The following is a 113,179-nucleotide window of genomic DNA, read 5'->3' on the forward strand; positions in this document are numbered from 1 at the left end:
ACAAACCAACAACCCAACAACCCCACCCACGCTCAACCGACCCCCTCAAAACAAACTCGGATATCCCTCAAGCACCCCACCCACCCACCAACCAACAACGCGCCCCACACCAGCCTCCACCAGCACAAACGCCCAGAACGAGACAGCGGGAGAACGGACCACAAAAGACCTTGGAACAAGTGCACTGGACGGCAGGAGAAGCACGGAGCACCACCAAAGAAGGCGCCGAGGTCGGCCCAGGGACACCAAGACGTGAGAACCGTCAGGGAATGCAAAGGCCCCAGAGACCAAAGGCCCGGGACGCCGCAAGGCCGACAGTCATCGGTGGAAGACGACCGCAATCCCGCGATACCGGGACGGGCTGAGATTCCGGAAGGCCAAACAACGTGCGTACGCGGGGCCGCCCTTGGGCCGGAAAGACCACGGCACCGCGGGGCCGACAGCTCCGAACTACGGAAGCTCCTAGCCCCTGAGCACCGGAAGGACCGGAACGGCAGGAACCCAAGACGACGGATGGCGGACGGCGGACGGCGGAAGAGCTCCAAGCTAGGCAGCCCAGAAGGCCAGGCACACGCGGGAATCGGCACCAGTCGCAAAGGCGGGCGGACGGGCGGACGGGCAGACGGGCAGACGAGCGGACGCACAAGAGGACAGGCGCGCAGACAGACCCACAGACGGAGGGGCGAACAGCGATCCAGAAACAGGCACCGCACCTGCAGGCCGCCCGCACGGCCCCCACAAACCCTGAACTCAGCTCTCCACCCCTACCCCGCTCCACCCACCACTCGCCACCTCCCCGCCAAGCGGCCATCACCCTCCCCGCCCAGCCAAACAGCACGAGCACGGGCTGGACAAAGGGGCTCCATGGACGGGGTGGGCTCCGGCCGGATCGCCCTCGGCGAACTCCGTCGCGCTGCAGGGGACGATCCGACCGGCTGATCCACCTCCCGGTGACTGGGGACGAGAGCCCCTGTTACCTCGACGCCGCTCGGACCAGGTCGGCCAAGAGTGCTGCGAAGAGGTGCGGTCGGCTGAAGTATCCGACGTGTGACGCGGCCAAAGTGCGGACGTCGAACGGGTTCTCCGGGGTCAGTTCGTCCGCCTTGCGGATCATGTAGTCCTGGACGGCCGGGGGGATGCTCAAATCTTCGGTGAGGCGTACAAAGGTGTGCGGGACCGCACCCCACGGCGCAGCCCGGGCCACCGCGCCCTCCTCCAGCACCGCGTAGTTCTCGTCCGGGTCCATGGAGTCGAGCAGCATCCGGAACTGGTGGTCGGTGGAGTCGGCCATGACGGCGGCCCTGAGCTGCGCGAACAGTACGGGGTCGGCGTGCGCGGCGCGCCAGTTCAGCCGTACCACCCCCTGGTTTGCGGTGTCCGGCACGGTGATGCGTGCCGCTGCGGCGTCCAGCACGTTGTCGTCGAGGACGTCCCACTTCTCGGTGACCATCGCCGGGTCGCTGAGGCAGACCGCGGAAAGGTAGACGACGCGGTCGAGGAGTTCCGGCACGGCGTTCGCGACGGCGGTGACGGTCAGGCCGCCGAAGCTGTTGCCCGCCAGGACCAGGGCCCCGACGGAGCGAGCCGGTGCAGGACGTCCAGCACGTGACGGACGTTGTCCTGCAACGTGATGCCTCGCATCGGGGAGGGGGCGGCGGCCAGTTCCGCCAGGTCCTGCGGCTGCTGGTAGTAGGCGGCCGGGTGGTTGGCGCGGTCGCCGTGCCCGGGCAGGTCCACGGCGTACGAACGGTGCCCGTGGAGGGCCAGCTCGTTCTGCAACGGCCCCCAGGCGCGGGCGTTGCTGGACCCGCCAGGAACGAAAACGAAGGTGGGGCGTGCGCTGGTGTGCATGAAGGAATCCTCGTCATCCGGAGACGAACGGTGAACAGTGCACGGATGACCAGGTGCCGACGGAACGCTCGGGTCAGCACCGAGTCGGGGACTCCGAACGGATGCGCAGGGACTGCCAGTTGATGAGCACCGAATGCATGATGGAGACCATAGGCCCCGCCTGGCACCCGCGCGACCGCATTGCCGATCATCCCTGTGCAGTCGTGTTGCTACCGGTCCTCGAACATACGGAAGGACTGGGGTCCCGGCCGGGTGGTCTTCCGGCTGAGCGCGCATGAACACCGAACCTCTTGGTAGCTCGGGGAGCGACCCCGTCCGAGCGGTTCCAGGAGGTCATGTTGTCGTATGTAAACGCGCTCGAGTCCACCGAGTTCAACTCGCCGCTCGTTTTGTGCGATTGTCTTACTCGCCGGTTCGGGAGCGCCGCTGATCATCCCGGCCGGGTCCGGGCTTACGAGACGGACCTGACCGACGTCCAGTGGCAGGAGATCCGGCCGCTGCTGCCGGTTCCTGCCTGACTGGAGGGGCGAGGCGGGGCGGGCGGAGCGCTACTGCCACCGGGTCATGCTGGGCGCCGTGTTCTACGTGGTCGACGTCGGAATCAAGTGGCGAGCGATGCCGGCCGACTTCCCGCCCCGGGACCGGGTCGATGCCTTCTTCCGCCGCTGGCGGGAGCACGGCCTGATCGGCGAGTTCCACGACCGGCTGGGCGGGAAGGTCCGTCAGGCGGCGGGCCGGGATCAGCAACCCAGCGCGGCCGTCATCGACTCGCAGTCGGTGAAGGCCGACGCGGTGGTCGGTGCCGGCAGTCGGGGCTACGACGGCGGCAAGAGATCAACGGCAGGCGCCGGCACCTGATCTGCGACACCCTCGGACTGCTGCTGACGATCTACGTGAGCGCGGGAGACGTCACCGACCGCCAGGCGGCCACCGACATGCTGCCCGACCTGCCCGACCTGGCCGACCGCTTCCCCACCATCACGAATGTATGGGCCGACGGCGGCTACACCGCGGCACCCTCATCACCTGGGCCCTGGCCGTCCTGCACCTGGCCGTCACGGTGATCAAGCGCACCGACGACATCACCGGCTTCGTGGTCCTGCCCCGGCGGTGGTACGTGGAACGGTCTTTCGCGTGGCTGCTTCGCTCACGCCGTCTCGTCCGTGACTACGAGCGCCGGCCTGACAGCAGCGATGCTCATGATCCGGTGGTCGATGACGATGCCCATGATCCGCCGCCTCGCAGGCCCGCGGCAGGCGTGAACCGCCCCGACGGCTCCCTGACCAGCCAGCCCCGGTCCACCAGCCGCCTCGCCCTCGACCGCACGCCCTCCACCCTCGTCTTCACCGCGATATCCACCCCGAGCCTGGACGCCAACTCTTTGCAGGCCAAGCCCTTTTCGGCAGAGTTCAGCACCGTGACGATCCGCTGATACTCCGTAGGCAGCACCGACGCGTCGTGCCCTTCCCGGCACGACGCCACCAGCGACCTCACGTCCGCCGCCTCCCGCAGCACCTCGACCCTCTGGGAAGCGACTCGTTCACGCTCTTCCAGCAACCCGATCACCGACGGCGTCCCGCACCTCCACGCCCGCACCGCCACAACGTGTCCTGCCTGCCACGGCAACCAGCGGACTATGCCGAACCAGCGGTAACACGGCGATCAAGAACGGAAAGACAACAGCCTCCCCCGCCCCCAGCCCCCGCACGCAGGTCCCGCACCCCACCACGGACCCCCACCGCCCCCACCACAAGCGGCGTCACCGCACCCCCAACTCCCCCACCAAGAAGCGGAATCCAAGGAACGCGAAAAATCCGGCACCCTTAGGGGAGACGGAACCGGCCCGTCCATGCTTAAATAAAACCGCGCGTTCGGTATGAAACAGGGGTCGGGCACCATCCCCGCCCCCCACCCACGCCCCCGCGCGCCCACCGGACGGTGGCCGGAACGGAACCCCCCGGCTTCCGGCCACCGCACCGGTCGGCGCGCGGGGTCCATCCCGCACCTGCCTGTAGAGGTGACCCACCCTCCAGGACCCGCACCGCGCCAAACGGAACACGCCACACCCCACCCCCGCATATGCCGGACTTCACCCACCCCTGGAGATCAAACCGTCAAGTTGGTTTTATACGTCGACCGCAACCCCGCCCCCGGACGGAAGACACCCATGAACCAACAGCCCCGCGCCACCCGTACCCGCACCCATCTCCTCGACTCCGCCGCACGCCTCTTCGAGCAGCACGGCTACACCAACACCAGCCTCGACGACATAGCCACCGGCGCCGGCGTCAGCCGCGGGGCCCTCCACTTCCACTTCCCCAACAAAGCCGCCCTGGCGACCGCCATCGACCAAGCGGCGACCCAAGCCCTCCACCACACCACCCGCCAACTCAACCCCGACCCCGCCGCCCCCGCCCTCCAAAACCTCATCGACCTCACTCACCACCTCATCCGCCTCCTCCACACCAACACCACCGTCCGCGCCGCCTTCCGGCTCACCACCGACACTCCCACCCCCCACGCACCCACAGGTGCGGCCACAGGCGCAGACGCCACCACCACCCCCAAAGCCAACACCGCAGCCCCCGACGCCCCCGCAACCACCGCAGCCCCCACCACTCCCGCCCCGACCCCCGCTCCCGGCTCCCACACCCTCCAGCACCACTGGCACACCACCATCCACCACCACGTCACCCAAGCCAGCCAAGACCGCACCCTCCCCCCACACATCAACCCCCACGCCCTCACCACCACCCTCATTGCCACCACCACCGGACTGGAGATACTCGCCCGCACCAACCCTCAATGGACCACCCCCACCCCCCTCACCCACCTCTGGCAACTCCTCACCCCCACCGCCTGAACAGCCGACGCCGCGGCGGCCATTGACCACGACGGCGCCAGGGCCCACTCCCCCTGAAGTTCCAAGACCTCAAAATCCACCCCCAGTTATCGAACGCGCACGCTAAGCTGCCGAGGTCCTCACGCCCCGGCAGGAGCGACACCAGCTCGGCGGCACACGCCGCCTCAGACAGGCTCCAGCCAAGGAGAGTGCGCAGCATGACGCAGGGCCAGGGTTCGCTCGCCGGGAAAGTCGCCCTCATCACCGGAGCGAGCAGCGGGATCGGCGCGGCCGCGGCCCACGTGTTCGCGCGCGAAGGCGCCCGGGTCGTACTCGTTTCCCGGCGCGAGGACCGCCTCCAGCTCCTGGTGAAGGAATTGCGCGCCGAAGGGGCCGAGGCCACCTATTGCACGGCGGACGTACAGGTCGCCGACGACATGCGTCGCGCCGTCTCCCACGCGGTGGACACGTACGGACGCCTCGACGCGGCGTTCAACAACGCGGGCGCCGCCGTGGAGAAGACCCCTCTGCACCTCATGGGTGACGACACCTACGACCTGATCATGGACACCAACGTCCGCGGGGTCTGGAACAGCCTGCGTCCCGAGATCGCCGCCATGCTCTCGACCGGCGGCGGATCCATCGTGAACACGAGCAGCGTCGCCGGGCTCGTCGCCACTTCCGTCGCCGCGCCCTATATCGCCGCCAAGCACGCCGTCGTCGGCCTCACCAAGGTCGCCGCCGTCGAGTACGCGCCGCATCACATTCGCGTCAACGCCATCGCACCCGGCCTGGCCCGCTCGGAGATGACCGAGGACTGGTTCGCCCGCTTCCCCGCCCAGGAGGCCAAGAGCAAGGCTTCCTCCCCGCAGAACCGTATGGCCGAGCCCAGCGAGATCGCCGAGGCGGCCGCCTGGCTCTGCAGTGACCACGCCTCCTTCGTCACCGGTGCCACCGTCCCCGTCGACGGCGGAGCCACGACCTGGTAGACGGGCCGGCGGGCGCGCTGGCAAGCAGGCGTGCGAGCAGTCCGGACAGGCAGGCGTGAAGCCAGCCTCTCCCGGGTGCGCCCGTCGCTGTCGTCCAGGCCGAGCAGGAGGCCATAGGCCGTGAGGGCATATGCGGCCTGGTACGCGGCGAGAAACGTCGGCGCGTGTCCGAGTTCACGGGCGAAGAGGCCGGTGAACTCCGTCGCGTGGCAGGCAGCATGCGGTCCGTACATGTCCCAGATGGCCGCGGCGCGGCTACGGCAGCCAAGATGCAAGCCCACGCAAGCAAGCCCTCGCAAGACGTCGTGTAGCACGTCGCCGTCCCGGAGGCCCCGCAATTCACGCTCGAAGGGCCAGTGCGCGGAGTCGACCCGCGCGAGGGCTCCGGGCAGCTCACGCTCGTACGTCACCAGGGCGCCCTCGCGGTCTTCCACGTCCACGTCGATGATCTCCGGCGTGGAGAAGCTGCAGCGGGTGTCCGGGTCCCGCGCGATGTCCGCGTACACCTGGCGGGTGAGATCGATGTTCGGCGACTGCCGGACCCTCCACACCTTGGCGACCAGGCCTTCACCCAGCCCGTAGTCGACACCCTCCACCTCTTCGCCCACACGCCGGGCACCCGCATGCCCGCGGTCGACGAAACGGTCGAGCCACGGGTCGGAAGATCGGAGGAAGGGGCCTTCGAACTCATCCCGCCCTCAATCTCGTTCACATCACTGAACTACGGCAGACTCCCTGAACAGCACTCCCCCACCACCACAGACCCGCACAACACCACGCGCCACAGAAGCGGCACCCTCAACCCGGCGCCGCACCCCACCAATCGCCACGATCGACCACGCCCCGCGCCACAACTAGGCAGTTCAGAGCCATCTCTGAGCAGACGCATCGCCTGCGCCCGCACCGCGCAGACCGCGCCCCCGCCCGCCGCCAACCCGTCGGCCGCACAAGGGGGTTCAACACCCCCGCGAGCAAGCCCGCGTTCCTCCCTATGTAATAGGAAACCTTACTGTCAGTCTTGACGGCGTCGAAAAAGAACCCTAGCTTTCCCGCCAGCCCCACCTCTTCTCAACGCGGCACAACCCGCACCACTTTCACCACCCACACCACCCACACCATCCACGCCACCCTCACGGCCTCACCACCCGCACCCCCTGAACACGCGCCACCGCACTTCCCCACAGAGCGACGCGAACACAGGAGGCACCTCTCATGGCCATGGCCCACGCGCAACGCCACCCCCGTCCGCGGCATCCCTGGATCGCCCTGACCGCCGCCGCGGCGCTCACGGCAGGATCGATGCTCGTCCTCGCCCCGCAGTCCAGCGCCGGCGCGAGCGTCAGAGAGGGCGCGAACCAAGACGTCGACGTCGAGAAGAGCCCCGGCGCGGTCCGCGCCCCCGCCGGGTCGCCCGTCGCCGTGAACGGACAGCTGGAGCTCTGCGCCACCCGGTTGTGCAACGCCCAGGGCAAGGCCGTTCAGCTCAAGGGCATGAGCACGCACGGCACCCAGTGGTACGAGCAGTGCCTCACGAACGGTTCCCTGGACGCCCTCGCGCGGGACTGGCAGGCCGATGTGCTGCGCGTGTCGACCTATGTCCAGGAGGACGGCTATGAGACCGACCCCGCGAAGTTCACCCGCATCGCGCAGCGCGTGATCGACCAGGCCGTCGCACGCGGCATGTACGCGATCATCGACTGGCACATGCTCTCGCCCGGCGACCCCAACGAGAACACCCAGCTGGCCAAGCGGTTCTTCACCGAAATGGCCAAGAAGTACGCGAACCAGCCGAACGTCTTCTACGAGATAGCCAACGAGCCCAGCGGCGTCGAGTGGTCCGAGATCAAGTCGTACGCGGAAGAGATCATCCCCGTCATCCGGCGGTACGACCCCGACGGCATCGTCCTCGTCGGCACCCGCGCCTGGTCCTCGCTCGGTGTCTCCGAGGGGTCGGACGAGAGCGAGGTCGTCGACGACCCGGTCGACGCCGACAACATCATGTACACCTTCCACTTCTACGCCGCCGACCACGACGACGCATACCTCCGCACGCTGTCGCGGGCGGCCGACGAGATCCCCATGTTCGTCACCGAGTTCGGGACTCAGAAGGCTTCGGGTGACGGCGGCAACAACTTCACGATGTCCCAGAAGTACATCGACCTCATGAAGCAGAAGAACATCTCCTGGACCAACTGGAACTACTCCGACGACTCGCGGTCGGGAGCGGTCTTCAAGCCGGGCACCTGTGACGGTGACAAGTGGACCGGCACCGGCGTCCTGAAGCCGGCCGGTGTGTGGATCCGGGAGCGCATCAAGGCGTGACCCGGTCGCCCGGCCTCAGGCCTGAGGGCGGCGCATGTCGGGCCGTCGCCGGGGCGGGCGAAAGATGGGGTGCGCTCCGGGCTGCGCACCCGACGACAGCGGAAGCACATGCGGGGCCGGGCCTTTCACAGGCCCGGCCCCGCGTCGTTCCGTACCCGTGCGCGCCCACCCGCACCTGCCGACGGGCCCGTGCGGGCGCCGGCAGGATCGTGCGGGCTCAAGGGACGTCCGTCAGACGAGACCGCCCCGGCCGGTCGGCCCGAAGCCCGGGCCGCCGGGCTGCTCGTGAGAGCGGTAGTGCGTGCCGACCTGGTCGTGATAGGCCGAGTCCCCCAGGTGCTTGTTCTTGTCGAACTCCGGCGCGTCCTTGATCTGTTCCTTGGTCCGCGCGACCTGGATCGTCTTCGCCTCGGGGTCGATGCCCGTGATGGTTCCCGCCGGCAGCAGGACCTCCTTGCCGAAGATCCACACGCCGGTGTCGACGACGATGTACTGCGAGCCGACGTCGTTGGAGTGCTTGTCGACCTTGCCGATCTGCCCGTCCGTCGCCTCGACCTTGTAGCCCGTCAGGTCGACGTCAGGGGTGTGCCCCGACGAGGTGGGATAGCTCCAGATGTTCTCGGTCATGGTGAACGCCTCCATGCGCTGGTGGTTCCCGGTCAGGCGGTGCAGGGCTGCACCGTGCGTCCGTACCAGCGACACCCCCCGACTGTCCGAGGACGCCGTCCGCAAACAACGAATTCGCGCACGGCTCGACTTCGCCTCCTCTCGGGCATGCCTTCGGCCATGATCCGCCCGGGTGGACCGCAAGTCCCCGGCTTCGCACTGGCGTCCCAGGAGTGAATATGCCACCGCGCACCACGCAAGGTGACGGATCAGTGACAAGCTGTTGACGTGGGGAAGGGCGGCCATCAATGCCCAGGGGGAGGCACAAACATGCAACAGACCGTCGAGGAGTCGGCCCCGGGGCCCTTACCCGGGCAGGACACCGGTGCCCAGGGGCGCGTGCCGCGCCATGTCGCGTGCGTCATGGACGGGAACGGCCGGTGGGCCGAGTCCCGTTCCCTGCCGCGCACTTCGGGACACAGCGCCGCCGAGGCCACCGTGATCGACGTCATCGAGGCGGCCCGGTCCTCCGGAGTCCAATGGCTGAGCCTGTACGCGTTCTCCACGGAGAACTGGGGGCGGCCGAGCAACGAAGTAGATTTTCTGATGCAGTTGGTGCGTCGCGTCGTGCGCAAGCACGCCCTGTTCCTGCACGCGCGCGGCATCCGGTGCCGCTTCCTCGGCGTGACCGACTCACGTATCCCCCGCGATCTGGGCCGCGACTTCGACGACCTCATGACGCTGACCGCCGAGAACCGTGGCATGACCCTCACCGTCGCCTTCGACCATGGCGGGCGCAGGGACATCGTGGAGGCCACCCGCTCGCTCCTGCGCAGCGGAACCCACGCCGACGCCGTCACCGAAGAGGTCTTCGCCGCCCACCTCCCCTACCCGGACACACCCGACGTGGACCTGGTGATCCGCACGTCCGGGGAGCAGCGGATCTCGAACTTCATGCTCTGGCAGGTCGCGTACGCGGAGTGGGTCTTCCCGCCGGTGCTGTGGCCCGACTTCCGCGCCTCCCACTTCCTTGAGTGCCTGTACGCCTACCGGCACCGCGAACGTCGCTTCGGCGGCGTGCAGCCGAACGAGAACGGAGCCTCGCGACCGTGACCATCCCGGACCCGGCCCACCCTGTCGACACCGGCCTCGGCACAGCCGACCCCGAATCCGAGCCCACCTTCATGCCCGGCCCCGGCCCCGGCCTCGGCGACCAGCCCGGCGCTGAGCCTCCCTCGCGGTTCCGTACGTTCTTCAATGACCCCCGGTGGGCGCTCGCCATGGTCCGGGCGACGGTGCTGGAAGCGGCGCACCCCACCATCGGGGCGGCCCTCATCGACAACTCCACGTTCGTCGCCCACCCTTGGCGACGCCTGCGGAACACCTTCCTGAGCATGCAGCGCATGGCCGCGGTCGACGAGGCCGTACGCGACCGGGAAGCGGCGCGGCTCAACCGGATGCACGCTCGGCTGACGGGAACGGATCCCAAGAACCGTCCTTACGACGCGATGGACCCCGGTGCGCGCGCCTGGGTGGTGGCGACACTCTTCGAGAGTTCGGTCACCATGTGCCGGATGAGCGGCCAGCCCCTGGAGCAGGACTTCATGGAGGGCCTGTACGCCGAGTTCCGCGCGATGCTCGCCTCGATGGGCGACGAACCCGGGCATCTGCCCGACACGCTTCCCGAGTTCTGGCAGTACTACGACAGAGTGGTCGCCGAGGAGCTGGAGAACACGGAGGCGATGCGCATCATCCTGTACCGGCTGTTCGACCACCTCCCCGCTCCTCCCCTGCTCAGCGGACTGCCCACCCTGTGGGCCACCGGTCGCGCCGTCGCCGGCCCCGCCTTCGGGGCGATCGCCGTGGCGTCGCTCCCCGAGCCGTTCCGTCGTCGGGCGGGGCTCCCCGAGATGCCCGGCGCGCACACGCTGATGCAAGGCGCGTATGTGGCCATCGGGCTGACCCGCTTCCTGCCCGAGAGCTGGATCCGGCCGGAGAACATCATCGACGTCCTGTCGATGGCTCCCGACAGCGACGACCCGCGCGCCAGGACCATGGCGGCCCTGCAGGCCCGGATGAAGCGGGCAGGCGCGCTGCTCAGGCTCATCACCCCGGTTCCCGCCCAGCCGGAACCCGCCGGCCGCGCGACGTCGGCGACCGCTTCGGCGCGCCGGCAAGAAGCGGAGGAATTCTTCCGGCAGGTCCTGGACCAGACCGGGAACGGCTCCCTGGACTGGCCCGACCTCGCGGCGATGGCGCGCGAGCTCGCAAGCCGCCTGGACCTGGACGAGGCCGAGGAGACCCGGCTGTACAACGCCTTCGCCGACTGGTGGCGGGAACTGCAGACGGCCCTGGACGCCGACGGCGACGGCAGCATCAGCGCGCAGGAGTACGCGGATGCCGCGCCGACGCTGGCCGGGCCCGCGCTGATCAGGGTCGCCGAAGTGCTCTTCGACGTCACCGACAGGAACGGTGATCAGTGCATCGATGCCGGGGAGTACCGGACGCTGTTCCGTACGGCGTTCCACCGCGACTCGACAGGTCCCGCCGGAACGACGTACACGCGCAGTGCTTTCGTGAAGGAGTTCCTGGCCTTCATGTCCGGTCGTCGGCGCACCACCCCGTTCGATCCGCTGCTCGCCGAGGCATGACGCGCCCGCGCCGTACTGGGCCGCTGTCGGTGGGCGCGGCTCGCGGTGGCCCTCGGCGTGGTCGGGTCGGCCGGGGCGCGGGGTTCGCTCCCCCGTAAGCCCGCCTGCTCCCTGTAAGCCCGTGGGACCCGTCGCGGTGCGACGGGTCCCACGGGGGCGGAGCGGTGGAGGGAATCAGTGCCCGTGCTGCTCCTCCGGTGCGCGGTGCGGGAGCAGGCGCAGGATCGGCAGGCAGAGCACGGTGACCGCGAGGACCACGATCAGGGCGACGGTCATGGCGTGGGCCGGGGCGCCCGCGTGGAAGTAGACCGTCGTGACGAGTGCCGAGCCGATGCCGTTGGCCAGTTGCTGGATCGCGGTGAGCGAGCCGGACGCGCTGCCCGCCTCCTCGGCGGTGACGTCGCCGAGGGCGAACTCGAAGACCGTGCCGAAGCAGCAGCCCATGCCGAGGCCGGTGAGGAACACCGCCGGGGCCAGCTCCCACAGCGAGAGCCCGGTGCCCTGCCCGACGACGAGTCCGAGCAGCCAGCCGCCGCCCGCGAGGGTGAGGAGCAGCCCGAGCGTGACCACGCCGCGGCCGAGCTTCTTCGTCAGGCCGCCCATGGTCGCGAACGCGGCGGCGATGATGCCGAGGGTCAGCGGGAGCAGTCCGAGCGCGGCGTCGGCGGGGGCGGCGCCCAGGCCCTGCTGCAGGAAGAGCGAGATCACGTAGATCAGGCCCGAGGTGGCCGCGAAGAAGAACAGGCCGAGGACGAGGGCCGAGGTGAAGCCCTTGTTCTTCAGCAGGGACGGCTTGATGAGGGGTTCGGCGGCCGTCCGCTGGCGGCGGGCGAACAGGACGAGGAAGACGAGACCGGCCGCGAGCGAGCCGACGGCCAGGGCGTTCCAGCCTTCGCTCGAGCCCTCGATCAGGCCCAGCATCAGGCCGAACATGGTCGCGGCGAGCAGCGCGGAACCGCGTCCGTCGACGGTGACCGAGCGGTCCCCCGTGTCCTGCGGCAGCAGCCGCGCGGCGGCGAGCGCGCCGACCGTGCCGAGGATCAGGTTGATCAGGAAGATCGGCCGCCACGACAGGTTCGCGATGTCGGCGTCGATGAGGAAGCCGGCGAGGATGGGGCCGCCCACCGAGGAGATGCCCAGCAGCGGTCCGAACAGGCCGAACGCCTTGCCGAGCTGCTCCCGGGAGAAGTTCCGCGTCATGATCGACATGCCCTGCGGGATCAGCAGCGCGCCGAAGGCGCCCTGGAGGACGCGGGCGACGACCAGCAGCGCCGGGTCGGGGGAGAGCCCGCAGACGGCGGAGGCGAGGGTGAAGCCCGTCATGCCGATGAGGAAGAGGCGGCGCTGGCCGTATTTGTCGCCGAGGCGGCCGCCGATGACCAGCAGCACGCCCATCGCGAGGGCGTAGGCGGAGCCGAGCCACTTGATCAGGGGCTCTCCCCCGCCGATGTCCGCGACGATCGTCGGCGCCGCGATGTTGGTGACCGTCGAGTCGATCATGTCGAGCGCGTCGGCCAGCAGGACGAGCGTGAGGATCACCCAGAACGCGGCCTTGGAGAGGGTGGCGGTCGGAGGTGAGCCGGGGCCTGAGGTGCCGGAGGAGCCGGCCTCCGTCCCGGGGGTGGTGGTCGTCGTGGACGTCATGACGGGCTCCTTCCGGTGAGTGCGCGGACCGCTCCGCGTGACGGCGTCGGGTGCCGACCGGATCCGATCGGCCACACTTTCGAGAAAACCATAGTGACTACGGAAATGCAATCACTAGGACTTCGGAGCGACTAGGGGAAGGTTCGGTATGCTGGACTCATGACTCAGACGAAGCCGGAGCCGGGGCGTCGCGAACGCAAGAAGGCGGCCACCCGTAAGGCGCTCTCCGACGCGGCCCTGCGGCTCTTCCTGGAGCGCGGGTACGACGACGTCAAGGTGGCCGAGATCGCGGCCGCCGCCGACACCGCGCTGACCACGCTCTTCGCGCATTTCCCCGACGGCAAGGAGGCGCTCGTCCTCGGGGACAGCGAGGAGCGTGAGGCCTCGCTCGCCGCTGCCGTGCGCGAGCGCGGGGAGGGCGTCTCGGTGCTGGACGCACTGCAGGGTTTCCTGGCCGGGCGCGGGATGTTCTCGGACGACCTCGACAACGAGTTCCGGCGCAGGCTCGACCTCGTGGTCACCACCCCGGCCCTGCGCCGCTACGCCCGCACCCTGTGGGTGAACTGCGAGCACGCCCTCGCGCAGGTCATCGCCGAGGAGACGGGCAAGGACGCGGACGACGTCGCCCTGCGCCTGCTGGCCCGCTACGTCCTGGAGCTCCCGGACCTCGTCGCCACCGACCCGGCGCCGCGCGATTCGCTCGCCGCCGCGTTCGCGCACTTCAAGGGGGGCTGGCCGGAGCTGGCGTGACGCCGGGCAGCACGGAGCGAGGGGAGCCGGCCGGCGGGCGGCGCCGTGGCCCCCACCGATCAGCTCCCCTCGCTCCTGCGGGACACCTCTCGTTCGCTCCCCCGGGACGCCCCTCGTTTCGCTCTCGCGGGACGCCCCTCGTTCCCGCCGGTCAGTTCTCCTCGGACTCGAAGGCGCGCAGCAGATCGGCGGCGACGCTCACGGCGATGGTCGCCGGTTCCTTGCCGGTGACCTCGGCGAGTCCGATCGGCGTCTTGATCCGGCCGATGGTGGCCTCGTCGTGGCCGCCCTCGGTGGCGAGACGGTGCCGGAACCGCACCCACTTGGCCGCCGACCCGATCAGACCGATGGACCCGAGCGCGGGGGTGCGCAGCGCCGCGTCGCACAGGGCGGCGTCCTCGGCGTGGTCGTGGGTCATGATCAGGACGTGGGTGCCGCGCGGCAGCTCCGCGAGCACCTCCTCGGGCAGCAGCAGCGTGTGGTGCACGTGCACCTGCCCCACCGCGTCCGCCAGAACGGCGAGCCGCTCCTCGGCGAGGATGTCGGAGCGGGTGTCGATCAGATGCAGATCGAGGTCCTGGCGCGCGAGGATCCGCGCCAGTTCCAGGCCGACGTGCCCCACCCCGAAGATCGCCACCGCCCGGACCACGGGCAGCGGTTCGAGCAGCACCGAGACCGTGCCGCCGCAGCACTGCACGCCGTGCTGATTGGTCACCTTGTCGTTGAGGGCGAAGTCCATGAGTTCCGGTTCCGGTTTGGACGCGGCGATCATCTCCCGGGCCCGGTCGATCGCGACGGCCTCGACGTTGCCGCCGCCGATCGACCCCCACGTCCCGCTCTGCCCCACGACGAGTTTCGCCCCGGCGTCGCGCGGGGCGTGACCCCGCACGGTCGCCACGGTCACGAGCACGCCGGGCTCCCGGCGTGCTCGCAGCCGCGCGACCGCGGACACCCAGGTCATGTCAGGCACCGCTCAGGGCTTTGGCGTCGTCCCGGCTCGCACCGTCGGCCGCGGGTACGCGGGTCGGCGAGTCGTGGCGGACGAGCCCGTCGCCGGCCGCACCGCCCTCGCGAGCGGACTGGATCGCCCAGTACACCGCTTCCGGCGTCGCGGGCGAGGCCAGCTCCACGCTGACGCCGCCCGGCCCGAACGCGGCGGCGGCCTGCCGCAGCGCCTCGCGCACGGAGAACGCCAGCATCAGCGGTGGCTCACCCACCGCCTTGGACCCGTAGACGGCGCCTTCCTCGGTCGCGTTCTCGAGGAGCGTGACGTTGAACTCCTCAGGCATCTCCGAGAAGCTCGGCAGCTTGTAGGTGCTCGCCGCCTGGGTGAGGAGACGGCCGCGGTGCGGGCCCTCGCTGGCGTCCCAGCGCATGTCCTCCAGCGTCAGCCAGCCCGCGCCCTGCACGAAGCCGCCCTCGACCTGACCGATGTCGATCATCGGGGAGAGGCTGTCGCCGACGTCGTGCACGATGTCGACCCGCCGGATGCGGTACGCGCCGGTGAAGCCGTCGACCTCCACCTCGGCAGCGGCGGCGCCGTGGGAGAAGTACTTGAACGGCGAGCCGCGGAACGTCTTCGCGTCCCAGTGCAGCCCCTCGGTCCGGTAGAAGCCGGCCGCCGACAGCTGCACACGCTGGAAGTACGCCGTGCGCACCAGGTCGTCCCAGGCCACCTCCTGGTCGCTGCCCAGCGAGCGCGCGACGCCCTCGACGATGCGGACGTCCGAGGCGTTCGTCCCCAGCTGGGTGGCGGCGACCTGCCGCAGCCGCTCGCGCAACTGCTCACAGGCGTTCTTCACCGCGGCGCCGTTGAGGTCCGCCCCGGCGCTGGCGGCGGTGGCGGAGGTGTTGGGCACCTTGTCGGTACGCGTCGGGGCGAGGCGCACCTTGTGCAGCGGGATGCCCAGCGTGGTCGCGGCCACCTGCAGCATCTTGGTGTGCAGCCCCTGGCCCATCTCGGTGCCGCCGTGGTTGATCAGGACCGAGCCGTCCTTGTAGATCAGCACCAGCGCGCCGCCCTGGTTGAAGGCGGTGAGGTTGAACGAGATGCCGAACTTGACGCCGGTGACCGCGAGGGCCCGCTTGTTGTGCCGGTGCGTCGCGTTGAAGGCGGCGATCTCGCGCTGCCGGTCGGCCACCCCGCCGTTGTCCAGGGCCTTCTGCCAGACGGCGGAGATCCGCTCGTACTGGACCACCTGCTGCCCGTAGGGCGTCGACTGGCCTTCCTGGTAGAAGTTGCGCTGCCGCAGCTCCATCGGGTCCAGGCCGAGCAGCGGCGCGCACCGGCCCATGATGTCCTCGATCACCAGCATGCCCTGCGGTCCGCCGAAGCCGCGGAACGCGGTGTTGGAGACCTTGTTGGTCCGGGCGATACGGCCGGCGATACGGGCGTTGGGGATCCAGTACGTGTTGTCGATGTGGCACAGCGCGCGGGCCACCACCGGCTCGGAGAGGTCGAGGCTCCAGCCGCCGTCCGCGGTCAGGGTGGCGTCGAGGGCGCGGATGCGGCCGTCGGCGTCGAAGCCGATCTTCCATGTGGCGTTGAAGCCGTGCCGCTTGCCGGACATGGTCAGGTCCTGGGTGCGGTTGAGCCGCAGCCGGACCGGGCGGCCGGTCAGTTTGGCGCCGAGCGCCGCGACGGCCGCGAAGCCGTGCGGCTGCATCTCCTTGCCGCCGAAGCCGCCGCCCATCCGCAGGCACTGCACGGTGACCTCGTGGCTGTGCAGGCCGAGGACGTGCGCGACGATCTCCTGGGTCTCCGAGGGGTGTTGGGTGCTGCTCTGGACGAACACCTGCTCGCCCTCGTCGATGTGGGCCAGCGCCGCGTGCGTCTCCAGATAGAAGTGCTCCTGGTCGGAGAACTGGAACTCGCCGGTGAAGACGTGGGCGGAGTCGGCGAAGCCCGCGTCGACGTCGCCGGTCACCATCACGGGCCGGGCGCCGTGGAAGCTGTCGGCCGCGATGGCGTCCTGGAGGGTGATCACGGAGGGCAGTTCGTCGAGGTCCACCTCGACCGCCGCCGCGCCCATCCGGGCCGCCTCGAGGGTCTCGCCGAGCACCCAGGCGACGGCGTGGCCGTGGAACATGACCACGTCGGGGAAAAGCGGTTCGTCGTGCTTCATCCCGGCGTCGTTGACCCCCGGTACGTCGGCGCCGGTGAGCACGCGGACGACGCCGGGCACGGCGAGGGCGGGTGCGGTGCGCAGCGCGGTGATCCTGCCGTGGGCCCGCATGACCTGGACCGGGTACGCGTGCAGCGCGTCCTTGGTGCGGTGGACCAGGTCGTCGGTGTACAGCGCGGTGCCGGTGACGTGCTGGACCGCGCTCTCGTGCGGCATGGAGACGCCGACGACCGGCTTCTCGGGACGCTCGGACAGATGACTCATGACGGCACCGCCTCGGTGGTCTGTGCGTGCAGCTTCAGCAGGCTCTGGCCGAGCATCGCGGAGCGGTACCGGGCGCTGGCGCGGTGATCGTTCATCGGGGTGCCCTCGTCCTGCAGCACCAGGGCCGCCGTCCGGGCAGTCTCCGCCGTCCACGGCTCGCCCTCAAGGGCCGCCTCGGTGGCGAGGGAGCGGATCGGGGTGGCGGCCACGCCGCCCAGGCCGATGCGTGCCTTGCGTACGATCCCGTCCTCGACGTCGAGGGCGAAGGCGACCGCGACGCTGGAGATGTCGTCGAAGCGGCGCTTGGCGATCTTGTGGAAGGCCACGACCGGCGACAGGGGCAGCGGAACGCGCACCGCGCGGATCAGTTCGCCGGGACGGCGCACGCTCTGGCGGTAGCCGGTGAAGTAGTCGGCCAGCGGGACCTCGCGCTCGCCGTCGACGTCGGCCAGGAGCAGCGTCGCCTCCAGGGCGAGGAGCACGGGCGGGCTGTCGCCGATGGGCGAGCCGGTCCCGAGATTGCCGCCGAGGGTCGCGCCGTTGCGGATCAGACGGGAGGCGAACTGGGGGAACAGCTCGGCCAGGAGGGGGACGTCGCCGTCGAGGCGGCGTTCGATCTCGGTGAGCGTCAGGGCCGCCCCGATCTCGATGTGGCCGGACTCGACGCGCAGCTCCCGCAGTTCGGGCAGGCGGTCGACGGCGACCACGCAGTCCGCGCGCCGGGAGCGGATGTTGACCTCCACGCCCCAGTCCGTGGAACCGGCGACCACCACGGCGTCGGGGCGCTCGCGCAGCAGCCCCAGCGTCTCGGCGAGGGTGTCCCTGCGCAGGAAGGCGCTGCCGTCGCGGGTGTAGTCGGTGGCGACCGGTGCGGGCGCGGTCTGCTCTCGGCGCCGGGCGAGCGGGTCCTCGTCGGTGGGCGTGCCGACGGCGTACGCGGCGTCGCGGATGGGCCGGTAGCCGGTGCAGCGGCACAGGTTTCCGCTGAGCGCGTGCAGGTCGAAGCCGTTCGGCCCGTGCTCGGTGTCGGTGCCGGCCGGCGTGTCCGCGTCGGCCGTCGCTTCCCCGGCACCGGTCGGCCCGGCGTCGGCGGTCGTGTCCGCGTGCCCGCACCGGCCGGGACGGTAGTACTCGGCGGCCATGCTGCAGATGAACCCCGGTGTGCAGTAACCGCATTGGGAGCCGCCGCGGACGGCCATCTCCTGCTGCACGGGGTGCAGGGTGCGGGGCGTGCCGGACGCACCGCCGGTGGCGAGGCCTTCGGAGGTGACGATCTCCTGGCCGTCGAGGGCGGCGGCCGGGACCAGGCACGCGTTGACCGCGACCCAGTCGGTCGGCTTGTCCACGCCGGGCCGGGCCACCAGGACCGAGCATGCGCCGCATTCGCCCTCGGCGCAGCCCTCCTTGGTGCCGGTGAGGCCACGCTCGCGCAGGAAGTCCAGCGCCGTGGTGTGGCTGGGGGCCGGTGAGAGGGGCGTCTCTTCGCCGTTGACCGTGATCCGCGGCGCCGTCACGACAGGCCTTCGTTTCGGTGTGCGGTCGGTCGGTTCATGATGTTCGCCAATGTCGGGCAGCTTTCTGTGTGCAGGCGCGCCGGTGGAGTGGGACGGCGCAAAGACGGCACGGGACAGCGACGTGCCACAGATGAGGAGGGGGGAACCCGGAATGCCCGGGAGTGCCCGGAATGCGCCGCGGACGGGCGGCGCGGACGTGCCACGAGAGGGCGCGTCGGAGCGGCTTGCTCAGGCGCCGTGCGCGATCCGGCCCGGGACCCAGACGGTGCGCTGGGCGAGGCGGCCGAGGTCAGAGCTGGTGTTCATCCGCTGGTCGCCTCCTTTCGGGTCGTCAGGGGTCGGCGACTACCGAAAGTTAGTGGCTGGGGCCACACACGTCAAGAGATCACTGTCCGTACGGGTGCCCGGCGTACGGTTCGGGCGCGCCGTCGTCGTCGCTCCGGCCCGGTCCCGCACTCCGCGGTCATCCTGTCCGCGCATCGGGCACCGATCAGTCGCCAACTGAGCGAAACTATGCAGATGTTAGGCAATGTTCCGGAGAACACGGATCGCTTCGTGGGGCGCGCGGCCGAGCAGGGCGAGCTGGTCTCGTCGCTCACCGCCGGGCGGCTGACCACCCTCACCGGTATCGGCGGCGTGGGCAAGACCCGGCTCGCCGCGCACGCGCTGCGCGCGCTGCCCGAGCGGCAGCGGACGGCCCTGGGCCGGACCTGCTGGGCCGACCTGGGCGCACTGCCCGACGAGCGGCTGCTGATCGGGGCCGTCGCGGACGCCGTGGGATTCGCCGACCACACTCCGGACGGGCCCTTCGACGCCCTGTGCGCCTGGCTGGCCGATCAGCGGCTGCTGCTCGTCCTCGACTCCTGCGAGCACCTGGTGACCGCCTGCCGGAACCTGGTCGCCGACCTCCTCACGGCCTGTCCGCGGCTGACGGTCCTCGCCACCAGCAGGCAGCGTCTCGGCGTGGCCGGGGAAGCCCTCGTGCCGGTGCGGCCGCTGGCGTGCGACGGCGACGGTCTCGCCCTCTTCCTCGACCGGGCCGTGGCCGTCGCCCCTGCACTGCGGATGAGACATCCCGAGCAGGACCGGCATGCGGCCGAGATCTGCCGACTGCTCGACGGGGTCCCGCTCGCCCTCGAACTGGCCTCCGCGCAGTTGATGCACCATCCGATCGGGGAACTCGTCGACCGGCTGCGGTCGCACCAGGCCGGCCTCACGGCGCCGGCGCCCGTCTGGCCGCGACGGCACCGTTCCCTGCGGACCGCGATCGGCTGGAGCCACGAGCTGTGCGGCCCCCTGGAGCGCCTCCTGTGGACGCGGCTCTCCGTCTTTCCCGGCGTCTTCGACTCGGGTGCGGCCCGTGGTGTCTGCGCGGGCGGCCCCCTGTCCCCCGACGCCGTCACCTCGCTCCTCGCCGAGCTGACGGCCAAGTCCGTGGTGGCCCAGGAGGCCGACGGCCGCTACCGGCTGCATGCGCCCGTGCGGGAGTACGGGCACATGTGGCTGGACGAGCTGGAGGCCCGGGACGAGGTCGCCGACCGGCACGCGGACCATTTCCTGGAGCTCGCCCGGTCCGCCGACGCAGGATGGCTCGGGCCGCAACAGGCCTCCTGGTACCGGCGCATCGACCTGGCCCACGCCGATCTGTGCGCCGCGCTGGAGCACCTGATCGGAACGCGGCCCGAGCATGCGGTCGAACTGGCGGGGCTGGTCGGCTTCTTCTGGAGCTGCTGCGGCCATCTGCGCGAGGCCCGGCGGTACTTGGAGCGGGTGCTGCCGCTCGCCCGGCACCACGGCGCCGCGCGGGAGAAGGCGCAGTGGGCGCTGGGGGTGGCGGCGCTGCTGCAGGGCGAGCACGCCAAGGCGGCGGCGATCGGCCGGCGGTGTGCGCGGGACGCGGCGCACACGGGCAGCGTGGAGGGGCGGCTGTCCGCCGCGTACCTGCTCGGCATCACGCATCTCATGAACGGCGAGCCGCGCCGGGCCTACGACGACGTGGGACGGGCCCTGCACCGGGTGGCCGAGCCCGCGCTGACCTCGCCGTCGGTGCTGCGCTGCCATTTGGTGCGGGTGTTCGCGCTCACCGGCCTCGGCCGGCTGGAGGAGGCGGCGCGCGAGGCCGCCTCGCTGCGGGCGGGCTGCGCCGCGCAGGGCGAGTGGTGGGCCCGCTCGTACACCGACTACCAACTCGCGCTGATCTCCCTGGCCCAGGGGCAGCCGGGCCAGGCGGCGGAGCATGCGCGGGCGATGCTGGAGGGCAAGCGGATGCTGGGCGACAGCTTCGGGATCGCGCTCGGGATGGACCTGCTGGCGGCGGCCGCGGCGGCCGACGGTCAGGGCGAGGCGGCCGCGCTGGTGTCCGGGATCGGCCAGATGTACTGGCTGTCGGTGGGGCACAGCCAGCGGGGGATGCCGGAGTTGCGGGACGTACGGGAGGCCTGCTGGCGCAGCGCACGTGCCGCCGTGGGGGACGGCGCGTTCGACCGCGCCTTCCGCCGTGGGACGGAGGCGGACCCGGGGTCGGTCCTCGACCTGGCGGTGGCGGGCCAGTTGCTGAGCGGAGCGTGACGCAGTCCGCCCGGGGGTGAGGGCGGGAACCCGACTCGGCCGCAGGAGAGCGACCGCGGTCCGGCCTTCGGCGCCGGGCGCGCACCGCCCGCTCCGGGCAGCGGCATGCGACCGGTCGCGCGACCGCACAAGAATTGCTTCGCGTCGTCGGCGGGCATCCGGAATGCTGTTCGCCATGGATGAGGTCTTCGCCATGGATGAGGTCAAGGTCGTCGTAGCCCACTCCGAGCGCGCCACCCTGCGCGTCGGCGACGTGTTCCTGAAGGTGGACGGCGATCAGGCACGCATCGACGTCGAGGTCGAGGCGATGGACCTGGCACCCGTCCCCACTCCGGAGGTCCTGTGGCGCAAGCCGCCGGTGCTCGCGATCGCCGCGGTCCCGGGAAGGGCGCTCGGCCGTCTCGGTGAGGCCTCGACCGCGTCACCTTCCGCGTGGGCCTCGGCGGGCGCCGCCGTGAGGAAGCTGCACGACGCGCCCTTGCCGGCCCGCACCGGCCGGGCGGGACGGGGCGTCGACGAGCTGACGGCGGAACTGGAGGGCGAGTGCGAGTGGCTCGTGACGAACGGCGTGCTGCCCACCGACCTGGTGACCCGCAACCGCAAGGTCGCCCAGGCCGCGCTCCGGCCGTGGACCCCCGCCTTCACGCACGGCGACCTGCAGATCGCGCACGTCTTCATCGACGGCGACGGCGGCGACGAGGTCACCGGCATCATCGACTGGTCCGAGGCGGGCCGGGGCGACGCCCTGTACGACCTCGCCACCTTGACGCTCGGCCACGAGGAGCACCTCGCCGACGTCGTCGCCGGCTACGGCGCCGACGTCGACCTCGACGTGGTCCGCGCGTGGTGGTCGCTGCGGAGCCTGCTGGGGGTCCGCTGGCTGATCGACCACGGCTTCGACCCGTCCGCGCCGGGCTGTGAGGTCGACGTCCTCAGGGCCCGGATGACGGGCTGAGCCACGTCGCCGCGTGGCGCGACCGGGTGGGTGCCCGCCTCGAAGCTGCCGGTACGCGGGCAGCTCACGGAGACGAGGGAGGGCGGCTCCGTCCGGTTCAGGTGGTGAGCAGTTCGGTGATCTCCTGGGCGAGCCGCGGGCCGAGGGTGCCCCAGCCGTCCTTGTAGCCGTACACGCTCGCCAGGCCGCGGGCGTCGTAGTCGCCGTTCAGGATGTCGATGTCGGCGGGGGTGATGAGCGAGGGGTGGGCGACACCGACCGCGCCCGAGACCTTCAGCAACTCCCTGCGCAGGGTGCGCAGATACATCGCGGCCCGGGTGGCCTTCGAGGGCGCGTCGATCCCGCGCGCCAGCCACGGGTCCTGGGTGGCGATGCCGGTGGGGCACTTGTCGGTGTGGCACTTCTGCGCCTGGATGCAGCCGATGGACAGCATCGCCTCACGGCCCACGTTGATCATGTCGACGCCGAGGGCGAACGCGACAAGCGCGTTCTCGGGCAGACCGAGCTTGCCGGAGCCGATGAAGGTGATGTCGTCGGTCAGGCCCCGCTCGGCGAACACGCTGTAGACGCGGGAGAATCCCATGCGGAACGGCAGGGACACCGAGTCGGCGAAGATCAGCGGAGCCGCCCCGGTGCCGCCCTCGCCTCCGTCGATGGTCACGAAGTCGACTCCTCGCTCGCCCTGCTCCATCGAGGTGGCGAGTTCCTCCCAGAAGCGCATCTCGCCGACGGCGCTCTTGATGCCGACCGGCAGTCCGGTCTCCGTGGCGAGCAGTTCCACGAAGTCGAGCATCGAGTCCACGTCATGGAACGCGGTGTGCCGTGAGGGCGACGCGCAGTCCTTGCCCGCGGGTATGTCACGGATCCTGGCGATCTCGTCGGTGACCTTCGCGCCCGGCAGCATGCCGCCGAGACCCGGCTTCGCGCCCTGCGAGAGCTTGATCTCGATCGCCTTGACGGGCGCGCCCGCGACCACGGACTTGAGCTTGTCGAGGTTGAACGTCCCATCCTCGTTGCGGCAGCCGAAGTACGACGTGCCGATCTGGAGGACGAGGTCCCCGCCGCTCAGGTGGTACGGCGACAGACCGCCCTCGCCGGTGTTGTGCATCGTCCCGGCCAGCGCCGCGCCCTTGTTGAGCGCCGTGACGGCCGCGCCGGACAGCGAGCCGAAGCTCATCGCCGAGATGTTGACCACGCTGGCCGGACGGAACGCCTTCGCGCGGCCGCGCGGTCCGCCGAGCACCTTGGCCGAGGGCAACGGCGCCTGAGGGTCGTGCAGATCGGGCAGCGGACCGGCGAACGTGCGCTGCTTCACGTACGCGTGCCCCTGCACGTGCTCGACGTCGTTGTCGGTGCCGAACCCGAAGTAGTTGTTCTCCTCCTTCGCCGACGCGTAGACCCAGCTGCGTTGATCACGGCTGAAGGGGCGTTCTTCGTCGTTGGACGTCACGACGTACTGCCGCAGCTCGGGGCCGATCCTCTCCAGCAGATACCGGGCGTGCCCCACCAACGGGTAGTTCCTGAGCAACGCGTGCTTCTTCTGCACGAGATCGCGGGCGGCCACCAGCGCCAACCCCGTGGCGGCTGCCGCACCTATGTTCCGAGCACGCATGGAAGACGTTCCTCTTTTCGACTGGCCGAACCTCACCACAGTCCGCTACCCCATGCCGCGGCGATGTCACTGGGCGGCGGCCATTTCGTCCGGGGCCGTGACGGTGGCGGGTTTGCCGCTCTGCAGTTGCTGAAGGCGCTTCAGGGTCGCGCCGAGCATGGAGCCTGCGGGACGCCTTGGTGATGGGCTTGGCTGCGGGAGCGGCTGCCACCCCCGTGCTGCCCGCACGCGCCTGGAGCCCTGTTCCGCCCGCGCCCGCTGCGGGTCGGTGATCCGCCGTGACGAGCGCAGGCAGGTCGACGGCAGGCAGCCGCGCAATATTCACGTGCCTCATCCGGGACTGCTCGTTACCATCGATCCCATGAACGTCATCGGCCCACGCCTCACCGCGACCGCGCGAGCGACCAGCTCGCCGGTTGCCGCCGCCTGACGTCTTTCCTCTTCCCACCGGCGACCGGAAACGGCCCGCCGATGTCCCGTGACCTCGTGTCGCGATCCACTGCTCGTGCGGACCCGTTGTCCGGTGCCTCCCCGCTGTACACGCGAAGGAGCCACACCATGAGCACCGACCGCACGATCCCGGGCGGCGTGACCACCGACCACGTCGTCAGCACGTTCGTCGAGTACTTCGAGGAGCGCGGGCACCGTCGCATCACGGGTTCGACGCTGCTGCCGCCCCAGGGCGACTCCGTGCTGTTCACCACCTCCGGCATGCATCCCCTCACCCCGTACCTGGAGGGGCGCCCGCACCCTCTGGGCGACCGGCTGGTCAACGTGCAGCGCTGCCTGCGCACCACGGACCTCGATGAGGTCGGCGATCCCACCCATCTGACGGTCTTCGAGATGCTGGGCACCTGGTCGCTCGGTGACTACGAGGGTCCGCAGAGCCTGCGTTGGGGGTACGAGCTGCTCACCGAGGGCCTTGGCCTCGATCCGCGCATGATGCATGCCACGGTCTTCGGCGGCGACGACCGCACCGGCCCGGACACCCCGTCCCAGGAGGTGTGGCAGGAGCTGGGCGTGCCGGTGGAGCCGACCGTCGAGGACAACTGGTGGTCCAACGGGCCGACCGGCCCCTGCGGCCCCGACTCGGAGATCTTCCTGTGGACCGGTGACACCCCGCCGCAATCGACGCCCACCCTCGACGACCGGTGGGTGGAGATCTGGAATCACGTGACGATGCGCTATCGCAAACTGGACGACGGTTCGCTGGTGCCGCTTCCGCAGCGGAATGTCGACACTGGGATGGGGCTTGAGCGGCTGGTCTCGCGCCTGCAGGGCAAGTCGTCGGTGTTCGAGTGCGACGTGTTCACGCCGTGGCGGCTGACCGTGCCGAGCCTGTGGCCGCTCGACGAGCCGTCGCTGCGGCTGGTCTGTGACCACCTGAGGTCGGCCGTGGTGGTGATCGGCGACGGCGTAAGCCCGAGCAACACCGGTCGCGGCTATGTGCTGCGGCGGCTGGTGCGCCGCCTGCTCACCGTCCTGTGGCGCGACGACACCACCCGCAGCATCGGTGACCTGCCGCTGGACCTGGTCCGGCACACCCTGGACCATTTCCGCCAGGACGTGGAGGGCGAGGGTGTCCGGGTGATCCTGCTGGAGGAGGAGCAGCGGTTCCGCGGACTTCTGGAACGCGGCCGTCGCGTCCTGGCCCAGCCCCGCTTCCGGGGGACGTTGGACGAGGAGAGCCTGCACTACCTCCACGACACGCACGGCCTCCCCCGCGACCTGGTGCTGAGCCTGCGGTCGCAGTGACGGGTGACGGGGTGCGTCGGCGGTGGGGGGATTGGTGCCCCGCGCCGACTTGATTAGCCGCCCGACGTGCGCTGGAGTGGTACGTCGCGATGATTCGGGTCCAAGTGGCGTGAGGAACGAGCCTTGTTGGTGGAGACGTTGACCGCACTGGCCGCGGCGAGCGGCGGCGCGGTGGTGCAGGCCGCGGGGACCGACGCGTGGCATGCGGTACGGGAGCGGGTCGCCGAGCTGTTCGGGCGGGACGACACCGAGCGGGGGCGCGCCGAACTGGAGCGGCTGGACCGGACCGCCCGGGCGCTCGCACCGGGGGCCGCGGACGACCCGGAGCGGGAGGCGCTGCGTCAAGAGGGGTCGTGGCAGGGGCGGTTCGAGTCCCTGCTGGAGTCCTTGGACGCGGCCGCGCAGGAGCGCGCCGTACGGGACTTGCGTGCCCTGCTGGCCATCGCGGCCGCCCCGGGTGGCGACGTGGCCCTGGCGACCGGCCGGGCCACCGCGCGGGACGGCGGCAGCGCGGTGACGGGGGTCCGTCGGTCCGGCGGGCCGCTCGGTTCCGAGCGGGGTGCCCGGGCGGTCGACACCGGGGACGCCGACGCGACCGGCGCCGGATCGAGTGCCGTCAGCGGCGTCGTGACGGAATAGGCGGTCGGCGGCGGATGGCCAAGTGGCGGTGGGGCAGAAGGTACGACCTGGGCAAGCGGACGCTGGCCGGAGGCACGGTGGCGGACGGTTCCGCCGCGCGACACGTCTCGGACCGACATGTCCGGGACCAACAGGTCTCGGACGGACAGGTCTCGGACGGGCAGGTCTCGGACCAGCAGGTCTCGGGCAGTGGAAACGCGACCGCGTCGAACGGCGGCATCGCCGTGTCGGGCATCTACAACGACCACTCCAGCGTCGTGCTGCCTCCGGAGGCGGTGCGCCCCGTGTCCGACGTACGGGCGCGGCCCGGCCTGGACAACTTGCCTTATCGGACGGCTCAGTTCGTGGGCCGCGCCGCCGCGCTCGACGCGCTCGACGCAGCGATGAAGAGGCGTCGCGGCGGGTGCGTACAGGCCGTGCACGGACTCGGCGGGGTCGGCAAGAGCACGCTTGCCGTGCACTGGGCGGCCACCCGGGCCCGCAAGCACGGCCTCACGCCGGTCCGCTGGATGGCCGCCGACAGCGCCTCGGCCGTGGAGCAGGGCCTCGCCTCCCTGGCCGCGTCCCTGCAGCCCGCCTCGTCGAAGGCGCTGACGGTGGAGGCCCTGGCCGAGAACGGCATGCAGTGGCTCGCCGCGCACAGCGGCTGGCTGCTCATCCTCGACAACGTCAACCATCTCGCGGACATCGCCCCGGTGCTGGCCCGCGCTCCCCGGGGCCACTTCCTCATCACCAGCAGGCTGGCCACCGTGTGGCACGACGCCACGGCCGTGATCCGGCTCGACGCCCTGCAGCCGGCCGAGTCGCTGGCCCTGCTCACGCACATAGCCGGGTCCGGTGGTTCCCGGGACCTGACCGGGGCGGACGAACTCTGTACGGAACTGGGCCATCTTCCGCTGGCCGTCGAGCAGGCCGCCGCCTTCCTCGCCCAGAACCCCTTGCTGACGCCCCGCTCGTACCTGGGTCTCCTGGAGCGGGACCCCGCTCCGCTGTACGAGCGCGGCGGTGACGGATACACGATCGCCGAGCGCACCATCGCCCGCGTGTGGCGGGTGACGCTCGACCGCGTCGGTGAACTGCAGCCACTGGCACCTGACATGCTGCGCACCCTGGCCTGGTACGCCCCGGACGGGATCCCGGTCGACCTGGTGGACGGCGAGGGCGGGCCCGCCTCGGTGGCGGGCGCCATCGGCATCCTCAACGCCTACAGCATGATCACCGTGGATCCGGCGGCCCGCACCTTCTGCGTGCACCGGCTGCTCCAGGCCGTCGCGCGCACCGCCGACACGGCGGATCCGCACCGCTCCGCCGGTCTCGTCGCCGAGGCGCGCGACCGTGCGACGGCCGCGCTGGAGGCCGCCGTCCGGCCGACGGACTGGCAGGACCCCGCCTCCTGGCCGTTCGGCCGCTCGGTGCTGCCGCACATGGAGGCGATCGCCGACCACGCGCCGCCGTCCGCCGACACCACGACGACGGCCCGGCTCCTCAACCACGCGGGTGTGTTCTGCCTCAGCCAGGGGCTGGCCCCGCGCAGCAGCGTGCACCTGCAGCGCGCACTGGACCATCACCAACGGGAGCTCGGCCCCGACGACGTCAACACGCTCGCCTGCCGGCACAGTCTGGCGGGCGCCCACGAGGCCGCGGGGCACGTGAAGCGGGCCATTCCGCTGTACGAGAGCGTCCTGCGCGACGAGGAGCGCGTCCTCGGGGCGACGCATCCGCTCACGCTGGCCAGCCGCAACAACTTGGCCGACGCCTATCGGGCGGCGGGGCACCCGGAGCAGGCCCTCGCCCTGCTCGCCGGCGGTCCCGGCGCCGACCCGGGACCGCCCGTGCCACCGGGCACGCCGATGCCGTCGGACACACGGAGATACCCGGGCATGTCGGTCCCTGCGGGCACGTCGGTGGAGGGCGAGGACCTCTTCAGCCTGTCGGCGCGCAACACCCTCGCCCGGAGCCGGCAGGAGTCGGGAGACCACGCCGGGGCGATGCTTCTGTACGAGAAGAACCTCGCCGCATGCGTCCGTGTCCTCGGCGGCGAGCATCACCTCACCCTCACGGCGCGGAACAACCTCGCGGCCGCGCGGCGCGCGGAGCTGCCGGACGGGCAGCGCAAGAGGGCCCCGGATGGGCAGGGGCGCCCCGAGAACACGGAGGGCCCCGCCCCGGGCGTCTCCCACGTCGAGACGATCCTCCGGGACATGGAGCGGGTCCTCGGCGACGAGCACCCCGACACGCTCGTCGCACGGGGCAACCTCGCGGCCGCCTGCAAGGACGCGGGCGACCTGGACCGGGCCGTCTCGCTGTACGAGGAGACCGTGCCCGCCATGGAGCGCGTGCTCGGCGAGGACCACGGCATCACCCGCGCCGCACGGGTCTCGCTCGCCCTCGCCCACCTCGCCGCCGAGAACTTCGACCAGATCGACCGGCTCGCCACACCCCCTGGGGCGCAATCCCTCGACACCCGCAGCGCCGACATCGGATACGGCCTTCTCGCCCACGGCGACGGAGCACGGGCCGTCCCCCTGTTCGAACAGGCCGCGCAGGCCGACGAAGGACGTCCGGCGGCGGACGATCCCAACTCGCTCACCACCAAGCACAATCTGGCGGTCGCCCATCTGATGGCGGGCGCCCCCGAGCAGGCCCGGCCCCTCTTCGAGGAGGTCCTGAGGATCCGGGAGGATGCCCTGGGCGCCGAGCACTCGGACACGCTCACCAGCCGGCGGCATCTGGCCGACGCCCACCGCGAGGCGGGCGACTTCGACCGGGCGGCATCGCTCTACGAGCAGACGTACCAGGCACGGGAACGGGAACTCGGCCCCGACCACCCCGACACCCTCGCCGCCCTCGGTCTCCTCGCGTACGCCCGCCAGCACGCGGGAGGGACCGCCCTCTCGCTCCCCCTGTACGAGCGGGCGCTTCAGGGCATGGAACAGGTGCTCGGCCCCTTCGACATCGGGACCCTCACCGCTCGCAACGGTCTCGCCGGGGCCCACCAGAAGGCGGGCGACCTTCCCCGCGCCCTGCTGCTCTACGAGCACAACCTCGACGCCTGCACCGAGGCACTCGGACGTGACCACGCCCATACCCTCACCACCTGCCACAACCTGGCCGTCGCCCTCGCCACGGCGGGAGACCTCCGCCGGGCCCTCCCCCTCTTGTGGGACACGCTCCGCCGCCAGAAGAGAGAGCTCGGCGGGGACCACCTCGACACCCTCACCACCCAGCTCAACCTGGCGGGCTTCTACCGGGCGGCGGGAGCGCCGCGCAAGGCCCGCCGCCTGTACAAGCGGACCCTCGCCACCTGCGTACAGACCCTCGGGGAAGGCCACCCCCTGACGCGCAGCGTCCACCAGCAGATGGCGGCCGCCGGACTTCTCGGCCCCTGAGGCGCGCCTCCCGCACCGGGGCCCGGGGAACGAGGGCCATAAAGAACTGGGGCACCCGCCCCGTTTCCGGCACGATCACCCCATGAACACGTACCTGGAGACCGAGCGTCTGGCCCTGCGCCGCTTCACCGCCGACGACGCGGACCTGTTGATCGAGCTGGACAGCGACCCGGCGGTGATGCGCCACCTGAGCGGCGGCGTGCCGACCGCACCGGAGGTGATCCGGGAGCGCCACCTGCCGAACATCCTCGCCGGATACGAGAAGTGGGGCGGTGACCTCGGGCTGTTCGCCGCGCTCGAGAAGGACGGCGGCGCGTTCATCGGCTGGTTCATCCTGCGCCCCGAGGCCGAGGGGCCCCTGGACGAGGTCGAGCTCGGCTACCGGCTGCGGCGGCCGGCCTGGGGCAAGGGGTACGCCACCGAAGGCTCACGCGCCTTGCTGCACAAGGCCTTCACCGAGCTCGGCGTCCGTCTGGTCTGGGCCGAGACGATGACCGTGAACCGGGGATCGCGCGGCATCATGGAGAAGCTCGGCATGACGCACACCGAGACCGTCCCCACACCGACCGACATGCGGAGCGTCGAGGGCGCCGAGCACGGCGGCGTACGGTACGAGATCACCAAGGAGCAGTGGGAGCAGCGCTGACGGCCGGGCCGTACGCGGGGGCCGGTCCGCGGCGCCGGCGGGCCGGCCCTCCTCGAAATCGTTGCCCGGTGGTACTGCGGGCCACCCCGACCACCCCCAGGGAGCGGGGGGTTCGGAACGTCCGGTTGACCAGCCGCTCCCACGGAACGCGACGCGTCGCGCCACCGGCCGGGGCGGGGCGCATCGGCCGAATTGGTCTAGTCCTTACTTGGTCCGGACCATTGACATGCATCTGACCACAGGGCTATTCCGGATGCATCTCACGTGCGTCACAGCTGAGTTGACGCCGCCTCACCCCTTGGATGGCCATGAGACGTATGCGCTCCCTCCGTGCCACTCTCACCGCGGTGGCCACCGCGGTGGCCGCTCTGGGTCTCACCGCGGTCTCGGGCGCCCCCGCCCAGGCCGCGACCCCGCTCCCCGCCCACGTGTTCGCCCCCTACTTCGAGTCGTGGACCGGCGAGAGCCCGGCCGCCCTCAGCGCCCAGTCCGGCGCCAAGCACCTGACGATGGCGTTCCTGCAGACGGCCTCGAAGGGCTCCTGCACCGCCTACTGGAACGGCGACACCTCGCTGCCCATCGCCCCGGCCTCCTTCGGCGCCGACATCAAGACCATCCAGGGGCGCGGCGGGGACGTCATCCCGTCCTTCGGCGGCTACACGGCGGACACCACCGGGACCGAGATCGCCGACAGCTGCACCGACGTCGACCAGATCGCCGCCGTCTACCAGAAGGTGATCACGACCTACGACGTCCCCCGGCTCGACATGGACATCGAGGTCGACGCCCTGGACAACGCCGCCGGCATCGACCGGCGCAACAAGGCGATCAAGAAGGTCCAGGACTGGGCCGCATCGAGCGGCCGCAAGCTGGAGATCTCGTACACCCTGCCGACGACCACCCGGGGCCCCGCGGCCAGCGGTCTCGCCGTGCTGAAGAACGCCGTGGCCAACGGCGCCCGGGTCGACGTCGTCAACCTCATGACGTTCGACTACTACGACAACGCCTCCCACAACATGGCCCAGGACACCAAGACCGCGGCCCAGGGTCTCTACGACCAGCTCGCCAAGCTCTACCCGGCCAAGAGCCCGGCGCAGCTCTGGGGCATGATCGGCGTCACCGAGATGCCCGGCGTCGACGACTTCGGCCCCGCCGAGACGTTCACGCTCGCCGACGCCAGGGAGGTGTACGACTGGGCGAACGGCAAGGGGATCAACATGATCTCCTTCTGGGCGCTGCAGCGGGACAACGGCAGCTGCCCGGGTGGCGCCGCCGCGGACAACTGCTCCGGCATCGAGCAGAACACCTGGGACTTCTCCCGCATCTTCGCTCCCTTCACCAGCGGGGGGACCGCGCCGAGCGACGACTTCTCCCTCACGGCCGCCCCCGAGTCCGGGACGGTCAAGGCCGGCGGGTCCACCAGCGCCACGGTGCGGACCTCGGTGACCGCGGGCACCGCCCAGAGCGTGAAGCTCACCGTCAGCGGTGCGCCCGCCGGAGTCACGGCCTCCCTCAGCCCCGCTTCGGTGACGGCGGGAGGCACCTCGACGCTCACCGTCGCGACGACCGCCGCGGCCGTCAACGGCACGTACAAGCTGGTCGTCACCGGCGCGAGCCCGTCCGCCGCGCACTCGGCGACGTACTCCCTGACCATCACGGGCGGCAGCGGCAACCAGTGCACGGCGGCGCCCTGGGCCTCGGGTTCGGTCTACACGGGCGGCCAGCAGGTGTCGCACAAGGGCCACACCTGGAAGGCCAAGTGGTGGACGACGGGTGAGGAGCCCGGCACCACCGGAGAGTGGGGCGTCTGGCAGGACCTCGGCGCCTGCTGAGTCGGTCGCCGGGGGGTTCGATGGCCCCCCGGCGGTCCGGAAATGTGCCACCACCCCGTTAGGGAACGCCCTTTGGGGGCACTCCGCGAGCCATGCGTGACCCCGTCGAAACGACCACGGTGGCCGTCCGGCCCCTGGGGTTCGACGCCCCGCCCCCGCACCGGCCCGTTCCCCCGGAGGAGGCCCGCATGGACCCTGTGCCGCTCTCTGCCCACGAACGCCGGGTGCTGTACGACATCGAGCGCGCGCTCGACGACGACCGGCGGCTGTACCGCGCCATGCACTTCGCTCACCAGCGGCGGCGCCGGGCGATGATCGAAGCGGTCGTCCGCCTGCACCTCGCGCTGCTGGGGACGCTCGCCGCCGTCTCCCTCGTCCTGCTGACCGTGGGAATCGCACTCGCCCGCACCGGACTGGTCTGGGCGGCCGCGGGCTGTTGGACCCTGACGGTGATCCTCGGGTGCCGTCTGCTGTGCCGGTGGAGCGAGCCCGCGCCGTGAAGGCGTGAGCGGCGCGGCAGCAGCTCCGGCTCCTCGTTCCGGCCCCGCGTTCCAGCAGGTCGCACGCGCGGGGCCGGACAGGCGGTCGCCGGTGCGGTCACGCTGCCGGGCCCGCCCGCGTGTGGCAGCCTCGGGGGATGGCTTCCGACGGACAGGACATCGAGGCGACGCGGCCCCCTCAGGACCCGCTCCCCGCCGAGGACGGCCAGCAGGCCCTCTTCGACTGGCAGGACGCCCCGGCGGCCGCGCCGGCCGGCCGGGGGTTCCGGGACAGCGCGCAGGCGCAGCGGCTGCTCGACATCCGTTCCGTCTGGGCCGAGCCGGAAGCGCTGGCGTCTCCTCGCGGTCGGCAGATCATGGCCCGGCTGCCGGACGCGGAGGTGACCGAGGTGGCGAGCCACTGGCTGATCCCGTCGCTGCACGGCAACGAGGGCAACGTCGGCCGCTGGACCCGCATCAAGACCGAGACCCTGGTCCTGGGCGTGAAGCGGCGGCCGGTCACGCGCCCCAACGGCCGCTCCGCCGACTGGATCGCGCCCGGCGTCTCCAACGGCTGCGCCATGGCCTGCGCGTACTGCTACGTGCCGCGCCGGAAGGGGTACGCGAACCCGATCACGCTGTTCACGAACATCGAGGCGATCATCGCCCACGTCCGCCGCCATGTCCGCGCCCAGGGGCCGAAGCACGAGCCCAACCAGTGCGACGAGCACGCCTGGGTCTACGACATCGGGGAGAACGGCGACTGCTCCGTGGACGCACTGCTCTGCGAGAACACCGCCGACTACATCGCCGCGTTCCGGCAACTGCCGACCGCCAAGGCCTCGTTCGCGACCAAGTTCGTCAACCCCGACCTGCTGGACCTCGACCCGCAGGGCCGTACCCGCATCCGGTTCTCCCTGATGCCGGCCGCCGACGCCCGCCGCCTGGACATCCGCACCAGCCCGGTCCCCGAGCGCATCGCGGCGGCCGCGGACTTCCTCGACGCCGGGTACGAGGTCCACTTCAACCTGTCCCCCGTCGTCCTGCGTCCCGGCTGGCAGCGCGACTGGGCCGAGCTCCTGGACCACCTCGACGACGTGCTGCCCGCGCGGGTGAAGCAGCAGGCGGCGGCCGAGATCATCATGCTGACCCACAACCAGCAGTTGCACGAGGTGAATCTGGGCTGGCATCCCCGTGCGGAGGACCTGCTGTGGCAGCCCGAGGCACAGGAGACCAAGCGCTCCGAGAACGGCGCGCTCAACGTCCGTTACCGGGTGCAGGTCAAGCAGCAGGCCCTCGCGCGGCTCAAGGAGCTGCTCGCCGCCCATGCGCCCTGGCTGTACGTCCGGTACGCCTTCTGACCGGCGGGCTCAGACTCCGGCGCGCTCGGGTCCGGCGGGCTGCGAGGCGTGGGCGGCCTGCGGTCGGTGGGACCGGCGGGCCGCGCGCATGCTGGCGTGCCCCGCGTACTCCAGAGTGACCTCGCCGCGCGGCAGATCCAGCTCCGTCAGGCACAGCAGTCGCTCGTGCTGGTCGTGGCACCAGCGGCGCACCGCGAGTTGCGGGGCGGCGCTCGGGTGCGGGGAGTCGGCCGGGGTGAAGGTGACCGATTCGCTCACGCCGGGGGTCAGCCCCGCTCCCTGGCACCAGGCGGAGAAGGCGCTCAGGTCCGGGTCGGCCACGGGGATCCGGGGCAGATAGCGGAAGAGCTGCGGGATCTCCGTCAGCGCCACGGACGTGAAGTAGGTGACGGCCCGCTGCCGGATGCCGGTCAACGGGTCCTGGACGCTGTGCCGGTAGTGCAGCGCCGCCGACCCCTGCACCAGACCCAGATGGTCGGCAAGCGACGGACGGACCGAAGCGACGAACAGATACCCGCTCACCGCCCCCCGGCCCGAGGCGACCAGGAACGGGGACGGTGCGGCCTTCTTCTGCCGGTCCGGCCCGGACGCCTCGTACGCGCGCGCCGCGAACGTGCCCCGGCGACTGGTGACCACCAGCCCTTGGTCCCGCAGGAGTTCCAACGCGGCGCGCACCGTCGCGCGGGCCACCTGGAATCTCGCGGCCAGCTCCCGCTCGGACGGCAGCCGCGAACCCTCCGCTATCCGGCCGTCATCCAGCTCCTGGGTCAGACGGAAGGCAATGCGTTGGTACGTACCGGGCGACGACACAGACGACACGACACTCCTCACGATGTGCAACTACCAATACGCTATCCGTGACAGAGCAGAAGGTCTACACCAATGGCGCGTCCCAGGGGAAGGTTCTGTCCCGCAAACCGAGACACGGCCCGCGCATCTGGCTCATTTGTGTCGCGTCGTCGCCGGTACGTTCCGCCGGGGAGCCGGGGAGCCGGGGAGAGGTCAGGCGCTCGCCGGGCCCGTCGGTACGCCCGGTCCCGGCCGGGCGTGGTGCGCCACCCGGGCGCCCGGGGCGGTCCGGAGGCGGCGCAGCCACACGGAGGCGGTGCCGAGCAGGCCGGCGAACACGGTCAGGAGGAGGAGCGAGACCCACATCTGCCGGCTGCCGGGATGGAGCCACCCGGCCCAGGCCGCCGCGGCCGCCCAGAGCAGGACGCCGGCCAGGTAGAAGGAGCGGGTGCGGCGCAGCTGTCGCACGGCCCGCAGGGACACGAGGCGTTCGGTCTTCGGTGCCATGGCGCCCCGTGTACCCCACAGGACGCCTCCTACCACGGGCCGGTGACAGATCATCACGGCCGTGGCGCCGGGCGTGCTACCGCCCGGTCGAGCCGTCGATCCGTTCTCGCAGGATGTCGGCGTGGCCGGCGTGCCGTGCGGTCTCCTCGACCATGTGGACCAGCACCCAGCGCATCGACGGCGGCGGGGTCTCGCGCAGCGACCGTACGCCGGGCCGGTCCAGGTCGGCGCAGGCCCGGACGACCTCGTTGGCCCGGGCGACGGCCGCGCGGTAGGCGGCCGCCAGATCGGCGGCGCTGTCGGCGGCGGACACGGGGTCCTCGTCCGCCCACGGCTCCTCGCCCTCCCCCGCGTAGGCCCAGACGAACCAGTTGAGCTCGACCGCCGTCAGGTGCTTGAGGAGCAGGAGCAGATTCGTCCCGGAGGGCACGCCGGGCGTGCGGACCGCGGGCTCGGGGACCCCGGCCGCCTTGGCGAGCACGCACTCGCGCAGATAGTCCAGGAAGGCCAGCAGGGTGGTCTTCTCGTCGGTGTTCGTCCCGGGCGGGCGAAGGTCGGGGCGAGGTTCCGTCGGCTCCATGGAGGAACGGTAGATCATCGGGTCGTGCGTTCACCCGGTCGGGGTCGGCCTTCCGCCGGCGCGGGCCGGACGGGATGCACATGCGGCCCGGCTGCGTTGAACTACCTCATGACATGTCAGCATTCCTGCGTCGGCGGATCGGTCGGAGCGCGCGTCGCCCCGTCTCCGACGGTCCAGCCGGGGTAGACGAAGAGTTCCGCGGCGGACCGCGTCGCGGGAGACCCCGCTCCCCCACCGCGAAGGCATTCATGACCAGCGAAGACCGTCGAGCCGACCAGCCGGGGCCGCAGGCCGCCCGTACCGCATCGTCCGAGGGCGCGGCGCGCCGCAAGGTGTGTCTGGTGACGGGGGCGAGCGGATACATCGGAGGCCGTCTCGTCCCGGAACTCCTCGCGGCCGGATACCGCGTACGGTGCCTGGCCCGCACGCCGGAGAAACTGCGCGACTTCCCCTGGGTGCGGCAGGTGGAGGTGGTACAGGGTGACGTGCTGGACGAGGACTCGGTGCGCGGGGCGATGGCCGGTGTCGACATCGCGTACTACCTCGTGCACGCCCTGGCCAGTGGTGACGACTTCGAGGAGACCGACCGGCGCGCGGCCGGGATCTTCGCCGCCGCGGCCCGCGACAGCCGCCTCGAGCGGCTGATCTACCTGGGCGGACTCACTCCTCAGGACGTGCCCGAGAGCGAACTGTCCCCGCATCTGCGCTCGCGCGCGGAGGTCGGGCGCATCCTCCTGGACTCGGGGGTGCCCACGACCGTGCTGCGGGCGGCGATCGTCATCGGTTCCGGCTCCGCGTCCTTCGAGATGCTGCGCTACCTCACCGAGCGTCTGCCCGTCATGGTCACACCCCGCTGGGTGCACACCCGGATCCAGCCGATCGCCGTCGCCGACGCGCTGCGCTATCTGGTGGGCAGCGCCACCCTGCCCGCGTCGGTCTCCCGCACCTTCGACATCGGCGGACCGGAAGTGATGAACTACCGCGAGATGATGCAGCGCTACGCGCAGGTGGCCGAACTGCCGCACCGCCTCATCGTGTCGGTCCCGATGCTCTCCCCCGGCCTCTCCAGCCACTGGATCGGACTCATCACGCCGGTGCCGCGCGGTATCGCCCGGCCCCTGGCGGAGTCGTTGCGGCACGAGGTGGTGTGCGCCGAGCACGACATCGCCGCGTACATCCCCGACACGCCACGGGCGCCGCTGGGGTTCGACGAGGCCCTGCACCTGGCCCTGCAACAGATCAAGGAGGCCCAGGTCGACACGCGCTGGTCGTCGGCGGCCGTGCCGGGAGTGCCCAGCAGTCCGTTGCCCACCGACCCCGACTGGGCGGGCGGCAGCCTCTACACCGACCGCAGGGCCCGGCGCACGGAGGCCCGGCCGGAGGAGCTGTGGCAGGTCATCGAGGGCATCGGCGGGGAGAACGGCTGGTACTCGTTCGGGCTCGGCTGGGCGGTGCGCGGCTGGCTGGACCGCATCGTGGGCGGGGTCGGGCTGCGTCGCGGACGACGTGACGCCGCGCGGCTGCGCCTGGGGGACGCCGTGGACTTCTGGCGGGTCGAGGCCGTCGACCAGGGCAGTCTGCTGCGGTTGCGCGCCGAGATGCGGCTGCCGGGGCTCGCCTGGCTGGAGCTGCGGGTGGGGCGGGACAAGGAGGGCCGGACCGTCTTCCTCCAGCGCGCGCTCTTCCACCCGCACGGCCTCGCCGGGCACGCCTACTGGTGGAGCGTCTCCCCGTTCCACGCGATCGTCTTCGGCGGCATGGCCCGCAACATCACCCGCGCCGCCGAACGGCTCTCCCGGCGGGACGGGCGCTGAGCGGAACCGACGAAGCCGGGTGCGGCGCCGCTGCGGCGGCCGCACCCGGCATGGCGTGGAACGCCCGGCGGATCACTGTCCCGCGGACGACGCCGCCTCTTCCTCGGTCTTCGCGTCGGCGGTGGAGAGCTGACCGCCGGCCGTCTCCAGGTGCGCACGGACGAACCACTGGAACTTCTCGAGGTCGCGCAGCTGGCCGATGAGGAGGTCCTCCGTGGCCGGGTCGATCGTGCCGACCTGCTTGATGGCGTCCCGCAGGGACTCGATCACGCCGGTGTAGACGAGGTCGAGGGCTCCCAGGTGGGCGATGGCGTCGGCCCTGCCGACGCTGTAGTCCTCCCAGGTCCGCTCGCGGACCAGCACGCCGGGGGTGCCCTGCGCGACGCCGCCGAGGGCGGCCAGGCGCTCGGCCACGTCGTCCGCCATGACCCGGACCTGGTCCACCTGCGGGTCCAGCATCTCGTGGACCGCGATGAAGTGCGGGCCGACGACGTTCCAGTGCACGTGCTTCAGGGTCAGGTGCAGGTCGTTGAGCGCGTGCAGACGCTGCTGCAGCAGTCCGTTGATCAGGTGCGCGTCCTCGACGGAGATGCCGGGGACGGTGTAGCGGGGGGTGGACGAAGAAGTCACGGTTCATGCTCCATTCTTTTGTAACGTCACCTTTCGGTACCCCTGACCGAGGTGTCCACACCCGTTTATCCGCTGTCCCTGTGTGATCTTCTGTCCCAGCGTTGTCCGTGACCCCTTCAGGCACTCGGTGGCGAGCCGCCGGGCCCGGTCACGTTCAGGCGCGTGCCGCACTGCCCGTCTTCGTCCGCGGCCGTACCGGGGTCAGCACGTGGTGTTCCCGGATCGCGGCCAGGGACAGGGTGCGGTAGCCGACGTCGGCGAACAGGGCCGTGACGCGGTCGCCCTCCTGGCTCATGATCTCGCCCTCGCCCCAGGTGGTGTGCTGCACCGGGGTGCCCGGCAGGAAGGTGTCGTCCGCGGGCTCGGTGTGCGGCAGGCAGGGCGCTTCGGTGCCGGCCAGGACGCCCTCGTGGTGCGGCGGGGACTCCTCTTCCTGGGCGGCCCGGTCGCAGACGTCGCAGCCGGTGCACCGCCCCGCGGCCGGCTCCTCCCCGAAGTAGCCGAGGAGGTGACGCCGCCGGCAGCCGTTGGTCTCCGCGTACGCCCGCATCATCTCCATCCGAGACCGTTCCAGCCGCACCCGGGCCTCGACCAGGCGGAGCGCTTCCTTGGCGCAGGTGTCGCGCCGGGCGCCGGGGACCACGCGGATGCCGTCCTGCGCGCCCGCGCGCAGCCCGCCCGCCTCCTCCAGGAGGTGCACGAGCGAGGTCAGGGCCGTGTGGGAGAGACCTGTCTTCTCCCGCAGGGCGGTGACGGTGACGCCGCGCGGGTGGGCGCGCACCGTGTCCATGAGACGGGTGAGCGTGTCGGTGTCGGGGCGGCCGCCGACCCGGTAGCGCTGGGCGGACAGGTCCTCGGGCCGGTAGGCGAGGATGGCGGCGGCGGGCTTCTCGTCGCGTCCGGCGCGGCCGATCTCCTGGTAGTACGCGTCGAGCGAGCCGGGCACGGAGGCGTGCAGCACGAAGCGGATGTCGGCCTTGTCGATGCCCATGCCGAACGCGGAGGTGGCGACGACGACGTCGAGGGACCCCTCGCGGAAGAGGTCGTGGGTGCGGGTGCGTTCGGTGGCCGTCATCCCGGCGTGGTAGGCGGCGCTGTCGAAACCGAGGTCGGACAGCTCCCGCGCGTACTCCTCGGCCTCCTTGCGCGTGCCGGTGTAGACGATGCCGGGCTTGGTCTCGGCGGCGGCCCGCTCCAGCACCCAGCGGCGCTTGTCGGCGTCCTCCTGGTGGCGCATCACCTCCAGGTGGAGGTTGGGCCGGTCGAAGCCGGCGATGGTCTCGTGGACGTCTTCCATGCCCAGCCGTTCGACGATGTCGGCGCGGACCGGGGCCGCGGCGCTCGCGGTCAGGGCGAGCAGCGGGGGCCGGCCGATCCGCTCGCGCGCGTGCCGCAGCGACAGGTAGTCCGGGCGGAAGTCGTAGCCCCATGTGGAGACGCAGTGGGCCTCGTCGACGACCATCAGGGCGGGGCGGGCGGCCGCTATCTCGGCGAGGACGTCGTCCTTGGCCAGTTGCTCGGGCGAGACGAAGAGGAAGTCGAGGGCGCCGTCGCGCACCCGCTCCCAGGCGGCTTCGTTGGCGCGCGTGCCCTGGGCGGAGTTGACCGCTTCGGCGTCCGGGCTGCCCTTGGCGCCGGTGAGCGCGGCGACCTGGTCGCGCTGGAGCGCGATGAGCGGGGACACGACGACGGTGGTGCCCTCCAGGAGCACTCCGGGCACCTGGTAGACGGCCGACTTGCCGGCGCCGGTGGGCATCACGACCATGGTGTCCCGGCCCTGCATCACGGCGGTCATGGCATCGAGCTGCGCCGGGCGCAGCCGCTGCCATCCGAAGACGTCGCGGGCACTGCGGCGAAGACGTCGGCTGAGGGCAGCGGTCCTGAGAGGCATGGCACTCCTGAAAAGCGGGGGTCGTGCTGGCTGGTTCCACCTCGCCTGTACCCCTAAAGCGGCGGACCACGTCGCCCATGTGCCGATGGGGGCGGACCGGACCTGATGCGGTCCGGTCCGCCCCCGTCGGCGATGCACCGAGGACGTCTCGCTACGGGAGGCTGTGCACCTTCGGGCCGACGGCGTTCGACCAGGCGTTGCCCGCCGTGGCATCCCAGTTCGTCGACCACGTCATGGCACCGCGCAGTCCCGGGTACGTCTTGGACGGCTTGAAGGAGCCGCAGCCGGTCCCGCGGGTCAGGCAGTCGAGGGCGTTGTTCACGACCGACGGGGCCACGTAGCCGCTGCCCGCGCCACGTGTGGACGCCGGGACGCCGATCCCGACCTGCGACGGGTCGAGGCCGCCCTCCAGCTGGATGCAGGCCAGCGCGGTCAGGAAGTCCACGCTGCCCTGGCTGTAGACCTTGCCGTCGCAGCCGAGCATCGAACCGCTGTTGTAGTACTGCATGTTGACGACGGTGAGGATGTCCTTCACGTTCAGCGCGGTCTGGAAGTAGCCGCCGGACGTGGACTGCATGTCGATGGTCTGCGGGGCCATCGTGAGGACCAGCTTGGAACCCGCCTTCGCGGCGAGCTGGCGCAGCGCCTTCGTCATGTAGGTGGGGTTGAGTCCGTTCTCCAGGTCGATGTCGACGCCGTCGAAGCCGTACTCCTGCATCAGCGCGTAGGCGCTGTTGGCGAACGCCGTCGCGGAGGCGTCGCTGTTGACGGAGATGGTGCCCTTCTCGCCGCCGACCGAGAGGATCACGGACTTGCCCGCGGAGTGCTTGGCGGCGATGTCCGCCTTGAAGTCGGCGGTGGAGGAGTAGCCGACGGCCGGGTCCAGGTTGAAGGTGATCTGGCCGGGTGTGGTGGTGGCGTCGGCGAAGGACACCGCGATGATGTCGTACTGCGACGAGACGTCGCGCAGCTTCTGGACGGTCGCGCCGTTGTCGAAGTTCTGCCAGTAGCCGGTCAGCGCGTGCTTGGGGACGGTGCCGCCGTCCCCGCCGCCGCTGCCCTTGGCGGTCCGTGCGGACACGGCCGTCGACTTGGCGGACTCGCCCGCCGCGTTGGACGCGCTCACCTGGAAGCTGTAGGTGGTCTCGGGCGTGAGGCCGGTGACGGTCGTGGAGGCTCCGCTGACCGAGGCGACCTTCGCGCCGTCGCGGTAGACGGTGTATCCGGTGGCCGTGGACACGGGGGTCCAGGACAGCGGTACCGAGGTGGACGTCGTCGTGCCCGCCGCGAGGCCGGAGGGTACGGCCGGTATCTCCACCGGGTCGGTGCCGCCGCCCCCGTCGGGTCCGAGGACGCTCACGTCGTCCGCGTAGTAGGCGCTCTGGCCATACCAGCCGTGCGTGTACACGGTGACGGACGTGGTGTTCGCGCCGGTCGTGAAGCTGGTGGAGAGCTGCTTCCAGGCCGCGTCCCCCGGCGTCCAGGTGGACACGTCGGTGGTGCCGGTGCCGCGGGCGCCGAGGTAGGCGTAGCCGCCCTGCACCCAACTGCTCAGCTTGTACGTCGAGTTCGGCTTCACCTTGACGATCTGGACGCACTCGGCCTTGTCCTGGCCCGCGGGGGTGGCCTTGAGCGCCTTCGTGCCGCCGTGCACGGGGGAGGTCACGGCGGCGCCGCTGTTCGCGCTGCAGGTCCAGTTGCTCAGGTCCGACTCGAACCCGGCGTTCTTGGCCACGTTGACGTCCGCCGCGGCGGCGTCCGCCGCTTTGACGTCGGCCGACTGCGCGGGCGCGGCCAGCGAGGTGACGGCGAGCGCGGCGGCCGCACCGACGGCGAGCGCCGCACCGACTCTGCGACGAACACCGGGTCTGCCCTGACGTGCACGGTCCACGAAGTGCCTCCAGAAAGAGGTGAAGGACGGAAGTGAACGACGGTGGCCACCGCTGTTGTGCGCATCGTTGGTCCAGACCAATCAAGTTGTCAAGAGTTCCGGCACGATCGCCGCGTTCCGCCGAGGCGCGCGCCCTTGCGCCGCGCCTCGGCGGAACGTCCCCAGCGGACCGGAGTGATGTCGAAGGAGCCGCCCGGCGCCTAGGACCTGCGGGGCGCCGGGCCCGTGCCCGGCTCCGCGGATGCCAGTGCCGTCCGGACGGCCGCATGTCGGGCCACGTCCTCGCGGGCGGCCTGCTCGGGGTGGCGGCGGCGCCAGAAGGGGTTGTCGTGGGGCAGCTTGCTGGAGACCCGTCCGTACATGCCGAACGTCAGGATCAGCAGGCCGACGACGAAGCTGAACACCACGTTGGACATCCCGAAGTCCAGGAAGTTCGCGGGACGGTCCAGGGTGAACAGGTGGTAGAAGCCGCTCAGGATGAAGAGCGTCCCCACGGTCATGTTCAGGTCGGAGGCGAAGGTGCCACCCACCACCCCACCGGCGACGAGCGCCGCTCCGACGACCAGCGAGATGACGCTGAGGGCCGTGTTGGTCGCGAGGCCCGCCACGTTCCCGCTGGTACTGAACGGGGTCAGCGCGTCGGCCAGGCCGAGGCAGCCGAAGGCGATGAGGACCAGGCCGCAGAAGGCGGCGCCGTAGCGGTAGACGCCGGCCAGGTGGTGATCGACGGGCAGTTCGTCCTGCAACTTCATCTCGGTCTCCTTGCGCCGGCCACCCGGACGGTGGCGAAGGACCTTGGTGCCGCTCGACCGCCCCCACCTGCCCTGCGGTCGGACATAGTGGGGCGTCACGATCCATTCCGGCATTCGGGGCCCGGCGGATGCACCTCGGACGGCGGCGGTCGCGTCAGGGTGACGACAGCTGCGCCGGACGCACGGGCGCGTGCCGCGGCCGCTGCGCCCGTTTCACGACGTCAGGAGCGTGACCAGGCCGGTGGCCGCGGGCCGCCCGGCCGCCATCACGACGAACCGGCACCCGCCGGGCTGCGCCGCCACCTCGATCAGGGCGCCGCGGGCCGGAACGGGTGCCAGAAGGTCGGCGCGCAGACCGACCACCGCACCCGCGGTCATGCCGCTGGTCAGCAGGGCGGCCTGGCGCCCGGCCTCCAGCACGGCCGGCGCGGGCAGCCGGGCCGGGCGCCCCGCGAGCAGGACCGGGTGTCCCGGGTCGCGCGGGACGACGACCAGCCGCCCCTGCGGCGCGCGGGCGAGCATTACGTCGGGCTCGGCCGCCGCACCGACCGCGGCGGGCGAGGGATGGAGCAGCGCGGGCCGGGGTGCGTCGTCCGGCCGGGCCGGGTCAGGTGCCGGCGGTCGGGCGAAACGGATGGTGCAGGTGGCGAACGGCGTCCCCCGGAACTGGTACTCGGCGGTGACGCGGTACCCGGTCAGGACTCCGCCGTGCACCACCTGGTCGGTCACGCTCACCCGGGCCACCACGTCGGTGGCGTCGCCGCGCTCGGTCGGCTGGGAGCGGGGGTGCGTACCCAGACTCGCGGAGACGGCTTCCAGCGGTGCCGCCGCGGCCGCGGGAAGGTGGTGGCGCTCCAGCGCCACGGCGAGCTGGCGGGTCGACTCCACGACGATCAGCGGATGGTGCCGGACCGCGGCCATCCGCTCGTTCAGCGGGTGGAAACGCGGCCACTGGCACTCCCCCAGGAAGCTCTGGCTGCCCAGGCGGCCGAGGGACACCACCAGGAGCGACGCCATCGTCCCCAGGCCGAGGGTGCGCCATGTGAGCTCCGCACCGGACGGCCGTACCGGAGGAATCGGCAGGTCACTGCGGGTGTCGACGATCACGGGAGTGCTCATCTGTCTCTCCTGACTGCGGTGGCGGCCCGGGGGCGGCCTGCGGCCGCGACCCCTTCCGCGTGCGGAGCCGGGAAACCCACGACGACCTCCACCCCCTCTTCGGCCGGGGCGGGGGTCGTGGATGCGTCGGGCCCGGGCGGAAAACCCTTTGGCGGCACTCGGCGGCCGCTGCTACCTTTCCGGTGGCCGTGCTGGAGACCAGGAGGTGGTACCCGTGAACACAGAATCGACATGGGTGCTCCCCTGCGGGGTCACGGTCGGGCGGTAGGTCGTCCGGGAGCGCCGTCGCAGCGCACTCCCGAAAGGCTCGACCATGCATTTCACTTCCGAACGACGCCTCGATGACGGCACCCTCGAGCGCGAGTTCACCCTCGGCGAGATCCCCGGCACCCTGTGGACGCCCCGATCCGACGTTCCCGTCCCGCTCGTCCTGATGGCCCACAACAACGGCCTGCCCAAGAGCCAGTCCCGGCTGGTGGCCCGGGGCCGGACGACGGCGGCCCACGGATACGCGGTGGCCACCATCGACGCCGCGGGATGCGGTGACCGCCCCCGGTCCGCCGCCGAGGAGCAGGCCCGCGCCGATCTGCGCCGCGCCCTGCAGGCCGGCGAGCCGGTCGACGACATCTTCGAATCCCTCATCGGTCCGCTGGTCGAGAAGGCCGTCCCGGACTGGCGGACCACCTTGGACGCCCTGCTGGAGCTGCCCGGGATCGGCGGCCCGGTCGGCTATTCGGGGTGGACCGCGCTCGGCATTCGGCTGGCGGCGGTGGATTCCCGTATCGCGGCCGCCGGTTTCTTCGCCGGCGGTTTCGTGCCCCGCGCCCAGCGCGAGGAGGCCCGGCAGATCACCGTTCCGCTGCTGTTCCTCCTCCAGTGGGACGACGAGGGGAACCCCCGGCAGCGCGCCCTGGACCTGTTCGACGCCTTCGGCAGCAAGGAGAAGACGCTGCACGCCAACCTGGGCGGACACACCGGCACCCCGTGGTTCGAGGTGGAGGACGGCGGACGGTTCTACGACCGGCACCTGAAGTGATGCCGGACCGCGCGGCCCCCGACGGCATGTAGGCAGTCACCTCCCTTGCGGAGGCGGGCCGTCCGGCCGCTGCGCGGGCGCGTACGCGGTGGAGGCCGGGAAGCCGCCCGTCGAGGGGAGTCCTCAGCTCTCCTCGACGGGCGGCGGCCGTCCGCATGGCCGAGTCGGTTGTCCGGGTGCGGGCAGGGACTGCGCCCTTGCCACTGCCCTGGGAGGCGACAGCGCCGTAGCCCGCGCCCTACGCCTGCCCCGCGCCTGCGCCTGCGCCTACGCCTACGCCTACGCCAGGACGGGTAGCGCGGTGAGTCCGCGCACGAGGCGGGTGCGCCGCCACTCCAATTGCTCGGCCGGCACCGCGAGGCGGATTCCCGGGAATCGGGTCAGCACCGCTCCGAGAGCGATCTCCATCTCGGCCCTGGCGAGCGGAGCGCCCACGCACCGGTGGATTCCGTGGCCGAAACCGAGGTGGGCCGCGGCCGCCCGGTCAAGGTCGAGAAGGTCCGGCGCGGGGAATCGTGCCGGGTCCCGGTTGGCCGCCCCGAGAGCGATCAGCACGGGGACGCCGGCCGGGATGTCCGTGCCGCCGAGCGTGACGGGTTCCGTGGTGAAGCGGAAGGTCGCCGTGCTGACGGAGGAGTCGAACCGGAGCAGCTCGTCCAGCGCGGCCGGAACGTCGGCCGGACGGTCCCGGAGGCGGGCCAGTTCGGCCGGGTGACGGAACAGCGCGAGGACGGCGTTGCCGAGGGCGTTGGTGGTGGTCTCGTGTCCCGCGACGAGCAGCAGGACGGCGAGCGAGACCAGTTCCTCCTCGCTCAGTCGGTCGGCTCCGTCGCGCGCCGCGATGAGGCGGTCGAGCAGTGAGTCACCGGGGGCACGGCGCTTGGCGGCGACCAGTTCCGTCATGTAGTCGGCCATCGCGTGCGAGGCCGCGTCGATGACGTCCGGCTCCCCCGCCGCGAACAGCTGCGCGGACCGGCGCCGGACGTCGGCGCGGTCGGCGGGCGGCACTCCGAGCAGCTCGCAGATCACGATCACCGGCAGCGGCACCGCCAGTCCCGCCACGAAGTCGAACCGCTCACCGGTGGGCCACTGGTCCAGCAACTCGTCGGTGACGCGGGCGATGAACGGACGCAGTTCCTTGACCGCTCCGGTCGTGAACGCCTTCGTCACCAGCTTGCGCAGCCGCGTGTGCCGCGGCGGGTCGCAGGCCAGCATGGTCCGGGCGACCGCCGGATGCAGGCGTCGGCGTGACTCCTTGTCGGCGAAGAAGACGGCCGTGTCCTTCGAGAGCCGGCCGTCGCCGAGGGCTTCCCGCGCTTCCGCGTGGCCGGTGACGAGGAAGCCGGGCCGGCCGCCGGAGCCGGGCGGCAGGGGCTGCACCGGGCAGGCGGACCGCAGGGCCGCGTAGGCCGGGTAGGGGTCCTGGAGGAAACGGGGGTCCTGAGTCGGGTCGGTCATGCGCTCGGGCTCCAACTGGTTCCGGCCGATGCGACCTGCGTCGACGAGCAAGCGTAGCGGTGCGGATCGGTGCGGATCGGGACGGCTCCTCGTCGGCGCGGGCGGCGGCCCAGGCGTGCTCCGACGGGGCTTACCCCGAACACGCCCGCGCAAAAGGTGCGCGGCCCCGACGTGCCGGTGCGGGTGAACCGGCGCCCCGCGGCGAACCGTTCGCGTGGGGTCGGCGTCGAGGCCAGCATGATCAAGCGCAATCCGCACCTGACCGAGCCGGGCCTGGCCCGCATCACCATCCACTCCGCCGACGCGTACACGGTGATGACCCTCGCGTACGCGATGGCCGCGCACTTCAACGCCACCGGCCCGTCGGATCCCCACTCCGTTCCCGGCGAGGAAGGCGTCGCGGTCACCCTCCATGCGTACACCAGAGCCACCGGAGGCCCACTCAGGGTGGAGTGAGGGGTCGAGCGCCGCGCACGGGCCTCCGACGGGTTCCCGTGTGCGGCGCTCAGGTGATGGTTCCCGACGAGCCCTGATGACCTGCCGGTCAGCGGGTAGGTGGTCCGACATGCAGACCCACAGCAATACAGTCGTCCTGGCCGCCTCGGGCACCACCTCGCTACTGCTCGTCATCGTCGGCGTCGTGGTCGTCGCCGGCCTGCTCGCGATGTTCGTCGTGGGCCGACGCCGTTCGGCCCGGCACAGCGCGACGAGCACACCCGTGCCCAAGGCGGGCCTGCCCGACGAGGCGCCGCAGCGCGGCGTGGGATGGCAGACCCCCGACGACGACCCGGAACAGGGTCACCCCCACCGCTGACACCGCGGGGCCGGACACGCCGATGATCGCCGGTGTCGCCGTGCCGACTGGATGCACAACGTCGGCACCGGCGTTCTCGGCCATGCGGACGGGCGGAGGCCGCCCCGGGTGCTTCTGCAATTGCCTATACTCCCGACGGCAATTCGGGAAACTCGTCGGCCGCGCCATGAGGCGTAGCCACCTGGCCATACCCGTACTTCCCGTAGAGCGCTCCTGCCGCATTCCATAGAATCGTCATCCGACCCTCGCGGAAAACTGACTCCTTGGCAGGTGAACCTTGCTGGTGCGCGCGGTTGAAGATGTCGTGGGAACCGAATGTGACGTGAACTGGGGAAACGGGACGAGCCGGCGGCTCGTCGTCCAGGCCGATCTCCTGGGATTCGGCCTGACCGAGACCTATGTGCAGCCGGGCAGCGAGTCGTACCTGAGGTACGACAACCACCAGGAGGTCTGCTATTGCGTCTCCGGATCCGGTTCCGTGGAAACGGCGGACGAGGTCTTCGAAATCAAACCGGGGACGCTCTATGCCCCGGGCATGGGTGAACCGCACATCCTGCGTTCGGAACACGGAATGACGCTGATGTGCGTGTTCTCACCGGCCCTTCTGGGCCCGGAAAGGCATTTGCTCGCGCCGGGCGTGCACTCCAGTTACTAGACGCGGCGCCGGACAACCGCACAGGTCCGCAGCACACCCGTCCCGCGTACCGCGTCAGGGAAGGCAGAAGAGCATGCCGGAAACCATCGACCTGGTCATCCCGAACATCGTCGAGTTCAACCTGAAACGCACCCTGCTCGATTTCGACCCGGGTGTGGAACACGACCTGGTCGGGCACGGCACGGGCCTGACGGACCAGTGTGTCTTCTGGAGCGCCGAGAACCGCGTGCTCGTGCTCCCGGCCGGCTACTCCCCGGAGTGGCTGGCCGACGTGCACGCGGGGCTCGGCGTGCCCGTGCCTCCGGTCGTCACGCCGGTCGCACGCACCGGCCGCTTGGTCCACGATCTACTCAACGACGACCGTGCCCTCGCCGCCCTGCACACCGCGACCGACGGGGCCCGCACGGTGCGGTTCGTGTCGTTCGGGGCATCGCCCGAGCTGTACGCCTTGGCCGCGCTGCTCCGCAGTCGGGGCAGGGACGTGCGGTTGGACGTCGCCGACCCCGAGCACTACTGGGCGTGCGAGTACCTGGAGTCGAAGCTCAGCTGCGTCGACCTCGCCTCGCACCTCCCGGGCTTCCGCGTGCCGCGCGGCATCTCGGTCGCCAGTTGGGAGCAGTTGGAAGGGGCGGTCACGGCGATCGTGGGCAGCGGCGGCCGCGCGGTGGTCAAGAGCATGTACGGCGTGGGGGGTTACGGCTCCGCCGTCGCACGGCAGGAGGCCGACGGAACCGTCCGGCGGTTCTGGCAGTCCCTGCGGCGCGAGCCGTTCTTCGGCACGTTCCCGCTCACCGTGCAGGAGTACGTCGAGCACGGCGGCGACTGCCCGGCCGTGGACGTCCTCGTCGGCGACGGCGAGGAGCCCCGCATGGAGTTCAGCACCCTCGGCGTCGAGGGCCTGCGGTACCGCAGCCTCGTCATGGGGCCCGGCGTCGTCGACGCGGGCCTGGAGAAGCGGCTCGGCGCGCTGGGCACGGCCGTGCACGCGTACGCCCGATCCCTGGGCTACCGCGGCTGGTTGACCGTCGACTGCCTTCTCGGCCTGGACGACGAGCTCTACGTCACCGAGATCAACGCCCGGCGCTCCGGCGCCATGCACACGATCTCCCTCGCGGACCGGTGGGCCGACGACGACCCGGTCGTCTACACCCACGACGCCCTGCCCGTGCGGCTCCCCGGCGGCGCCTCGTACACGCGGCACGTCCGGCCCGTGTTCGAGGACCTCTGGACGCGGGGCGTCCGGGCCTACCCGTCGACGGTCCGCGCGCTCACCGGGCACCGTCCGACCCTGGGCATCGTCGTGTGCGCGGGGAGCGCGGCGGAGGCCGAGCGCATCGTGGACGAGGCCCACCGGGCCGTCAACGCCGCGCCGGCCGACGATGCCGCCGCGCTCCCCAGGCCGACGGCGGGCAGCCGCTGAGGCGAGGCCGAAGCGCGTGCTCCCCGCGACGGCTCGGGCCGGGTACGAAGGGCGACTGGCCCGGGCGGACGCCCGGGCCAGTCGCCCTTTTCGCCGCCCCGTTCCTATTGCACGGTCGGCACGGTCGCCGACGAGCGCGCGCTCGTACGCGTCGGAGTCCCGCATCCCTTCTCCGCGAGGAACTCCGCCTGGGCCATGGGCGTCGCGTTGTCGAAGAGGCGGTTCAGGAGTTCTCCCTCCCACTCCACCGATTCGACGTCGTCGATCCCGTACTCCGTCAGGATCCTGCCGATGGCCTGGAGGGCGAGCAGCGAGTATCCGCCCAGTTCGAAGAAGTCGCCCTGGTGCACGTCGATGGACTCGGCCTCCACGTCCAGGACTTCTGCCCAGACCCGGCGTACCACGAGCGCCGCCGCTTGCGCGTCGCCCGGTGCGTACGGGAGCGGGGCGTCCGTCGCCGCGGCGGGGACGTCGGGGGTGGCTTCGGTGACGTCGGGCGTGGCTTCGGTCAGGTGGTCCGTCACGGTTCCTCCATGGTTCGCGATGTGCGGCTGGTCGGCAGGGTCGGCGGACAGGGCAGCGGGCCGGACGAGCGGGTGGTCGGCGCCCTGGCCCGGGCGGCGGCAGTCGTGCGGGCGGACCCGGGCGCAGGGGCGGGCGTGGTGTCCGTGGCCGTGGGCGTGCTCATGGGATCAGGACCACCTTGCTGGCCGCCCCGGAGTCGAACAGCCGGAATCCCTCCGCGGCTTCGGACAGGGGAAGCCGGTGCGAGACGAGGAACGTCGGGTCGACGCGGCCCCCGCGCACCAGGTTCATCAACGGTTCGAAGTCGCTGATGGGGTCGCCGACGGCGAAGCGCAGCGTGATCTCCTTGGCGAAGGCGAGCCGGGTCGGCATCGGCATGGCGTCGGCGGCGTGCGCGCCCACCGCGCACACCGCTCCGCGCGGTCGCACCACGTGCAGGGCGCTGAGCAGCGCCGCGTCGGTGCCCACGGCCTCCAGGACGGCGTCCGCGCCGCGCCCTTCGGTGAGCTCGGCGATGTGCGCCGTCACGTCGGGTGATGCGGGGACCGGGTGGGCGCCGCGTTCGGCGGCCAGTTTCCGGCGGCTCTCCAGCGGGTCGACGGCGAGCACGCGGGCGGCGCCGAGGGCCCAGGCCGCCTCCACGGCCAGCAGCCCCACCGGGCCGCAGCCCACCACCGCCACCGTGTCGCCGGGGCGGACCTCCGCGCCCACGGCACAGGCGTACCCCGTGGCGAGCACGTCGCCGACGAACAGCGCCCGCTCGTCGTCGACGTCGTCCGGGATCGGGAACAGGACCGTGTCGGCGAAGGGCACCCGGACGTACTCCGCGTGCCCTCCTGCATAGGCCCGTTCGCCCACCACGGTCGCGTAGCCGAAGAGGCCCACGTGTGCGCACTGGTAGTGCCAGCCGCGGGCGCAGGCCCCGCAGTGCCCGCACGCGATGATGTCCGAGGCGACGACCCGGTCGCCGGGAGTGAGGCCGCGTACCTCGGGGCCGACCTCTTCGACCACGCCGGTGAACTCGTGGCCGGTCACGGTTCCCGGCGGGAAGCCGTCGATCTCACCGCGGTACGGGTGGAGGTCGGTGCCGCAGATCGCGCTGCGCACGACGCGGACGACGGCGTCCCTGGGGCTCTCGACCCGGGGCGTGGGGAGGTCGGCCGCGAGCGTCACCCGGCGCGGGCCGTGCCACTGCAGTGCTTTCATGTGGCCTCCTGGGGCATGGCCCGGCCGGGCGCGCCGGCCGCTTCGTCGCTCCGCGCGTCCCGCTCCAGCTCCTGGCAGGCGTCGGCGAGCGCGTGGTGGAGCTCGTCGAGCAGACGGGCGGCGGCCGCGTCGTCGTACTGGCCGGGATCGTGGATGAGCAGGGCGCGCAGGGTGCCCGCGTCCTCGTAGAAGCCGAGGTCCAAGGGGTACGGGGAGAACGGGTCGTGGTCGATGAGCGCGACGTCGAGGCCTTCGAGGGCGGGCGGCACCTCCGCCGCGGTCTGGAAGGACACGCACACGCTGATCGCCGCCCCGAAGCCGGGCCGCCACAGCCCGAGGTCGGGGGCCAGCCGCTCGAACGGCGCGTCCCGGTGGGCGTACCCGCCGATGAGAGCGCGGCGGACCTGTCGCAGCAGCCCGCGGAAGTCGCCCTCGGCGGGCACCCGGGTGCGGACGGGCAGCAGGTTCACGAAGAAGCCGGCGGCCTGTTCGAACTCGGGGCGGGCGCGGTATCCACTGCGGGTGGCCACGAGGATGTCGTCGGTGTCGGTGTGGTGTCGCAGCACGCGCAGGAAGGCGGCGTGCAGCAGCATGAACAGGGTCACGCGCTCGCGGCGGGCGGCGGCCCGCAGCCGGTCGTACAGGTCGCCGGGCAGGGCCGACCACCTTGTCCGTGGCGGCTGTGGGTCCGGCGGGGGCGAGGGGGCCGCGAGGGCGAGCGGAGGCAGCGGGACGACGCCCGCCAACTCCCGCTTCCAGTGGTCGAGTTGTCTGGGGTAGACGGGTCCGGCGAGCCAGTCGTGCTGCCAGTGGACGAAGTCCCGGTACTGGGCGGGCGGGGGCGGCAGCGGCGAGGGGCGGCCGTGCACGTACGCGGAGTAGAGCTGTTCCAGTTCGCGCAGGAGCACCCGCCACCACGACCAGGCGTCGGAGACGAGGTGGTGCAGGGTGATCCGCACGACGTGCTCGTGCGGGGCCAGCCTGATCAGCGCCGCCCGCACCAGGGGTCCCCGGGCCAGGTCGAAGGGGGCGCGCAGGTCCTCCGCGAGGTACTGCGAGAGGGTCCGGTCGCGTTCCGCCACCGGCAGCGCGGTGAGGTCGGTCAGCGGCAGGGGCACCTCGATGTGCGGCGAGACGCGCTGGACGGGCAGGCCGGCCACGACGGGGAAGCTGGTGCGCATCGCTTCGTGGCGGTCGGCCAGCTCCTGGATGCCCGCGCGCAGGGCCGTCGGGTCCAGCTCACCGGTCAGCCGGAACGTCATGGGGTCGGCGTACCGGGTCCGGCCCGCCCTCCGCTCCAGGAACCACACGCTCTGCTGCGCGTACGACAGGGGCACGTCCAGCACGCCGCTCGTGCCGTCCGCTCCGCCCTCCCCGGGAAAGCCGTCGCGTCCGGTCACTTGACTCCCCAGGCGAAGAGCCAGCGCCTCGGCACGCCCGTCAGCTCCAGCCGCCCGAAGGTGGTCCGCAGCCCCTGGATCAGCGCCTCGGAGCCCAGGGCCAGGTCGCCGACTCCGGTGGAGCCCTCCACGAACACCGAGTACGTGCACAGGGCCTCCCAGTCCTGGAGGGTCCACGTGTAGACCACCTCGTCGGACCTGACCCGCGAGAACCCCGCCCGCGTGAACAGCTCCTCGTGCCGGGCAGGTGTGAGCGTCTGCAGGGCCACCGGCTTCGGCCCGCCGAGGACGAGGTCCTGGCCCCGCTCGCGCAGGGCGTCGCGGGTGGCCCGCATCCACTGCGCGTAGAAGGGCCGGGTCTCGGGGAGGACGGCCCCTTCGTAGAAGAGGGTGTTGAGGGCGCAGCGGCCCCCGGGCACGAGCAGTCCGTGGCAGCCGTCGATCACGGCGCCGCGTTCGCTCTCCGGTATCTGGTGCATCACGTTGCTGAGGACGGCGACGTCCACCGGCCCCGCCAGGGACTCGACGTCCTGGGCACGCCCCTGGACGAAGCGCACCTTGGGGTCGGTCACCCGTCTGCGGGCAATGGCCAGTTCGTGCTCCGACGGGTCGATGCCGATGATGGCGCCGACGTTGCCGGTGCGTTCCAGGAGCAGTTGGGTGGCGAGTCCCGAGCCGCAGCCGACGTCCGCGACGACGCAGCCGTCCGGGGCCTTGCAGAGGTCGACGAGGTGCTGCGTCACGTCGCCGTAGAGGGGGCGGCGCGACATGGCGTCGAACTCGTATCCGTGGGAGAAGGTCATGACACCTCGAGTCATCGTCGGGGGGAGGGAGCCTGCGTGGCCCGGGGTGCGGCGAGCGGGAGCAGTCGTGCCGCCGTGCCGCCCATGAGGGCGTCGTGCTCGTGCGCCGACAGCGGGGCGCTGCCGAGGGGCCAGGCCTCCGGGTCCTCGGTCAGCTGGCGCATGCGTGCCGTGGCCCGGGTCATGGAGGCGAAGGGGAAGTCGGTGGCCCACAGGATCCGGTCGAGGACGCCGCTGTCCCTGGCGTGGGCCAGCGCCTCGGCGACGGTCGCGAGCGGCTGGTAGGAGGCGAAGACGGACAGGTCGGCGTGCAGGTTGGGGTGCCGGGTGAGCAGGTCGACGCAGGGGCGGGTCCAGGGCGTGCCGAGGTGCGCGAGGATCACCGTCAGGCCGGGGAAGTCCCGGGCGACCTGCTCCACCAGCAGCGGGGAGAAGAACCGTGGGTCCGCCTGGCGGGAGGGGGTGTACCCGGTGTGCATGAGGACCGGGATGCCGAGGTCCAGCGCGGTCTCGTACACGTCGTACCACCGGCGGTCGGCGGGTGACATGCGCAGGTAGCAGGGCGCTGTCTTCAGTCCGCGCAGGCCGAGTCCGGTGACGGCCTCGCGCAGCCGGGCGGCCGCGCCCGGGGTGCCGGCGTCCACGGAGGCGAAGCCGGTCAGGCGGTCGGGGTGGCGGGCGCAGAGCTCGGCGACGAAGTCGTTCGGCACGGAGAACCCCTCGACGCGGGCCACGTCGAAGGCGAGCAGGAAGGCCCGGTCGACGCCCGCCGCGTCCATCTCGGCGAGCAGCTTCGCCTCGGGCGCGTCCAGCTCCTCGGGCGCCAGCTCGGTGGTGGCCGTCATCTGCTCCGCGAACCGTGCCGAGTAGTGGCGGTAGTACTCCCCCGCGTGCACATGCGCGTCGACGATCATGCGGGCCGCTCCGCTGCGCGCCAGAAGAGGAGCCGCACTCCCTTGGGCTCCAGACGAAGGCGCTCGGCGGCGGCCGGGGACCGCGCCGCGCCGCCCGGTGGTCGGTGGCGTACGACCGTGTCCACGGGTTCGGGGGCATGGTTGATCACCACGGTGCAGCGCTCGTCGCCACGTGCGAGCACGGTGGTCTCCACCGACGGGTCGTCGGCGGTCACCGGCGCGTGCAGACCCGCCTCCGCGGCAATGGCCTCGTACAACCGGTGCCATGCGGCCTCGGTGAGCCGGTGGGGGGCGTTGAGCTGGGCCTCCAGGGGCGCGTTGAGGTAGTAGGCGCTGCCCTCGCCCAGGTGGTGGCGGGTCAGGGCGGGCGAGCCGTCGGTGAACGCGGCCAGGGCCTGGGCGTCCGCCGTGTCGATCACGGGGATCGGGGCGGGGTCCCAGCGCAGCGGGAACCGTACGCCCGCCCAGGTGAAGTCGGCGTGGGCGCCGTCGGCCCGGGTGAAGTCGCGGACGCGGATGCCGAACAGCTCCTCGTCGCCCGCGCCGTCCAGCAGGCTGCCGGTGGAGTACAGGAGCGTGCCGCCCGAGGCGACGTACTGTGCGAGGCGGTGGCGGTCGGACAGGGAGAGCCGGCGTGCCGAGGGGCAGATGACGAGGGTGTGGCGGGCCAGGTCGGCCGCGTCGCAGGACGTGAACTCGTAGGGCAGGTGTGCCTGTTGGAGGAGGAGGTGGGCGTAGAAGGCGGCGGGCGCGTCGCTGCCGTCCGGGGTCAGGTATCCGGCCTCCTCAGGCGGGTCCGCCGCCGGGGCGAGGACGCCCACCGGGGCGGGCAGCGGCCTGAACCCGGCCAGTTCACCGGTCACGCGGCGGGCGAACGCCCGGTATTCGGCGAGGGCGGGCTTCTCGCGGCCGTCGGCCGTCAGCAGGCCGACGCGGCGTTCGTTGGGCCGCAGCGCGTAGGGCTTGCGTTCGGTGGTGAAGTCCTGCCAGCACCAGACGGCGGTGCCGACCGCGCCGGCCGCGAAGGCGGAGTGCGCGGCCGCCCGCAGGTAGCGCGCGGCCGTCGTCTCGTCGCAGCCGTAGCTGCCCATCTCGTCGACGTACACGGGCCGGTGGGCCCTGCCGCGGCGTACGAGGTACGGCAGGAAGGCGGTGGCCTTGCGGGCCGCGACGGACTCGATGTGGAACGGTGTCCATACCGGGAATCCGTGCAGTCCCACCAGGTCCAGGGGCTGCGCGTGCTCCGGCCGGAAGGCATGGCCGCCGAGCACCGCGGACGCCTCGTTGGCCTGCAGGACCAGGGCGTGCGGATCCGCGTCGCGGATCGCTCCGGCGAGCATCCCCCACCAGTCGCGGACCTCGTCCGCGCCGAGGGCGGCGGACGCGGCGGAGTCCACGTGGATGATCTCGTCGCCGAGGTCGTAGGCGAGGATGTTCGGCTCGTTCCTCAGCTCGGTGGCGATGTGGTGGACGAAGGCCCGCTGCCGCTCCCGCAGGTCCACGTCGCGCCACAGGTCCCGGCCCTCGCGCCACGGCGGGTCGAACCGCTGGCCGTTCATCCAGATCGTCAGGAGCGAGGGGAGGCAGGTCAGGCCGTGCCGGGCGGCGGTCCGCACCAGCTCGACGAGCCGGCCGGTCGGCTCGGGGTCGTGGACGCCCTCCTTGGGTTCGAAGTCGCTCCAGAAGACGAAGAACCGTACGGTGTTCAGGCCGGCTGCGGCCATGCCGCGGAAGTCGTCGTCGATCCGGGCGCCGTCCCACTCCCGCCAGTAGTCGCACCCGGTGGGCGAAGGGTGGTAGTTGACGCCGACGCTGACGAAGGCCCGCCCGTCACGGTGCGGCACGCCGTCGACGAGGGTGCAGCGCCCGGCGCTCACGGGGTCCGCCATGCGGCACTCACCGCCTCGACGACCCGGCGGACCTCGGCGGCGCCGATGCCCGGGTGCAGGGGCAGCGAGAGTTGACGGGCCATCACGTCCTCGGTGACCGGCAGAGCGGCCTGTCCGCCCGGGTCGCGCTCCTGGTAGGCGGTGAAGAGGTGCGTGGGCGGGTAGTGCACGCCGCTCTGGACCCGTTCGGCGCGCAGCGCGTCCTGCAGCGCGTCCCGGTCGGCGCCCCGGGGCAGCAGGACCGCGAAGAGGTGGTGGGCGCTCTGTTCCACCGGCCGGTCGGCGAAGGGCACGGTGAGTCCGGGCAGCGAGGCCAGGTGGTCGCGGTACAGGCGGACCGCTTCGCGTCGCCGCGCCTGGGCGGCGGGCAGGGCGTCGAGCTGGACGCGCCCGATGGCGCATCCGATCTCCGTGGGGCGGTAGTTGAGCCCCAGGGTGTCGACGTCGTACAGGGAGCTCCCGCCGCGGTGGCGCTGCTGCGCGCTGACGGTCAGGGCGTGGGAGCGCAGCCGCCGGATGCGGTCGCCCAGGGCGGGGTCGTGGGCGACCACCATGCCGCCTTCGCCCATGGCCAGGTTCTTGGTGGCGAAGAAGCTGTAGCAGCCGATGTCGCCGACCGTGCCGAGCACGCCGTGGACGGAGTCGGTGACGGGGGCGTGGGCGCAGTCCTCGATCAGCGCGATGCCGTGGGTACGGGCCAGCCGGGCGAGGGACGTGAGGTCGGCGGCGTATCCGCCGTAGTGCATGGCGACGATCGCCCGGGTGCGCGGGGTGATCCTGCGCGCGGCGTCGTCGGGGTCGAGGCACAGGTCGTGCGGGCCGGTGACGTCGGCGAACACCGGGGTGGCGCCGCACAGTGCGACGGTCGCGGCCGCCGAGACGAAGTTCAGGGAGGGCAGGACGACCTCGTCGCCCGGGCCGATGCCGAGGGCCAGGACGGCGAGGTGCAGGGCGGCGGTGCCGCTGCTGACGGCGACCGCCGCGGGGACGCCGAGCGCGGCGGCGTATTTGCCCTCGAAGTCCTCCGTGACGGGGCCGGACGACAGCCAGCCGGACCGCAGGACGTCGGTGACCGCCTGGATCTCGGCCTCCCCGATGTGCGGGCGGTAGAGAGCGATGTCGAAGGCCGTCATCCGTTCACCACCTCGTGGGGCGCCCCGGTCTTCGCGCAGGGTGCGGTGGCGGCGCGGCCGAGGTAGCGGGTCCGGTCGGCGCGGAACGCCTCGGTGGCACGGCGCAGTTGCTCGGGAGTGCCGATGTCGTGCCAGTCCCCCTCGATGACATGGCCCTCGACGCGCTCGCCCTCGGAGCGGGCGCGGTCGAGCAGGGCGGGCATGTCGTGCCGGCCGCCGGGTGGCAGCCAGCGCAGCAGCGTGGGCTCCAGTACGTAGATGCCGCCGCTGACCAGGAAGCTCAGGCGGGGCTTCTCGCGGAAGTCGGTCACCCGCCGCTCCTCGTCGAGTTCGACGACTCCGTGCGCGATGTCGATGGCCTGGCGGCTCAGGGCGACGGTGGCCGCGGCCCCCGCCTTCTTGTGCCGTCTGACCAGCTCCCCGAAGTCGATGTCGGTGAGCAGGTCCGCGTTCATCACGAGGGTGGAGTCCTCGAAGGGCGGCAGCAGCGCGAGCGGACCCGCGGTGCCCAGCGGCTCCTCCTCCTGGACGAAGTCCAGGGCGAGGTCGGCCCACCGGGCGTCCGCCAGGCTCGACTTGATCATGTGGGCGCGGTAGCCGAGGGAGAGCGAGACGTGGGTGAAGCCCGCGTCCTTGAGCTGCGTCAGGATGATGTGCAGGATCGGTATGCCGTCGACGGACACCAGGGGCTTGGGGATGTGCCGGGTGGTGGGCCACAGCCGGCGGCCCTCACCCCCGGCCAGTACCACTGCTCTCATCGGGCCTTCTCCGTTTGCTTCCGGGCGGCGATCAGCGTGCGGTAGACGGTGTGGACCTGGTCGGCGACCGCGTCCCAGCCGAGTTCACGGCGCACTCGTTCCTGGCCGTGCCGTCCCATGGCGTCGCGCGCGGCCGGGTCGCCGAGCAAGCGGTCCAGTGCCTCGGCGACGGCCGGGACGGTGGGGCGGACGAGGAGGCCGTCCCGGCCGTGCGAGACGACCTCCTCGCTGCCGAGGAACTCGGACGCGACGACGGGCTTCCCGCAGGCCCACGCCTCCACGTAGACGAGCGGGAAGAGGTCCACGGTGGAGGGCACGCACAGCAGGTCGCAGGCGGCGAGGGCGCTGTGCTTGACGTCCTCGTCGACCATGCCGAGCTCGATGACACGCGGGTCGGCGTGCCGGGCGAACTGCTGGGCGCAGTCGTCGTCCCAGCGCGGCCCGAGGAACACGAAGGAGGTGTCCGGGCGCGTGCGCCAGACCCGCTCGGTCGCCTCCAGGAGGGTGACGTAGCCCTTGGACCGCGTCTTGCGCCCCAGGAAGAGCACCAGCGGCCCCTGGATGCCGTGTGCGCGGCGGAAGGCCGCGGGGTCGGGGGTGCCGGGCAGGTGCGGGCCCTGGCCGACGATGTGCAGGCGGGCCGCGGGGACGCCCGCGTCGCGGAGCATGTCGCGTTCGGCCACGGTCAGGGCGAAGACGGCGTCCGCCGCGCGGCATCCGTCGAGGACGGTTCCGCGGTCCGGCCAGACGTCGGGGGCGGACGCCGGTGTGACGGCGAAGGGCACGTCCCAGGCCCGGGCGAGGTCGAGCCCGGCGGCGATGTCCTGCGGGTGGAAGGCGTCGAAGGCGTGCACGACGTCCGCCCGGTCGGTGTCGTCGGGCGTGGCGGGCAGCGGCTGGATGCTCACGCCGGCGCCGCGCATGAACGCCGCGGTGTCGTCGTCGACCGGGTTCGAGTAGACGCCGGCCTCCCAGCCGAGCCGGCTCATCGACGCGGCGAGGTACTGGGTCATCAGTTCCGCCCCGGCGCGGGCCGGGAAGTAGCCGCGGTGGACGTACCGTACGCGCACGTCGCTCACCCGCCGTTTCCGCGGGCCGCGATGTCACGCGTGTACCACGCGCAGGTGCTGCGCAGTCCCTCGCGCAGGGGCACCGCGGGGCGGTGGCCGGTCAGCGCGCGCAGCAGGGAGATGTCGGGCACGCGCCGGGCCGGGGACAGCGGGGGCGCGGGGTGGACGTCGAGGGCCGGGTGGCGCCCCAGGGCGTCGAAGACGCCGTGGGCCAGGTCCCGGATGAGGGTCTCCTCCTGGTCGTTGCCGACGTTGACCAGCAGCGGTTCCTTGGTCGGCAGCGCGGTGAGCGCGGTGATGGCCGCGACGGCGTCGTCGACGTGGCAGAACGCGCGGGTCTGGTCGGCGCCGTGGATCTCGAACGGGTCGGCGCCGCCCACCAGCCGCTCGATGAACTGCGGGATCACATGGTCGTAGCCCATGCGGGGGCCGTAGACGTTGTGGAAGCGCACCATGCGCAGCGGGAAGCCGTGGGTGCGGGCGTAGGTGCGGCAGAGCAGTTCGCCGGTGATCTTGCTGAATCCGTACGAGGAGCGGGGCACCGTGGGGTCGGGCAGCATCAGCGGCACGTCCTCGGCGGTGGGCACGGCCGCGACGCCCGCCTCGACGCTGCCCGCGTAGGCCTCGCTGGACGAGGCGAAGCAGAGGGTGGCGCCGGTCAGCCCGGCGAACCAGTCGAGGAGGTGGACGGTGCTGAGCAGGTTGGTGCGCAGCACCCGCCGGGGGTTGTCGTTGGCGACGCCCACGCCGACGACGGCGGCCAGGTGGTAGACCTCGGTGAAGTCGTCGGCGAGCAGCCCGTCGGGCACGGGGGTGGTCAGGTCGTGCTCGACGAGTGCGACGTGCGGGAGCAGCGCGGCGAGTTCCGTGTCGGACCGGCCCCTGCTGAAGTCGTCGAGCAGGGTGACGTCGCAGGTCCGCGCCGCCCGGCGGGCCAGGTGCAGGCCGATGAAGCCCGCCCCTCCGGTGATCAGGATCTTCTTACGCACGGCCGAGCCTCATCGCCTTCGTCGAGGGCGGGAGGACCCGCCAGGTGTCGTAGACCAGCGCCGGGTCGGCCATGCGCGCCACCAGGCCGGGGGCATCGGCGTCGGCGTACCGCGGATGGTCGTTGAGGAGGATGGCCGCGTGCGTGCCGGTGAAGCCCTCGGTGAGGTCAACGGCCCGGACGCCCAGGCCTTCGATGCGGGCCGCCGGCACCACGAAGTCGTGGCCGACGACCTCGCGGACACGCTCCCGCAGGAAGGGCAGCAGCAGCTCGTAGGGCGCTCCGCGCAGGTCGTCGGTCTCGGGGCGACCCTTGTAGGCGAACCCGGAGATCAGGATCCTGCTGTCGGCCGGGTCCTTGCCCTGGTCCCGCAGCGCGGCCAGGACGCGTTCGCCGACCCGGCGCGGCATGGACTCGTTGAGGGTCCGTGCCGCGGTGATCACGCGTGGCGTGTGGTCGTACGCGGCGACCGAGTGCGCGAGCAGGTACGGGTCCTTGGTCAGGCAACTGCCGCCGACGAAGCCCGGCTTGTGCAGGGTGGGCCGGGGATAGCCGAGGTTGGCGGAGTCGATGATCTCGCGCGCGTCCAGGCCCAGCTTCTCGGTGATGAGGGCGACCTCGTTGCCGAAGCCGTAGATCAGGTCGGTGTGGCAGTTGCACACCAGCTTGACCAGCTCCGCGCTCTCCAGCGAGGAGACGGGCACCGCGTGGTCGGAGAGGGTGCCGAAGAACTCCGCGGCCCGCTTGCCCGCCTCGTCGGACAGGCCGCCGACGACCTGCGGCAGGGACAGCAGTTCGGCCAGTGCCTGGCCCTGGATGGTGCGCTCCGGGCAGTAGGCGAGCAGCGGCTCGGGCACCACGCGGCGCAGGAGGGGCAGGACGAGGTCCCGCGAGGTGCCGACCGGGACCGTGCTGCGCACGATGACCAGGGTGGCGTCGTCGATGCCGCCGGCGATCGCCTCGGTGGCGGCCCGCAGGTGCGTGAGGTCGGGTGTGGTTCCGTCGCCCCCGATGGGCGTGCCGACACAAATGATCACGACGGGCGGCAGCCGGTGGCCCGCGATGTCGGTGGTGACGGCGAAGGTGCCGTCGGCGGCGGCCCGCTCGATCTCCTCCCCCACGCCCGGCTCGGCCAACTCCAGGACGCCGCGGGAGAGTTCGTCCGCCACTTGAGGGTTCGTCTCGTACCCGAGGACGCTTCTGCCGGTGGTGAGGAGCGCGGCGGTGAGGGTGACGCCGACGTATCCCTGCCCGATGACGCACACGTCGTATTCGTCGTACGGCCTGGTCGATGGCATTGGCATGACTCCCTGGCGGTGGCGTGGAACGGTGGAGCCGCCGGTGCGTCGGCCGACGCCGGCGGGTCTTCTCGGTGCGGTGCTGCTCACGGGGAGGGGACTTCGGCCTTCGGGGCCACGGGTGTGCCCCGGGGTGGGGTGTCCAGGAGTGCGACGACACCGTCGACCAGGTGCCAGAAGAGGCGCTCCCCCAGGTCCGCGGAGGCTCCGGCGGCCGAGGACAGCACTCCCCTGTCGGAGATCTCGTCCACGTCGACGGGATGGCGGTAGACGCCCGCGGGCGGTGGCGAGGCGTGGTGGGGGCGTTCGGCGCCGACGGTTTCGGGGCGCAGGTACATCATCAGGCTGGTCTCGGTCAGGCCCGCGTGTTCCGCGTGCCAGCCCGGGAAGCCGGGCAGGTGGTCGGTGAGCCAGCCGTCGGTGACCAGGCTCCACCAGCTGAACGCGACGATCTCGGTGCCGGTGAAGAGGGCGTTCTGGGCGCAGCCGTCGAGCGCCTCGAACAGCAGGCCCTCGTTCTCGTAGTGTCCGTTGACCACGACGAGCCGGCCGAGGTCCAGGCGGGCGAGGGACGTCAGGCAGTCGGTGAGGTAGTCGATGAAGGTGGTGCCGCCGATGTGCACGGTGCCCGGGAAGTGCGGTCCGCCCCCGCTCTGCGGCAGCGATCTGGCCGAGACGGGCTGGCCGGGCAGCAGCAGTCCGCCGGCCTCCGCGACCACTTGCCGCGCCAGGGCGTCCGGGATGTCCAGGTCGACCGAGAGGGGCAGGTGCGGTCCGTGCTGTTCCAGTCCGCCGACCGGCCACACCAGGGTGGCGCCCCGCGTGCTTGCGGGCACTTGGGCGCTGGTGAGGTCCCCGTAGCGGGGCACGTTCGTGGTGCGTCGCCGCATCGCCGTCACCTCATGCCCTCTTGATGCTGCGGCCCACCAGGTCCGTCAGCGAGCCGCCGTGGGACGCCAGCCAGTCGTCGAAGCCCTGCCGGATGCCGCGGAGCGTGGTGTGCATGTCGCGGTGCAGGGCGGTGTAGACCTGGACGGCATCCGCGCCGACGCTCAGGTACTCGGCGACGTCCGTGGCACCCTCGACGCCGCCGCTGGCCATGAGCGGGACCGTCAGACCGGCCCGGCGCAGGCCGTAGATCTCGGCGAGCACGAGCGGTTTGATGCCGGGGCCCGAGTAGCCGAACGCTCCGCCCAGGCGCACTTCGCCGGTGTCGGCGTCGACGGCGAGGCCGGAGACGGTGTCGCTCAGGGTGATGGCCCGGGCGCCGCAGGACACGGCGGCGTCGACGCGCTCCCGTACCCGTTCCCCGATCGCCAGCTTGACGCTGAACGGTACGGAGACGCGGCGCCCCACCGCCTCGGTGTACGCGGCGACACGCTCGGGGGTGTCCTCCAGGCCGCCCTCGTCCTCGTTGAGGCACGAGATGCCGAGCTCCAGCGCGCCGCTGCCCGCCGCGGTCACGCGCTCCGCCAGGTCGGCGAGCTCGTCCGGGGAACCGGCGTGCACGGAGGCGATCACCGGCAGGCCGTCGTCGGCGAACCGGCCGAGCATCGCGCACCAGGCGTCCACGGAACGCCGGGAGTACGTGGTGCTGTTGAGCATCCCGGTGGGCAGGCGGAGCAGGCGTTCGTTGCCCGAGGGGCCGGGGTCGGGGTGGATGGTCTTGGTGACGACCGCGCCCGCCCCGTCGTCAAGGAGCCGCCGGATGTTGCGCTCCTGGTCGGTGAGCAGGCCGGAACCCACGACGACGGGGGACCCGAGGCGCAGGCCGAGGATGCCGGCCCGGGCGGGCTCGGCGCCGAGGGGCGTGCCGGAGCTCGGCCGCGGGGCCGCCCCCGCACGCGTCCCGGGCCGTGCGGGCCCGAAGAGGGCGGGTCCGGCGGCGCCTCCCGCCTGCCGGGCGGCGGTCACTTCGCCATCACGGCCTGCTGGCCCAGCTTCTCCAGGAGCCGCAGCAGTTGGACGGGCTGGGCGCACGCCTCTGCCAGGTCGAAGACGGTGACGTCGGCGACGGACGGCAGCCCGCGCAGCAGATGGCTCGCGTTGGCCGCCATCGGCAGTGGTGTGACGACCAGGATGGGCTTGCCGAGCGCGGAGGCCCAGCCCAGCTCGACGTGGGTGCCGTCGGTGCGCATCAGCTCGCCGTTCGCGTCCACGGGCAGCACCGGTACGAACACGTCGCAGCGGCGCATCCAGCCGATGTCCCGGACGCTGACCTGGTCGGGCGAGAACAGCGGTGTGTCCACGCCGAACTTCTCGGCGACGTGGGCGGAGAAGACCGTGCCGCGCGCGGCCGTCACGGCGTCGATGATGTCGCGGATCGCGTGCCGCAGCGGCCGGTGGAAGCCGTCGTCACGGATCGCGTGCTGGATGGGTCCGCCGACGAAGACGTCGACCCCGGTCAGGTCGATCCCTTCGGTCCCGTCGAGGCCGACCACGGTCCTGTCACTCATGGCATCTCCCGATCTGCTTGGCGAAGCGCGGTGTGGTGCACCTTGAGCTGCGTGTACTCGGCCAGACCCCGGTCGCCGTACTCGACGCCGATCCCCGAGTGCCGGTGTCCGCCGAACGGCACGTCGTGCCGCAGGGCGCCGTGGGTGTTGATCCACACGGTGCCGCAGGACGCCCGTCCGGCCAGGGCCCGTGCCCGTTCCTCGTCGCCCCACAGCGAACAGCCCAGGCCGTAGGGCGAGGCGTTCGCCCGGTCGAGGACCCGGTCCAGGTCGTCGTAGGGGATGACGGGTACGACGGGGCCGAACTGTTCCTCCTCTTCGAGGCGGCTGCCGGGCGCGAGGTCGGTGACGACGGTGGGGGGATAGAAGTGGCCGGGCCGGTCGAGGATCCGTCCGCCGGCCAGCACGCGGGCACCGGTGGCCACCGCCTCGTCCACCATCCCCGCGACCCGGTCGAGTTGGGCCTGGTTGACCAGCGGTCCGTACTCGGTCGCCGCGTCGAGTCCGTCGCCCACGACGGCCGTACGCGCGAGCTCCGCCATGGCATCGGCGAGTCGGCGGTACCGGCCCCGGGGCACGTAGACCCGCTTGACCGCGGCGCAGAACTGGCCGCTGTTGGTCATGGCTGCCGCGAAGAGCCGCGGTGCCACGTCCGCGATGTCCGTGCCGGGCAGGACGACGGCCGGGTCGTTGCCGCCGAGTTCCAGCACGATTCTCTTGAGGTCCGAGGCGGCCTGCCGGGCGATGGCACGGCCGGCGTCGACGGAGCCGGTGAACGAGACCAGCCGGACCGTGGGGTGGACGGTCAGCCGGGCGCCCAGTTCGGCGCCGCCCGCCACGACCGTGAACGTGCCCTCGGGCAGGACCTGCGCGAGGATCCGGCCCATCGTCAGGCCGGACAACGGCGTGTCCGGGGAGGGCTTGAGGACCACGGTGTTGCCGGCCAGGAGCGCGGGAGCGATCTTGCAGACGGCCAGCAGGACGGGGTAGTTGGAGGGGGCGACCGCGGCGACCACGCCGTACGGCACACGTTCCAGGTCGACCCGTGCGGCGGGCTCGTCCACCAGCCGTTCCGGTGCGAGTTCCAGCCGCGCGGTGTGGGCGAACCAGTCGGCGGCCAGCCGGATCTCGGCCCGGGCGTGCCGCAAGGGTTTCCCCTGCTCCCTGGTGAGGAGTTCGGCCATGGGCTCCAGTGCGTCGAGGAGGGCCCGGTGGCACGCGAGGAGGTACTCGCGGCGGGACTCCAGGGGTGTCGCGGCCCAGGCGGGGAAGGCGCGGGCCGCGTCGTCGAGTACCGCGTCGAGCTGTTCGGGCGTACATCCCGGGGTGTGGGCGAACACCTCGCCGAGCGCGGGGTTCTCGACCGGCGCGGGGCCGTACCGGTCCGCACCGGGGCGGCTCGGGGGTACGACGGCCACCGCGGGCCCGACGGCCTGGGCGTTCACCGGTCGCACCTCATGGACCGTGGCGCCCGGTCACCGGCGCGCCCGGTGCGGCGCGAGGAGAGTTGATCAACAAATACGGACATGGGTTCCCGTCACGAGGGGGTGCGGGCAGGGACAAGTACCGATTGCTGACAGCGGCGGACAGATAGGGGGGTGGTGCGGGGGGGGGGCGCTCTCCGACTCCGGTGTCCGCCGACGGTGTGGACCGCGGGGCGGCGCCGAGGACGGATCTCCGGCAGGTGGGGAGGGGGCCGCATCCGTGTGTCCGCCGTGATCCGAGCGGCCCGTGGAACAGTCTTTACCGACACCCCGGTGATCGAACACCCCCACCTTGGGCTATGGTCGATCGGCTACACCAAACGCCCGGTCGCATGCTGCTGTCGGGCAGGCCGCCTCCCGGGGGAGCATCGGATCGCGGGGGAGCATCGGACGTACGGACTTCCGCGGGCCGAGGGCCGCTACGCGAAGTGCCGACTTCCGGCCCGGTACCACGTGCGCCTCGGGCGAGTGCGTGAGGACAAGCCTCGGGTGAGGGCGTGAGGGACCACCGGCTGCCCGCCCCCCTGACCGCGCGCCCCCCGTCGCCATGCTGCCGACGCTGCTACGGACAGGCCCAGTTGCCCCCACCGAGGACGCCCCCTCAGGGAACGTCGTTCCGCACGGCCGTCCCTCAGCGCGAGGGCGGCGCGACCCGGCCCGCCGCGGCCGGGCCCTCGCCCTGCCCAGCAGCGTCCCGGGGCTCGGTTCCCTCCGCGTACTCGACGAGCGAGCGCTCCACCGCGTACAGGAAGTCGTGCACCTCGGACGGGGTGAGCGCCCGGCGGTCGGCGTCGAGCACCAGACGGAGACGTCCGGGCTCTTCGTCGTCGGCCACGAGGAAGAAGGTCTCGGCCTCCTCGAACTCGGCGGCCGCGACGACGGTTTCCGCCATCGCGGCCCTCAGCTCGGCGCCGGACACCGCGCCCCGGCCGTCGACCGCACCGGGCAGCGCCCGGCCCTCCCGCACGTCGTTGAAGCAGTACGAGGTGTCGACGGGCACACCGGGCCCGTGTGCGGACGCGATGAGGTCCGCCACCTCGTCGGGGTCGTACAGGCCGTTGGCGTAGGCGGCCGTGCAGGCGGCGAAGGCGCGGCGGGCGACGTCCTCGATGCGGTCGCCCGTCAGATCGATCGTGGCGACCACCTCGGAGTGCAGGTTGGCGACCGTGGCGTGCACCTCCGGGTCCGACCGGTTGGCGCTGAGCAGGCGCAGGGCGCACGAGGGCAGCCCGGCCCGGCGGCCGAGGAGCCGGGCGACGACGGTGACGAGGACGGCGGAGGTGCTCACCCGCCAGCTCCGGGCCAGCGTCGACAGCGCGAGGGCCGCTGCCCGGGAGTCCATGGCCGCGCTGTAGTGGGGCGGTGCGGGCCGGTCGTCCGGCACGTCGCGGGCCGGGGGCAGGGGTGTGGGCGGGCGGCCCTCGTCGCTGGCAGAGAACAAGCCGGTGGGGAACAAGGTGGCGGGGGCGCCCGCCAGTTGACGGCGCCAGTAGGCGTGCGCCCGCGTCTGCAGGGCACGGCCGCGCGGCGTGCTCTCCCACTCGGCCTGGTCCACGGGCTGCCGAGCCGGTGCCGCAGGCGGGAGTGGGTGTCCTGCCGCGAGGGCTTCGAGCAGCCGGCCGATCTCGGCGGCCAACAGCCGCACGGAGGTGAGGTCCACGGCGAGGTGGGACACGCAGAACGCGGCACGCACCGGCGCGCCGTCGACGACGACCGCCACGAAACGGATCAGCGGCGGCCGCGCGGGCTCGAAGGGGGTGTGCCGCATGCGTTCCTGCCAGGCGTGCAGCACCGCTTCGGGGTCCTCCTCCCCCGCGAGGGACCACACCTCGGCCTCGAACTCCGCGGCATCCACCACCTGTTGCCGCAGGGTTCCGTCGGCGCTCAGGCGGAATCCGGTACGTAGGGACTCGTGGCGTCGGAGCAATTCCGCGAAGACGTCCAAGAGGTTGCGTGCGGTGCCCCGGCCGGGCAGATCCACCCGGTAGCACACGTCGTAGAAGGTGGCGTCGGGCGATTGACGCCGCATCAGATTCCAGATGTGCCGCTGCGCGCAGGTGGCCGGCGCGGCGGCCGTCCTGCGCCCTGCGACGGGAATACGGTGCCGGACACATTCCGCCACGGCTCGTCCTTTCCAGCACGGTGGGACCCGGTGAGGCACGGGGAGGTGGAGGCGGGGCCGGCGGGCATCGCCTGCGCGGGCGGTGCGGCGGGGGCCGGGCCGACGGGGTGCGCGGCGGCGGGCAGCCCTCGCGGCGCCCGGCCCGCCATCGGGTTCGGGGCCGGTTCCGGGGCCGGTCCGACGCCCGGAGCGGACTCACCGTAACGCCGGCTTCGCGCGCTCGTCACCCGCGCTTTGGGGGCTGCCCGTTCGGGCACGCCGAACGGGCGCCCACTGGGCGCTTCCCCCCACAGGTCGGGCACGACGACCATCGGGACATGCACGTTCCCCGGCGCCTCCCCCGGCGTGCCGCACGGAGATCCGGCACGGGCGCGGCCCGTGACGTGCCGGTTCCCGCACCGGGACCGCACGCCCGCCCGGCGCGACGGGCGCCGTGGCAGCGGCGGCCCGGGCACCGGACGGGCAATGCGGGCACGGCCCGCGGACGGCGACGCCCGGTCAATCGGGTGCGATCAGGCCGTTCTGGATGGCGGTGACCACCGCCGCCGTCCGGTTGGGTGCCCCGAGTTTGAGCAGCAGGCTGGCGACGATGCGCTTGACGCCGTGGCTGGAGATGCCGAGGCGCCGGGCTATCTGCTTGTTGCTCAGTCCTTCCGCGAGCATCGGCAGGACGTCGTTCTCGCGGCCGGTCAGGGAGACCGCCCGGTGCCAGCGCTGCGGTTCCGGCTCCCGTACGCGGTGCAGCAGCGCACGGGCCACCGACGTGGGCATGGGCACTTCGCCGGCCACGATGCGCTGGAGCGCGTCCTCGACCGCGGTGGCCGTCAACTCGCTCTCCACCAGAAATCCATCGGGTACCGAGGGACCCGCGAGGATTTCCTCGGAGACGTCGGTGCCGCTGAGTACGAGAAGCACCTTGGGACGGCGGCCGCCGGCCTCGGCGAGCACGCCCTGAACGGGGTGGTAGTCCTTCTCGTGCAGGAACAGGACGTCGACCATCTCGGCGCCCAGGGCGTCCGCGACTTCGCTCCAGTCGTCGCAGTGTCTGACCTCCTTCACCAAAGGAGTGGTCGACAGTACGGCGCGCAGCCCCAACTGCAGGAATCCGTTGCGCACCAGGGTGGTCACCACGAGCTGCTCTCCTTGGAACGGGGGGTGGCACAGCGTCTGGGTCACTTTCACTCCTCTTTCCTGTCGCCATGCGCCTCGGCTCCGCCGGGCGCAAGGAGGCGAAGTCACCCCGCCCCGCCCTCCGGCGGGCTCTGGCCAACTCGCCACGGCACACGTGCGATAGCGGTTCACGGAACACCCGCTATGGCTCTGGATGCCGCTCACAGTACCCAGACGATTCCGGCGACCTCAACCATTCAACTGGGAACTGCCCGATCGGGCCCGACGGCTCAAAATACGGGCGGCACAACCTCTGTCGACTTCTTCATTTAATTTTCAATCGTCGGCATTCGCGCAGCCTCGGGGCAGACTTTCGTTTTCGCGTGAAAACGCGTAGCTTCCTTGCCACGGCACGGATCGGGCCCGATTGCGCGCCACCGAATCCACGCTGCCGAACCACCGACCACCCACTTCGCACGTACGCCCCTGAACAGGGTTTTCGCTCGTCAAGCACTGCCCGGCGGCGACCGCGTCGGCCGCCCTCGACGTGATGCGCCGGGTGCCCCACGCCCGCACACCGGGCGTGCGTGAATCCTTTAGTCGACCCACGCCCCCGCGGCCCGCCCCGCATGCTCTCGCGGGCGACCGCCGCTTCCGGGGCGCCCCTCTTCCGGCCCACAGGGCGCTCCTCTTCCGGCCTCCGTCGAAATTCACGCACGGCTGGAAATACCTGTGCGCCCCACATCCATAAATTCGTTGAATCGTGGCCTAAAACCGTGCGTCGATTGCCTTTTCCGGTCCTCCGGGGCCCGCGGACGCCAGGGCCCCCGACACGGAGAAGGTGAGCCGATGACCGCCGAGACCATCCCTGACCGGGAGGACCCGGCAGGCCCGGAGAACCAGGCCCCACCCGGGCCGCCGCCCGGACCCGAACCCGCGGCGGGCGCACCGGCCGGCGTGCCGCGCTGGCTGCTCGCGCAGATGCGGCCCTTCAAGCCGTACATCGCCCTGTTCCTGGTGGGCAGCCTCACCTGGCAGTCACTGAACGCGGCGATCCCCCTGGTCACCGGACTCGCCTTCGACGCGGTGCTCGACCAGGACGGCGGGGCCCCCGACTTCGGCACCTTCCACGCCGTCGTGGCCGGGCTCCTCGCGCTCGTGGTCGTCCGGGCCCTGGGCGGCATCATGTCCACGTACTGCCTGGAATCCTTCGCCAGCGGACTCGAACGCACCGCGCGCGCCCAGGTCTTCGCCGGTCTGCTCCGCAAGAGCCAGGGCTACTTCAACCGGCGCCGGGTCGGCGATCTGTCGGCCCGCGCGACCGGTGACGCCGAGTCGCTGAACCTGATGGTGTCGCCCGGCTTCGACCTCGCCGTCGACCTCGCGCTGAACATCCTGATGCCGATCGTCTTCATCGCCCTGGTCGATCCGCGACTGCTGCTCTCCCCCGTCGCCTTCGTCCTGCTGTTCGCCGTGGCCCTCGCCGAGCACGGCCGACGCCTCGAACCCGTCTCCGACCTGACCCGTGAACGCTTCGGCGACATGACGGCCCAGGCCTCGGAGAGCATCGCCGGGATCGAAGTGGTGGGCTCGACGGGTGGCGCCGACCAGGAACGCGGCCGGTTCGCCGAGCTGGCCGGGTCCTTCAGGGACGCCTCGGTCCGACAGATCCGCACCCAGGCGCTCGCCCTTCCACCGCTGCTGCTGACCCTCGCCACCGTCGGCGCCCTGGTGCACTCCGTGATCCTGCTGCGCGCGGGCTCCCTCAGCATCGGTGAACTCGTCGCCGTACTGGGCCTGATGGGCACCCTGAGGGCCCCCACCCAACTGGCGTCCTTCAGCCTCGGACTCATCTACCTGGGCATGTCGGGCGCCCAGCGCATCAAGGAGGTCCTCGACGACCCCGACGGCGAGGACGAGCGCGGCGGCCACCACGTCGCCGCCCTCCAGGGCGACGTCGCGATGGAGAACGTCACCTTCGGCTACGACCCCGGCAAGCCGGTGCTGCGCGACCTGTCGTTCCGGGTGCCCGCGGGCACCACCGTGGCCGTCGTCGGCGCCACGGGCAGCGGCAAGTCCACCCTGCTGCACCTGCTGAACCGCACCTACGCCCCCGACGGCGGGCACGTCCTGATCGACGGCGTCGCCACCACCGACTGGGACACCGCGTCCCTGCGCTCCCGCGTGTCCGTCGTCGAGCAGGACGTGGTGCTCTTCTCCCGCAGCATCGCGGAGAACCTCAGCATCGGCGCCGACGACACCACCGACCGGACCCGGATCGAGGCCGCGGCCCGTGTCGCCCAGGCGCACGACTTCATCACGGCGACCGAGGACGGCTACGACACCGTCATCGGCGAACGCGGCGTCACCCTCTCCGGCGGACAGCGCCAACGCCTCGCCATCGCCCGCGCGTTGGTCGCCGATCCCCGGATCCTCGCGGTGGACGACGCGACCAGCGCCGTCGACAGCGCCACCGAGTACGAGGTGCAGCGCGCGATGCGACAGGCCGCGGACGGCCGCACCACGTTCCTGGTCACCCCCCGGCTGTCCCGCATCCGGGCCGCCGACCACATCCTCGTCCTGGACGCCGGCCGGCTGGCCGGCCAGGGCAGCCACGAACAGCTCCTGCGGGACTGTTCCCTCTACCGCCGGATCTTCGCGCCGTACCTGGACACGCCGGCCCCGACCGCCACGAACGGCGCGGGCGCCAAGGAGGAGAACCACTGATGGCCCATCTACTGGAGGGCATCGAGCCGGACGCGTACGACCGCCGCTACAGCGACGGCGAACTGACCCGCCGTATCGTCCCCTACTTCCGCGGCAGGGGCCGGGCCGTCGCCTTCGTGACCTCGGCCGTCATCATCGCCGCGACGGCCGGCAGCGCGGTTCCGCTGCTGCTCGCCCAGACCGTCGACTCGGCGCTGACGAACGACGACGACAGCCGCCTCGCGCTCCTGATCACCGCCATCCTCGTCGCGGGCATCACCGCCTGGCTGCTCACCCTCCTCCAGGAGCGCGTGACCGGACGGCTGGCCGGTGACGTGGTGCTGGGGCTGCGGGAGCAGGCGTTCTCGTCGGCCATGCGCCAAGACATGGCGTTCCACGACGCGCATCCCACCGGTGTCGTGGTCAGCCGCGTCACCAACGACACCCAGGCGTTCGCGACGCTGATCAGCCTGGTGCTCAGCCTGCTCGGCCAGGTCCTGATGATCGCCATCCTGCTGACCGCCCTCTTCGTGATCAACGTGCCGCTGGCCCTGGTCACCGCCCTCGTGGCCGCGGTCATCGTCGCCGTCAGCCTCGCCTTCCGCCGGGCGGCGCGCAGCGCCTCGCTGCGCCAGCAGCAGGCGTTGGCCGAGGTCAACGGATACGTCCAGGAGACGCTGCGCGGCATCGCCGTGGCCCGCAACCACAGCCACCAGGAGTCCGCCCAGGCCGGCCTCGACGAGGTCAACCACCGGTGGTTTCGGGCGAGTGTGCGGCTCAACCGCCTGTTCAGCGGCATCTTCCCGCTGCTGATCTCCCTCACCGGACTGGGCACGGTCGCCGTGGTCCTGGTCGGCGGACACGGCGTGGACGCGGGCTCCGTGTCGGCGGGCGAGTGGGTGCTCTTTCTGGAGGCGCTGGCCCTGTTCTGGTCACCGCTCACGAGCATCGCCTCCTTCTGGAGCCAGCTCCAGCAGGGCCTCGCCGCCGGGGAGCGGGTCTTCGCCCTCGTCGACCGCGAGCCGGCGGTACGACAGCGCGACCGCGTCCCGGTCCCTCGGCTGCGCGGCGACATCGCCCTGCGGGACGTGCACTTCGGCTACGACGCCGAGCGCCCCGTCCTCGACGGCGTGAGCCTCACCATCCCCGCGGGCCGCACCGTGGCCCTCGTCGGCCACACCGGCGCGGGCAAGTCCAGCGTGGTGCGGCTGATCATGCGGGCGTACGAGTTCCAGCGGGGCAGCATCGAAGTGGACGGGCTCGACGTGCGCTCCCTGGACCTCGACCAGTACCGGCGCTGCCTCGGCGTGGTCACGCAGACGCCCTTCCTCTTCTCCGGGACGGTGGCGGACAACATCGCCCGCGGCCGGCCGGGCGCCGGGCGGGACGAGGTGGAGGCGGCGGCGCGGGCGGTGGCGGGCGGCGACTGGCTGGCCCAGCTCGCCGAGGGTCTTGACACACCCACCGACGAGGGCGGCCGGAACCTCTCCACCGGCCAGCGGCAGATCGTCGCCCTCGCCCGGGTCTTCCTCCAGGACGCCCCGGTACTGATCCTCGACGAGGCCACGGCCAGCATCGACCCCCTCACCGAGGCACAGATCCAGGAAGGCCTGGAGGCGCTCTCCGCCCACCGCACGACCATCGTCGTCGCCCACCGCCTGCCCACGGTCCGCAAGGCGGACACGATCGTGGTCGTCGACGACGGCCGCATCGTCGAGGAGGGCGACCACGCGACCCTGCTGGCCCGTGGCGGCGCCTACGGGCGCCTCTACGACCGCTACTTCCGGCACCAGCAGCCCGACGACGATCCTGCGGACGGGCCCTTTCCCGGTTCTCCCGGTTCTCCCGGTTCTTCTCCGAACGGAGCGTCTCCGGATCGCTCCGCCCGCGACGGAAAGGAGAGCGTGGTCGATGGCCACCGCGTCTGACATCGGGGCGCGTCACCGCCCCGCCCACACCCTCGGGGAGCTGCTCGATGACGCCGCCCGGTCCCGCCCCCACGCCGTCGCCGTGCGCCACGACGCGGCCGTCCTCACGTACGCCGCACTCCGCGCGAAGGTGCACGCCACCGCGCGCCGGTTCGGCGCGCTGGGCCTCCAGGAGCGCGGTGCGACGGGGCTGCTCCTCGAGAACACCCCCGACTCCGTGGTCGCCTTCCTCGCCGCCGCGCGCCTGGGGCTGCGCGTGGTCCCATTGGAGCCGGGCACCACACACACTCAACTGGCTTCTCTCCGAGCCGCGTTGGGATCCTTGGCCGTGGTGGGTGACGTTCCACGACTCACCGCGCTGCGCGACTCCGAGGAGCACGGCCCGCTCGACTGCGTCTTCGTTCCGGTGAACGGGACGGCGGAGACGGCGGAGTCGGTGGAGTCGGTGGAGTCGGGGCGGCCGAAGCGGTCGGCGGGTTCGTCGGACGTGACCGAAGCACTCGGCCGAGATCCTGACGCCGACGCCCCCTTCCTCTACCAGTACACCTCCGGCTCGACCGGCGAGCCCAAGGCCGCCGTCCACCCGCAGCGCAACCTCGTCAACGGCGGCGAGATCTACGCGCGCGCCTACGGCATCACCGAGGGCGACCGCATCCTGGCCGCCGTTCCCCTGCTGCACTCCTTCGGCATGGTCGCGGGACTCGTCACCGCCCTGCGGGCAGGGGCCCAGCTCGTGCTCCTCGGCCGCTTCACCCCGGCACGCCTGCTACGGACCCTGGAGCAGCACGCCTGCACCGTCCTCGTCGCCGCGCCCATGGCGTACGACCTGGCGACACGTGCGGCGGGAGCGGCGCCTTCGCACGCGCCGCACGCCCTGCGGCTCTGCCTCTCCTCGGGCGCCGCGCTGCCGGCCACGGTGGCGGAGCGGGCCAGGGAGCGGCTCGGGCTGGACATCCAGCAGGTGTACGGCTGCACGGAGACCGGAGTCATCGCGGGGCGTCGCCCCGAGGACGGCGCCGGGCCCGACTGCGGGGTGGGCCGCCCCATGCCCGGCGTGGAGGTGCGGGTGGTCGACGAGCGAGGGCAGGCGATGCCAGCCGGTGCGGAGGGAGCACTGCTGGTGCGGACACCCGCGATGTTCACGGAGTACCTCGGTCATCCGGAAGCCACCCGGCGGGCGCTGGCGGACGGTTGGTACCGGACCGGCGACCTGGCCCGCCTCGCCCCCGAGGGCCACCTGCACCTGATCGGGCGCAAGGAGTCCTTCATCAACGTGGGCGGGAAGAAGGTGAATCCCGTGGAAGTGGAACAGGTCCTGCTCGCCCACCCGTCGGTCGCCGAGGCCGTGGTGTGGGGCGAGGCGGCCGGAGACGCCGACGAGCGCGTACGGGCCACCGTCGTCGCCCGGTCCCCGCTGCCCGCGAAGGACCTCACGTCGCACTGCCGTGCCCGGCTGCTGCCCCACCAGGTCCCCGCCGCGATCGACTTCGTGACCGCGCTGCCGAAGAGCGCCATGGGCAAGGTCAGCCGTGCCAAGGTGGCCGCCGCTTCGGCCGCTCCCCCGCCGAACCACTCGTGACGGCCGCGGACCCCTCGGAGGACCGGTGGAGCCGAGCTCGGCTCCACCGGTCCTCCGAGGGGTCGGACAGGCCGGTCGGGCGGCACCCGGCCGCCCGACGCGCCCTAGCGCACGGTGACGTGGAAGACCGGCGAGAGGGTGGCGCCGCTCTTCACGCGGAGGTCGTTCTTGCCCTTGAGGCCGAGCTTGACGCGCAGGGAGTACGCGCCGGACTTGTTGACGGTGGTGCTCGCGGGCAGCGTCTTCCAGGCACCCCGCTGCTTCTGCTGCAGGTTCACCTTGCTGCCGGCCTTGATGCCCGTCGCCTTGCCGCTGACGCGCAGCTCCTGCCAGGCCTTCACGGAGGTCGCGGACGGCTTGGCGGTCAGCGCGGCCTTCACCTTCGCGGTGGGGCTGGTCTTCTGGGTACCGATCTTCTTGCCGGTCTTGACGTCCCAGATCGTGTACGGCGTTCCGCCGCCCTGCGTCTTGCTGTACAGGCGCTTGCCGTCGGAGCTCAGGTGGATGTAGATGCCGTCGTCGACCGTCTGCCCCGGCTTGATGAGCTTGCCGTTGTAGTACGGGTGGCCGCCGCTCTTGACGGTGAGGGTGACACCGGCGCCGATGTCGATCTTCGTGGTCTTCGCGGCGGCGGCCGCGGCGGGCTGCACGGCGGCGGGTCGCTCGGGGGCGGGCGAACTCGCCAGGGCAGCCGCGGCCGGAGCCAGCAGGGCCGTACCGGCGATGACCGAGACGGTGGCGGTACGGAGGGTGCTGCGGTGGTGAGTGACGGTGCGCATAACGGCGGTGTTCCCCTTCACGATGCGGTGGTGTGCACTCGCCCGGCGCGCGGCCAGCGGTCCAGTGGCCTACGCGGTACAGACTTTTTGCCCTCTGCTGTCCGGCGAGTACGGAATAAAGGTAAATCACCCACCATTGCGTCCACTTGAAGGTCATGTAACGGTATCCCGTAGATCATCGCGCGGGTGCGTGTCAGGCACTCCGGACCGGGCCTGCGCGGGGTTGCTCACGTGGTCAGGCCGACGCCCTTCTCGGCCGCGAGGGCCTGCAGCTTTTCGGCGTCGTCCGCGGGGACGCACACGAACGCCCGCAGGCCCTCGTCACCGCGGCGCAGGATGTAGCTGCCGTGGCTGTCGGTCATCCGGTTGCCGTCACTGTCGTAGAAGAGCCAGCGGACACGGACGAGGAAGATCGTGTCGCCGAGCCGCTCATGTCCGAGGCGCTCGTAGCCGACGGATGCCAGGCCGAGCCTGCGGTACAGGGGATAGGACTGCTCCAGCCCGGCGGCCATCGCTTCCCGGGACTCCAGGACGCCGGCACCCTGCTCGTCGGTGAGGATCATGCCGGGGGTGCCCCACAGGCCGGCCGCCGCGTGGGCGTCGTACGAGGTCAGGGTGTCGGCGTAGCGGGCGAGATAGTCGTCGAGCTCGGCTTCGATGTCGTTCATACGAGCCAACGTAGGCACAAAAGCCCTCACGACCCCCGCACGCCCGCCCCGACACGTCGGCGCGCCACGGCGGCAGCGAGGCCGTCCAGGCCGCCGCGAGGGAGACCCGGAGATCAGCGCCTCCAGGGCACGGGCCGAGGACGGGCTCGACCGTGCGCGCAGGGGCGCGACCCCTTTCTCATCCGCTTCTCATGCCCAGGGGCCGAAGCAAACACTGACGAAATGTCCCGGGTGTGAGGATCGAAGAGCAGGACATCAGCCGCCCCGATCACGGAGAACCCGCATGAAGAAGTCGATCGCCATCGCCACATTCGCACTGATCACGCTCGGCACCCTCGGTACGACCACCGCCGTGGCGAATGCGTCCACCGCCCCCGCCGAGGGGCCCAGCCACACCGTCGAGCGCCCGGCGGGCACCGGCTCCAAGCCCGCGCACCAGGTCGAGGGCGACGCGGCCGGGCACTCCCACACGGTGCAGAGGCCCGTAGGGACGGACGCGGTCGCCGCCCGGCAGCGCTAGACCACGCTTCAGGGGTGCATCGGCTGCACGACACCGGCCGTGTGCGTGCTCTCGCCGTCGGAGTCGTAGTCCACGGTGGCGTTCGTGACGTGGCCGGCCAGGCCGAGCAGCAGGAACAGCACGACGAGAACCGTCGCCGCGGTGTCGAGCAGGAGCGGCCTGGTCCCGGACCGGACCTCGTCCGGAGGGACCGGCTCGTCGCCGAAGAGGCCCTTCGGATAGGCGGGCGTGAGCAGGTAGGCGTACGCGTGCAGGCGCATGCTGTAACGGGCGACGGTGGCCGTCGCCGCGTACAAGGGGCCCGGCAGCCGCCCCAGGATGAGGGTGATGATCCAGAACACCCAGCTGATCGCGTACCAGCCGCTCTGCAGGAGGCCGCTGACGATGGCGGCCGGGATCATCAGGATCAGCCGGAAGAACACCGCGAGCCGGTTGAGCGGGGTGGGGCGGACCTCGATCTGCACCGGGTATCGCGGCGCGGAGAAGGAGAACGGCGGGTACTGGTCCACGAGCAGGGTCGCACTGGCGTCGACCCGGGTGGCATAGGCGACCACGGAGCTGAGGAACCGGTGGATCCCGTCCGGCAGCCGCCCCGTGAACAGGGCGGCGAACCAGCCCGCGATGACGACGAAGAACGCCACGACGCTCAACACCACGTACACCACGAACTGCGGGATCAGCAGCAGCCACCGCAGCAGGACCGTCCAGCGTCGCTGGCGTCCGGGTGCGGGCACATCCAGCACCGGCAGGAACTCACCACGTCCGGCGGGGTCAGATACGGTTCTGGGCTCCCAACCTGTCGACATCGCGCCTCCTCGTCACCGTGAGTCTGCTGCTTCCATGCTGCGCGCGCGCCGCGGCCTGCGCACCGCCGAGGCCGCCGTCGGAGTGCGTGAACCGGCCATGAAGCGGCCCATCGGCCGCTGCGCCGACGCACCCGCAGCCCCGCCCTTCAGACCGTCACCTCTCGCCGAACCCCGCCCCCGGGGTTCACCTCGATGGACCTGTTTGTCCCCCTGAAGCAGGGGCAGGCGGGCTGCGAGTGCTTAGGAAAGCAGGCGCTCCTCAAGGCGATGACCAGGGCCGATGCCCGGTGATCCCGCTGACCCCAGCCGATGAGGAGTGTTCGTCATGCCCGTCCGTCACCCCCACGATGACGCCCCCGACACCGAGCAGGACTTCGTCCGCCTGGCCGCCACACCCGCGGGGACCGCACGGGACGTGCTCATCGCCGACCTCGTCGTGGCCTGGCTGCCGATGGCTCACCGCCTCGCCAGGAAGTTCCGTGACAAGGGCGAGAGCCTGGACGACCTGCGACAGGTCGCGGCGCTGGGGCTGATCAAGGCGGTCGACCGCTACGACCCCGCCCGGGGTGTCTTCGCGCCGTACGCCGTGCCGACCATCACCGGTGAACTGCGCCGCCACTTCCGCGACCACAGCTGGGACGTCCACGTCCCGCGCCGCGTCCAGGAACTGCGCAACCGGGTGCGTGCCGCCCACCAGGACCTGACGAACCGGCCCGGCCACTCCCAGGAACCCGACATGGAGGAGATCGCCGCCCAGGCGGGGCTCACCATGGACGACGTCCGCAGGGGGATGGCGGCCTGGGACAGCCACAGCAGCCTCTCGCTGGACGCCGAGCTCGTCGACTCCGGCGACACGTACAGCCTCGCCGACGTCCTGGGCCGCGCCGAGCCCGAGTACGACCTGATCGACGACCGGGAAGCCGTCAAGGCCGGGCTCGCGCAGTTGCCCCCGCGGGAACGCGAGATCCTCTACCTCCGCTACTTCGAGGAGATGACGCAGTCCCAGATCGCCCGGCAGATGGGGGTGTCCCAGATGCACATCTCCCGGCTCATCAGCCGTAGTTGCGCCCAGGTCCGCGCCCACGCGGGCACGGGCCCGGCCGTGCGGCAGGCCGCCTGATCCCGGAACAGGCCCTGACCAGAGGGTCAGGGCCCCGCGCGACCCCGCCGTCCCGACGACCGGTCAGGATCCCTCTCGCGGCTCCGTCCGGTGGTCGAAGTACGCCCATGCGAAGATCGCCACGACCGCCACCACGCCCATCACCATGACCTGCACGGCGGTCGGCGCGTCGCGGGTGAGGAATCCGGACCCGCCCGTCGCGAGACCGCCCGCCAGCATCACCATTCTGCTGGCGAAGTGCTGCTTCGGATCGAGGCCGTCGCGTTCGGAGAACAGGCCTCTCGTCGCCGCCTTGGCGGGTCGCGTCGCGCCCGCGCGCCGCTTCGCCCGGTATTCGAGACCGAAGCCGATCGCCAGATAGAGCACCAGGACTCCGACCAGCAGGGCCCAGTCCGCGGGTTCATCCATACTGCTTCCGCGCGCCATCACCGTGGCCGAGACCGCAGGACCCATCACAGCACCTCATTCCCCGTGCGGCGGACACGCCCGCCCGAACCTCTTCAGGCATGCCAATTACCCCGCATGGGCGATAAGTTGCCCCCTCAACGGCTCAGACCTCACACGAGGTCTTCCTCCTTCGGCACGCGTGCCGCGCGGCGCGCGATGAGGACGGCCGCGGTGTCGTCGTCCAGGCCGTGCCTGCTGAACCGGTGCAGGTCGTCGGCGAGGAGTCCGGCGATCTTCTCGTCGGGCTCCCGCGCCCAACCGGAGACGCGGTCCTTGAGCGGGTAGAACGCGCCGCCGTGGTCGCGGGTCTCGCTCACTCCGTCCGTGTAGAGCAGGAGACGGTCGCCCGGCCGGAAACTCACTTCTTCCACCACGTGGTCCTCGTCGACCGCCACCGGCAGGTTGATCGGCAGTGACGGCGCACGGAAGTCGACGTACTCCGTCCGCCCGCCGTGCTGACGCACCGGCGGCGGATGGCCGCAGCTGAGCAGGCGCACCACGGGGCGGTCGTGCGGGATCTCCGCCAGGAGGACCGTGGCGAAGCGGTCCGCGACGACCGTGTCCCCACGCGCCGCGTAGTTGCGCATGCTGATCTGCAGCTGGTGGGCGATGGCCGGCAGGTCGGGTGCGGTGTACGCGGACTCGCGGAACGAGGCGAGGAGCACCGCCGCCGTCTCGACCGCGCCCAGCCCCTTGCCCTGCACGTCCCCGATCATCACGCAGACCTTCCCGGGGACCTGAAGTGCCTTGTAGAAGTCGCCGCCCACGTGCGCCCCGGCCACCGACGTCTCGTAGAGCAAGTACAGGTCGAGGTCGTCCAGATGGTCCGGCAACGGATGCTGCATGGCGCGCTGCGTGACCTCCGCGACCTCCTGCATCCGCCGGGCCTCGCGCTCGTGGCGCTCCCGTACGGAACTGCTCCACGCGGCGACGGCGCCGAAGACCATCATCAGGACGAAGCCGGCGAGGCCGCCCGGCAGGAACGGCTCCCCGCGCACCGCGTCCAGTCCGGCGTCGACCAGCGCCGCGGCGACACCGAAGGCCATGGTCGCGGGCGCTCCCCAGGCCACGGCCGCCAGCCCCGGCACGAGATAGAGGAACGCGTCGTAGCGCTCCCGGGCCGGGGTGTACAGGTCGGTCAGAGTGGCGGCCGCGATCAAGAGCACCGGCAGAAGGCGCACGAGGCGGTAGCGAGTACTCACTGAGCGGGAGGAATCCACATTGATCATCTTCGCCCAGAAGGTCGCTCCGGCGTCCATGGCCGTGTGCGTGTTGCCCCGGCCCTTCTTGTTCACGGTGCTTGCTCACGGGTGCTGGTTCACGGCTGCTGGTTCACGGCTGATCACAACGCCCGGCAGGGGCGCGGTTAGGGTACGTGTGTACGCCTGCCGTCCGGCCTCCGGGAGCCCGCGCCCTCATGGAAACCACCAGCATGGGCCCGCTGATCCGCCGTCACCGGGTGGCTCTGCGGCTGTGTTTCGCGATCCCCGGCCTGTCGCTCGCGACCTGGGTCACGCGGACCCCCGATGTGCGGGACCGGCTCGGCGCCTCCACCGCGGAGATGGGCCTGGTGCTCTTCGGGATGTCGATCGGCTCGATGATGGGCATCCTGGTGGCCGGCGCCTTGGTGGCACGGTTCTCCACGCGTCCCGTCATCCTCTCCGGCATGTCCCTCGTGCTCGCCAGCGTGGCCATGACGGCGCTGGGCACGGCGGTCGCCTCGGCGCCGTCGGTCGCCTTCGGCCTGCTGCTCATCGGCGCGGGCATGGGCCTCTCCGAGGTGGCGAGCAACGTGGACGGGGCCGGGGTGGAGCGGGAGCTCGGACGGCCCGTGCTGCCGGCCCTGCACGGCTGCTACAGCCTCGGCACGGTGGTCGGGGCGGGCCTGGGCGTGGCGGGCGCCGCCGCGGGCTTCCCGGTGCCCTGGCATCTCGGGCTGATGCTGCTGCTCGTGGCCGGGCTGTTCGCCTTCGCCGTGCCGAGGCTGCGCCCCGGGATCGCCCGCCGTGCCGGGGACGGCGAGAGCGCGTCCGCCGTCCCGGATCCGGAGGGGGTCAGGGAACGGCGGCTGTACCTCGACCCACGGCTGCTGCTGATCGGTGGAGTGGTGCTCGGGATGACGCTGGCGGAGGGATCGGCCACCGACTGGCTGCCGCTCCTGATGGTCGACGGCCATGACATGCCCACTGGTCTGGGCTCGTTGGTGTACGCCGGGTTCGCCGCCGCCATGGCGGTCGGCCGCTTCGCGGGCGGGCCGCTGGTCGCCCGGGTCGGCCGGCCCGTCGTGCTCGGTGGCGGCGCGCTGCTGACGACCGTCGGGATCGCCCTCGTGTCCTTCGTGGACTCCCCGGTGGCGGCAGGGTGCGCCGTGCTCCTGTGGGGCCTCGGCACCTCGCTCGGATTCCCGCTGGCGCTCTCCGCGGCGGGCGAGTCCGGCCCGGACGCGACCGGGCGCGTCGCGCTGACCTCGCGGATCGGTTACGTCGCGCTGCTGGCGGGGCCACCGGCCCTGGGGCTCCTCGGCGAGCACCACGGGCTGCGTGCCGCGATGATTCCCGTACTGCTGCTGATGCTCGTCGCCGCGGCTTGCGCGCCTGCGACGGCGTCCCGGGGCGGGCGGACTGCGGCTGCCTCGGCGTCCACGGCTACGGCTACGGCTACGGCTACGGCTACGGCTCAACAGCGGACCTCATCCGAGGCCGACACCGCCAGCCCCCGTGCACGCCGGACGAGCCGGTGACGTCGGACGAGCTCATGCCCGTCGCCGGGTCCATGGCCGTCGCCGAACCCGGCCGGTCAGACGAGCGCCAGCACCGCCGTGATCGTCTTCCCGTCCGGCTCCAGCTCGACCTCGACGCGCGAGCACAGGCGCTGAACCACCATCCAGCCGTGACCGCCAGGGCGGCCGCGCGCGGGCGTCAGGCGCTGCGGCACCTCGCGGCTGCCGTCGCTCACGCGCACCTGCATCCCGTCGCCCTCCAGGCCGACGCTGAAGCGGGTCAAGCCTCCGGCGTGCAGGAGCGCGTTGGCCGCCAGTTCGCTGACCACGAGCAGCGCGTCGTCGCGCAGGCGCTGCGCCTGGGGCAGCGGCAGGCCGCAGCACACCTCCGCCAGCACCTCGCGGACCGCGGACCGCGCGTCCGCGCAACTGATGTCCTGTGTCTCCACTGTCTTCACTGATTCCACTGCCTCGGCAACGCGCATCGCGGCGTTGGTCCTTTCCCCGTACATGCCTGGATACCGCTCTTGTTCCGTCGGTACCTTCCCGCCTGCCCGACCCGCCGCGTCGCACACCCCCTTCGTCCCGCCGGGGTCATGAGCGCATCCCATGGTCACCTGGTGGCGGAGATGTGGGAGGGTCAGGGGATGGATTCCGACAGACAGAGCATCGACGTCACCCGGCACGAGCGAGTGACCGTCGTCTCCTTCCGTAACGAGCTCGACCTCGAAGACACGGCCGAGGCGACGCTCGCGCTGTCTCGCGCTCTCACGGACCCCGAGACCGTGGGGACCCTGCTCGATCTGGCCGGCCTCACCTTCGCCGACAGCACGCTGCTCAACGTGATCCTGCGGGCTCAGGCCGAGCACCAGGAGGCCTCGCGGCCCTACGTCCTCGCCGGCCCCTACCAGAGCGGTATCGCGCGGCTCCTCGAGGTCACCGGCGTCACCAGCGTCCTGGAGATGACGGACAGCCTCGACGAGGGCGTACGACGTGTCCACGCGCCCCGGAAGAGCGACAGGACCGCGGCGTCCGAGTAGGGCCCGGGCTGCCGCCCGGGCGATGACCACCTGACGGCGACAGACAGATGGACAGAGACAAGCACAGGCAGACAGACAGAGGGTGACCGGCCGTCCCAGGCCGGTCACCCTCTGCCGTTCCTCTCCTGCCACACCGCCCCGCTGAGTGCCCCCATCCGTCTCCTTCATGCAGCTGAAAGCCGACCAATCCCCCACACGGCGAGGACGTTTACCGGCCGCGATGGCGGCCAGTCGGAGGGAGAGCGACACGATGTCGATGCCAGCCGACAGCAAGGGAGCGTGAGCGGACATGACCGCCAACGAGAAGGCCAAGGCGAAGACCGAGCAGACCGTCGGTGCCACCAAGGAAGCCGCCGGACGTGCCGTGGGCAACGAGCGTCTCACCGCCGAGGGCCGCGCCCAGCAGATGAAGGGCGACGCCCGCCAGGCCAAGGAAAAGACCAAGGACATCGGCAAGCACTGACCCACGTCGGAAATCCGTGGAAGGGGGCGGTCCTCGATCCGGGACCGCCCCCTCCCCGTAGGGGCCCGTCCTGCGTCGCGCCCCGGGCCCGACGCAGGAACGCCGGCCCATCGTCACGACGACAAGTAAGGAGAAGCCACATGACAGTCGCCACCACACAGGGCAGCGGGGGCGGAGGCGGGGGCACGAGTGGCCTCTACGACGTCGTCGAGCTGATTCTCGACCGGGGCCTGGTCATCGACGCGTTCGTACGTGTTTCGCTGGTCGGCATCGAGATCCTGAAGATCGACGTCCGCGTGGTCGTCGCCAGCGTGGACACGTACCTGCGCTTCGCGGAAGCCTGCAACCGCCTCGACCTGGAGACGGGCCAGAAGAAGCCCTCCGGGCTGACCGACGTCCTCGGCGACACCATGGAGTCGGGCGCCCACGGCAAGACCAAGGGTGCGTTGTCCGGTGCCGTGGAGGCGGTGTCCGACGCCTTCGGCGGAGACCGCGAAGAGGAGAAGAGCACGTCCCGGCCGCGGCAGCGCCGCACGGCCAAGCGCACGGAGGAAAAGGAATGAGCACGTACGTCTACGGCATCGCCGATGCCGCCCACCCCAGCCTGCCCGACGGCATGGAGGGCATCGGACGTCCCGCCCTCACCGTGCGCACCGTGACCGGTGGCGGCCTCGCGGCGATCGTCAGCGACGCCCCGGAGAACCTGCGGCCCAAGCGCCGTGACCTCCTCGCGCACCAGAACGTGCTGTCCGAGGCGGGCGGAGGCGGCACCGTCCTGCCCATGCGGTTCGCCAGCGTCGCGGAGGACGACGACGCCGTCACCGCGGCCCTCGAAGAGCGTGCCGCGCACTACCACGAGCGCCTCGAAGCGCTGCGCGACCGGGTCGAGTACAACGTCAAGGCACAGCACGACGAGGACTCCGTGCTGCGCACCGTGATGACGGAACACCCCGAGGTCCAGGCCCAGGTGGAGCGCAACCGGGCCAATGGCGGCGGAAGCCAGGGGGAGAAGCTGCGGCTCGGCGAGATGGTCGCCTCCGCCGTCCAGCACCGCGAGCTCCTCGACGCCCAGTTGATACGCGCGTCGCTCGAGCCCCACGCTCACGACGTCAGTCCGGGCCCCGAGAGCTCCGGCTGGATCACCAATCTGTCCTTCCTGGTGGACCGCGCCTCGTCCGAGCGGATCCTCGGTGCGGTCGAGGAGCTGCGGCAGTCCTCCCCGCACATCCTCTTCAGCGTGAACGGGCCGCTGCCGCCCTACAGCTTCGTCGAGGTGACTCCCACGGCGCCGCAGGCGGCAGCCGTGGGATGACGAAGGAGACCGTGGGGCTCGGGGGGGGGGGGGGGGGGGCCCCCCCCCCCCCCCCCCCCCCCCCCTGCTTTCCGGTCCGCGAGTACGGGTGACCACCGGAAAGCCGGCGGGCGCCCCTCACCCGGCTCACCCGCCTCTCAGCTTCTTGCGGACAGGCAGGAGTCAAGAACACGATCCGGGGCACTAGGGCGTCATGAAGATCTTGATCGTTCTTGTGGTCATCGGCCTCGCAGCGGCCTGGTACATGAAGTCGCGCAAGCGATGACGGCACAAGCCAGCGAAGTCCTGGCCACCGCAGCCCCCATAGTCGTGCGTCCCCCCACCGGCACCGGCGGCCGACGGGTGACCGTGCGCGGACGGATCCTCGGTCTCGCGCATTCGGACGACCATGTCGTGAAGCTGTTGCGTGCCGTCGGCCTGCCGAGCGCCCAAGACCTGCTCGACGATCCGTTGTGGGTGACGTGGCGAGGCGGACGGGCGCATCGCTACGACGCGGCCTAGACGCGATCCGACTCTTTGCCGACGTACTCCCCTCTTCACTGACGTACTCCCCTCCCCTGCGCCTCCACGGCATCGGCTCCGCGGCCCCACTTGCGAGGGCGCGCGGCACCGCCCGTACCAGCCCCGTCAGGCGGCGCCGACGGGCCGGACGGCCCGTTCCCGGTCCAACTGTCCTTCTCTTGGACCCGGTTCGCAGGCGTCCGTCCGGCCGGCCGGGGTAGACGGCTGACCGGCCCGCCCATCGGCGCGGCCAACACCCAGGAGAGGACACGATCAACGTGAGCGACGCCGAGCACCGGAAGCAGACCCCCGACGGAGCGGCCGAACTCCTGGTGCGCTGCCTGGAGAACGAGGGCGTCGAGGTGGTGTTCGGCATCCCCGGCGAGGAGAACATCCGTTTCACCAACGCCCTCGCCCGCTCGGAGAAGATCCGCTACGTCCTCACCCGGCACGAGCAGGCCGCGTCCTTCATGGCGGAGATGTATGGCCGGCTCACCGGCTCGGCGGGGGTGATGTCCGCGACGCTGGGGCCCGGCGCGATCAACCTGATGCTGGGCGTCGCCGACGCCATGACGAACAGCACGCCCGTCGTCGCGATCACCGCGCAGGTCGGCAAGGAGCGCAACTACAAGGAGTCCCACCAGTTCGTGGACCTGGTGAGCATGTTCGCCCCGGTCACCAAGTGGTCGGCGCAGGTCCCGGCCACCCAGGCCATCCCTGAGATGGTACGGCGCGCGTTCAAGACCGCGGAGTCCGAGCGGCCCGGCGCCGTCTACCTCGCCGTGCCCGAGGACGTCGACGAGGCGACGGACGGCTCGGACCTGGGCCCGCTGCGCAGGAACGTCGTGCAGCCCGAGGCGCCGTCCCCGAGGCAGATCGAGCGGGCGGTGGAGCTGCTGCGGGAGGCCCGCCGGCCGGTGATCCTCGCCGGACACGGCGCGGCGCGCGGCGGCGCCGAGGAGTCGCTGGCGGCGTTCGCCACCGCACTCGACGTGTCGACGGCGACCACCTTCCACGGCAAGGGCGTCCTGCCCGACGACCACCCGTGCGCGACCGGCACGTTCGGCTTCATGCGGCGCGACTACACCAACTTCGGGTTCGAGAAGGCCGACGTCGTCATCGCCGTCGGCTACGAGCTGCAGGAGTTCGACCCGTCGCGGATCAACCCGGACGGCGACAAGAAGATCATCCACATCCACCGCTTCCCGGCGGAGGTGGACGACAGCTACTCGGTCGACGTCGGCATCATCGGCGACATCTCCGCCTCCCTCGACGCCCTCGCCACCGAACTCGACGGCCTGCGCTGGACCGTCGACGACGAGGACACCACGGCCACCCGCGCGCTGCTGGCCAAGGAACTCGAGCAGGGCGCCGCGGACGAGCGCTACCCGCTCGCCCCGCAGCGCGTCATCGCCGACACCCGCGCCGCGCTCGGTCGCGACGACATCGTGCTGGTCGACACCGGCGCGCTGAAGATGTGGATGGCCCGGCTCTACCCGACGTACGCGCCGAACACCTGCCTCATCTCCAACGGCTTGTCCACCATGGGCTTCTCGCTGCCGGGCGCGCTCGCGGTCCAGCTCGCCAGGCCGCGGACGAAGGTACTGGCGGCGGTCGGCGACGGCTCGTTCCTCATGCACTCCCAGGAGATCGAGACGGCGGTCCGCGAGAACATCCCGCTGACCGTGCTGATCTGGGAGGACAACGGCTACGGGCTCATCAAGTGGAAGATGGACCTGGAGGTCGGGGAGAACTCCAACACCGACTTCGGCAACCCGGACATCGTCCAGTACGCCCGCAGCTTCGGCGCGAAGGGCTACCAGATCGAGTCCGCCGGGGACCTGCTGCCGACGCTCCGTGAGGCACTGGCGGACCCGGGCGTGTCGATCATCAACTGCCCGGTGGACTACGCCGAGAACATGAACCTCATCGAGCACCTCGGGCACCTCGACTCGGCGCTCTGACCCGCCCGCGCGGCGCGACCCCACCCCCGTACGGGCCGCGCCGCCCGCGCCGATGTCACGCCTCGCTCACCGTCCCGCCCCTAGGTGCGCGAATCCCCCGCGTTCATGTATCCCGTATCCCGCCGCCGAGTTCGTGTTTCCCGCCGAGTGAATCGAACGTCGATGCGCGGCGCATCATCTCCGGCCTGCCGACAGCGGCCAACACATCGGCGGAAGCGGCATCTTCAGCGAATGGGTACCGAAAGGCAGCCCTCCGCAACGGGCCGCTCATCATGCGGATGACGCCTTCATCTCCCCCATCTGAGGCACACCCGAGCAGTCCGTCCATTCGCGCTTGCGTGCGACGCGCTCTCCGTTCCTGTTCGCTCTCGCGTGCGACCCAACGGCCAAAGCGCGCACTCCGACCGTGTGGATCCGCCAAGCTCATAAGCACGACGGGGGCTGGGATAGTTCAATAGCAGATAGGCTGCCGAGAACATCACCCTCACATTCGCCCCCCACTACCCTCCCCGCGCCCCCACGCGCACGCGCTCAGCGCACCTAGATGAAGGGTTGCCGCCATGTCCGCAATTCCGTCGGAAACCACGCAAGTTCAGGCCCAGTACGCCGCCCAGGTGGCCGCCGACCTCGATGCCAACCTCAAGGAACGAGAGCGCATCAGGAGTGAGGTGGCGGCACTGCAGGACCAACTCCAGGTACTGGAGAGCGACCACGCGCTGCTGGTCAGCATGCAGCAGGCGTTGTCCTCCGCCGCTCCCGTGAACGGCGCCGCCACGAAGGCCACTTCCGCCAAGAAGGCGCCCGCGGCCACGAAGCCCCGCGCGGCCAAAACCGACGCGAAGACCAATGGCAAGGCCGGCACCAAAGCCGAAACCAAGGCCGATGCCAAGACGGATGCCAAGGCAGATGCGAAGAGCGACTTGAGCACCACCGCGGCGAAGACCGTCGCGAAGGGCGGAGCCAACACCGGCACGAAGAAGGCCGGCTCCCCGGCGGCCACGAAGAAGTCCGGCGCCGCCACGAAGAAGGCCGCGGCCAAATCGAAGACGGCACCCAAGGTGCCCGCCGCCCGGTCCGCGGGACCGACCCTCGTCGACCTCATCCGTGAGCACCTCGGCGCCCAGCACGAGCCCCGCTCCGCCGCCGAGATCGCCTCGGCCCTCGCCAAGGCGCACCCCGAGCGCACCATCAAGGCCACCGTCGTGCGTACGACGGTGGAGGGGCTGGTGGCGAAGGCGCAGGCTCAGCGCAACAAGCAGGGTTCCTCGGTGTACTACACCGCCGCCGCCGCACCGCAGGCGCAGCTCCCGTCGCAGCAGCAGCCGGAGACCTCCGACGCCTGACCTGCGCGGCCGGGAGGGTCGTGGTCCGGGTGGCAGACCGTCAGGTGCGCCATGGCTCTCCGGCGGCTGCGATCCCAGAGCGACGGCTACGACCCCTGAGTGCGCCGGTGTCGCCCGCGCCGGTTCTCTCCGGGCCCCGCCTCGGCGGAGGTTCCGCCGGCCGGCGGAATGCGGACGGAACGGCCCCCGCCGGCCCTCTCGCGGCGCCAGAACCTGGTGGAGAGCACCTTCTGCTCGTTCTTGGTGCGTTCCCGGTGCAGGCTCGACGTGAAGGCGCCCTTGTGGTGGGCCGACGCACGCTGCACGAGAGTGGCGGCATGCAGGCTGAGACTGGCCGCCTGCAGGTCGAGGACCAGGCGTGCGAGGTCCTCGACCTGCCACAGGGCGAGGAAGACGCACACGAGACGGTCGAAGATCCTGCCGCTCATGGGCGCGTTCTGGCTGTCCGCCCGCTCCATCTGGCGCAGCATGATGGCGATCTCGGCCGCCTCGCGTTCGGCGCCTCCTCCCCGAAGGACGACGTCGAGCTGTTCGTCGAGGTCGGCCGAGGCAAGGGCAAGCGCCAGGGAGGCCACGGCCGTCGGGGGCATCGCACGGGCGCGGGCCAGCAGCGCCCGCTCCTCCAGCGCCGCTGTCCCCGAGCGGTGGAGGATGCTCAGGAAGTGCCCGGCGTGGCCGGTGGGCCGCTCCTTGAGCGTGCAGGTGAGCACGAGTTCGGCCTGCTCGGCCAGAGCGACTCCGTCGACGGCACGGAAGAGGAGCGCCGCGTCATTGGCGCTGCTGGTCCTCGCCGCGTGGTTGAGCACCCAGTCCAGTTCGCGGTGCCCCTCGTCCAGAGCGCCCAGCACGGCCAGGAAGTCCTGCGGAGAACGACTGGCAGCGGCCTCGATCAGGACGTCGCAGGCAAGCTTCTGGTTGCCCGTCGCGTGGAGATCGTTGATGAGGCCGGCGATGTCGCCCGGACGTCGCGTGCGGGCGGCCCGCTGGAGAACGGCCGCGGCCGCCACATGGTTGCGCACCATGCGCAGGGCGGAGACCAGCGCCACGAGATGTCCCGTGCTGCGCGACTGGGCGCTGTCGAAGACGAAGTCGGCGTCCTGGAGGAGTCCGTGGCGCGAAAGGCTCTCGATGATCTCCGTGACGTCCGTGGCGGGGCGGGCCGCGACGGCGGCGGCTTGGAGTTCGTCGGTGAGGCTGCCCCAGCCCGCGGCGCCGAGGCCCCGGCTGAGCTCCACGATGTCGCTCGCGGATCGTTCGACGGCCGCGGACCGCAGGCCTTGCGTGAGCAGGCCGCCGACCGACGTGGGTGCCAGCGCGGTGACCGCTTCCAGCACGTCCGGTACGGGGCGGGTGGCGCAGAACGCCCCGAGCAGGACGACGACATGCTCGGTGAGCCGGTTGAGCTCAAGCGCCGACGCGAACGCGACGACATCCTGCGCCGTGTGGAGTTCCACGGCCGCCTGCAGCACTTCGGCCGCACACTCGACCAGGCCGAGTCGGTCGAGTTCCGCCGTCAAGGAGCCGAGATCGCTGATCGTGCGGGTCAGGACCAGCACCGGCAGGGCCGCCTTGGCGTGTGCCCCGAGCCCCGCCCCGTCCAGTCCCGCCAGAAGTGCCGCCACCTCGGCGACGGGGCGGGACTTGCTGACGGAGGTGACGAGTTCGCTGGCCATGGCCCGCTGGGTCCGCAGTTCCAGATCGCTGACCACGGTGACGAGCTCGGGGACGGACGCGCTGCGGTCGGTGGCCTCCAGCGCGGCCATGAGCGAGGACGCTCCCACCGCCTCCTGCCACAGTCCCTGCACGGTCTCCAGCTGGGACTCCAGCATGTGGCAGTGGTTCTCGGCGGCGATCAGCTCGGCCTGGGTGACGGCCAGGACTTCCTTCAGGTCGTTGATCTCCTGCTGCAGTTCGTCGCACTCCCGCCCGAGGTCTTCGTACTCGCCCTGCCACACGTCGACCTCGGCCTGGTGAGCCAGGGTCTGCTGCTCGAGCTCGACGACCAGGCCGTGGCAGCGCGCCTCCACGTGCGTCAACCGCTGGACCCGGTCGAGCAGCGCCTCCTCCAGGACCTGGGCGTGCGCACGCTTGCGCCGGGCTTCCTCGTCGGCGGCGGCCAGTTGGTCCTCGAGCTTCTGCTTCTTGCTGGCCGGCTTGTTGGACCGCAGCGCCTCCCGGTGCAGCTCCCGGATGCGCTGCTCGGCCTCTACGGTGATCGGTGACCCGATCTCCCGCAGGTCGGCGATCAGGGTGGCGACGAAGTCCCACTGCGGGATCCGGTCGCCCTTCAGGTAGCGGGTCAGGGTGCTGGCGTCCAGGTGGCGCCGCGCGGCGTAGCGCCGCACACCGGCGCCCAGGCTGCAGAAGACCATGCGCAGGTCCTCGACGAAGGCGCGCTTCTCCACCGAGAGGTCCTGACTCAGTGGCGACAGGCGCGCCGTTCCCGTTGTGCCGTTGGTACTCATCCCACCACCCGTGGTTGGTCAACACCCTCCAGTATCAGGGCCTTTGGGCCCTCGGGCAGACGGAAAGCGTTGACGGTCGTACTCGGCAACACCCCTGCCGGTGCCGATCACGACGGCAACGGAGGATCCACGCCCGGCGACCGCGTCGGCGGACACCATGGGCATCCGAGCCGGTCGATCAGGACGGCACGCGCGCAGGGAGGCACGGACAGCATGACCGACCACAGTGACCCGCAACCGGGACGGAACGCAGCGCCCTTCTGGCGGCGGCTGACTCAGCAGGTGGCCCTCGGAGGCGCCGGGGCGCTCGGCGCCGCCGCGTTCGCCTGGATGAGAGCGTGGCTGGAGGGCATGAAGGGGTAGCTGCTCCGTCGGGCCACGTCGCGTCGTCGCACGACAGCGCGCTCGGAGATGTTGATCATCTGGACGTGTGACCGAGTGGAATTTGGTCACACGTGCAGGTATGACGCGTTTTGTGGCGGTGGGCCTGCTGATGGTCTGCACGACGGGCGGCGTACTGCCCGCCCTTCCGACAGCCCCGTGGTGCTGCTCCGCCGCTGCCGTCCTCCTTGCCATGTCGCCGACCGGCAGGGGCGACATGGCGCGGCGACGCCGACCGGTGGCCGACCCCGGCACCTTCGCCGTCCGCTGACCGACCCCACCCCCACCACCCCCTGTTGGTCCCACCGAAAGGAACACCTGATGACCCGCACCGTCGCCCGCGTGACGATCGACGCCCTGGAGGAACTCGGAGTACGCCACGTCTTCGGCGTGGTGGGCGACGCGCTGAACCCCTTCACCGACGCCATCCGCGACAGCAAGTCCGTGGAGTGGGTGAGCTGCCGCCACGAGGAGGCCGCCGCGTTCGCGGCCGGCGCCCAGTCGCAGCTCACCGACACGCTCGGCGTCTGCATGGGCACCGTGGGACCCGGCTCCGTGCACCTGCTCAACGGGCTGTACGACGCCGCCAAGAGCGGCACGCCGGTGCTCGCCATCACCGGGCAGGTGCCCCTCGCGGAGGTCGGGTCCGACTACTTCCAGGAGGTGGACAACGACCTCCTCTTCCGTGACGTCGCCGTCTTCCGCGCCACCGTCACCTCCCCCGCACAGCTCCCGGGCCTTCTGGAGATCGCCGTACGCCATGCGATCGGGCGGCGTGGCGTGGCCGTGCTGACGGTTCCCGGCGACCTCGGCGACCAGGAGCTGCCCGCGGACCGGCCCACCCGGCTCTCCGTCGTCCGGTCCGCGAACCGGCCCGACGACCCGGACCTCGACGAGGCGGCCACCGCTCTCGCCGACGGCGGCAAGGTCACCATGCTGGTCGGGAAGGGGGCGCGCGGCGCCCGCGAGGACGTGCTCGCCCTCGCCGACCGGCTGGGGGCTCCCATGGTGCTGACGCTCAAGGCGAAGGAAGGCTTCGAGGGCGACAACCCCTACCAGGTCGGCCAGACGGGCCTGATCGGCAACCCGGCCGCCGCGCACGCGATGGACCACGCCGACACCCTGCTGCTCCTCGGCACCGACTTCCCGTACCGGGAGTGGTACCCGGAGGGCAAGAAGGTCGTCCAGGTCGACCGGGTCGCCGAGCACATCGGCCGTCGGGTGCCGGTCGACGTGGCCCTCGCCGCGGACGTCGGCCCCACCGTGCGCGGGCTCCTCGAACGGCTGGCCCACCGCACGGAGCGCGGCCATCTGGACGGTGCGCGGGAGAAGTTCGTGAAGTGGCAGGAGGGGCAGCAGCGGCTCGCCGCGCCCGGGCACGACCACGGGCTGATCGGCAAGGTCCGCTCCGCCCTCGACAACCGGGACCACCTCGTGCGCCCGGAGGCGCTGGCCGCGGCCGTGGACGCCGTGGCGGCCGACGACGCCGTGTTCACCTCGGACACCGGCATGGCCACCGTATGGCTCTCGCGCTTCGTCGAGATGCGCGGATCCCGTCGCCTGCTCGGCTCGTACAACCTGGGGTCGATGGCCAACGCGATGCCGCAGGCGATCGGCGCCCAGCTCCTCGACCCGGACCGGCAGGTCGTCGCGTTCTGCGGCGACGGCGGGCTCGGCATGCTGCTGGGCGACCTCATGACCATCCGTAGTCGGCATCTGCCGGTGAAGCTCGTCGTCTTCGACAACCAGCGGCTCGGGATGGTGAAGCTGGAACAGGAACAGGCGGGGCTCGCGGAGTTCGGCACCGAGCTCGACAACCCGGACTTCGCGGCGGTGGCGGAGGCCCTCGGCATCACCGGCATCCGGGTGACCGAGGCCGAGGAGCTCGCCGACGGGGTCGCCCGTGCCTTCGCCACGCCGGGCCCGGTCCTCCTGGACGTCCTGACCAACCCCGAGGAGATCGCCGTCCCGGGCAAGCCGACCCTCCAGCAGGGCTGGGGGTTCGCCATCGCCAAGATCCGCGAGAACCTGACGAGCCCCGGCGGCCGCTGAGGGCTCAGAGAGGCTCGCTTCGAGCCATCCCGACCGCACGCGCCCGGGCCACCGGGATGGAGCCTGTGCTCCATCCCGGTGGCCCTCCGGTCGGGGAGGCTGGTTCCTCTCCTCGTTCCCCTCAGGGCCCGGCGACACTGACGTGGTGACCGACGACGAACGGCGGACGGACCGGCACGACGCGGGCCGACCGGACCGGCACGGTGAGGGACACGGCGCGCACGCGGTGGACCGGCGGTTGGAGCAAGCCATTCTGGAGCTCCTGGAGCGGCGTGACCCGGGCTCGTCGATCTGCCCGTCCGACGCCGCGCGGGCGGTGTACGACGGCGACGACGACGGCTGGCGCGCGCTCATGGAGCCGGCCCGCCGCGCCGCACGGCGCCTCGTCGCGGCGGGCGAGGTGGAGATCACCCAGGGCGGCCGTGCCGTGGACCCGGCCGAGGCGCGCGGCCCGATCCGTATCCGCCGCGCCCCCTGAACCACCGGGTACCGGACGAGACGAGTGGGGCAGAGGCCCGTTCACCGGCGTCTGCCCCACCGCCATGCGGGCCACCGGCCGAGCACCGCTCGCCCGGTGGTTCCCTCCGGCGTCCTCAGCGGCCCGGTCCGCCCACCGGCTCCCGCTCCGCCGCCGCGGTCCCGGACGCCGTGTCCGGGCCGGCCTCACTGAGCCCGATTCGCCCGTGGACCCTGCGCAGGAACGGCGGCGCGTACCAGGCCGAGCGGCCGAGCAGGCGCATCGCGGCGGGTACGAGGACGCCGCGCACGGCGATCGCGTCGATGAGGATGGCCAGTCCGCTGCCCAGGCCGAACAGCTGCATGAAGCTGATCTCGGCGGTCCCGAAGGCGAAGAAGCTGACCGCGATCAGGACGGCCGCCGCGCTGACGATCCGGCCGGTGTGCCCGAGGCCGTCGGCGACGGCGGACTCGTTGTCCTCGCCCAGGTCGTGGAGCTCCTTGATCCTGCTGGTGACGAACACCTCGTAGTCCATCGAGAGCCCGAAGGCGACGCAGAACATCAGCACCGTCATGGACGTCTCCATCGGCTGCGGGGTGAAGCCGAGGAGTCCGGAGAGGTGCCCTTCCTGGAAGATCCACGTCATGGCCCCGATGGTCGCGCCCAGGCTGACCAGGTTGAGGACCAGCGCGCGCAGCGGCTGCACGATGCTGCCGGTGAACAGGAAGAGCAGCACGAAGGTGGTGACGGCGATCAGGCCCACGGCGAGCGGGAGCCGGCCGCCGATGGAGGCGTTGGAGTCGACCAGTTCGGCGTCGGCGCCGCCGACCAGCGGGTGCGTTCCCGCAGGCGGGGCGGCGGAGCGGACGTCCGCCACCAGATCCTTCGCCTCGTCCGACTTCGGTGTCAGGTCGCCGACCACGTTGAGCTGTTGCGCTTCGGGGCGGCCGAGCGCCGGATTGCCGGGGCCGGTCGGCTCGGTCCCGCCGTCGGCGAAGACGCCCGTTGCGGTCTCGACGCGGGCGACGCCGTCCAGCTCGGAGAGCCGGGTGGCGTACGCCTCCAGCGGCGCCTTGGACACGGCCCGGTCGATCACGACGTGCAGTGCGGCGGCGTCGTTGCCGTCGAAGTTCTCCCGCAGCGACACGGAGACCTGACGGCTCTCCGCGCCTTCGGGCAGCACCCGTTCGTCCGCGGTGCCGAAGGTGATGCCGAGCAGCGGGCTCGCGGCCAGCAGCAGGAACGCGAGCACGGGCAGCGCGGTGATCGCGGGTCGGCGCATGACGGTCCGGGCCAGTCGTGCCCACACGGAGGTCGCGGCACCGGTGCGCCGCCGTGCGGCCCACGGCATGCGGCCGCTGTTGACCCGGTGTCCGAGCACGTTGAGCAGGGCCGGCATCACGAACAGGGTGGCGAGGGCCGCGATGACGACCACGCCGACGCCGGAGTAACCGAAGGAGCGGAGGAAGTACTGCGGGAAGACCATGAGTGCGGCGAGCGCGGCCGCCACGGTCGCCGCGGAGAACGCGACGGTGCGTCCGGCCGTGCTCATCGTCGTTCGGACGGCGTCCTCCACGCTCGCGCCCGCCGCGAGCTGCTCGCGGAACCGGTTGATCATCAACAGGGCGTAGTCGACGCCGAGTCCGAGTCCGAGGGCCGTGGTCAGGTTGATGGCGAAGAGGGAGACGTCGGTGACGGAGCCGACGAGGGACAGCTCCGCGAAGACGCCCACGATGGCGATGAGCGCGATGGCCAGCGGCAGCAGCGCGGAGACCACGGTGCCGAAGACGACCAGGAGCAGCAGCAGGATCAGCGGTACCGCGATGGACTCGGCGAGGACGAGATCCTTCTCGGTCTGGGGCCCCATCTCGTTGCCCACGCCGGCGCTGCCTCCTGCCTTGACCGTGAGCGTGTCCTCGTACGTTCCGCCGTAGGCACCGATGACCTTCTCGGCGTTCTCCTTCCGCTCCGCGTCGTGGCCCTTCACGCGGGCGAGGACGAGGCCCTCGCGGCCGTCCTCGGAGAGCAGGGAGGGGCTGTTCCCGTCCCAGTACGAGACGACGTCGTCCAGCGCCTTCTCCCCCTTGAGGTCGGCCACCAGGGCTTCGGCGCTGCGCCGGGCGGCGGGGGTGTCGACGCGGCCCTGCGCGGCCCGTACGAGCAGCACCAGGTTCGTCTCTCCGCCGAACTTGTCGTCGATGACGGCCCTGGCCCGGGAGGACGGGGAGGCAGGGTCGTCGAACCCCTCCCCCAGCAGCTTCCCGAACGCTCCGGCGCCCAGGACCCCCATGGCGGCCACGACCAGGACGGTGACGACGAGGACGAGCCGGGACCGGCGAATCGTCAGCTCGGCTATGCGTTCGAACACGAGCTCTCTCCTTCGGATCGTGCGGTGAAAGGACATGCGGCGTCCGCGGGTGCACGGGGAGGTGGGGCTCGCGCGTTCCTGAACCGGTACGGGAGCGACGACGCGGGGTGTCGCCCCCGGTCGTGCCCGGAACGCGGTGCCGCGCTCCTCGTCGCCGTGACCGAAGTTAGCGGGGCTCAACTCAATTTGGCAGTGTTAGATTTTCTTCACGGGTGTGCCAATTCCCGTGCGCCGTAAGGGCCGACGGACGTACCGTCGGCGCATGTCCACTGATGAAGCCCCCGGGGTCCGGCCGACCCTGCGTGAGCGCCGCCGGGCCGTGGCCGCCCAGGAGATCGTCGGCGCCGCCGAGTCCCACATCGTCGAGCACGGCCCGCACGCGCTGTCCCTGCGCGCGGTGGCCCGCAGCCTCGGCATGACCGTGCAGGCGCTCTACCACTACTTCCCGAGCCGCGACGACCTCGTGACGGCGCTCGTCACCAAGGCGTACGACGACCTGGCGGACGCGGTGCAGGCGGCGACCGACGCCGCGCGGGACGACCCGGACCTGCCGGCCATGGTCATCGCGACCGAGGGGTACCGCCGGTGGGCCATCGACCACCCCGAGCGCTTCCAACTCCTCTACGGGGCACCGCTGCGGCACTATCACGCGCCCGTCGACGGCCCCACCACGGAGGCGAACCGCCGGATGGGCGCGGTCTTCGAGCGCGAACTGTTCCGCGGCTTCACCCGGGCGGAGCTGGCCGCCGCGGACGTCCGGTCGCTCTCCCCCGCGTTCCTGACGGCCCTGGACGGCATGGCGCCGCCGGGCCCCGACGCACTCCCTGCCCCCGCGACGGCCCTGATGCTGAGCGTGTGGGGGTACGTCCACGGCATGGTCGCCCTGGAGGTGTTCGGTCACACCGGCTTCCTCGGCACCCACCAGGCGGAGCTCTACCGCATGGCGATGCGGAACCTGTACGAGGACGTCCGGCGCCGGATACCCGCCACGCCGGGCGGCTGATGCGTCCTCCGGCCGGCCCGGTACTCCCGGCGGCGCCCCCGCACCGCCCGACGCCCGCCCGGTGACCACCCGGTCCCGGACGTCGTCCGCCCGTACTCCAGGTGGCTCCCTCGCCGCGCGACGGCGGGACGCCTGTGGCTTGCATGAGAGGTGCGCGCGGCACCCAGCGACCCGACGGGTCCGGCCGCGCCCGGATCGAGGGATCATGCGTGCCATGTCCGCCGTCGCCACCGCGGCCCTGACCGCGGCCACCGTCTTCGCGACCGCCGTACCCTCGGCGGCCGCGGGCGATCAGCCGTCGTTCTCCGCGACGCCGGACCCGGCCAAGCCGGGGGAATCCGTGCTCCTCTCGGTGTCCGGCGGGTGCGAGGCCCGGTCCGCGACGGCGAACTCCGACGCCTTCGAGTCGCAGGTGACGCTCTCCACCGGTTCGGCCGGGATCTACACGGGCACCGCGAAGATCCGCTCCGGCACGGAGGAGGGGTCCTACACCGTGGACGTGGACTGCGAGGGCGGTCAGTCCAGATACACGCTGAACGTATCCGGTTCGACGATGCCCTCCCCGCACCCCAGGCCCACGCGCGGTTCCCACGCCGGTGTCGGCGGCTCCGTCGGCGACGGGTCCGCATGGGCGGCCATCGGCCTCGGCGCTGGCCTGGTCGCGGCCGTTTGGGGCGCGGTGTGGTTCCAGGCACGCCGTTCCGACGAGCACTGAGGCGAGGGGGCGGGGGCGGGGGGCGGGGGTTCGGCGCGGGGCGGGGGTTCGGGGTTCGGGGTTCGGAGTTCGGAGTTCCAAGCGCGGGGTTCGGGGTTCGGGGCGCGGGGTTCGGTCAAGTCCCCGGTCGCGTACAGCCGCACGCCGCGGGACGGGCACGCGTACACGTGCGTGTGCGGGTGCGTGCGGCTGGCCGGCCGGGCACGGATGCGAGGATGGCGGCATGCTGCAGGTCTGCCTGAACGGCGCGCGGGAGCGCACCTCCCACGCTCATCTCCCTTTGCTTCCCGACGAGTTGGCGCGGGCGGCCCGCGCGGCCGTCGTCGCCGGAGCCCAGGACATCCATCTGCACCCCAAGGACCACGCGGGCCTTGACACCCTGGAGGCCGACGCGGTCGCCGCCGCCGTCACGGCGGTTCGGGCCGCCGCCCCGGGCATCCCCGTCGGGGTGACCACCGGCGCCTGGGCCACGCCCGACCCCCAGGACCGCGCCATCCAGGTCAGGTCCTGGACCGTCCTGCCCGACCACGCGTCGGTGAACTGGCACGAGGACGGCGCCGGTGACGTCGCCGCGGCCCTCCTGAGCAGGGGCGTCGGCATCGAAGCCGGTATCTACTCCGCGACGCGGGCGGCCGGGCGGTTCCTGGGCTGGCCGCACTCCCACCGAGTGCTGCGCGTCCTCGCCGAAGTCACGGAGACCGACCCGCAGACCGCCACCCGCGCCGCGGCCGACCTGCTGGAGAGCTTGAGCTCCGTCACGTCGCCGATCCTCCTCCACGGGGAGGACGCCGCCGCCTGGCCGGTGCTCCGCATCGCGGCCACGCGCGGCCTGGACACCCGCATCGGCCTGGAAGACGTGCTGCACCTTCCGGACGGATCCGACGCCCCGGGCAACGCCGAACTGGTCCGGGCGGCCCACGAGATCATGCGGCGCGTCCCGCACGCGGAAGCCACGCCTGAATGAGACGCCGCAGGCGCGCCCGGCCGGTCCCCCTCGGCGTCAAGGTCACCCAAGTCGTCCAGCTCGTCCAGCTCCCCCAGACCGCCCAGCCCACCCAGCTCGCCTAGATCGACACGTCACCCGCAGCGATCCGTTGCTCCCGGGTCCGCGTGACCCGCAGGGCTCGTCCGTCGTCGGCCGGCCACTCCTCGCGCCCGGGCGAGCGCAGCCACACCACGCCGTTCCGGATGTCGGTCACGAGCGCGGTGCTCGCACCCTCACGGACCTCGTCCCCTACACACGCCTGACCGGTCACGATCTCACCTCACTTCGGGAGCGGGCCACACCCAGGTCCGTCCACTGGGCATCGACTCCTCTCACGTCGTGGATCGCATGCCCCGACATGACCGGCGATGTCGCCGTGGGCCGCAGGTTCACTCCTGTGAGTGACGCGCCCTGGTGATCCCAGAGAGACTCACGTACGGAAGTGGAAGTGTCCGGACGACCGCACGAGACCAGACGCCCTCACCGCATGAGGGCGACCGCCAGGGCGAACAGCAGGGCGAGCAGCGCGGTGGCGTGCGCGGCCTCGACGTGCGCGGGCACCGTACGGGCCTTGTACGCCGAGACGAGGAACCGCGAGCCCACCTCCGCGTCACCGTGGGCGTAGTGGTCGCGGGCGTGGATGTAGAGGAGCTCGGCACGCTGCTCGGCAGCCTTGACGTGGCGGTGGCGCCACCAGGACACGGCGGCGAAGATCGCGACGGCGCTGAAGGGGATCACAACCCACAAGGCATCGGTCACTGCAAGCTCCATGTCGAACTGCCCACGAGGGGAAGTCGTCTCAGGCGAATGGCTTGGAGAGGCCACCCAAGCCGCCGCGATCGTGTGGAGGTTCCGGGCCGAACAGGGGAGCTGTCGACGGCTCGTCGTTGAGCTGGGCCGACACACCTGGGGGGAGGACTCCCGCGTCACTCAAGTCCACCATGCCCAGGCCTGTGCATCCCGCAATGTTTCCGCCTGGAGCGGACTCCCGGGGCGCGAACGCCCGTCCCCAAGTATGCGCTTGCCCTCTCTCGCGCCGGGCATGCACCCAACCGCATCGTCCGGGCGCCGTCACGCTGCGCAGGCGAAGCGGAAGCGGTAGTGCCGCGACATCCGGGCAACAAGTGCCGCATGGAAGTCAGCGCAGGAAAGTTCATCGACTACACCGACGTGCTGTGGTTGGACATCATCCTCAACGCCGTTTTCATCGCCAACGTCATCGGGCTCAGCCTCTGGGTCTCGTGGGGGTTCAAGGAGCGGCGGCAAGGTGTGCGGGGAGCGGTACGCAAGGCCTTCGAGAAGGCCGGGCACGCCAACGGATGGAAACCACGCACCCGTTGGACCCTGGCCGGAGTCGCTCTGGCAGGGGACGTCACCCTGATGGTCATCGGCGCGGTATTGCTGACGGCCGCCGATCACGGCGGCGGAGTCACGCTGGGCTGGGGGATCGCCTACGCGGCGCTGTGGCTCCTCGCCATCCCCCTGTGCCGACCGGTCGGCGGGCCGCGCCCCCCGCACTCGAAGGACTGGGCGGAATCGGACGACGGCGGCAGCAGCCGCACGGACCGATAGGCCCGGCCGTCCCCTCGTCGACCCCTTACAGCTAGCCTGACCTGGGACGACAGCGCCGCCATCACCGTCCCGGACGAGGAGAGCGACCATGACCACCACCGCGCGCCCGACGGTGCAGCACGACGACGAGCACCTGCGCGTGACCCGCTGGGACTTCACACCGGGCGACACCACGGGTCGGCACCGCCACGCGTACGACTACGTCGTCGTGCCGGTCACGGACGGCCGCACCGACGTGATCACCCCTGACGGCAACACCACCAGCTCCGAACTCCGGGCGGGACAGTCCTACACGCGCCCGGCGGGAGGCGAGCACGAGGTCGTCAACGCAGGTGATTCCGACCTCGCCTTCGTCGAGATCGAACTCAAGCATCCGACCCCGGGCCACCGCGGATGACACCCCTGCGGCACCGGCCTCAGGCGCTCTGACGTTCCGCCCGTTCCCTGATCAGCTCCTCGACGGCGGAGGGCAGCGTGGTCTCGAAGTCGATGAGTTTCGCCCAGGTCGGGGTGACGACGATCCGCACCATGCCGTCGTAGAGCGAGCGGACCTCGGCCTCCCACTCGACGCGCTGCTCGGGCGTCATCTCGTAGCTGCCGTTGATCTGCAGATACTCGTCGGGGATGCCGTCGACGACGTCGAGTGCGGCCCGACCGCGGATGAGGAGGATCTTCGGCGGGTGGACCTCGGTGTCGATGGTCATGGCGACCATCGGGTTGACACGCAGCGCGTGCAGTTTCGGGGCGTTCTTGCTGGTGCACAGGACGATCTCCGTGCCGTTCCAGGCGAACGCGATCGGGATGCTGCGCGGTGTGCCGTCCTTGGCGACATAGGCCAGGCGGGTCAGGTCGCGGGCGAGCAGCTCCTGGCTGATCGGGCGGTTCAGGATCTCGGTGATCTCGGCCTGCTTCATGGTGATCGCTCCGTCGTCGGTGTCGTCGAGCAACCCGTTCCGTGGCTGCTCCTACTCCTGGGACGGAGCCGGCCGGGCGTTCTCGACATCCGCGGCGCACGAATTGCCGACTCGCTCTTCTGCCGTACGCCCCGGAACCACCGTCGCAACCAGGGCAGGAGGTAAGGGTTACCTCGCCGCCCCGGCGCAGGCGCCTTCGACCGCGCGCTTTCCGGTGAGCCACTCCACCACCTCGGCCGCCCGGTACGGCTCGCCGTCCGGGCTCAGGTCCGCGAGGAAGTCGAGGTCCTGCCCCAGGGTGACGACCGGCGGCTCGTCGTGGCCGCGAGGGGTGCGCTGACCGAGCCCGACGGTGGCCAGCAGGCCGTTGCACAGGCACAGCCTGCCCTCGGCGTCGGCGGCGGCCCCGCCCTTGCGGCGGTAGGCGGCCTCCGGTTCCGCGGAGCAGCGGTAGCCGATGGTGCCGCTCGCGGTGCGGTAGGGGACGCGCAGGTATCCGAGGTCGCAGACCCGTCGACGCGTCGCCCGGACGCCGGTTTCGGACAGGGTGCCCTCCACCTCGGCCACCTTGAAGGGGAATTCGGTCGGGGACGCCATCGGGTCGTTGCGCACCCTGAGCTCACCGGCCCGCGCCCGGGCCCGCAGCGTCCGGCGCAGAGCGGGTTGCAGGCCTGACTCCTCGCAGAGCGCGAACGCGCTGCCGACCTGAACGCCGACGGCGCCCAAGGCCTTGGCTGCCGCGAGCCGTTCGGGGTGGGCGGCGCCGCCCGCGAGCCAGAAGGGGATGCCGATCTTCGCCATCTTGGCGAGGTCGGGGTGATCGCGCGGCCCGTAGACGGGCTCCCCCTCCGCGTCGAGCCGCAGGGCGCCGCGGGGCGGGGCGCTGTGACCGCCCGCGCCATGGGTCTCGATCACGAATCCGTCGGGCGTCGTGGCTTCGTCGCGGGCCAGGTAGGAGGCGAGCAGCGGCAGCGAGACGATGGCGAGAACCTGCGGCCGTCGCAGCGGGCCGGCGAATTCCGTCGGCGCGGCGGCCGGGGGTTCGGGGGCCGCGGAGGGCCGTACGGCGGGGTCGAACGACTGGATTCGTACGGCCTGCACCCGCCGCTCCGCCTTGGCCGACGCCTTCCCCTCGCATCCGGCCCCTCCTCCCCCGCCTCCGCACCGGCAGCCCTGCGGCTCCGCGCCGATTCCGGTACGGGCCAGCAGGGCGGCCGGGTCGAAGTGATGGACGTAGTCCTCTTCCGCGCCGTCGAGGCGGACGCGTACGCTCACCGGCTCCATCCGTGCCAGCCGGCGCGCCAGCTCGGGCAGGTGCCCGGGGACGCCCGCACCCACCAGCACGCAGTCCACTCCCGCGAGGATCGCGCCGAACAGGCCCGGAGCAAGGGCCAGTTGGATCTTCTCCAGGTAGTTGATCCCGACCGGGCCCCCGTGCCCCTCCTTGGCGAGCCACACCTCGACGAAGTTGCCGAGCACGGTGAGGAGTTCGGCCGTGTCGCCGCGCTCGACGCGCAGCATCGGCTGGGCACGGAAGCGCTCCCCCGCATCGACTCCGCCCTCGACGTAGAAGCGGTCCAGGACCGCGGCCGCCAACTCCGGTACGGGAAAGGCCGCCAGAGCGCGGCGTACGTCGCCGCCCGGGTCGCCCAACTGGAGTCGGCGCGTCAGGAGCGCGTCGAGGGCCGTGCCCGACACGACGCCGAGCTGCCCGGAGCGGCTGACGGCCCGGGCCAGTCGCCAGCCGGAGACTCCGACACCCATCCCGCCCTGGATGATCTCGGGCAGTTCCCCGCTCGTCGTGGCCATCGGCATGCCCCACCACCTCGCTGTTCGCGCTCCACAACCTACGGTTCCGTAGGTTTCGGTCAGGAGTTCAGTCTTGGCCACCGGATCCCGCGGGACCCCCGCCGAAGGGCCTCAGTGGTGGTGACCAAAGACCTTGGGCCGACGGGGCTCCGGCCCGGCGCCCGCGGGGCCGTGGACCGGCGCCGCCGCGCCCGCGGCCGGGCAGCCGCGACCGAGGCGCAAAGTTGACCCCTCTCACATGACCGAAACTGCGCCTCTTAATACGTCATGTGACGCATTGACCCCACTGCACGATCACGGTTGCATTCTTGTGCGCTTCCGGTCGGACGCCGGAGGCGGACCACATCCTTTTCTTGGGGGAAAAATGCGGGGAAACACGAACAGGAGCTCCACCAGACGCTTACGGGCGGCCGTCGGCGCGGCGGCCGCGGCCTGCGCGCTCACGGCGGCACTGCCCGGCGTGGCCTCGGCCGGTCCGACGGCCGGGGCGGACGGAGGCGGAGCAGGTGTCGAGAGGATCAGCGTCGCCGCCGACGGCACCCAGGGCGACGACAACTCCACCGGCGCCTCGATCACGCCCGACGGCCGGAGCGTCGTCTTCGCCTCGTCGGCCAAGAACCTCACGGCCGACGAATCGACGGGAGGTGACAAGGTCTTCGTCCGCGACCGGCGGACGGGCCAGACCGGGCGGATCGGATATCTGACCACGCTCCAGCCCCCGGTGATCAGCGGTGACGGGGAACACGCCGCCTACCCCGTGCAGTGGGTGAACGACGTGCGGATCCGCCAGTACCAGGTGAGCACGGGACGGACGATCAGCGCGGACTGCTCGGCCTACAGCTGCAACCAGCCCTCACTCGGCGCGGACGGCCGTCACATCGCCCTCGTCATCCGCCTCAAGCCGCCGTTGACCGGACAGCGCATCGAAGTACAGGACTGGAACACCGGCGCGAAGAAGACCGTCGCCACCCTCGACCACACCCAGGTGTCCCGGCCCTCCATGAGCGGCGACGGCCGGTATGTCGCCTATCAGGACGCCCAGACGAAGGACGTCCTCGTCTGGGACCGGACCACCGGCACCGCTTCCGGTCCGATCGAGGGCCCCGCCAAGGACGCGGCCCTGGTGCAGCTCAGCGACGACGGCAACCAGGTCGTCTACGTGGCGGGCGCCGACACCTACGTCCACGACCTGCGCTCGGGCACGTCCCGGCTCGTGCCGAACGTCCGGGGCGTGGCCATCGACCCCACCGGCCGGTACCTGCTGTACGCCCCGAACGACACGAGCGGCCCCTCCCTCGTCCTGCGCGACCTGCGGACCGGCACCGACGAGACCGTCTCGACCCAGCCCGCCACGGCCGGGACCGACGCCGTCAGCTCCGGGGGACGCGACGTCGTCTTCCAGTCGACGGCCGACGACATCGTGCCGGGCGACACGAACGGCAAGTCGGACGTCTTCGTCCGGCGCCTGTACTGAACCCCGTCCGCGACCTGCGGTGAACCTCGTCCACCGCACCCACTGATTCCGCTTCCGCCGGTCGACCGCTGTGCTCCGTCCACCGGTCTGCGAGCGGCGACGACGCCCCGGCATCCTTCATCCGTCATCCCGACCACGAAGGCCGCCGGGGCGCCGTCGGGTGCGGCCGCGTCCGGCCGCAGGGGTGCTTCGGCCGCCAGCCGTTACGCCCTCTGCTCGCCCGCTACGCACCCTGCCCGTCCGCCTCCCGGCAGTTGTGGCGCGGATACCACGCGACCACCAGCACGCCGACCGTCACCACCAGGACGGCCAGCACCCGCATCGCGGTGTCGAGGGAGTCGGTGAAGTCGGTGATGACGGCGTGCCGCAATTCCGGTGACGTCAGCCCCTGCGCCGCCAGTCGATGTTCGGCGGCCGGGACGGTCGTCGGCACGTCCGGCCCGCGCAGCGGCGCCGGGAGGCCCGCGGTGAACGCCCCGGCCACGACGCTTCCGCCGACCGCCACGCCCAGCGCGCTGCCCAGCTCCCGCGCCAGGCTCTGCAGCCCCGAGCCCACCCCGGCCCGGTGCGCCGGGAGCGCGGACATCATGCCGTGCGACAGCAACGGCGTGGCCAGACCGCACCCGGCCGCGGTGAGCGTCGCCCCGAGCGCGTACAGGGGATACGGGGTGCTCGGGCCGACCGACGAGACCGTGCCCAGACCGGCGGCGAGGACCGCAAGACCCGCCCCCAGCGTCGGCCGCGGGCCGGCGCGCCGCTCCAGCGCCACCGCGCAGCGCGGAGCGAGCAACAGCGCGCCCGCCATGGGCAGCAGCCGCACGCCCGCCCCCAGCGGCGAGAGGCCCTTGGCGTACTGCAGATACTGGCCGTTGACGTAGAACAGGCCGAACATCCCGACGAAGACCAGGGCCATGCCGATCGCCCCCGCCCGCACCACCGGCACGGTCAACAGCCGGGGATCCAGCATCGGATGCTCGCGGCGCAGCTCCCCGCGGGTCCAGACCGCCAGCAGTATCACCGCGGCTCCGAACCCGCCCAGCACCCGCGCACTGCCCCAACCCGCCTGCGGGCCCGAGACGATGCCCGAGAGCAGCGCCAGGAACCCGGCCGTCAGCAGGCCGGCGGACACCACCGACACCGGCCGGTCGTACCGCGGGGGCGCCGGCGAGAACACCACCACCAGGACGAGTGCCGCCACCGCCAAAGGAACCACGCACCAGAACAGCGCCCGCCACGACCCGAGTTGCAGCGCCGCGCCGCCACCGACGTTGCCCAGCACGGCCGCCAGTCCCGTCATCGACGCCCACAACGCCACCAGCCGCGACCGGCGGTGTGCGGGCGCACCGCCCACCATCAGGGCGAGCGTCGTCGGCAGCACCGCGGCGGCGCCCACCCCGCTGACCACCCGGCCCGCGATCACCGCGCCGATGTCCGGCGCCACGGCACATCCCACGCACCCGGCGGTGAACAGGCCCATGCCCGCGGCCAGCACCCGTTTGCGGCCGAGCCGGTCGGCGAGCGCGCCACCCGGGACGAGCAGGCAGGCGAAGAACACCACGTAGCCGTCGACCACCCACATCACCGCCTCGGCGGACGGGCGCAGCGCGCTGCGCGACAGCGCGGGGATGGCCAGGTTCACCGCGGAGACCATGCCGACCACGAGGGTGACGCACAGGCACATGACGGCGACGGTCAGGGGGCTGGGGCCGCGCGTGCTCCCGCAGTGCGGTTCCTCCGCGCTCTCGGCGCCGCGGCTGCGGTGGGCGGCGGAGCGGGAAGTGCGGCGGGAACCGAAAATGCTGCCGGAAGCGCGGTGGGAACCGGAAGCGTGGTGGGAACCGAGGCCGGGGTTCACTGGTCGTCTCCTGTCCGCCGCACGCCTTCGACGTCTGCTGAGGCCGATTCACCGCCTTGGCGGGCCGGGGCGGCGTTCGGGCCCGGGGCGACGGCCGCGTACGGGGTGTCCGGGAGGGTGCGGACGAGTTCGGCGCAGAACGCGAGCCGGTCCCCCCGGATGCGCAGGAACTCCAGGTCCACCGGGCGCCCGTCGGGCATCCTGGTCAGCCGTTCGACGGTGAACAGCGCCGAACCGGCCGGGATGCCCAGGAGCGCGCAGGTGTGCGGATCACCGTTCACCGCGTGCACGGCGACGCCCGCCGAGCCGAGCCGCTCACCGGTGGACTGCTCGATGAGGCCGAACAGGTCCCGTCCGGCCAGGTCCTCGGCCAGCAGCGGCTCCCCGATGTCCGCGGCCAGGTACGTCAGATCCAGGGACAGCGGCACACCGTCCAGGAATCGCAGCCGTTCGATGTGGACCACCCGCCCGCCCTCGGGAACGCGCAGCTTGCGCGCCACCTCCCCGGGCGGGCGCACCACGTCCGCGACCCGCACCTGATTGGTCACCTCGCCGTGCGTGCCCAGCGTCTCGGCCAGTCCGGTCAGCCGCTCCAAGGTGTGCTCGTAGGGCCGTCGCACGACCACCGTGCCCACGCCCTGGCGCCGCTCGACCACACCCTCGTCGCGCAGGACGCCCAGCGCCTCGCGGACGGTGTTGCGCGACACCCCGAAGTCGGCGATCAGCACCCGCTCGTCCGGCAGCACGCCCGAGGCGAACGCGCCGGAGGCGATCTGGCGGCGCAGCACCTCGGCGACCTGCCGGGCCCGGTCGGCCCGGCTCCGCCGACGGCCTTCCGCAACCGGACCGGGGGCGGGCGCTTCGCCGTCGGCGGGTGAGGCGTTCATGGATCCTCCGCTGAGTGTCGGGGCCTCCGCCGGGTGCCGGGACCGGGAAGGGACGAGGGATGGGCCGGCGCCGACCCACAACGCCGGCCGCCGCTGCCGACCGGACGCCGTACCCCCGTAACTCTGCGGCCCGTTGACCGCCGAACCAGGCGCGGCCTGTTGACCGCCGAACCAGGCGCGGCCCGTTGACCGCCAAGCTAGGCCGCCGACGTTTCCGGCACGTTACGCCACCTACCCTGACCTGCGACGACACCCGTGACGTGCGGTTTGGTGGGGAACTGGGAGCAGTTGCGCCACCCGTCCGCGGCGGGGTGGGACGGAATGGCGTTGCGTCCCGAATCCCGCGGTCCATTTCCGCCTGCCGAAACCCTTGTTCCGCTGTCCGGGCTCGCCTAGGGTCAGCGCCCAGGCTCGGCCGCCCCACGCGGCCGGGCCTTCCCTGTGCGAACACGAAGGAGCGTGCGGTGGCACAGCAGGCGTGGCAGTACGGGTCGTCAGGCGAGGACGACGGGCACGGCAACGGCGGTCGGAACCACGGAACGGGGCGGGACACACCGGGAAGGAACACCTTCGGGCGGGACACGGGCGCGCCGTTCCCGGCGGAAACGGCGCGGGAGATACAGCCGGAGACCGGCCGCGAGGACGGCGTGACGTCCGGCGCGGCGTCCGACGTGACGTCCGGCGCGGCGTCCGGCCCGGCGTCCGGCGTGGGCCGGCGCAGTTTCGTCGTCGGAGCCGGTCTGGTCGGTACCGGCGGGCTGCTCGGCGCCGCCGGAGCCGCACCGGCAGCCGCCGCCGGACGCGCCGGCCGGGACGACCGGGACGGCCGGGACGACCGGGACGGCCGCCCGGGCCACGAAGACCGCAGCGGTCGCGACACCTTCGGGCCCGACGACTTCCGTGCCGGGCGGCTCCTGCTCGTACCGGACGTGGTGCTGTTGCCCGAGGGGCCGGTCAAGGACCGCGGGGTACTCGTCGAAGGGGGTACCTTCCGGGCCGTCGGACCCGTCCGCGAGCTCACCCACGCCCACCGGAACGCCCGCAAGGTGCGGCTCACGGGCCACCTGCTGATGCCGGGCTTCGTCGACGCCCACCACCATCTGACGCAGAGCTTCGGCAAGGCGCAGGCGTTCGGGCAGCCGTCGGAGATCTTCAAGACCGTCTGGGAGCCACTGGAGCACGCCCTGGACGAGGAGACCGTCCACCTGTCGGCGAAGCTCGCGGCCCTGGAAGCACTGCGCGGCGGCTTCACCACTGCAGCCGACGCCGGCACCCGCGCGCCCGTCGACGTGGGGGTCATCGCCAAGGCCACCGAGGAGGCCGGGCTCCGCTGCGTGCTCTCGAAGGTCGTCTCCAACGGCAAGGGCGGCAAGGAGCACCTGGAGCGTTTCCAGAACTCCCGTCTCGTCCACCCCTCGCTGGCGATCCCCGTCCCCGAGGACGCCTCCGCGGAGATCCTGAAGAGGACCGCCGACCAGTGCGCGGACGCCGGAGCGGTCTTCCAGATCCACGTCAACGAACACCTGGCCTCCGTGGAACGCTCCCTGAAGAGCGTGGGCCGCCGCCCGGTGTCCTACCTGCACCACATCGGCGCCCTCAACGCGCACACCCTCGGCGCGCACGCCACCCTGCTCACCCCCGACGAGATGCGGATGCTCGCCGACACGGGGGCCGCGGTCAGCTACAACCCGGTGGCCAGCGCCTGGAAGGGCAACGGCGTCGCCCACGCGCTGATGTGGCAGGCGATGGGCATCCGGTTCGGCACCGGCACCGACGGCACCCGCGGCGCCGGCTTCCGCCTGGTCGACGCGGCGGAGAGCGCACAGCGCCTGGCCTACGGCCTGCATTCCGGCGACTCGGCGTGCGGCGCCGGCCGTACGTGGCTCACCCACGCCACCGCGCTGAGCGCCGACGCCGTCGGGCTCGGCAAGGTGACGGGCGAGATCGCCGTCGGCAAGGCGGCCGACTTCCTGCTCGTCGACCTGCGGGTGCCCGAACTCACCCCTTCCTACGACCTGTCGTGGGAGCTGGTCCGGCTGGCCGACCGTGACCAGATCAGCGCGGTGTTCGTCGACGGCAAGCTGCGGTTGTGGCAGGGCTGGCCCACCACCTGGGACGGCCCCGCGCTGGTCCGCAAGGCCGCCGAGGTGGGACCGGAGGTCGTGCGGCGCGCCCGTATCCAGCGGGTGGACCCGGACCCGGACGGCGCGGCCCGCCACGCGCGGCGGACACGCGGGTGACCGCTCCGGTCGCCGGGCCGGAGGGCGGCCCCGCAGGCCGTCTCCCGCTCGGCGACCGGCGGCTAGAAGGTGTACCGGGTGTGGCTGAACACCTGGCCGTCGTGCCCGAAGCCGTACGCCGTGCCCGGCGCCACCGCGAACAGCAGGTCCTTGCCCTCGCGGATGCTGTCGCCGAAGCCGTGGAAGACCCCTTCCGGTGCGGTGATGTGATCCCCGTACTGCTCCTCGAACGCGGCGATGACGTCGTTCTGCCGCGCGGGATCCGTCACCCGCTCCGCCATGCCCTCGACCACGATGTCGAGCCCCTCGGAGAGGGAGTTGTTCCCGGTGGTGAGGACGCAGTGGGCGTCGGCGGCCAGGTTCTTCGCCTTCTGCTCGCCGGGGCCGGTGCTGAAGTGCAGTGCCCCGTCGTGCCAGGCGGCGATCAGCGGCGTGACGTGCAGCCGGCCGTCCGGCCGCACGGTGGTGATCCAGAAGACCTCGGCGGCCCGCAGTCGGTGCTGGACCTCGTCCCAGTCGGTCGCGGTGACGTCCTGCGCACCCGGGCGCGGGTTGAGCGCGGAGCTGTAGCGGGCGTCGAGCTCGGTCCTCGGCGACTCCGGCGGCTTCGGCGTCGTCTGCGAGCCCTGCGCCTTCGGCGTCCTCGGTGACTCCGGTGACTCCGGCGGCTTCGGCGTCATGCGGAACTCCCTTCCCTGCTTCCCGGGACGAAGGCTACGCAGCACGGCCCGGGGCCGCCCGGTGCAGGCTGCGCCGGGCGGCCGCAGACGGTCACTTCGACTGCAAGCGTCCCAGCGGGTGGGTGTCCCCGGCGAGGACGTCCTTCGCCCGGTCCCAGTCGGTGTCGTCGATGCCGGTGACGTGCCGGAGGTAGGCGAGGGTGACCTGCTGGACCAGAGCCACCCGCTCCGGGCTCTCGTCGGTGGTCTCCGCCGCCCCGTACCCGGAGATCCCGCCGAGGAAGTGTTCGCCGCCGCGGACGGTGAGCAGGCTCTTGCCGCCGTGGCTGAGGGTGTAGGGGTCGGTCGTCCAGGCCGGGCCCCGGGTGGAGAGCGGCAGGTCGTCGCGGTCACCCGCGACGACGAGCCCGGGAGCACCGATGTGGGAGAAGTCCTGGTCCCGCAACCATGGCAGGTGCTCCTGGGCGAAGGGCGTCAGCTCCTGTCCGCCTCTGCCGGCGGTGGCGAGCTGGATGCTGGCCGTCACCCGGGGGTCGGACAGGTCCTCGGCGATCCCGGTGGACGGGTCCGTGACCCGCAGGCCCACCAGAACGCCCGCGCTCTGGCCGCCGAAGGAGTGCCCTGCCACGACGACACGGCCGCGGTCGACGCGGCCCGCCAAACCGGGAACGGCTGCTTCCAGGGTGCCGACCTCGTCCAGGAGGTGCTGCAGATCCCGCACGCGGGAGCGCCACAGGTCGGCCCGGCGTGAGGAGTCCGCGGCGATGCCGACGCGGGCGGAGTCGAGGTGGGTGGCCTGGACGACCACCAACCCTCCGGCGGCCCAGTGGTCGACCAGGGGCGCGTAGGCGTCGAGATGCGAGCCGAACCCGTGCGCGAACAGCACGAGCGGCAGACCGGTGCCGACGAGCGGTGCGGTGACGCGTACCTCGAGGTCGACGTCGCGCCTCGGCGCGGGCAGCACGATCGGCCTGACCGACACGATCGGGCTCGGCGGCGGGCCGGTCAGGTCGGACTGCTGCGGAACCATCATGCGGGCTGCCTCCATCGGGTGCGGTGCGTGCGGCGGCCTCGAACGCCGCGCCTTCGGACGGCGGCGATCGGCGTCACGCCTCGGAGGGTCTCCAAGGAGCCGCCTCCGGGGCTCTCCGGGAAGCCGCCTCCGCTACGCTAAAACCTGACATCAATGTCAGAGGCAACCCCGTTGCCGCGTCCCATCGGGAGACGAGATGCGCGTGGGAGAACTCGCCGCCCGCACCGGCGTGAGCGTCCGGTCCCTGCGCTACTACGAGGAGCAGCACCTGCTCTCCGCCGAGCGCAGCCCCAGCGGACAGCGGCACTACGACGACGGCGCGGTCGAGCGGGTCCGGCTGATCCAGGAGCTGTACACCGCCGGACTGTCCAGCAGCACGATCGCCGACCTGATTCCCTGCGTCGAGGACGGCCGGGCCACTCCGGCCCTGCTGACGCGGCTGACCGCGGAGCGCGAGCAGATCGACAAGCGCCTGACCGATCTCCAGGCCGCCCGGGACCGGCTCGGCACGGTCATCACCGCCGCTACCCGCAACATGCGCACCGGCACGTCCTGCCGACCCCCGTCTCCTGACGCCCCCTAGCGCTTTCTGACACCCACTAGCCCGGGACGCGCCTGAGCGGCCGGTGGGGCACGGCGCCGCACGCGGGGCGCCACCCGGCAGCCCGCCAAGCCTTCGGGCGTACGCCACCTTCGCGTCGTACGCCCGAAGACCCCGCCGAGACCCCCGTCAGCGGAGTCCGGCGAAGAGGTCGTTCTCCGGGAGCGGCGCGCCGGTGGCGTCCTGGACGCGGACGAAGGTCTCCGTGCCCATCAGTTCGCCGAACTTCTCCTTGCCCATCTTGAGGAAGAAGATGTTCTCGCCCTGGCTGGCGTGCGCGGCGAGCGCGTCGAACTTCTGGCCGCTGAACGCGGTCGTGTCCACCCACGTGGAGATCTCGTCGTCGGGAAGGCCGATCTCGGCCATCGCGGCCTCCTCGGCGGGATCCGGCTCGGGCATGTCCGCACCGAGCTCACGCATGATCTCCCCGAACCGCTGCATCATCGAGCGGGGCATCGTCGTCCAGTACACCTTCGGCTTCAGCTCGGTCAGCTGCAGCGCCGCCATCGTGATGCGGTGGGCCTGGATGTGGTCGGGATGACCGTAGAACCCGTTCTCGTCATAGGTGACGACCACATCGGGGCGGTAGTGCTCCATGAGTTCCGCGAGCCGGGCGGCGCCCACCTCCACCGGGGTCTGCCAGAAGGATCCGGGGGCGTCGTTGCTCGGCCAGCCCACCATCCCGGAGTCGGCGTAGTCCAGCATCTCCAGATCACTGATCTTCAGGGCTTCGCAGCTCGCCTCCAGCTCCTGGCGGCGCATCACGGCGACGGCCGCCGGGTCGTGCCCGGGATCGCCCGGCTTCACGCCTCCCGGCCCGTCACCGCAACCGCCGTCGGTACAGGTCACGAGGACCGTCCGGATGCCCTCCGCCGCATAGCGCGCCAGGACGCCACCGGTCCCCGTGGCCTCGTCGTCGGGGTGGGCGTGCACTGCCATCAGCGTCAAGGGCCGGTTCGTCATGGGAGTCCTCCTGCAGAAAACATCGGAATACGGGCCCGCGGCAGCAGCGCCGCGCCCCCAGAGGGCCGGATCCCGCCGGGATGACGACCCTCTGTGTGGTCCTGATGTTCCCTGCGTGGCGCCGGCCTCTCGGTCGCTGCAACAGTTCCGGGCCGACCCTCTGTTCCCGATACCTCTCTACCGATACCTGAGTACCGATACCTCTGTCCTGGGAGGAGGGTTCACCGTGGGCCTCGGGTACTGCGCACACGACGCACGAGGTCCTCGGCGGCCTCAGGCCATGCGCCATGACGAAAGGAGAAACCCGCCTCGAGCAGCCGGCCAGGGACCACGCGACGGCTCTTCAGGAGGAGCTCGGTGTCCGTACGCAGCCCGAGCGCGCCGAGCTCGGCCATCCACTTCGTCGCGGGCAGCCCCACCGGGACACCCCACGCGGCGCGTACCGCACGCATGAACGCCCGGTGCGGCAGCGGACCGGGCGCCGCGAGGTTCACCGGCCCGTCGATGCCGTCCTGCTCGACGAG

General features: G+C 71.7%; 101 protein-coding genes (1 of these 101 cut by a window edge). 49 read left to right on the top strand and 52 right to left on the bottom strand.

The window, feature by feature from the left end; translation table 11 throughout:
- Window positions 1-973: 973 nt before the first annotated feature.
- Both ACFYXE_RS30800 and ACFYXE_RS30805 read right to left on the bottom strand, forming a co-directional pair.
- A complete protein-coding gene (locus ACFYXE_RS30800; protein WP_389318199.1) occupies window positions 974-1,510 on the bottom strand; it encodes a hypothetical protein in 537 nt (178 codons plus the stop codon).
- A 23-nt stretch (window positions 1,511-1,533) separates the two neighbouring features.
- Window positions 1,534-1,851, bottom strand: coding sequence for an alpha/beta fold hydrolase (locus tag ACFYXE_RS30805; protein ID WP_389318201.1), 318 nt, complete (start codon window positions 1,849-1,851; stop codon window positions 1,534-1,536).
- A 564-nt stretch (window positions 1,852-2,415) separates the two neighbouring features.
- On the opposite strand from ACFYXE_RS30805, the gene ACFYXE_RS30810 reads away from it, so the two are divergent.
- From ACFYXE_RS30810 to ACFYXE_RS30835, 6 genes are all read left to right on the top strand, one after another.
- The gene (locus tag ACFYXE_RS30810; RefSeq protein ID WP_389318203.1) at window positions 2,416-2,709 is read left to right on the top strand and encodes a transposase; all 294 of its coding nucleotides are present in this window, start codon (window positions 2,416-2,418) and stop codon (window positions 2,707-2,709) included.
- A 23-nt stretch (window positions 2,710-2,732) separates the two neighbouring features.
- Window positions 2,733-2,915, top strand: a complete 183-nt coding sequence (locus tag ACFYXE_RS30815) for a hypothetical protein (RefSeq protein WP_389318581.1) — start codon at window positions 2,733-2,735, stop codon at window positions 2,913-2,915.
- Window positions 2,912-3,283, top strand: a complete 372-nt coding sequence (locus tag ACFYXE_RS30820; protein ID WP_389318205.1) for a hypothetical protein — start codon at window positions 2,912-2,914, stop codon at window positions 3,281-3,283. The genes ACFYXE_RS30815 and ACFYXE_RS30820 overlap by 4 nt, the downstream gene beginning before the upstream one ends.
- 735 nt (window positions 3,284-4,018) lie before the next feature.
- Window positions 4,019-4,714: a TetR family transcriptional regulator gene (locus tag ACFYXE_RS30825; protein ID WP_389318207.1), complete on the top strand. Its 696-nt coding sequence runs from the start codon at window positions 4,019-4,021 to the stop codon at window positions 4,712-4,714.
- 197 nt (window positions 4,715-4,911) lie between these two features.
- On the top strand, window positions 4,912-5,682 hold the full coding sequence (locus tag ACFYXE_RS30830; RefSeq protein WP_361181254.1) for a glucose 1-dehydrogenase: 771 nt from the start codon (window positions 4,912-4,914) through the stop codon (window positions 5,680-5,682).
- Window positions 5,683-6,894: 1,212 nt separating this feature from the next.
- A complete protein-coding gene (locus ACFYXE_RS30835) occupies window positions 6,895-8,004 on the top strand; it encodes a glycoside hydrolase family 5 protein (protein WP_389318210.1) in 1,110 nt (369 codons plus the stop codon).
- 231 nt (window positions 8,005-8,235) lie between these two features.
- Here the strand turns inward: ACFYXE_RS30835 and ACFYXE_RS30840 are convergent, their stop codons facing one another.
- Entirely contained in the window at window positions 8,236-8,631 is a 396-nt protein-coding gene (locus ACFYXE_RS30840; protein WP_389318583.1) for a PRC-barrel domain-containing protein, read from the bottom strand.
- Window positions 8,632-8,940: 309 nt separating this feature from the next.
- Between ACFYXE_RS30840 and uppS the strand changes: the two genes are divergently transcribed.
- Both uppS and ACFYXE_RS30850 read left to right on the top strand, forming a co-directional pair.
- Window positions 8,941-9,723 carry a polyprenyl diphosphate synthase gene (gene uppS, locus ACFYXE_RS30845; protein ID WP_389318212.1) on the top strand — a complete coding sequence of 261 codons (783 nt, stop codon included), beginning with the start codon at window positions 8,941-8,943 and terminating at the stop codon, window positions 9,721-9,723.
- 71 nt (window positions 9,724-9,794) lie between these two features.
- Window positions 9,795-11,261, top strand: a complete 1,467-nt coding sequence (locus tag ACFYXE_RS30850) for an oxygenase MpaB family protein (protein WP_389318585.1) — start codon at window positions 9,795-9,797, stop codon at window positions 11,259-11,261.
- Between the two features lie 174 nt (window positions 11,262-11,435).
- Here ACFYXE_RS30850 and ACFYXE_RS30855 read toward each other — a convergent pair whose 3' ends face one another.
- Window positions 11,436-12,905: an MFS transporter gene (locus ACFYXE_RS30855; protein ID WP_389318214.1), complete on the bottom strand. Its 1,470-nt coding sequence runs from the start codon at window positions 12,903-12,905 to the stop codon at window positions 11,436-11,438.
- Between the two features lie 159 nt (window positions 12,906-13,064).
- On the opposite strand from ACFYXE_RS30855, the gene ACFYXE_RS30860 reads away from it, so the two are divergent.
- Window positions 13,065-13,655: a TetR family transcriptional regulator gene (locus ACFYXE_RS30860; protein ID WP_361175535.1), complete on the top strand. Its 591-nt coding sequence runs from the start codon at window positions 13,065-13,067 to the stop codon at window positions 13,653-13,655.
- A 151-nt stretch (window positions 13,656-13,806) separates the two neighbouring features.
- Here the strand turns inward: ACFYXE_RS30860 and xdhC are convergent, their stop codons facing one another.
- Genes xdhC through ACFYXE_RS30875 form a run of 3 tightly spaced genes read right to left on the bottom strand, consistent with a single transcriptional unit; the run spans window position 13,807 to window position 18,558 of the window.
- The gene (gene xdhC, locus ACFYXE_RS30865; protein WP_361175532.1) at window positions 13,807-14,616 is read right to left on the bottom strand and encodes a xanthine dehydrogenase accessory protein XdhC; all 810 of its coding nucleotides are present in this window, start codon (window positions 14,614-14,616) and stop codon (window positions 13,807-13,809) included.
- 1 nt (window position 14,617) lies between these two features.
- Window positions 14,618-17,044, bottom strand: a complete 2,427-nt coding sequence (gene xdhB / locus ACFYXE_RS30870) for a xanthine dehydrogenase molybdopterin binding subunit (protein WP_389318217.1) — start codon at window positions 17,042-17,044, stop codon at window positions 14,618-14,620.
- A complete protein-coding gene (locus ACFYXE_RS30875; RefSeq protein WP_389318219.1) occupies window positions 17,041-18,558 on the bottom strand; it encodes a xanthine dehydrogenase small subunit in 1,518 nt (505 codons plus the stop codon). Before ACFYXE_RS30875 ends, xdhB begins: the two co-directional genes overlap by 4 nt.
- A 519-nt stretch (window positions 18,559-19,077) precedes the next feature.
- On the opposite strand from ACFYXE_RS30875, the gene ACFYXE_RS30880 reads away from it, so the two are divergent.
- Window positions 19,078-21,126: an ATP-binding protein gene (locus ACFYXE_RS30880; RefSeq protein ID WP_389318221.1), complete on the top strand. Its 2,049-nt coding sequence runs from the start codon at window positions 19,078-19,080 to the stop codon at window positions 21,124-21,126.
- Between the two features lie 193 nt (window positions 21,127-21,319).
- A complete protein-coding gene (locus tag ACFYXE_RS30885) occupies window positions 21,320-22,081 on the top strand; it encodes a phosphotransferase family protein (RefSeq protein WP_389318587.1) in 762 nt (253 codons plus the stop codon).
- Between the two features lie 97 nt (window positions 22,082-22,178).
- Here the strand turns inward: ACFYXE_RS30885 and ACFYXE_RS30890 are convergent, their stop codons facing one another.
- Window positions 22,179-23,693 (bottom strand): FMN-binding glutamate synthase family protein, encoded by a 1,515-nt coding sequence (locus tag ACFYXE_RS30890; protein WP_389318223.1) that lies wholly within the window; start codon window positions 23,691-23,693, stop codon window positions 22,179-22,181.
- Between the two features lie 558 nt (window positions 23,694-24,251).
- On the opposite strand from ACFYXE_RS30890, the gene ACFYXE_RS30895 reads away from it, so the two are divergent.
- The 7 genes from ACFYXE_RS30895 (at window position 24,252) to ACFYXE_RS30925 (ending at window position 33,794) form a co-directional block, all read left to right on the top strand.
- The gene (locus ACFYXE_RS30895) at window positions 24,252-25,448 is read left to right on the top strand and encodes an alanine--tRNA ligase-related protein (RefSeq protein ID WP_389318225.1); all 1,197 of its coding nucleotides are present in this window, start codon (window positions 24,252-24,254) and stop codon (window positions 25,446-25,448) included.
- Window positions 25,449-25,577: 129 nt separating this feature from the next.
- Window positions 25,578-26,087: a hypothetical protein gene (locus tag ACFYXE_RS30900; protein WP_389318589.1), complete on the top strand. Its 510-nt coding sequence runs from the start codon at window positions 25,578-25,580 to the stop codon at window positions 26,085-26,087.
- Window positions 26,088-26,101: 14 nt separating this feature from the next.
- A complete protein-coding gene (locus ACFYXE_RS30905) occupies window positions 26,102-29,476 on the top strand; it encodes a tetratricopeptide repeat protein (protein ID WP_389318227.1) in 3,375 nt (1,124 codons plus the stop codon).
- A gap of 82 nt (window positions 29,477-29,558) precedes the next feature.
- Window positions 29,559-30,122: a GNAT family N-acetyltransferase gene (locus ACFYXE_RS30910; RefSeq protein ID WP_389318229.1), complete on the top strand. Its 564-nt coding sequence runs from the start codon at window positions 29,559-29,561 to the stop codon at window positions 30,120-30,122.
- Between the two features lie 308 nt (window positions 30,123-30,430).
- Entirely contained in the window at window positions 30,431-31,954 is a 1,524-nt protein-coding gene (locus ACFYXE_RS30915) for a chitinase (protein ID WP_389318231.1), read from the top strand.
- Between the two features lie 188 nt (window positions 31,955-32,142).
- Window positions 32,143-32,454, top strand: a complete 312-nt coding sequence (locus ACFYXE_RS30920) for a DUF3040 domain-containing protein (RefSeq protein WP_389318233.1) — start codon at window positions 32,143-32,145, stop codon at window positions 32,452-32,454.
- Window positions 32,455-32,591: 137 nt separating this feature from the next.
- A complete protein-coding gene (locus ACFYXE_RS30925; protein WP_389318235.1) occupies window positions 32,592-33,794 on the top strand; it encodes a spore photoproduct lyase family protein in 1,203 nt (400 codons plus the stop codon).
- 9 nt (window positions 33,795-33,803) lie between these two features.
- Here ACFYXE_RS30925 and ACFYXE_RS30930 read toward each other — a convergent pair whose 3' ends face one another.
- The 3 genes from ACFYXE_RS30930 to ACFYXE_RS30940 all read right to left on the bottom strand — a co-directional run bounded on the left by ACFYXE_RS30930 (window position 33,804) and on the right by ACFYXE_RS30940 (window position 35,670).
- Window positions 33,804-34,613, bottom strand: a complete 810-nt coding sequence (locus ACFYXE_RS30930) for a GntR family transcriptional regulator (RefSeq protein ID WP_389318237.1) — start codon at window positions 34,611-34,613, stop codon at window positions 33,804-33,806.
- A 183-nt stretch (window positions 34,614-34,796) separates the two neighbouring features.
- A complete protein-coding gene (locus tag ACFYXE_RS30935) occupies window positions 34,797-35,090 on the bottom strand; it encodes a hypothetical protein (protein ID WP_361175498.1) in 294 nt (97 codons plus the stop codon).
- 76 nt (window positions 35,091-35,166) lie between these two features.
- Window positions 35,167-35,670 (bottom strand): DinB family protein, encoded by a 504-nt coding sequence (locus ACFYXE_RS30940; protein ID WP_389318240.1) that lies wholly within the window; start codon window positions 35,668-35,670, stop codon window positions 35,167-35,169.
- Between the two features lie 248 nt (window positions 35,671-35,918).
- Between ACFYXE_RS30940 and ACFYXE_RS30945 the strand changes: the two genes are divergently transcribed.
- Window positions 35,919-37,484: an SDR family oxidoreductase gene (locus ACFYXE_RS30945; protein WP_389318242.1), complete on the top strand. Its 1,566-nt coding sequence runs from the start codon at window positions 35,919-35,921 to the stop codon at window positions 37,482-37,484.
- A gap of 72 nt (window positions 37,485-37,556) precedes the next feature.
- Here the strand turns inward: ACFYXE_RS30945 and ACFYXE_RS30950 are convergent, their stop codons facing one another.
- From ACFYXE_RS30950 to ACFYXE_RS30970, 5 genes are all read right to left on the bottom strand, one after another.
- Window positions 37,557-38,114: a DNA starvation/stationary phase protection protein gene (locus ACFYXE_RS30950; RefSeq protein ID WP_361175490.1), complete on the bottom strand. Its 558-nt coding sequence runs from the start codon at window positions 38,112-38,114 to the stop codon at window positions 37,557-37,559.
- Between the two features lie 154 nt (window positions 38,115-38,268).
- On the bottom strand, window positions 38,269-40,005 hold the full coding sequence (locus ACFYXE_RS30955) for a RecQ family ATP-dependent DNA helicase (protein ID WP_389318244.1): 1,737 nt from the start codon (window positions 40,003-40,005) through the stop codon (window positions 38,269-38,271).
- A gap of 151 nt (window positions 40,006-40,156) precedes the next feature.
- Window positions 40,157-41,896: a chitinase gene (locus ACFYXE_RS30960; RefSeq protein ID WP_389318246.1), complete on the bottom strand. Its 1,740-nt coding sequence runs from the start codon at window positions 41,894-41,896 to the stop codon at window positions 40,157-40,159.
- Window positions 41,897-42,096: 200 nt separating this feature from the next.
- On the bottom strand, window positions 42,097-42,648 hold the full coding sequence (locus ACFYXE_RS30965) for a DUF4383 domain-containing protein (protein ID WP_389318248.1): 552 nt from the start codon (window positions 42,646-42,648) through the stop codon (window positions 42,097-42,099).
- 213 nt (window positions 42,649-42,861) lie between these two features.
- Window positions 42,862-43,767 (bottom strand): AfsA-related hotdog domain-containing protein, encoded by a 906-nt coding sequence (locus ACFYXE_RS30970; protein WP_389318250.1) that lies wholly within the window; start codon window positions 43,765-43,767, stop codon window positions 42,862-42,864.
- 313 nt (window positions 43,768-44,080) lie between these two features.
- Here ACFYXE_RS30970 and ACFYXE_RS30975 point away from each other — a divergent pair, with 313 nt between their 5' ends.
- Entirely contained in the window at window positions 44,081-44,803 is a 723-nt protein-coding gene (locus ACFYXE_RS30975) for a dienelactone hydrolase family protein (RefSeq protein WP_389318252.1), read from the top strand.
- Between the two features lie 279 nt (window positions 44,804-45,082).
- Here the strand turns inward: ACFYXE_RS30975 and ACFYXE_RS30980 are convergent, their stop codons facing one another.
- On the bottom strand, window positions 45,083-46,261 hold the full coding sequence (locus ACFYXE_RS30980) for a cytochrome P450 (protein ID WP_389318254.1): 1,179 nt from the start codon (window positions 46,259-46,261) through the stop codon (window positions 45,083-45,085).
- Between the two features lie 237 nt (window positions 46,262-46,498).
- On the opposite strand from ACFYXE_RS30980, the gene ACFYXE_RS30985 reads away from it, so the two are divergent.
- From ACFYXE_RS30985 to ACFYXE_RS31000, 4 genes are all read left to right on the top strand, one after another.
- Window positions 46,499-46,717 carry a DUF6207 family protein gene (locus tag ACFYXE_RS30985; protein ID WP_389318256.1) on the top strand — a complete coding sequence of 73 codons (219 nt, stop codon included), beginning with the start codon at window positions 46,499-46,501 and terminating at the stop codon, window positions 46,715-46,717.
- Window positions 46,718-46,826: 109 nt separating this feature from the next.
- Window positions 46,827-47,075 carry a DUF6479 family protein gene (locus ACFYXE_RS30990; protein WP_361177768.1) on the top strand — a complete coding sequence of 83 codons (249 nt, stop codon included), beginning with the start codon at window positions 46,827-46,829 and terminating at the stop codon, window positions 47,073-47,075.
- Window positions 47,076-47,358: 283 nt separating this feature from the next.
- A complete protein-coding gene (locus tag ACFYXE_RS30995; RefSeq protein WP_361177781.1) occupies window positions 47,359-47,730 on the top strand; it encodes an ectoine synthase in 372 nt (123 codons plus the stop codon).
- A gap of 73 nt (window positions 47,731-47,803) precedes the next feature.
- On the top strand, window positions 47,804-49,150 hold the full coding sequence (locus ACFYXE_RS31000; RefSeq protein ID WP_389318258.1) for a hypothetical protein: 1,347 nt from the start codon (window positions 47,804-47,806) through the stop codon (window positions 49,148-49,150).
- Between the two features lie 104 nt (window positions 49,151-49,254).
- On the opposite strand, the gene ACFYXE_RS31005 is transcribed toward ACFYXE_RS31000, so the two are convergent.
- The 17 genes from ACFYXE_RS31005 to ACFYXE_RS31085 all read right to left on the bottom strand — a co-directional run bounded on the left by ACFYXE_RS31005 (window position 49,255) and on the right by ACFYXE_RS31085 (window position 68,372).
- A complete protein-coding gene (locus tag ACFYXE_RS31005) occupies window positions 49,255-49,674 on the bottom strand; it encodes an acyl carrier protein (RefSeq protein ID WP_389318260.1) in 420 nt (139 codons plus the stop codon).
- A 160-nt stretch (window positions 49,675-49,834) separates the two neighbouring features.
- A complete protein-coding gene (locus ACFYXE_RS31010) occupies window positions 49,835-50,881 on the bottom strand; it encodes an alcohol dehydrogenase family protein (RefSeq protein ID WP_389318263.1) in 1,047 nt (348 codons plus the stop codon).
- Complete coding sequence (locus ACFYXE_RS31015) at window positions 50,878-52,281, bottom strand: condensation domain-containing protein (RefSeq protein WP_389318265.1); 1,404 nt, start codon at window positions 52,279-52,281, stop codon at window positions 50,878-50,880. The genes ACFYXE_RS31010 and ACFYXE_RS31015 overlap by 4 nt, the downstream gene beginning before the upstream one ends.
- Window positions 52,278-53,084 (bottom strand): class I SAM-dependent methyltransferase, encoded by an 807-nt coding sequence (locus tag ACFYXE_RS31020; protein WP_389318267.1) that lies wholly within the window; start codon window positions 53,082-53,084, stop codon window positions 52,278-52,280. The genes ACFYXE_RS31015 and ACFYXE_RS31020 overlap by 4 nt, the downstream gene beginning before the upstream one ends.
- An 11-nt stretch (window positions 53,085-53,095) precedes the next feature.
- Window positions 53,096-53,998, bottom strand: a complete 903-nt coding sequence (locus ACFYXE_RS31025; protein ID WP_389318269.1) for an amidohydrolase family protein — start codon at window positions 53,996-53,998, stop codon at window positions 53,096-53,098.
- A complete protein-coding gene (locus ACFYXE_RS31030; RefSeq protein ID WP_389318271.1) occupies window positions 53,995-55,887 on the bottom strand; it encodes a beta-galactosidase trimerization domain-containing protein in 1,893 nt (630 codons plus the stop codon). Before ACFYXE_RS31030 ends, ACFYXE_RS31025 begins: the two co-directional genes overlap by 4 nt.
- The gene (locus ACFYXE_RS31035) at window positions 55,872-57,020 is read right to left on the bottom strand and encodes a DegT/DnrJ/EryC1/StrS family aminotransferase (RefSeq protein ID WP_389318273.1); all 1,149 of its coding nucleotides are present in this window, start codon (window positions 57,018-57,020) and stop codon (window positions 55,872-55,874) included. Before ACFYXE_RS31035 ends, ACFYXE_RS31030 begins: the two co-directional genes overlap by 16 nt.
- Window positions 57,017-57,778: an NDP-sugar synthase gene (locus ACFYXE_RS31040; RefSeq protein ID WP_389318275.1), complete on the bottom strand. Its 762-nt coding sequence runs from the start codon at window positions 57,776-57,778 to the stop codon at window positions 57,017-57,019. The genes ACFYXE_RS31035 and ACFYXE_RS31040 overlap by 4 nt, the downstream gene beginning before the upstream one ends.
- Window positions 57,775-58,857 (bottom strand): glycosyltransferase family 4 protein, encoded by a 1,083-nt coding sequence (locus tag ACFYXE_RS31045; RefSeq protein WP_389318277.1) that lies wholly within the window; start codon window positions 58,855-58,857, stop codon window positions 57,775-57,777. Before ACFYXE_RS31045 ends, ACFYXE_RS31040 begins: the two co-directional genes overlap by 4 nt.
- Window positions 58,854-59,837 (bottom strand): NAD-dependent epimerase/dehydratase family protein, encoded by a 984-nt coding sequence (locus ACFYXE_RS31050; RefSeq protein ID WP_389318279.1) that lies wholly within the window; start codon window positions 59,835-59,837, stop codon window positions 58,854-58,856. Before ACFYXE_RS31050 ends, ACFYXE_RS31045 begins: the two co-directional genes overlap by 4 nt.
- Window positions 59,830-61,134, bottom strand: a complete 1,305-nt coding sequence (locus ACFYXE_RS31055; RefSeq protein ID WP_389318281.1) for a nucleotide sugar dehydrogenase — start codon at window positions 61,132-61,134, stop codon at window positions 59,830-59,832. Before ACFYXE_RS31055 ends, ACFYXE_RS31050 begins: the two co-directional genes overlap by 8 nt.
- Before the next feature lie 86 nt (window positions 61,135-61,220).
- Window positions 61,221-62,024: a creatininase family protein gene (locus ACFYXE_RS31060; RefSeq protein ID WP_389318283.1), complete on the bottom strand. Its 804-nt coding sequence runs from the start codon at window positions 62,022-62,024 to the stop codon at window positions 61,221-61,223.
- 10 nt (window positions 62,025-62,034) lie between these two features.
- Complete coding sequence (locus ACFYXE_RS31065) at window positions 62,035-63,048, bottom strand: dihydroorotate dehydrogenase (protein WP_389318285.1); 1,014 nt, start codon at window positions 63,046-63,048, stop codon at window positions 62,035-62,037.
- Window positions 63,045-63,590: a nucleoside 2-deoxyribosyltransferase gene (locus ACFYXE_RS31070; RefSeq protein ID WP_389318287.1), complete on the bottom strand. Its 546-nt coding sequence runs from the start codon at window positions 63,588-63,590 to the stop codon at window positions 63,045-63,047. The genes ACFYXE_RS31065 and ACFYXE_RS31070 overlap by 4 nt, the downstream gene beginning before the upstream one ends.
- Window positions 63,587-65,035 (bottom strand): aldehyde dehydrogenase family protein, encoded by a 1,449-nt coding sequence (locus tag ACFYXE_RS31075; RefSeq protein ID WP_389318289.1) that lies wholly within the window; start codon window positions 65,033-65,035, stop codon window positions 63,587-63,589. Before ACFYXE_RS31075 ends, ACFYXE_RS31070 begins: the two co-directional genes overlap by 4 nt.
- A 670-nt stretch (window positions 65,036-65,705) precedes the next feature.
- Window positions 65,706-67,235 carry a condensation domain-containing protein gene (locus tag ACFYXE_RS31080; protein ID WP_389318291.1) on the bottom strand — a complete coding sequence of 510 codons (1,530 nt, stop codon included), beginning with the start codon at window positions 67,233-67,235 and terminating at the stop codon, window positions 65,706-65,708.
- Window positions 67,236-67,694: 459 nt separating this feature from the next.
- Entirely contained in the window at window positions 67,695-68,372 is a 678-nt protein-coding gene (locus tag ACFYXE_RS31085) for a LuxR C-terminal-related transcriptional regulator (RefSeq protein WP_389318293.1), read from the bottom strand.
- Between the two features lie 783 nt (window positions 68,373-69,155).
- Between ACFYXE_RS31085 and ACFYXE_RS31090 the strand changes: the two genes are divergently transcribed.
- From ACFYXE_RS31090 to ACFYXE_RS31100, 3 genes are read left to right on the top strand one after another with little or no spacing between them, the layout of a single operon-like run.
- Entirely contained in the window at window positions 69,156-71,033 is a 1,878-nt protein-coding gene (locus tag ACFYXE_RS31090) for an ABC transporter ATP-binding protein (protein ID WP_389318295.1), read from the top strand.
- Window positions 71,033-72,940 (top strand): ABC transporter ATP-binding protein, encoded by a 1,908-nt coding sequence (locus ACFYXE_RS31095; protein WP_389318297.1) that lies wholly within the window; start codon window positions 71,033-71,035, stop codon window positions 72,938-72,940. The genes ACFYXE_RS31090 and ACFYXE_RS31095 overlap by 1 nt, the downstream gene beginning before the upstream one ends.
- Window positions 72,924-74,519: a class I adenylate-forming enzyme family protein gene (locus ACFYXE_RS31100; protein ID WP_389318299.1), complete on the top strand. Its 1,596-nt coding sequence runs from the start codon at window positions 72,924-72,926 to the stop codon at window positions 74,517-74,519. Before ACFYXE_RS31095 ends, ACFYXE_RS31100 begins: the two co-directional genes overlap by 17 nt.
- A gap of 104 nt (window positions 74,520-74,623) precedes the next feature.
- Here ACFYXE_RS31100 and ACFYXE_RS31105 read toward each other — a convergent pair whose 3' ends face one another.
- Together ACFYXE_RS31105 and ACFYXE_RS31110 are read right to left on the bottom strand one after the other, a co-directional pair.
- Window positions 74,624-75,298, bottom strand: coding sequence for a hypothetical protein (locus ACFYXE_RS31105; protein WP_361179209.1), 675 nt, complete (start codon window positions 75,296-75,298; stop codon window positions 74,624-74,626).
- Between the two features lie 227 nt (window positions 75,299-75,525).
- Entirely contained in the window at window positions 75,526-75,966 is a 441-nt protein-coding gene (locus ACFYXE_RS31110; RefSeq protein WP_389318301.1) for a hypothetical protein, read from the bottom strand.
- 283 nt (window positions 75,967-76,249) lie between these two features.
- Here ACFYXE_RS31110 and ACFYXE_RS31115 point away from each other — a divergent pair, with 283 nt between their 5' ends.
- Window positions 76,250-76,486 carry a hypothetical protein gene (locus tag ACFYXE_RS31115; protein ID WP_389318303.1) on the top strand — a complete coding sequence of 79 codons (237 nt, stop codon included), beginning with the start codon at window positions 76,250-76,252 and terminating at the stop codon, window positions 76,484-76,486.
- 8 nt (window positions 76,487-76,494) lie between these two features.
- On the opposite strand, the gene ACFYXE_RS31120 is transcribed toward ACFYXE_RS31115, so the two are convergent.
- Window positions 76,495-77,292: a DUF4389 domain-containing protein gene (locus ACFYXE_RS31120; protein WP_389318305.1), complete on the bottom strand. Its 798-nt coding sequence runs from the start codon at window positions 77,290-77,292 to the stop codon at window positions 76,495-76,497.
- Window positions 77,293-77,617: 325 nt separating this feature from the next.
- On the opposite strand from ACFYXE_RS31120, the gene ACFYXE_RS31125 reads away from it, so the two are divergent.
- A complete protein-coding gene (locus ACFYXE_RS31125) occupies window positions 77,618-78,412 on the top strand; it encodes a SigB/SigF/SigG family RNA polymerase sigma factor (protein ID WP_389318307.1) in 795 nt (264 codons plus the stop codon).
- A 63-nt stretch (window positions 78,413-78,475) separates the two neighbouring features.
- On the opposite strand, the gene ACFYXE_RS31130 is transcribed toward ACFYXE_RS31125, so the two are convergent.
- Window positions 78,476-78,820, bottom strand: coding sequence for a hypothetical protein (locus ACFYXE_RS31130; RefSeq protein WP_389318309.1), 345 nt, complete (start codon window positions 78,818-78,820; stop codon window positions 78,476-78,478).
- Between the two features lie 149 nt (window positions 78,821-78,969).
- The gene (locus ACFYXE_RS31135; protein ID WP_389318311.1) at window positions 78,970-80,154 is read right to left on the bottom strand and encodes a PP2C family protein-serine/threonine phosphatase; all 1,185 of its coding nucleotides are present in this window, start codon (window positions 80,152-80,154) and stop codon (window positions 78,970-78,972) included.
- A 122-nt stretch (window positions 80,155-80,276) separates the two neighbouring features.
- Here ACFYXE_RS31135 and ACFYXE_RS31140 point away from each other — a divergent pair, with 122 nt between their 5' ends.
- Window positions 80,277-81,599 carry an MFS transporter gene (locus tag ACFYXE_RS31140; protein ID WP_389318313.1) on the top strand — a complete coding sequence of 441 codons (1,323 nt, stop codon included), beginning with the start codon at window positions 80,277-80,279 and terminating at the stop codon, window positions 81,597-81,599.
- Between the two features lie 56 nt (window positions 81,600-81,655).
- Here ACFYXE_RS31140 and ACFYXE_RS31145 read toward each other — a convergent pair whose 3' ends face one another.
- Window positions 81,656-82,036: an ATP-binding protein gene (locus ACFYXE_RS31145; RefSeq protein WP_389318315.1), complete on the bottom strand. Its 381-nt coding sequence runs from the start codon at window positions 82,034-82,036 to the stop codon at window positions 81,656-81,658.
- A gap of 189 nt (window positions 82,037-82,225) precedes the next feature.
- On the opposite strand from ACFYXE_RS31145, the gene ACFYXE_RS31150 reads away from it, so the two are divergent.
- The 7 genes from ACFYXE_RS31150 to ACFYXE_RS31180 all read left to right on the top strand — a co-directional run bounded on the left by ACFYXE_RS31150 (window position 82,226) and on the right by ACFYXE_RS31180 (window position 88,201).
- The gene (locus tag ACFYXE_RS31150; protein ID WP_389318317.1) at window positions 82,226-82,618 is read left to right on the top strand and encodes an STAS domain-containing protein; all 393 of its coding nucleotides are present in this window, start codon (window positions 82,226-82,228) and stop codon (window positions 82,616-82,618) included.
- Between the two features lie 289 nt (window positions 82,619-82,907).
- Window positions 82,908-83,081, top strand: coding sequence for a CsbD family protein (locus tag ACFYXE_RS31155; RefSeq protein WP_361179237.1), 174 nt, complete (start codon window positions 82,908-82,910; stop codon window positions 83,079-83,081).
- A 140-nt stretch (window positions 83,082-83,221) separates the two neighbouring features.
- Window positions 83,222-83,644, top strand: a complete 423-nt coding sequence (locus ACFYXE_RS31160; protein ID WP_361179240.1) for a gas vesicle structural protein GvpA — start codon at window positions 83,222-83,224, stop codon at window positions 83,642-83,644.
- Entirely contained in the window at window positions 83,641-84,393 is a 753-nt protein-coding gene (locus tag ACFYXE_RS31165) for a GvpL/GvpF family gas vesicle protein (protein ID WP_389318319.1), read from the top strand. The genes ACFYXE_RS31160 and ACFYXE_RS31165 overlap by 4 nt, the downstream gene beginning before the upstream one ends.
- Window positions 84,394-84,654: 261 nt before the next feature.
- A complete protein-coding gene (locus ACFYXE_RS31170; RefSeq protein WP_389318321.1) occupies window positions 84,655-84,894 on the top strand; it encodes a hypothetical protein in 240 nt (79 codons plus the stop codon).
- A gap of 278 nt (window positions 84,895-85,172) precedes the next feature.
- Window positions 85,173-86,858, top strand: a complete 1,686-nt coding sequence (locus ACFYXE_RS31175; protein WP_389318323.1) for an acetolactate synthase large subunit — start codon at window positions 85,173-85,175, stop codon at window positions 86,856-86,858.
- Window positions 86,859-87,418: 560 nt separating this feature from the next.
- Entirely contained in the window at window positions 87,419-88,201 is a 783-nt protein-coding gene (locus tag ACFYXE_RS31180) for a hypothetical protein (RefSeq protein WP_389318325.1), read from the top strand.
- 86 nt (window positions 88,202-88,287) lie between these two features.
- On the opposite strand, the gene ACFYXE_RS31185 is transcribed toward ACFYXE_RS31180, so the two are convergent.
- Window positions 88,288-90,606, bottom strand: a complete 2,319-nt coding sequence (locus ACFYXE_RS31185; RefSeq protein WP_389318327.1) for a hypothetical protein — start codon at window positions 90,604-90,606, stop codon at window positions 88,288-88,290.
- A 273-nt stretch (window positions 90,607-90,879) separates the two neighbouring features.
- Between ACFYXE_RS31185 and ACFYXE_RS31190 the strand changes: the two genes are divergently transcribed.
- From ACFYXE_RS31190 to ACFYXE_RS31205, 4 genes are all read left to right on the top strand, one after another.
- Window positions 90,880-91,029: a hypothetical protein gene (locus tag ACFYXE_RS31190; RefSeq protein ID WP_361176876.1), complete on the top strand. Its 150-nt coding sequence runs from the start codon at window positions 90,880-90,882 to the stop codon at window positions 91,027-91,029.
- Between the two features lie 100 nt (window positions 91,030-91,129).
- The gene (locus ACFYXE_RS31195) at window positions 91,130-91,318 is read left to right on the top strand and encodes a hypothetical protein (protein WP_389318330.1); all 189 of its coding nucleotides are present in this window, start codon (window positions 91,130-91,132) and stop codon (window positions 91,316-91,318) included.
- A 50-nt stretch (window positions 91,319-91,368) separates the two neighbouring features.
- Window positions 91,369-93,099, top strand: coding sequence for a thiamine pyrophosphate-dependent enzyme (locus tag ACFYXE_RS31200; RefSeq protein WP_389318332.1), 1,731 nt, complete (start codon window positions 91,369-91,371; stop codon window positions 93,097-93,099).
- Between the two features lie 226 nt (window positions 93,100-93,325).
- Window positions 93,326-93,577 carry a DUF3253 domain-containing protein gene (locus ACFYXE_RS31205; RefSeq protein ID WP_361176910.1) on the top strand — a complete coding sequence of 84 codons (252 nt, stop codon included), beginning with the start codon at window positions 93,326-93,328 and terminating at the stop codon, window positions 93,575-93,577.
- Between the two features lie 115 nt (window positions 93,578-93,692).
- On the opposite strand, the gene ACFYXE_RS31210 is transcribed toward ACFYXE_RS31205, so the two are convergent.
- Window positions 93,693-95,924, bottom strand: a complete 2,232-nt coding sequence (locus tag ACFYXE_RS31210; RefSeq protein ID WP_389318334.1) for an MMPL family transporter — start codon at window positions 95,922-95,924, stop codon at window positions 93,693-93,695.
- A 262-nt stretch (window positions 95,925-96,186) separates the two neighbouring features.
- Between ACFYXE_RS31210 and ACFYXE_RS31215 the strand changes: the two genes are divergently transcribed.
- The 3 genes from ACFYXE_RS31215 to ACFYXE_RS31225 all read left to right on the top strand — a co-directional run bounded on the left by ACFYXE_RS31215 (window position 96,187) and on the right by ACFYXE_RS31225 (window position 98,606).
- On the top strand, window positions 96,187-96,927 hold the full coding sequence (locus tag ACFYXE_RS31215) for a TetR/AcrR family transcriptional regulator (RefSeq protein WP_389318336.1): 741 nt from the start codon (window positions 96,187-96,189) through the stop codon (window positions 96,925-96,927).
- A 214-nt stretch (window positions 96,928-97,141) separates the two neighbouring features.
- Window positions 97,142-97,642 carry a hypothetical protein gene (locus tag ACFYXE_RS31220; RefSeq protein ID WP_389318338.1) on the top strand — a complete coding sequence of 167 codons (501 nt, stop codon included), beginning with the start codon at window positions 97,142-97,144 and terminating at the stop codon, window positions 97,640-97,642.
- A gap of 223 nt (window positions 97,643-97,865) precedes the next feature.
- Window positions 97,866-98,606: a 3-keto-5-aminohexanoate cleavage protein gene (locus tag ACFYXE_RS31225; RefSeq protein WP_389318340.1), complete on the top strand. Its 741-nt coding sequence runs from the start codon at window positions 97,866-97,868 to the stop codon at window positions 98,604-98,606.
- 100 nt (window positions 98,607-98,706) lie between these two features.
- Here the strand turns inward: ACFYXE_RS31225 and ACFYXE_RS31230 are convergent, their stop codons facing one another.
- The gene (locus ACFYXE_RS31230; RefSeq protein WP_389318342.1) at window positions 98,707-98,898 is read right to left on the bottom strand and encodes a hypothetical protein; all 192 of its coding nucleotides are present in this window, start codon (window positions 98,896-98,898) and stop codon (window positions 98,707-98,709) included.
- Window positions 98,899-99,107: 209 nt separating this feature from the next.
- Window positions 99,108-99,386 (bottom strand): hypothetical protein, encoded by a 279-nt coding sequence (locus tag ACFYXE_RS31235; RefSeq protein WP_389318344.1) that lies wholly within the window; start codon window positions 99,384-99,386, stop codon window positions 99,108-99,110.
- A 372-nt stretch (window positions 99,387-99,758) separates the two neighbouring features.
- Here ACFYXE_RS31235 and ACFYXE_RS31240 point away from each other — a divergent pair, with 372 nt between their 5' ends.
- Entirely contained in the window at window positions 99,759-100,199 is a 441-nt protein-coding gene (locus ACFYXE_RS31240; RefSeq protein ID WP_389318346.1) for a hypothetical protein, read from the top strand.
- Window positions 100,200-100,287: 88 nt separating this feature from the next.
- Window positions 100,288-100,596 (top strand): cupin domain-containing protein, encoded by a 309-nt coding sequence (locus ACFYXE_RS31245; RefSeq protein WP_389318348.1) that lies wholly within the window; start codon window positions 100,288-100,290, stop codon window positions 100,594-100,596.
- 19 nt (window positions 100,597-100,615) lie between these two features.
- On the opposite strand, the gene ACFYXE_RS31250 is transcribed toward ACFYXE_RS31245, so the two are convergent.
- Together ACFYXE_RS31250 and ACFYXE_RS31255 are read right to left on the bottom strand one after the other, a co-directional pair.
- Window positions 100,616-101,113 carry a pyridoxamine 5'-phosphate oxidase family protein gene (locus ACFYXE_RS31250; RefSeq protein ID WP_361176912.1) on the bottom strand — a complete coding sequence of 166 codons (498 nt, stop codon included), beginning with the start codon at window positions 101,111-101,113 and terminating at the stop codon, window positions 100,616-100,618.
- A 168-nt stretch (window positions 101,114-101,281) separates the two neighbouring features.
- Window positions 101,282-102,928 (bottom strand): nitronate monooxygenase, encoded by a 1,647-nt coding sequence (locus ACFYXE_RS31255; RefSeq protein ID WP_389318350.1) that lies wholly within the window; start codon window positions 102,926-102,928, stop codon window positions 101,282-101,284.
- A gap of 358 nt (window positions 102,929-103,286) precedes the next feature.
- Between ACFYXE_RS31255 and ACFYXE_RS31260 the strand changes: the two genes are divergently transcribed.
- Window positions 103,287-104,396, top strand: coding sequence for a TolB family protein (locus tag ACFYXE_RS31260; RefSeq protein WP_389318352.1), 1,110 nt, complete (start codon window positions 103,287-103,289; stop codon window positions 104,394-104,396).
- A gap of 223 nt (window positions 104,397-104,619) precedes the next feature.
- Here ACFYXE_RS31260 and ACFYXE_RS31265 read toward each other — a convergent pair whose 3' ends face one another.
- Both ACFYXE_RS31265 and ACFYXE_RS31270 read right to left on the bottom strand, forming a co-directional pair.
- Window positions 104,620-106,077, bottom strand: a complete 1,458-nt coding sequence (locus ACFYXE_RS31265; RefSeq protein WP_389318354.1) for an MFS transporter — start codon at window positions 106,075-106,077, stop codon at window positions 104,620-104,622.
- 170 nt (window positions 106,078-106,247) lie between these two features.
- Window positions 106,248-107,138: a GntR family transcriptional regulator gene (locus tag ACFYXE_RS31270; protein WP_389318356.1), complete on the bottom strand. Its 891-nt coding sequence runs from the start codon at window positions 107,136-107,138 to the stop codon at window positions 106,248-106,250.
- Between the two features lie 464 nt (window positions 107,139-107,602).
- Between ACFYXE_RS31270 and ACFYXE_RS31275 the strand changes: the two genes are divergently transcribed.
- Window positions 107,603-109,378 carry an amidohydrolase family protein gene (locus tag ACFYXE_RS31275; protein ID WP_389318358.1) on the top strand — a complete coding sequence of 592 codons (1,776 nt, stop codon included), beginning with the start codon at window positions 107,603-107,605 and terminating at the stop codon, window positions 109,376-109,378.
- 62 nt (window positions 109,379-109,440) lie between these two features.
- On the opposite strand, the gene ACFYXE_RS31280 is transcribed toward ACFYXE_RS31275, so the two are convergent.
- Window positions 109,441-110,058 (bottom strand): pyridoxamine 5'-phosphate oxidase family protein, encoded by a 618-nt coding sequence (locus ACFYXE_RS31280; RefSeq protein WP_389318360.1) that lies wholly within the window; start codon window positions 110,056-110,058, stop codon window positions 109,441-109,443.
- A 91-nt stretch (window positions 110,059-110,149) separates the two neighbouring features.
- Window positions 110,150-111,091 (bottom strand): alpha/beta hydrolase family protein, encoded by a 942-nt coding sequence (locus ACFYXE_RS31285; RefSeq protein ID WP_389318362.1) that lies wholly within the window; start codon window positions 111,089-111,091, stop codon window positions 110,150-110,152.
- A gap of 196 nt (window positions 111,092-111,287) precedes the next feature.
- Between ACFYXE_RS31285 and ACFYXE_RS31290 the strand changes: the two genes are divergently transcribed.
- Window positions 111,288-111,674, top strand: a complete 387-nt coding sequence (locus ACFYXE_RS31290) for a MerR family transcriptional regulator (RefSeq protein WP_389318364.1) — start codon at window positions 111,288-111,290, stop codon at window positions 111,672-111,674.
- 147 nt (window positions 111,675-111,821) lie between these two features.
- Here ACFYXE_RS31290 and ACFYXE_RS31295 read toward each other — a convergent pair whose 3' ends face one another.
- Window positions 111,822-112,655 (bottom strand): PIG-L family deacetylase, encoded by an 834-nt coding sequence (locus ACFYXE_RS31295; protein WP_389318366.1) that lies wholly within the window; start codon window positions 112,653-112,655, stop codon window positions 111,822-111,824.
- A 221-nt stretch (window positions 112,656-112,876) separates the two neighbouring features.
- Window positions 112,877-113,179, bottom strand: the 3' end of a protein-coding gene (locus ACFYXE_RS31300) for an epimerase (protein ID WP_389318368.1). It continues 651 nt past the right edge of the window; 303 of the gene's 954 nt are visible here — the last part of the coding sequence; its start codon lies off the right edge, out of view; its stop codon occupies window positions 112,877-112,879.

This window comes from Streptomyces sp. NPDC002564 (genome assembly GCF_042889645.1).
GTDB lineage: Bacteria > Actinomycetota > Actinomycetes > Streptomycetales > Streptomycetaceae > Streptomyces.

What these genes read in the sequence shown, in the direction of transcription:
- ACFYXE_RS30805 (WP_389318201.1), bottom strand. Translation starts at nt 1,851, where the DNA reads ATGCACACCAGCGCACGCCCCACCTTCGTTTTCGTTCCTGGCGGGTCC.
- ACFYXE_RS30810 (WP_389318203.1), top strand. Translation starts at nt 2,416, where the DNA reads ATGCTGGGCGCCGTGTTCTACGTGGTCGACGTCGGAATCAAGTGGCGA.
- ACFYXE_RS30825 (WP_389318207.1), top strand. Translation starts at nt 4,019, where the DNA reads ATGAACCAACAGCCCCGCGCCACCCGTACCCGCACCCATCTCCTCGAC.
- ACFYXE_RS30830 (WP_361181254.1), top strand. Translation starts at nt 4,912, where the DNA reads ATGACGCAGGGCCAGGGTTCGCTCGCCGGGAAAGTCGCCCTCATCACC.
- ACFYXE_RS30835 (WP_389318210.1), top strand. Translation starts at nt 6,895, where the DNA reads ATGGCCATGGCCCACGCGCAACGCCACCCCCGTCCGCGGCATCCCTGG.
- ACFYXE_RS30840 (WP_389318583.1), bottom strand. Translation starts at nt 8,631, where the DNA reads ATGACCGAGAACATCTGGAGCTATCCCACCTCGTCGGGGCACACCCCT.
- uppS (WP_389318212.1), top strand. Translation starts at nt 8,941, where the DNA reads ATGCAACAGACCGTCGAGGAGTCGGCCCCGGGGCCCTTACCCGGGCAG.
- ACFYXE_RS30850 (WP_389318585.1), top strand. Translation starts at nt 9,795, where the DNA reads ATGCCCGGCCCCGGCCCCGGCCTCGGCGACCAGCCCGGCGCTGAGCCT.
- ACFYXE_RS30855 (WP_389318214.1), bottom strand. Translation starts at nt 12,905, where the DNA reads ATGACGTCCACGACGACCACCACCCCCGGGACGGAGGCCGGCTCCTCC.
- ACFYXE_RS30860 (WP_361175535.1), top strand. Translation starts at nt 13,065, where the DNA reads ATGACTCAGACGAAGCCGGAGCCGGGGCGTCGCGAACGCAAGAAGGCG.
- xdhC (WP_361175532.1), bottom strand. Translation starts at nt 14,616, where the DNA reads ATGACCTGGGTGTCCGCGGTCGCGCGGCTGCGAGCACGCCGGGAGCCC.
- xdhB (WP_389318217.1), bottom strand. Translation starts at nt 17,044, where the DNA reads ATGAGTCATCTGTCCGAGCGTCCCGAGAAGCCGGTCGTCGGCGTCTCC.
- ACFYXE_RS30880 (WP_389318221.1), top strand. Translation starts at nt 19,078, where the DNA reads ATGTTAGGCAATGTTCCGGAGAACACGGATCGCTTCGTGGGGCGCGCG.
- ACFYXE_RS30885 (WP_389318587.1), top strand. Translation starts at nt 21,320, where the DNA reads ATGGATGAGGTCAAGGTCGTCGTAGCCCACTCCGAGCGCGCCACCCTG.
- ACFYXE_RS30890 (WP_389318223.1), bottom strand. Translation starts at nt 23,693, where the DNA reads ATGCGTGCTCGGAACATAGGTGCGGCAGCCGCCACGGGGTTGGCGCTG.
- ACFYXE_RS30895 (WP_389318225.1), top strand. Translation starts at nt 24,252, where the DNA reads ATGAGCACCGACCGCACGATCCCGGGCGGCGTGACCACCGACCACGTC.
- ACFYXE_RS30905 (WP_389318227.1), top strand. Translation starts at nt 26,102, where the DNA reads ATGGCCAAGTGGCGGTGGGGCAGAAGGTACGACCTGGGCAAGCGGACG.
- ACFYXE_RS30910 (WP_389318229.1), top strand. Translation starts at nt 29,559, where the DNA reads ATGAACACGTACCTGGAGACCGAGCGTCTGGCCCTGCGCCGCTTCACC.
- ACFYXE_RS30915 (WP_389318231.1), top strand. Translation starts at nt 30,431, where the DNA reads ATGAGACGTATGCGCTCCCTCCGTGCCACTCTCACCGCGGTGGCCACC.
- ACFYXE_RS30920 (WP_389318233.1), top strand. Translation starts at nt 32,143, where the DNA reads ATGGACCCTGTGCCGCTCTCTGCCCACGAACGCCGGGTGCTGTACGAC.
- ACFYXE_RS30925 (WP_389318235.1), top strand. Translation starts at nt 32,592, where the DNA reads ATGGCTTCCGACGGACAGGACATCGAGGCGACGCGGCCCCCTCAGGAC.
- ACFYXE_RS30935 (WP_361175498.1), bottom strand. Translation starts at nt 35,090, where the DNA reads ATGGCACCGAAGACCGAACGCCTCGTGTCCCTGCGGGCCGTGCGACAG.
- ACFYXE_RS30940 (WP_389318240.1), bottom strand. Translation starts at nt 35,670, where the DNA reads ATGGAGCCGACGGAACCTCGCCCCGACCTTCGCCCGCCCGGGACGAAC.
- ACFYXE_RS30945 (WP_389318242.1), top strand. Translation starts at nt 35,919, where the DNA reads ATGACCAGCGAAGACCGTCGAGCCGACCAGCCGGGGCCGCAGGCCGCC.
- ACFYXE_RS30955 (WP_389318244.1), bottom strand. Translation starts at nt 40,005, where the DNA reads ATGCCTCTCAGGACCGCTGCCCTCAGCCGACGTCTTCGCCGCAGTGCC.
- ACFYXE_RS30965 (WP_389318248.1), bottom strand. Translation starts at nt 42,648, where the DNA reads ATGAAGTTGCAGGACGAACTGCCCGTCGATCACCACCTGGCCGGCGTC.
- ACFYXE_RS30970 (WP_389318250.1), bottom strand. Translation starts at nt 43,767, where the DNA reads ATGAGCACTCCCGTGATCGTCGACACCCGCAGTGACCTGCCGATTCCT.
- ACFYXE_RS30975 (WP_389318252.1), top strand. Translation starts at nt 44,081, where the DNA reads ATGCATTTCACTTCCGAACGACGCCTCGATGACGGCACCCTCGAGCGC.
- ACFYXE_RS30980 (WP_389318254.1), bottom strand. Translation starts at nt 46,261, where the DNA reads ATGACCGACCCGACTCAGGACCCCCGTTTCCTCCAGGACCCCTACCCG.
- ACFYXE_RS30985 (WP_389318256.1), top strand. Translation starts at nt 46,499, where the DNA reads ATGATCAAGCGCAATCCGCACCTGACCGAGCCGGGCCTGGCCCGCATC.
- ACFYXE_RS30990 (WP_361177768.1), top strand. Translation starts at nt 46,827, where the DNA reads ATGCAGACCCACAGCAATACAGTCGTCCTGGCCGCCTCGGGCACCACC.
- ACFYXE_RS31000 (WP_389318258.1), top strand. Translation starts at nt 47,804, where the DNA reads ATGCCGGAAACCATCGACCTGGTCATCCCGAACATCGTCGAGTTCAAC.
- ACFYXE_RS31010 (WP_389318263.1), bottom strand. Translation starts at nt 50,881, where the DNA reads ATGAAAGCACTGCAGTGGCACGGCCCGCGCCGGGTGACGCTCGCGGCC.
- ACFYXE_RS31020 (WP_389318267.1), bottom strand. Translation starts at nt 53,084, where the DNA reads ATGACCTTCTCCCACGGATACGAGTTCGACGCCATGTCGCGCCGCCCC.
- ACFYXE_RS31025 (WP_389318269.1), bottom strand. Translation starts at nt 53,998, where the DNA reads ATGATCGTCGACGCGCATGTGCACGCGGGGGAGTACTACCGCCACTAC.
- ACFYXE_RS31030 (WP_389318271.1), bottom strand. Translation starts at nt 55,887, where the DNA reads ATGGCGGACCCCGTGAGCGCCGGGCGCTGCACCCTCGTCGACGGCGTG.
- ACFYXE_RS31035 (WP_389318273.1), bottom strand. Translation starts at nt 57,020, where the DNA reads ATGACGGCCTTCGACATCGCTCTCTACCGCCCGCACATCGGGGAGGCC.
- ACFYXE_RS31040 (WP_389318275.1), bottom strand. Translation starts at nt 57,778, where the DNA reads ATGAGAGCAGTGGTACTGGCCGGGGGTGAGGGCCGCCGGCTGTGGCCC.
- ACFYXE_RS31055 (WP_389318281.1), bottom strand. Translation starts at nt 61,134, where the DNA reads ATGCCATCGACCAGGCCGTACGACGAATACGACGTGTGCGTCATCGGG.
- ACFYXE_RS31060 (WP_389318283.1), bottom strand. Translation starts at nt 62,024, where the DNA reads ATGCGGCGACGCACCACGAACGTGCCCCGCTACGGGGACCTCACCAGC.
- ACFYXE_RS31070 (WP_389318287.1), bottom strand. Translation starts at nt 63,590, where the DNA reads ATGAGTGACAGGACCGTGGTCGGCCTCGACGGGACCGAAGGGATCGAC.
- ACFYXE_RS31090 (WP_389318295.1), top strand. Translation starts at nt 69,156, where the DNA reads ATGACCGCCGAGACCATCCCTGACCGGGAGGACCCGGCAGGCCCGGAG.
- ACFYXE_RS31095 (WP_389318297.1), top strand. Translation starts at nt 71,033, where the DNA reads ATGGCCCATCTACTGGAGGGCATCGAGCCGGACGCGTACGACCGCCGC.
- ACFYXE_RS31100 (WP_389318299.1), top strand. Translation starts at nt 72,924, where the DNA reads ATGGCCACCGCGTCTGACATCGGGGCGCGTCACCGCCCCGCCCACACC.
- ACFYXE_RS31105 (WP_361179209.1), bottom strand. Translation starts at nt 75,298, where the DNA reads ATGCGCACCGTCACTCACCACCGCAGCACCCTCCGTACCGCCACCGTC.
- ACFYXE_RS31110 (WP_389318301.1), bottom strand. Translation starts at nt 75,966, where the DNA reads ATGAACGACATCGAAGCCGAGCTCGACGACTATCTCGCCCGCTACGCC.
- ACFYXE_RS31115 (WP_389318303.1), top strand. Translation starts at nt 76,250, where the DNA reads ATGAAGAAGTCGATCGCCATCGCCACATTCGCACTGATCACGCTCGGC.
- ACFYXE_RS31120 (WP_389318305.1), bottom strand. Translation starts at nt 77,292, where the DNA reads ATGTCGACAGGTTGGGAGCCCAGAACCGTATCTGACCCCGCCGGACGT.
- ACFYXE_RS31125 (WP_389318307.1), top strand. Translation starts at nt 77,618, where the DNA reads ATGCCCGTCCGTCACCCCCACGATGACGCCCCCGACACCGAGCAGGAC.
- ACFYXE_RS31130 (WP_389318309.1), bottom strand. Translation starts at nt 78,820, where the DNA reads ATGGATGAACCCGCGGACTGGGCCCTGCTGGTCGGAGTCCTGGTGCTC.
- ACFYXE_RS31140 (WP_389318313.1), top strand. Translation starts at nt 80,277, where the DNA reads ATGGAAACCACCAGCATGGGCCCGCTGATCCGCCGTCACCGGGTGGCT.
- ACFYXE_RS31150 (WP_389318317.1), top strand. Translation starts at nt 82,226, where the DNA reads ATGGATTCCGACAGACAGAGCATCGACGTCACCCGGCACGAGCGAGTG.
- ACFYXE_RS31155 (WP_361179237.1), top strand. Translation starts at nt 82,908, where the DNA reads ATGACCGCCAACGAGAAGGCCAAGGCGAAGACCGAGCAGACCGTCGGT.
- ACFYXE_RS31160 (WP_361179240.1), top strand. Translation starts at nt 83,222, where the DNA reads ATGACAGTCGCCACCACACAGGGCAGCGGGGGCGGAGGCGGGGGCACG.
- ACFYXE_RS31165 (WP_389318319.1), top strand. Translation starts at nt 83,641, where the DNA reads ATGAGCACGTACGTCTACGGCATCGCCGATGCCGCCCACCCCAGCCTG.
- ACFYXE_RS31170 (WP_389318321.1), top strand. Translation starts at nt 84,655, where the DNA reads ATGACGGCACAAGCCAGCGAAGTCCTGGCCACCGCAGCCCCCATAGTC.
- ACFYXE_RS31180 (WP_389318325.1), top strand. Translation starts at nt 87,419, where the DNA reads ATGTCCGCAATTCCGTCGGAAACCACGCAAGTTCAGGCCCAGTACGCC.
- ACFYXE_RS31190 (WP_361176876.1), top strand. Translation starts at nt 90,880, where the DNA reads ATGACCGACCACAGTGACCCGCAACCGGGACGGAACGCAGCGCCCTTC.
- ACFYXE_RS31195 (WP_389318330.1), top strand. Translation starts at nt 91,130, where the DNA reads ATGACGCGTTTTGTGGCGGTGGGCCTGCTGATGGTCTGCACGACGGGC.
- ACFYXE_RS31200 (WP_389318332.1), top strand. Translation starts at nt 91,369, where the DNA reads ATGACCCGCACCGTCGCCCGCGTGACGATCGACGCCCTGGAGGAACTC.
- ACFYXE_RS31215 (WP_389318336.1), top strand. Translation starts at nt 96,187, where the DNA reads ATGTCCACTGATGAAGCCCCCGGGGTCCGGCCGACCCTGCGTGAGCGC.
- ACFYXE_RS31220 (WP_389318338.1), top strand. Translation starts at nt 97,142, where the DNA reads ATGTCCGCCGTCGCCACCGCGGCCCTGACCGCGGCCACCGTCTTCGCG.
- ACFYXE_RS31225 (WP_389318340.1), top strand. Translation starts at nt 97,866, where the DNA reads ATGCTGCAGGTCTGCCTGAACGGCGCGCGGGAGCGCACCTCCCACGCT.
- ACFYXE_RS31240 (WP_389318346.1), top strand. Translation starts at nt 99,759, where the DNA reads ATGGAAGTCAGCGCAGGAAAGTTCATCGACTACACCGACGTGCTGTGG.
- ACFYXE_RS31245 (WP_389318348.1), top strand. Translation starts at nt 100,288, where the DNA reads ATGACCACCACCGCGCGCCCGACGGTGCAGCACGACGACGAGCACCTG.
- ACFYXE_RS31250 (WP_361176912.1), bottom strand. Translation starts at nt 101,113, where the DNA reads ATGAAGCAGGCCGAGATCACCGAGATCCTGAACCGCCCGATCAGCCAG.
- ACFYXE_RS31255 (WP_389318350.1), bottom strand. Translation starts at nt 102,928, where the DNA reads ATGCCGATGGCCACGACGAGCGGGGAACTGCCCGAGATCATCCAGGGC.
- ACFYXE_RS31260 (WP_389318352.1), top strand. Translation starts at nt 103,287, where the DNA reads ATGCGGGGAAACACGAACAGGAGCTCCACCAGACGCTTACGGGCGGCC.
- ACFYXE_RS31265 (WP_389318354.1), bottom strand. Translation starts at nt 106,077, where the DNA reads ATGTGCCTGTGCGTCACCCTCGTGGTCGGCATGGTCTCCGCGGTGAAC.
- ACFYXE_RS31270 (WP_389318356.1), bottom strand. Translation starts at nt 107,138, where the DNA reads ATGAACGCCTCACCCGCCGACGGCGAAGCGCCCGCCCCCGGTCCGGTT.
- ACFYXE_RS31280 (WP_389318360.1), bottom strand. Translation starts at nt 110,058, where the DNA reads ATGACGCCGAAGCCGCCGGAGTCACCGGAGTCACCGAGGACGCCGAAG.
- ACFYXE_RS31285 (WP_389318362.1), bottom strand. Translation starts at nt 111,091, where the DNA reads ATGATGGTTCCGCAGCAGTCCGACCTGACCGGCCCGCCGCCGAGCCCG.
- ACFYXE_RS31290 (WP_389318364.1), top strand. Translation starts at nt 111,288, where the DNA reads ATGCGCGTGGGAGAACTCGCCGCCCGCACCGGCGTGAGCGTCCGGTCC.
- ACFYXE_RS31295 (WP_389318366.1), bottom strand. Translation starts at nt 112,655, where the DNA reads ATGACGAACCGGCCCTTGACGCTGATGGCAGTGCACGCCCACCCCGAC.